General features: G+C 71.9%; 102 protein-coding genes and 1 tRNA gene (2 of these 103 cut by a window edge). 58 read left to right on the forward strand and 45 right to left on the reverse strand.

What is annotated here, in order from left to right:
- From IAI59_RS00240 to IAI59_RS00250, 3 genes are all read left to right on the forward strand, one after another.
- Positions 1-62, forward strand: the 3' portion of a protein-coding gene (locus IAI59_RS00240) for a sugar O-acetyltransferase (RefSeq protein ID WP_207417574.1). The gene continues 496 nt to the left of window position 1, outside the view; the window shows 62 of its 558 coding nt (coding positions 497-558); its start codon lies off the left edge, out of view; it ends in the stop codon at positions 60-62.
- 124 nt (positions 63-186) lie between these two features.
- Positions 187-2,640, forward strand: a complete 2,454-nt coding sequence (locus IAI59_RS00245; RefSeq protein ID WP_207417575.1) for a hybrid sensor histidine kinase/response regulator — start codon at positions 187-189, stop codon at positions 2,638-2,640.
- Between the two features lie 143 nt (positions 2,641-2,783).
- A complete protein-coding gene (locus tag IAI59_RS00250) occupies positions 2,784-3,956 on the forward strand; it encodes an acyltransferase family protein (protein ID WP_207417576.1) in 1,173 nt (390 codons plus the stop codon).
- A gap of 58 nt (positions 3,957-4,014) precedes the next feature.
- Here IAI59_RS00250 and IAI59_RS23275 read toward each other — a convergent pair whose 3' ends face one another.
- Positions 4,015-5,445: a haloacid dehalogenase-like hydrolase gene (locus IAI59_RS23275; protein WP_207417577.1), complete on the reverse strand. Its 1,431-nt coding sequence runs from the start codon at positions 5,443-5,445 to the stop codon at positions 4,015-4,017.
- 206 nt (positions 5,446-5,651) lie between these two features.
- Here IAI59_RS23275 and IAI59_RS00260 point away from each other — a divergent pair, with 206 nt between their 5' ends.
- The 7 genes from IAI59_RS00260 (at position 5,652) to purQ (ending at position 9,864) form a co-directional block, all read left to right on the forward strand.
- The gene (locus IAI59_RS00260; protein ID WP_207417578.1) at positions 5,652-6,509 is read left to right on the forward strand and encodes a creatininase family protein; all 858 of its coding nucleotides are present in this window, start codon (positions 5,652-5,654) and stop codon (positions 6,507-6,509) included.
- A gap of 42 nt (positions 6,510-6,551) precedes the next feature.
- A complete protein-coding gene (locus IAI59_RS00265) occupies positions 6,552-7,124 on the forward strand; it encodes an NADPH-dependent FMN reductase (RefSeq protein ID WP_207417579.1) in 573 nt (190 codons plus the stop codon).
- A 335-nt stretch (positions 7,125-7,459) separates the two neighbouring features.
- A complete protein-coding gene (gene purC / locus IAI59_RS00270; RefSeq protein WP_207417580.1) occupies positions 7,460-8,224 on the forward strand; it encodes a phosphoribosylaminoimidazolesuccinocarboxamide synthase in 765 nt (254 codons plus the stop codon).
- Positions 8,225-8,249: 25 nt separating this feature from the next.
- Positions 8,250-8,504, forward strand: coding sequence for a phosphoribosylformylglycinamidine synthase subunit PurS (gene purS / locus IAI59_RS00275; protein WP_207417582.1), 255 nt, complete (start codon positions 8,250-8,252; stop codon positions 8,502-8,504).
- A gap of 16 nt (positions 8,505-8,520) precedes the next feature.
- The gene (locus IAI59_RS00280; protein ID WP_207417585.1) at positions 8,521-8,769 is read left to right on the forward strand and encodes a hypothetical protein; all 249 of its coding nucleotides are present in this window, start codon (positions 8,521-8,523) and stop codon (positions 8,767-8,769) included.
- Entirely contained in the window at positions 8,757-9,158 is a 402-nt protein-coding gene (locus tag IAI59_RS00285; RefSeq protein WP_207417587.1) for a hypothetical protein, read from the forward strand. The genes IAI59_RS00280 and IAI59_RS00285 overlap by 13 nt, the downstream gene beginning before the upstream one ends.
- Positions 9,159-9,165: 7 nt before the next feature.
- Complete coding sequence (gene purQ, locus IAI59_RS00290) at positions 9,166-9,864, forward strand: phosphoribosylformylglycinamidine synthase subunit PurQ (protein ID WP_207417588.1); 699 nt, start codon at positions 9,166-9,168, stop codon at positions 9,862-9,864.
- 219 nt (positions 9,865-10,083) lie between these two features.
- Here the strand turns inward: purQ and IAI59_RS23280 are convergent, their stop codons facing one another.
- A complete protein-coding gene (locus tag IAI59_RS23280; RefSeq protein ID WP_272874648.1) occupies positions 10,084-11,139 on the reverse strand; it encodes an SDR family NAD(P)-dependent oxidoreductase in 1,056 nt (351 codons plus the stop codon).
- Positions 11,140-11,313: 174 nt separating this feature from the next.
- Between IAI59_RS23280 and IAI59_RS00300 the strand changes: the two genes are divergently transcribed.
- Positions 11,314-12,336 (forward strand): SDR family oxidoreductase, encoded by a 1,023-nt coding sequence (locus IAI59_RS00300; protein ID WP_207417589.1) that lies wholly within the window; start codon positions 11,314-11,316, stop codon positions 12,334-12,336.
- Between the two features lie 90 nt (positions 12,337-12,426).
- Here IAI59_RS00300 and IAI59_RS00305 read toward each other — a convergent pair whose 3' ends face one another.
- The gene (locus IAI59_RS00305; protein WP_207417590.1) at positions 12,427-12,996 is read right to left on the reverse strand and encodes a hypothetical protein; all 570 of its coding nucleotides are present in this window, start codon (positions 12,994-12,996) and stop codon (positions 12,427-12,429) included.
- A complete protein-coding gene (locus IAI59_RS00310) occupies positions 12,974-14,341 on the reverse strand; it encodes an AAA family ATPase (RefSeq protein ID WP_207443825.1) in 1,368 nt (455 codons plus the stop codon). Before IAI59_RS00310 ends, IAI59_RS00305 begins: the two co-directional genes overlap by 23 nt.
- 149 nt (positions 14,342-14,490) lie before the next feature.
- Here IAI59_RS00310 and IAI59_RS00315 point away from each other — a divergent pair, with 149 nt between their 5' ends.
- From IAI59_RS00315 to IAI59_RS00340, 6 genes are all read left to right on the forward strand, one after another.
- Positions 14,491-15,063, forward strand: a complete 573-nt coding sequence (locus IAI59_RS00315; protein WP_207417592.1) for a transposase — start codon at positions 14,491-14,493, stop codon at positions 15,061-15,063.
- Positions 15,064-15,110: 47 nt separating this feature from the next.
- A complete protein-coding gene (gene purL, locus IAI59_RS00320) occupies positions 15,111-17,315 on the forward strand; it encodes a phosphoribosylformylglycinamidine synthase subunit PurL (protein WP_207417786.1) in 2,205 nt (734 codons plus the stop codon).
- Between the two features lie 28 nt (positions 17,316-17,343).
- Positions 17,344-17,592 (forward strand): BolA family protein, encoded by a 249-nt coding sequence (locus IAI59_RS00325; protein ID WP_207417593.1) that lies wholly within the window; start codon positions 17,344-17,346, stop codon positions 17,590-17,592.
- On the forward strand, positions 17,589-17,927 hold the full coding sequence (gene grxD, locus IAI59_RS00330) for a Grx4 family monothiol glutaredoxin (RefSeq protein ID WP_207417595.1): 339 nt from the start codon (positions 17,589-17,591) through the stop codon (positions 17,925-17,927). The genes IAI59_RS00325 and grxD overlap by 4 nt, the downstream gene beginning before the upstream one ends.
- Before the next feature lie 91 nt (positions 17,928-18,018).
- A complete protein-coding gene (locus IAI59_RS00335) occupies positions 18,019-18,804 on the forward strand; it encodes a hypothetical protein (protein ID WP_207417598.1) in 786 nt (261 codons plus the stop codon).
- Between the two features lie 94 nt (positions 18,805-18,898).
- A complete protein-coding gene (locus IAI59_RS00340) occupies positions 18,899-20,902 on the forward strand; it encodes an AI-2E family transporter (protein WP_207417599.1) in 2,004 nt (667 codons plus the stop codon).
- A gap of 61 nt (positions 20,903-20,963) precedes the next feature.
- On the opposite strand, the gene IAI59_RS00345 is transcribed toward IAI59_RS00340, so the two are convergent.
- The 10 genes from IAI59_RS00345 to IAI59_RS00390 all read right to left on the reverse strand — a co-directional run bounded on the left by IAI59_RS00345 (position 20,964) and on the right by IAI59_RS00390 (position 31,206).
- Positions 20,964-22,925, reverse strand: coding sequence for a DNA/RNA helicase domain-containing protein (locus tag IAI59_RS00345; protein ID WP_237180737.1), 1,962 nt, complete (start codon positions 22,923-22,925; stop codon positions 20,964-20,966).
- Between the two features lie 8 nt (positions 22,926-22,933).
- Positions 22,934-23,806, reverse strand: coding sequence for a DMT family transporter (locus IAI59_RS00350; protein ID WP_237181163.1), 873 nt, complete (start codon positions 23,804-23,806; stop codon positions 22,934-22,936).
- 212 nt (positions 23,807-24,018) lie between these two features.
- Positions 24,019-25,161 (reverse strand): GNAT family N-acetyltransferase, encoded by a 1,143-nt coding sequence (locus tag IAI59_RS00355; RefSeq protein ID WP_207417601.1) that lies wholly within the window; start codon positions 25,159-25,161, stop codon positions 24,019-24,021.
- A 54-nt stretch (positions 25,162-25,215) separates the two neighbouring features.
- The gene (locus tag IAI59_RS00360) at positions 25,216-26,166 is read right to left on the reverse strand and encodes a DUF697 domain-containing protein (protein WP_207417602.1); all 951 of its coding nucleotides are present in this window, start codon (positions 26,164-26,166) and stop codon (positions 25,216-25,218) included.
- Entirely contained in the window at positions 26,163-27,572 is a 1,410-nt protein-coding gene (locus IAI59_RS00365; protein WP_237180738.1) for a YcjX family protein, read from the reverse strand. Before IAI59_RS00365 ends, IAI59_RS00360 begins: the two co-directional genes overlap by 4 nt.
- Positions 27,573-27,789: 217 nt before the next feature.
- Positions 27,790-28,086 carry a cupin domain-containing protein gene (locus tag IAI59_RS00370; protein WP_207417603.1) on the reverse strand — a complete coding sequence of 99 codons (297 nt, stop codon included), beginning with the start codon at positions 28,084-28,086 and terminating at the stop codon, positions 27,790-27,792.
- Complete coding sequence (locus IAI59_RS00375) at positions 28,083-28,709, reverse strand: glutathione S-transferase family protein (RefSeq protein WP_207417604.1); 627 nt, start codon at positions 28,707-28,709, stop codon at positions 28,083-28,085. The genes IAI59_RS00370 and IAI59_RS00375 overlap by 4 nt, the downstream gene beginning before the upstream one ends.
- A gap of 57 nt (positions 28,710-28,766) precedes the next feature.
- Positions 28,767-29,183, reverse strand: coding sequence for a GNAT family N-acetyltransferase (locus IAI59_RS00380; protein WP_207417607.1), 417 nt, complete (start codon positions 29,181-29,183; stop codon positions 28,767-28,769).
- A complete protein-coding gene (locus tag IAI59_RS00385; RefSeq protein ID WP_207417609.1) occupies positions 29,183-29,650 on the reverse strand; it encodes a RidA family protein in 468 nt (155 codons plus the stop codon). The genes IAI59_RS00380 and IAI59_RS00385 overlap by 1 nt, the downstream gene beginning before the upstream one ends.
- A gap of 26 nt (positions 29,651-29,676) precedes the next feature.
- Positions 29,677-31,206: a TSCPD domain-containing protein gene (locus IAI59_RS00390; RefSeq protein ID WP_207417611.1), complete on the reverse strand. Its 1,530-nt coding sequence runs from the start codon at positions 31,204-31,206 to the stop codon at positions 29,677-29,679.
- A 180-nt stretch (positions 31,207-31,386) separates the two neighbouring features.
- On the opposite strand from IAI59_RS00390, the gene IAI59_RS00395 reads away from it, so the two are divergent.
- The 7 genes from IAI59_RS00395 (at position 31,387) to IAI59_RS00425 (ending at position 37,101) form a co-directional block, all read left to right on the forward strand.
- A complete protein-coding gene (locus IAI59_RS00395) occupies positions 31,387-31,773 on the forward strand; it encodes an NADH-ubiquinone oxidoreductase subunit NDUFA12 family protein (RefSeq protein WP_207417613.1) in 387 nt (128 codons plus the stop codon).
- A gap of 8 nt (positions 31,774-31,781) precedes the next feature.
- Positions 31,782-32,327, forward strand: a complete 546-nt coding sequence (mlaD, locus tag IAI59_RS00400) for an outer membrane lipid asymmetry maintenance protein MlaD (protein WP_207417614.1) — start codon at positions 31,782-31,784, stop codon at positions 32,325-32,327.
- On the forward strand, positions 32,324-32,548 hold the full coding sequence (locus IAI59_RS00405) for a hypothetical protein (protein ID WP_207417615.1): 225 nt from the start codon (positions 32,324-32,326) through the stop codon (positions 32,546-32,548). Before mlaD ends, IAI59_RS00405 begins: the two co-directional genes overlap by 4 nt.
- Positions 32,545-32,928, forward strand: a complete 384-nt coding sequence (locus IAI59_RS00410; RefSeq protein ID WP_207417616.1) for a DUF2155 domain-containing protein — start codon at positions 32,545-32,547, stop codon at positions 32,926-32,928. Before IAI59_RS00405 ends, IAI59_RS00410 begins: the two co-directional genes overlap by 4 nt.
- A 233-nt stretch (positions 32,929-33,161) precedes the next feature.
- Positions 33,162-33,902 carry a trehalose-phosphatase gene (otsB, locus tag IAI59_RS00415; protein WP_207417617.1) on the forward strand — a complete coding sequence of 247 codons (741 nt, stop codon included), beginning with the start codon at positions 33,162-33,164 and terminating at the stop codon, positions 33,900-33,902.
- Positions 33,899-35,692 carry a glycoside hydrolase family 15 protein gene (locus IAI59_RS00420; RefSeq protein WP_207417618.1) on the forward strand — a complete coding sequence of 598 codons (1,794 nt, stop codon included), beginning with the start codon at positions 33,899-33,901 and terminating at the stop codon, positions 35,690-35,692. The genes otsB and IAI59_RS00420 overlap by 4 nt, the downstream gene beginning before the upstream one ends.
- A complete protein-coding gene (locus tag IAI59_RS00425) occupies positions 35,680-37,101 on the forward strand; it encodes an alpha,alpha-trehalose-phosphate synthase (UDP-forming) (protein ID WP_207417619.1) in 1,422 nt (473 codons plus the stop codon). Before IAI59_RS00420 ends, IAI59_RS00425 begins: the two co-directional genes overlap by 13 nt.
- A 93-nt stretch (positions 37,102-37,194) precedes the next feature.
- On the opposite strand, the gene IAI59_RS00430 is transcribed toward IAI59_RS00425, so the two are convergent.
- From IAI59_RS00430 to IAI59_RS00450, 5 genes are all read right to left on the reverse strand, one after another.
- Positions 37,195-38,682: a serine hydrolase domain-containing protein gene (locus IAI59_RS00430; RefSeq protein ID WP_207417621.1), complete on the reverse strand. Its 1,488-nt coding sequence runs from the start codon at positions 38,680-38,682 to the stop codon at positions 37,195-37,197.
- Positions 38,683-38,749: 67 nt separating this feature from the next.
- Complete coding sequence (locus IAI59_RS00435) at positions 38,750-40,345, reverse strand: ABC transporter substrate-binding protein (RefSeq protein ID WP_207417623.1); 1,596 nt, start codon at positions 40,343-40,345, stop codon at positions 38,750-38,752.
- A 234-nt stretch (positions 40,346-40,579) separates the two neighbouring features.
- Positions 40,580-42,049 carry a phospholipase D family protein gene (locus tag IAI59_RS00440; RefSeq protein ID WP_207417625.1) on the reverse strand — a complete coding sequence of 490 codons (1,470 nt, stop codon included), beginning with the start codon at positions 42,047-42,049 and terminating at the stop codon, positions 40,580-40,582.
- Positions 42,046-42,795 (reverse strand): endonuclease/exonuclease/phosphatase family protein, encoded by a 750-nt coding sequence (locus IAI59_RS00445; protein ID WP_207417627.1) that lies wholly within the window; start codon positions 42,793-42,795, stop codon positions 42,046-42,048. Before IAI59_RS00445 ends, IAI59_RS00440 begins: the two co-directional genes overlap by 4 nt.
- Positions 42,796-43,146: 351 nt before the next feature.
- Positions 43,147-44,751: a phosphoenolpyruvate carboxykinase gene (locus tag IAI59_RS00450; RefSeq protein WP_207417629.1), complete on the reverse strand. Its 1,605-nt coding sequence runs from the start codon at positions 44,749-44,751 to the stop codon at positions 43,147-43,149.
- A gap of 489 nt (positions 44,752-45,240) precedes the next feature.
- Here IAI59_RS00450 and IAI59_RS00455 point away from each other — a divergent pair, with 489 nt between their 5' ends.
- Positions 45,241-45,942 (forward strand): response regulator transcription factor, encoded by a 702-nt coding sequence (locus IAI59_RS00455; RefSeq protein ID WP_207417633.1) that lies wholly within the window; start codon positions 45,241-45,243, stop codon positions 45,940-45,942.
- 7 nt (positions 45,943-45,949) lie between these two features.
- Positions 45,950-47,635, forward strand: coding sequence for a stimulus-sensing domain-containing protein (locus IAI59_RS00460; protein ID WP_207417635.1), 1,686 nt, complete (start codon positions 45,950-45,952; stop codon positions 47,633-47,635).
- Positions 47,636-47,792: 157 nt separating this feature from the next.
- Here IAI59_RS00460 and IAI59_RS00465 read toward each other — a convergent pair whose 3' ends face one another.
- Positions 47,793-48,098 carry a hypothetical protein gene (locus tag IAI59_RS00465; protein WP_207417636.1) on the reverse strand — a complete coding sequence of 102 codons (306 nt, stop codon included), beginning with the start codon at positions 48,096-48,098 and terminating at the stop codon, positions 47,793-47,795.
- 216 nt (positions 48,099-48,314) lie between these two features.
- Between IAI59_RS00465 and coaBC the strand changes: the two genes are divergently transcribed.
- From coaBC to IAI59_RS00480, 3 genes are all read left to right on the forward strand, one after another.
- Complete coding sequence (coaBC, locus tag IAI59_RS00470) at positions 48,315-49,502, forward strand: bifunctional phosphopantothenoylcysteine decarboxylase/phosphopantothenate--cysteine ligase CoaBC (RefSeq protein WP_207417637.1); 1,188 nt, start codon at positions 48,315-48,317, stop codon at positions 49,500-49,502.
- The gene (gene dut, locus IAI59_RS00475; protein ID WP_207417638.1) at positions 49,499-49,945 is read left to right on the forward strand and encodes a dUTP diphosphatase; all 447 of its coding nucleotides are present in this window, start codon (positions 49,499-49,501) and stop codon (positions 49,943-49,945) included. Before coaBC ends, dut begins: the two co-directional genes overlap by 4 nt.
- A 90-nt stretch (positions 49,946-50,035) precedes the next feature.
- The gene (locus IAI59_RS00480) at positions 50,036-50,212 is read left to right on the forward strand and encodes a YegP family protein (RefSeq protein WP_207417639.1); all 177 of its coding nucleotides are present in this window, start codon (positions 50,036-50,038) and stop codon (positions 50,210-50,212) included.
- Here the strand turns inward: IAI59_RS00480 and aroC are convergent.
- Positions 50,209-51,315: a chorismate synthase gene (gene aroC / locus IAI59_RS00485; protein WP_207417640.1), complete on the reverse strand. Its 1,107-nt coding sequence runs from the start codon at positions 51,313-51,315 to the stop codon at positions 50,209-50,211. The two genes, IAI59_RS00480 and aroC, sit on opposite strands and share 4 nt — an antisense overlap.
- A 503-nt stretch (positions 51,316-51,818) precedes the next feature.
- Here aroC and IAI59_RS00490 point away from each other — a divergent pair.
- The 5 genes from IAI59_RS00490 to IAI59_RS00510 all read left to right on the forward strand — a co-directional run bounded on the left by IAI59_RS00490 (position 51,819) and on the right by IAI59_RS00510 (position 57,988).
- Positions 51,819-53,576 (forward strand): extracellular solute-binding protein, encoded by a 1,758-nt coding sequence (locus IAI59_RS00490; RefSeq protein ID WP_237181164.1) that lies wholly within the window; start codon positions 51,819-51,821, stop codon positions 53,574-53,576.
- Entirely contained in the window at positions 53,577-54,668 is a 1,092-nt protein-coding gene (locus IAI59_RS00495; RefSeq protein ID WP_207417642.1) for a microcin C ABC transporter permease YejB, read from the forward strand.
- On the forward strand, positions 54,665-55,711 hold the full coding sequence (locus tag IAI59_RS00500) for an ABC transporter permease (protein ID WP_207417643.1): 1,047 nt from the start codon (positions 54,665-54,667) through the stop codon (positions 55,709-55,711). Before IAI59_RS00495 ends, IAI59_RS00500 begins: the two co-directional genes overlap by 4 nt.
- Before the next feature lie 229 nt (positions 55,712-55,940).
- Positions 55,941-57,515 (forward strand): ABC transporter ATP-binding protein, encoded by a 1,575-nt coding sequence (locus IAI59_RS00505; RefSeq protein WP_207417644.1) that lies wholly within the window; start codon positions 55,941-55,943, stop codon positions 57,513-57,515.
- Entirely contained in the window at positions 57,512-57,988 is a 477-nt protein-coding gene (locus IAI59_RS00510) for a hypothetical protein (protein WP_207417645.1), read from the forward strand. Before IAI59_RS00505 ends, IAI59_RS00510 begins: the two co-directional genes overlap by 4 nt.
- Before the next feature lie 155 nt (positions 57,989-58,143).
- Here the strand turns inward: IAI59_RS00510 and IAI59_RS00515 are convergent, their stop codons facing one another.
- The gene (locus IAI59_RS00515) at positions 58,144-59,028 is read right to left on the reverse strand and encodes an aldose 1-epimerase family protein (protein ID WP_207417646.1); all 885 of its coding nucleotides are present in this window, start codon (positions 59,026-59,028) and stop codon (positions 58,144-58,146) included.
- 103 nt (positions 59,029-59,131) lie between these two features.
- Between IAI59_RS00515 and IAI59_RS00520 the strand changes: the two genes are divergently transcribed.
- On the forward strand, positions 59,132-59,875 hold the full coding sequence (locus IAI59_RS00520; protein ID WP_207417647.1) for a GNAT family N-acetyltransferase: 744 nt from the start codon (positions 59,132-59,134) through the stop codon (positions 59,873-59,875).
- Between the two features lie 30 nt (positions 59,876-59,905).
- On the opposite strand, the gene IAI59_RS00525 is transcribed toward IAI59_RS00520, so the two are convergent.
- Entirely contained in the window at positions 59,906-60,841 is a 936-nt protein-coding gene (locus IAI59_RS00525; RefSeq protein WP_207417649.1) for an FkbM family methyltransferase, read from the reverse strand.
- A gap of 259 nt (positions 60,842-61,100) precedes the next feature.
- On the opposite strand from IAI59_RS00525, the gene IAI59_RS00530 reads away from it, so the two are divergent.
- Positions 61,101-62,690 carry a hypothetical protein gene (locus IAI59_RS00530; protein ID WP_207417651.1) on the forward strand — a complete coding sequence of 530 codons (1,590 nt, stop codon included), beginning with the start codon at positions 61,101-61,103 and terminating at the stop codon, positions 62,688-62,690.
- 19 nt (positions 62,691-62,709) lie between these two features.
- Here the strand turns inward: IAI59_RS00530 and IAI59_RS00535 are convergent, their stop codons facing one another.
- The 3 genes from IAI59_RS00535 to IAI59_RS00545 all read right to left on the reverse strand — a co-directional run bounded on the left by IAI59_RS00535 (position 62,710) and on the right by IAI59_RS00545 (position 65,941).
- Positions 62,710-63,684 (reverse strand): quinone oxidoreductase family protein, encoded by a 975-nt coding sequence (locus tag IAI59_RS00535; RefSeq protein ID WP_207417653.1) that lies wholly within the window; start codon positions 63,682-63,684, stop codon positions 62,710-62,712.
- Positions 63,681-64,151 (reverse strand): methylated-DNA--[protein]-cysteine S-methyltransferase, encoded by a 471-nt coding sequence (locus IAI59_RS00540; RefSeq protein ID WP_207417654.1) that lies wholly within the window; start codon positions 64,149-64,151, stop codon positions 63,681-63,683. Before IAI59_RS00540 ends, IAI59_RS00535 begins: the two co-directional genes overlap by 4 nt.
- 206 nt (positions 64,152-64,357) lie before the next feature.
- Positions 64,358-65,941, reverse strand: coding sequence for an ABC transporter substrate-binding protein (locus tag IAI59_RS00545; RefSeq protein ID WP_207417655.1), 1,584 nt, complete (start codon positions 65,939-65,941; stop codon positions 64,358-64,360).
- A gap of 207 nt (positions 65,942-66,148) precedes the next feature.
- Here IAI59_RS00545 and mutS point away from each other — a divergent pair, with 207 nt between their 5' ends.
- The 3 genes from mutS (at position 66,149) to IAI59_RS00560 (ending at position 70,551) form a co-directional block, all read left to right on the forward strand.
- A complete protein-coding gene (gene mutS / locus IAI59_RS00550) occupies positions 66,149-68,824 on the forward strand; it encodes a DNA mismatch repair protein MutS (protein WP_237180740.1) in 2,676 nt (891 codons plus the stop codon).
- 255 nt (positions 68,825-69,079) lie between these two features.
- Complete coding sequence (locus tag IAI59_RS00555; protein ID WP_207417656.1) at positions 69,080-70,279, forward strand: hypothetical protein; 1,200 nt, start codon at positions 69,080-69,082, stop codon at positions 70,277-70,279.
- 125 nt (positions 70,280-70,404) lie between these two features.
- Complete coding sequence (locus tag IAI59_RS00560; protein ID WP_207417657.1) at positions 70,405-70,551, forward strand: peptide chain release factor 1; 147 nt, start codon at positions 70,405-70,407, stop codon at positions 70,549-70,551.
- A gap of 6 nt (positions 70,552-70,557) precedes the next feature.
- Here IAI59_RS00560 and IAI59_RS00565 read toward each other — a convergent pair whose 3' ends face one another.
- Genes IAI59_RS00565 through IAI59_RS00595 form a run of 7 tightly spaced genes read right to left on the reverse strand, consistent with a single transcriptional unit; the run spans position 70,558 to position 76,054 of the window.
- The gene (locus IAI59_RS00565; protein ID WP_207417658.1) at positions 70,558-71,301 is read right to left on the reverse strand and encodes a TlyA family RNA methyltransferase; all 744 of its coding nucleotides are present in this window, start codon (positions 71,299-71,301) and stop codon (positions 70,558-70,560) included.
- Between the two features lie 16 nt (positions 71,302-71,317).
- Positions 71,318-71,605: a hypothetical protein gene (locus tag IAI59_RS00570; RefSeq protein WP_207417659.1), complete on the reverse strand. Its 288-nt coding sequence runs from the start codon at positions 71,603-71,605 to the stop codon at positions 71,318-71,320.
- Between the two features lie 10 nt (positions 71,606-71,615).
- Entirely contained in the window at positions 71,616-73,559 is a 1,944-nt protein-coding gene (gene dxs / locus IAI59_RS00575) for a 1-deoxy-D-xylulose-5-phosphate synthase (protein ID WP_207417661.1), read from the reverse strand.
- Positions 73,560-73,563: 4 nt separating this feature from the next.
- Positions 73,564-74,478 (reverse strand): polyprenyl synthetase family protein, encoded by a 915-nt coding sequence (locus IAI59_RS00580; protein ID WP_207417664.1) that lies wholly within the window; start codon positions 74,476-74,478, stop codon positions 73,564-73,566.
- Positions 74,475-74,801 carry an exodeoxyribonuclease VII small subunit gene (locus IAI59_RS00585; protein WP_237180741.1) on the reverse strand — a complete coding sequence of 109 codons (327 nt, stop codon included), beginning with the start codon at positions 74,799-74,801 and terminating at the stop codon, positions 74,475-74,477. Before IAI59_RS00585 ends, IAI59_RS00580 begins: the two co-directional genes overlap by 4 nt.
- A gap of 49 nt (positions 74,802-74,850) precedes the next feature.
- The gene (locus tag IAI59_RS00590; protein ID WP_207417666.1) at positions 74,851-75,786 is read right to left on the reverse strand and encodes a histone deacetylase family protein; all 936 of its coding nucleotides are present in this window, start codon (positions 75,784-75,786) and stop codon (positions 74,851-74,853) included.
- A gap of 25 nt (positions 75,787-75,811) precedes the next feature.
- A complete protein-coding gene (locus tag IAI59_RS00595) occupies positions 75,812-76,054 on the reverse strand; it encodes a sulfurtransferase TusA family protein (RefSeq protein ID WP_207417668.1) in 243 nt (80 codons plus the stop codon).
- A gap of 191 nt (positions 76,055-76,245) precedes the next feature.
- On the opposite strand from IAI59_RS00595, the gene IAI59_RS00600 reads away from it, so the two are divergent.
- The 5 genes from IAI59_RS00600 to IAI59_RS00620 all read left to right on the forward strand — a co-directional run bounded on the left by IAI59_RS00600 (position 76,246) and on the right by IAI59_RS00620 (position 80,885).
- Positions 76,246-77,166 carry an ROK family protein gene (locus IAI59_RS00600; protein ID WP_207417669.1) on the forward strand — a complete coding sequence of 307 codons (921 nt, stop codon included), beginning with the start codon at positions 76,246-76,248 and terminating at the stop codon, positions 77,164-77,166.
- 81 nt (positions 77,167-77,247) lie between these two features.
- Complete coding sequence (locus tag IAI59_RS00605) at positions 77,248-77,886, forward strand: glutathione S-transferase family protein (RefSeq protein ID WP_207417670.1); 639 nt, start codon at positions 77,248-77,250, stop codon at positions 77,884-77,886.
- A gap of 57 nt (positions 77,887-77,943) precedes the next feature.
- Entirely contained in the window at positions 77,944-79,194 is a 1,251-nt protein-coding gene (locus IAI59_RS00610) for a DNA polymerase IV (protein ID WP_207417671.1), read from the forward strand.
- A gap of 123 nt (positions 79,195-79,317) precedes the next feature.
- Positions 79,318-80,517 (forward strand): MFS transporter, encoded by a 1,200-nt coding sequence (locus tag IAI59_RS00615; protein WP_207417672.1) that lies wholly within the window; start codon positions 79,318-79,320, stop codon positions 80,515-80,517.
- A 71-nt stretch (positions 80,518-80,588) separates the two neighbouring features.
- Positions 80,589-80,885: a chorismate mutase gene (locus tag IAI59_RS00620; protein ID WP_207417673.1), complete on the forward strand. Its 297-nt coding sequence runs from the start codon at positions 80,589-80,591 to the stop codon at positions 80,883-80,885.
- 172 nt (positions 80,886-81,057) lie between these two features.
- On the opposite strand, the gene IAI59_RS00625 is transcribed toward IAI59_RS00620, so the two are convergent.
- The gene (locus IAI59_RS00625) at positions 81,058-81,816 is read right to left on the reverse strand and encodes an HpcH/HpaI aldolase family protein (protein ID WP_207417674.1); all 759 of its coding nucleotides are present in this window, start codon (positions 81,814-81,816) and stop codon (positions 81,058-81,060) included.
- Positions 81,817-81,863: 47 nt separating this feature from the next.
- Between IAI59_RS00625 and IAI59_RS00630 the strand changes: the two genes are divergently transcribed.
- Positions 81,864-82,604, forward strand: a complete 741-nt coding sequence (locus IAI59_RS00630; protein ID WP_237180742.1) for a DUF1028 domain-containing protein — start codon at positions 81,864-81,866, stop codon at positions 82,602-82,604.
- A 10-nt stretch (positions 82,605-82,614) separates the two neighbouring features.
- Here the strand turns inward: IAI59_RS00630 and IAI59_RS00635 are convergent, their stop codons facing one another.
- Genes IAI59_RS00635 through kaiC form a run of 4 tightly spaced genes read right to left on the reverse strand, consistent with a single transcriptional unit; the run spans position 82,615 to position 86,667 of the window.
- Positions 82,615-84,357: a PAS domain-containing sensor histidine kinase gene (locus IAI59_RS00635; RefSeq protein ID WP_207417676.1), complete on the reverse strand. Its 1,743-nt coding sequence runs from the start codon at positions 84,355-84,357 to the stop codon at positions 82,615-82,617.
- On the reverse strand, positions 84,354-84,632 hold the full coding sequence (locus IAI59_RS00640) for a circadian clock KaiB family protein (RefSeq protein WP_207417677.1): 279 nt from the start codon (positions 84,630-84,632) through the stop codon (positions 84,354-84,356). The genes IAI59_RS00635 and IAI59_RS00640 overlap by 4 nt, the downstream gene beginning before the upstream one ends.
- Positions 84,629-84,970, reverse strand: a complete 342-nt coding sequence (locus IAI59_RS00645; protein ID WP_207417679.1) for a circadian clock KaiB family protein — start codon at positions 84,968-84,970, stop codon at positions 84,629-84,631. Before IAI59_RS00645 ends, IAI59_RS00640 begins: the two co-directional genes overlap by 4 nt.
- Complete coding sequence (gene kaiC, locus IAI59_RS00650) at positions 84,967-86,667, reverse strand: circadian clock protein KaiC (RefSeq protein ID WP_207417680.1); 1,701 nt, start codon at positions 86,665-86,667, stop codon at positions 84,967-84,969. The genes IAI59_RS00645 and kaiC overlap by 4 nt, the downstream gene beginning before the upstream one ends.
- Before the next feature lie 248 nt (positions 86,668-86,915).
- On the opposite strand from kaiC, the gene IAI59_RS00655 reads away from it, so the two are divergent.
- Positions 86,916-88,109, forward strand: coding sequence for an MFS transporter (locus IAI59_RS00655; protein ID WP_207417681.1), 1,194 nt, complete (start codon positions 86,916-86,918; stop codon positions 88,107-88,109).
- 90 nt (positions 88,110-88,199) lie between these two features.
- Positions 88,200-89,744 carry a hypothetical protein gene (locus tag IAI59_RS00660; RefSeq protein WP_207417682.1) on the forward strand — a complete coding sequence of 515 codons (1,545 nt, stop codon included), beginning with the start codon at positions 88,200-88,202 and terminating at the stop codon, positions 89,742-89,744.
- Positions 89,745-89,898: 154 nt separating this feature from the next.
- Here the strand turns inward: IAI59_RS00660 and IAI59_RS00665 are convergent, their stop codons facing one another.
- From IAI59_RS00665 to hflX, 3 genes are all read right to left on the reverse strand, one after another.
- A complete protein-coding gene (locus tag IAI59_RS00665; RefSeq protein ID WP_207417683.1) occupies positions 89,899-91,290 on the reverse strand; it encodes an FAD-binding oxidoreductase in 1,392 nt (463 codons plus the stop codon).
- Between the two features lie 233 nt (positions 91,291-91,523).
- A complete protein-coding gene (locus IAI59_RS00670) occupies positions 91,524-92,384 on the reverse strand; it encodes a dimethylarginine dimethylaminohydrolase family protein (RefSeq protein WP_207417684.1) in 861 nt (286 codons plus the stop codon).
- 187 nt (positions 92,385-92,571) lie between these two features.
- Positions 92,572-93,924, reverse strand: coding sequence for a GTPase HflX (gene hflX, locus IAI59_RS00675; protein ID WP_207417685.1), 1,353 nt, complete (start codon positions 93,922-93,924; stop codon positions 92,572-92,574).
- A gap of 63 nt (positions 93,925-93,987) precedes the next feature.
- Here hflX and IAI59_RS00680 point away from each other — a divergent pair, with 63 nt between their 5' ends.
- Both IAI59_RS00680 and IAI59_RS00685 read left to right on the forward strand, forming a co-directional pair.
- Complete coding sequence (locus IAI59_RS00680; RefSeq protein ID WP_207417686.1) at positions 93,988-94,257, forward strand: hypothetical protein; 270 nt, start codon at positions 93,988-93,990, stop codon at positions 94,255-94,257.
- 99 nt (positions 94,258-94,356) lie between these two features.
- Complete coding sequence (locus IAI59_RS00685; protein ID WP_237181165.1) at positions 94,357-96,483, forward strand: YjbH domain-containing protein; 2,127 nt, start codon at positions 94,357-94,359, stop codon at positions 96,481-96,483.
- 6 nt (positions 96,484-96,489) lie between these two features.
- On the opposite strand, the gene IAI59_RS00690 is transcribed toward IAI59_RS00685, so the two are convergent.
- Entirely contained in the window at positions 96,490-96,912 is a 423-nt protein-coding gene (locus IAI59_RS00690; protein WP_207417687.1) for a VOC family protein, read from the reverse strand.
- A 117-nt stretch (positions 96,913-97,029) separates the two neighbouring features.
- Here IAI59_RS00690 and IAI59_RS00695 point away from each other — a divergent pair, with 117 nt between their 5' ends.
- Both IAI59_RS00695 and IAI59_RS00700 read left to right on the forward strand, forming a co-directional pair.
- Entirely contained in the window at positions 97,030-97,968 is a 939-nt protein-coding gene (locus tag IAI59_RS00695; protein ID WP_207417689.1) for a LysR family transcriptional regulator, read from the forward strand.
- A 105-nt stretch (positions 97,969-98,073) separates the two neighbouring features.
- Positions 98,074-98,156, forward strand: a tRNA-Leu gene (locus tag IAI59_RS00700).
- Positions 98,157-98,163: 7 nt separating this feature from the next.
- Here the strand turns inward: IAI59_RS00700 and IAI59_RS00705 are convergent.
- The 3 genes from IAI59_RS00705 to IAI59_RS00715 form a co-directional block, all read right to left on the reverse strand.
- A complete protein-coding gene (locus tag IAI59_RS00705) occupies positions 98,164-99,135 on the reverse strand; it encodes a Bug family tripartite tricarboxylate transporter substrate binding protein (RefSeq protein WP_237180743.1) in 972 nt (323 codons plus the stop codon).
- A gap of 61 nt (positions 99,136-99,196) precedes the next feature.
- On the reverse strand, positions 99,197-100,123 hold the full coding sequence (locus tag IAI59_RS00710; protein WP_207417691.1) for an AEC family transporter: 927 nt from the start codon (positions 100,121-100,123) through the stop codon (positions 99,197-99,199).
- Between the two features lie 4 nt (positions 100,124-100,127).
- Positions 100,128-101,111 (reverse strand): adenosine kinase, encoded by a 984-nt coding sequence (locus IAI59_RS00715; protein WP_207417694.1) that lies wholly within the window; start codon positions 101,109-101,111, stop codon positions 100,128-100,130.
- A 310-nt stretch (positions 101,112-101,421) separates the two neighbouring features.
- Here IAI59_RS00715 and IAI59_RS00720 point away from each other — a divergent pair, with 310 nt between their 5' ends.
- From IAI59_RS00720 to IAI59_RS00750, 7 genes are all read left to right on the forward strand, one after another.
- Positions 101,422-102,099, forward strand: a complete 678-nt coding sequence (locus IAI59_RS00720) for a bactofilin family protein (protein WP_237180744.1) — start codon at positions 101,422-101,424, stop codon at positions 102,097-102,099.
- A gap of 99 nt (positions 102,100-102,198) precedes the next feature.
- Positions 102,199-102,678 (forward strand): hypothetical protein, encoded by a 480-nt coding sequence (locus IAI59_RS00725; RefSeq protein WP_207417696.1) that lies wholly within the window; start codon positions 102,199-102,201, stop codon positions 102,676-102,678.
- Between the two features lie 138 nt (positions 102,679-102,816).
- Positions 102,817-103,791 (forward strand): tripartite tricarboxylate transporter substrate binding protein, encoded by a 975-nt coding sequence (locus IAI59_RS00730; RefSeq protein ID WP_207417698.1) that lies wholly within the window; start codon positions 102,817-102,819, stop codon positions 103,789-103,791.
- Positions 103,792-103,979: 188 nt separating this feature from the next.
- Complete coding sequence (locus IAI59_RS00735) at positions 103,980-105,674, forward strand: peptidase domain-containing ABC transporter (RefSeq protein WP_207417699.1); 1,695 nt, start codon at positions 103,980-103,982, stop codon at positions 105,672-105,674.
- Positions 105,671-107,830 carry a peptidase domain-containing ABC transporter gene (locus tag IAI59_RS00740; protein WP_207417700.1) on the forward strand — a complete coding sequence of 720 codons (2,160 nt, stop codon included), beginning with the start codon at positions 105,671-105,673 and terminating at the stop codon, positions 107,828-107,830. The genes IAI59_RS00735 and IAI59_RS00740 overlap by 4 nt, the downstream gene beginning before the upstream one ends.
- On the forward strand, positions 107,827-109,197 hold the full coding sequence (locus IAI59_RS00745; RefSeq protein WP_207417701.1) for an HlyD family type I secretion periplasmic adaptor subunit: 1,371 nt from the start codon (positions 107,827-107,829) through the stop codon (positions 109,195-109,197). The genes IAI59_RS00740 and IAI59_RS00745 overlap by 4 nt, the downstream gene beginning before the upstream one ends.
- An 11-nt stretch (positions 109,198-109,208) precedes the next feature.
- Positions 109,209-112,359: the beginning of an Ig-like domain-containing protein gene (locus IAI59_RS00750; RefSeq protein WP_207417702.1), read on the forward strand. The gene runs 5,888 nt beyond the window's last position; only the first 3,151 of its 9,039 coding nucleotides appear in the window; the start codon lies at positions 109,209-109,211; the stop codon falls past the right edge of the window.

Raw genomic sequence — 112,359 nt, forward strand, 5'->3', positions numbered from 1 at the left:
GGGATGTGCCGGCCGGCGCCACGGCCTTTGGCAACCCCGCCCGGCCGCGCCCGGCCCGCTGAGGCGAAGCCCCCGCCCCGGGTTGGCGCCCCGCCCGCCCCGGCTGTAGAACGCCCCTCCAACCGCGCGATCGCCCATGCCCAGCCGCTTCGCCCGCCTCCCCGCCGCCACCGCCGTCCCGGCCGCATGACCGATCCGCTGGCCTTTCTGGCGGGGGGTGGCGAGGCGGCGCGGATGATCCGCGCGCGCGACTGGTCCGCCCACCCCATGGGCCCGCCGCAGGGCTGGAGCGAAAGCTTCAAGACCGCGCTCAGCCTGGTGCTGAACTCGCCGGAATCGATGATCCTGGCCTGGGGCCCGGAGCTGCACTTCTTTTTCAACGACACCTATTTCCGCCTGCTCGGCCCCCGCCTGCCCTGGGCCATGGGCGAGCGGTTCGACAAGGTGTGGGCGGATGGCTGGGCCCAGGCCAAGCCGATCATCGACGCGGCGCTGGAAGGCCGCAGCACCCGCTACGTGGACCTGCCCTGGAAGCTCGGCACCGACCGGGGCGCGGCCGACACCTGGTGGACCTTCTCCTATTCCCGCGTGCTGGACGGCCAGGGGGCGGTCGCCGGCCTGTTCATCCTGACCAACGAAACCACGGAGCACGTGCTGGGCAGCCGGGCGCTGCGCGAAAGCGAGGAGCGGCTGCGCCTGGTGGTGGAAGGCGCCAAGGACCACGCCATCCTGACCACGGATGCCGGGGGCGTGATCACCAGCTGGTCGGCCGGCGCGGCGCTGGCCTTCGGCTGGACGACGGAGGAGGCGGTGGGCCAGCCCACCGCGCTGATCTTCCTGCCCGCCGACCGCGCCGCCGGCCTGGACCGGCGGGAGCTGGACACCGCCGCGCGCGAAGGCCGCGCCAACGACGAGCGCTGGCACCAGACCAAGTCCGGCGCCCCGGTCTTCATGAGCGGCTCGGTGCGCCCGCTGGGCGACGGGCGTGGCTTCATCAAGATCGCGCGCGACGAGACGGAGCGGCAGCGCGCCGCCCACCGGCTGGCCCTGGAAGCCGAGCGGCAGCGGCGCAGCCTGCAGCAGATGCCGGGCTTCGTGTGCATCCTGAACGGCCCCGAGCACGTCTACGAATACGTCAACGACGCCTATGTCGCCATCGCCGGGCAGCGCGACTTCATCGGCCGCCCGCTGCGCGAGGTGTTTCCCGAGCTGCGGGGCCAGGGCTACCTGGAGGCGATCGACGAGGTATTCCGCACGGGCCGGCCGTTCTCGGCCATGGCGGCGCCGATCCACCTGGCGGGCGAGGCCGCGCCGCGCTTCATCGACATCCTGTACCAGGCGATCCGCGACGACGCGGGCGGGATCATCGGCATCTTCGCCGGCGGCCACGACGTCACGGAGCGGGTGCGCGCGGAGCAGGCCCTGGCGGAAGCCAACGCCACGCTGGAGGACCGCGTGGCCGAGGCGCTGCGCGAGCGCGCGGCGGCCGAGGAGGCGCTGCGCCAGTCGCAGAAGATGGAGGCCGTGGGGCAGCTCACCGGCGGCATCGCGCACGACTTCAACAACCTGCTGACCGGCATCTCCGGCAGCCTGGAAGTGGTGGGCAACCGCCTGGCCCAGGGGCGGCGCGACGGGCTGGACCGCTACATCGCCGCCGCCCAGGACGCCGCCGGCCGCGCCGCCGCCCTGACGCACCGGCTGCTGGCCTTTTCCCGCCGGCAAACGCTGGACCCGCGCCCCACCGACATCAACCGCCTGGTGGCCGGCATGGAGGACTTGGTGCGCCGCACCGCGGGCCCCGGCATCACGCTCAGCGTCACCACCAGCAGCGGGCTGTGGCCGGTGCTGGTGGACCCGCCGCAGCTGGAAAACGCCCTGCTCAACCTGTGCATCAACGCGCGCGACGCCATGCCGGGCGGCGGGCGGCTGGTGCTGGCCACCACCAACCGCCGGCTGGACGGCGCCGCCGCCCGCGCGCTGGGCCTGCCGCCGGGCGACTACGTCGCGCTGGGCGTCACCGACACGGGCACCGGCATGGCGCCCGACGTGATCGCCAAGGCCTTCGACCCCTTCTTCACCACCAAGCCGATCGGCCAGGGCACCGGGCTGGGGCTGAGCATGATCTACGGCTTCGCGCGCCAGTCCGGCGGCCAGGCGCGCATCCGCTCCACCCCCGGCCAGGGCACCACGGTCAGCCTGCTGCTGCCGCGCCATGCCGGCCCGGCCGATGCCGCGGGCACCACGCCCGCCGCCGGCGCCGCGCCGCGCGCCGGCACGGGCGAGACGGTGCTGGTGGTGGACGACGAGCCGGTGGTCCGCATGCTGGTGGCCGAGGTGCTGCAGGAACTGGGCTACGCGGCGCTGGAAGCGGCGGACGGCGCCGCCGGCCTGGCGCTGTTGCAATCCCCCGCGCGGGTGGACCTGCTGGTGTCCGACGTCGGGCTGCCGGGCGGCATGAACGGCCGCCAGCTGGCCGATGCGGCGCGGCTGCTGCGCCCCGGGCTGCGGGTGCTGTTCATCACCGGCTACGCCGAGGCCGCGGTGCTGGGCGAGGGACAGCTCGAGCCCGGCATGCACGTCATGACCAAGCCCTTCGCGATGCAGGCCCTGGCCAGCCGCATCCGTGAACTGGTGGGCTAGGGGGCGGGCCACCGCAAGTATCCCACCCCCGGCGGCGGCTGTTCGTCACGGCCAAGTCCAAGTATCGCCGCCCGGAATTTGTCATGCGGGCCGTTGTTCAAGTAAAATGGCCAGTCAACGACCCTGGGTTGAACAACACCGCCGTGACGAACCATTCGCCCCTTCCCAAGGCCGCCCCGCCCCCGGCGGGCCGCATCGCCTGCTTTGACGGCCTCCGCGGGGTCGCCGCCGTTATCGTGGTGGTGTTCCACTACATCTGCCTGTTGCACCCCACCCTGACCCCGGACCTCAGCGCGCAGGTCCACTGGCTGGCGGACACGCCGGTCCACATCCTGTGGAACGGGCTGTTCTCGGTGTCCGTGTTCTTTGTGCTGTCGGGCTTCGTCATGGCTGCGGCGGCGGACCGGCGCCGCGGCGTGCTGATCGCCAGCTCGCTCACGCGCTACCTGCGGCTGGCCCTGCCGGCGGCGGCCAGCTGCCTGCTGGCATGGGGCTGGCTGTCCGCCTTTCCCGACAGCGCCCAGGCACTGGAAGACAGCCTCGCCACGCCGTCGCGCTGGCTGGACTACACCTACCAGCACAGCATCCGCCCGATCTGGTACGCGGGCGCCGACGGCCTCCTGGGCAATTTCGTGCGCGGCTACTCGGACTTCAACAACGTGCTGTGGACCATGCAGGTGGAGCTGCTGGGCTCGCTCGGCATCTTCCTGGTTTATGCCCTGTGCCGGCGGGGGTGGGCGCGGCTGCTGGCGCTGCTGGCCGCCGGGGCCGCCGTGCTGCTGTGGCTGCCGGACACCTACACAGGCTTTCTGCTCGGCGCCGCATTGTTCGAGGCGCACCGGCGCGGCCTGCTGCGCCCGGCATCCATGCTGCCGCCGGCCCTGGCGCTGGTCGCCGCGCTGGCCATGGGGGGGATGGGCAACGGGGCGCATCTGCGGCTCGGCCTGCCGGACGTGCCGCAGGCCTGGGAACTGGGCGAGCCAAGAGGCATCATGAGCGCGGTGGCGGCGGCGCTGCTGGTTTATGCCACCCTGACCCTGCCGCCGCTGGGGCGGGTCTTCGCCCGGCCGCTGCCGGTGTTCCTGGGCCGCATCTCCTTTGGCCTTTACCTGGTGCACGTGCCGCCGCTCTACACCATCGTCGCATGGTCCTACCTGCGGGGCGTGCCCGAGGCGGTGCTGTTTCCGGCCTATGCGGCCAGCGTGCTGCTGCTCGCCTGGCTGTTCACCCTGGCGGTGGACGAGCCGTCGCTGAAGGGGCTGTCGGCGCTGCGCGCCCGCCTCGGCGCCGGCCGCCCGCTGCTGCAGCCCCGCTGACCGGCCCGAACGCGCCAGCCCCGCCCACCGGCCCCGCCCTTCCGCCCGCCCGCCCGCGTCACGCCGCCTGGCGGCGCGGCCGGTCCAGCCGGCGGAACCGCTGCCGGATCGGCCGCCCGTCGAACCACAGCGCCAGCAGGCCAAGCCAGGCCAGCGCCGCCGGAGTCGCCCAGTTCCACAACACCGCCCCGCCACCCAGCGCCGCCACCGGCACCAGCAGCACGCAGAACAGCACCAGCCGAAACGCCCGCACCGGCAGCTGCGGCCAGCCCTTGGCCCCGCTGGCCCGGCCCTGGCGGTACACCACGTAGACCATCCAGGCCGGGATCATCACGGACAGGCACACCGCCCAGCCCACCGGCCCCGGCGCCACCACCCCGGCAAAGCCCGCGAACCGGAAGCCCTGCAGCAACAGGTAGGGCCACACGCGCGTGTCCTTGTCGATGCGGTTGTAGAACCAGTACACCCCGCGCAGCGCCAGCAGCGTGGCGGCCCAGATCAGGAACAGCCCCGGCCGTTCCCACCCGCCCAGCAGCAGGATGCCCGCCCCGCCCGTGGCGGCGGCGGCCAGCCAGACCTTCAGCTCGAAGCGGCGGTCCTCAAAGGCCAGGGCCTCGGCGGTCAGCGCCGGGTCCTCCTCGAAGCGCAGGGCGCAGCGGTCGTTCTCATGGTAGCCGGCATCATAGACGCACCACAGCGACAGGAACAGCAGCGCCAGCCCGGCCAGCCCCGCCACCCCCGGCAGGTCGGCCGACAGCCCCGCGATCAGCCAGATCACGCCGGTTTCGCGCACGAATTCCTGCCGCGCCCCGATCCGGGGCCGCTTTACCTTGTCCGTGTAGTCGCCCGGCAGATAGAATCTGTCGCGCGGAAAGGCCGGCCGGAACTCCGCGTCCGGCCATACCACCAGGCAGGGCACGGCGCAGCGTTCCAGCAGCGCGCGGTCGCTCAGCGAATCCGTGACCACCACGGACCGCGACACCACCGCCGCGGCCAGATGTGGTTCCACCAGCGCCGACTTGCCGTCCCGCCGGTGCGACACCCGGCGCAGCCGGCAGGCGATCAGCGTGGCCTGCGGCAGGCCGAGATAAGGCAGCATGGGGCGGATCAGCCGCTCGTAGCCGTTGCTGGCGATGACCACCGGACCCGGCACGGCGGCCAGCGCGTCGCGCAGCGGCCGGTTGACGTGCTGCGCCACCTCCGTCGCGCACAGCCGCCGCCAGCGCCGCATGGTCCAGGGAAACAGCAGGAGCACCAGCCCCACGCGCCAGGTATCGCGCGAGGCGTCGCCGCCGAACCACCGCCAGGGCCGCAAGTGCCAGGGCCGCAGCATGTCCAGCAGCCGCAGCAGCAGCTCCGCCAGCAGGGCGGGGCGCGCCAGCGCGATGAACTCCTCCGTGGAGTTGCGCAGGAACAGCGTCTCGTCCAGGTCCACGATCACCGGGCGGTCCGTGTCGCGCAGGATGTCCAGCGCCTCTCCGGCAGGCATCGGGCTGCCATCGAATGCCTGGGTCCCGGCCGCTCGCGAAGGCAGATTCATTACAGCGCTTTCATCTGAGGGGTCGCGCTTGGGCTTCTCGGCCAAACCGGGGCCGGCTGTCCAGCTTCACGTGCCGCCGCACCGCCGCCGCCCCCCCTTCCCGCCAGCGTCCGGGCGTGGTCCGCTGGGCGCTTCGCTTGCAGGAGAGCCCGACCATGCCCGACACCGGCACCGACGCCCACCGCTGGGAACGCCGCACCGCCCCCGAGCTGCGCGCCCTGGCCGAGCGGGACGCCCTGGTGGTGCTGCCCGTCGCTTCCATGGAGCAGCACGGCCCGCACCTGCCGGTCTGGACCGACAGCTTCATCGGCCACAACTGCGCGCTGCATGCCGCCGCGCTGGCCGCCGACGTGCCCGCCATCGTGCTGCCGCCGATGTGGACCGGGCTGAGCGAGCACCACCTGCCCTTCGGCGGCACCATCAGCCTGGACTACGCCACCTTCCATGGCGTGCTGCGCGGCGTGTGCCGTTCCATCCGCGCCGGCGGCTTCAGGCGGCTGCTGCTGGTCAACAGCCATGGCGGCAACATCGACCCGCTGGCCGTCTCGGCGCGCGAGCTGTGCGTGGAATTCGACATGCCCGTGGTAGCCACCACCGTGTTCCACGTGGCCGGCCCCGCCGTGGGCGCGCTGCTGGACACCCAGCCCGGCGTGCAGCACGCCTGCGAGGCGGAAACCAGCTTCTGGCTGCACCTGGACGCCGCCCAGGTGCGGCGGGAGGAGATCCCCAACGCCATCTGCCCCGACCCCGGCGGCCAGACGGTGGGCGCGCCGCTGCACCGCTTCTGGTCCTTTACCGAGCGCGCGCCGGTGACCGGCGTGATCGGCGACCCGCGCGCCGCCACCGCCGAGAAGGGCGAAAAGCTGCTGGCCGTGGTGGCCGAGGCCCTGGCCAAGGCCATGCGCGACAACCGCCTGTGGCAGGCGCCGGACGCCGTCTGGGCCCCCGGCCGGGTGTGGGGCCGGCGCGACGGCGCGGTGCCGGGCGGCGCATCTTCCGCCCCGCGCGGCTGACCCCATCTCCCCCGCAGCTGCAACACAAGGACCGCGCCCCGCATGAGCACCACCACCCCCGCCCCGCTGAAGGTCGCCGTCATCGTCGGCAGCCTGCGCGCGGGCTCGATCAACGAGCAGCTGGCCCGCGCCCTGGCCAAGCTGGCGGCGCCCGCCATGGCCTTCGAGCTGGTCTCCATCGCCGACCTGCCGCTCTACAACCCCGACATCGACGACGGCCGCCACCCGGCGCCGGAACACTTCCGCGCCGCGGTCAAGGCGGCGGACGCGGTGCTGTTCGTGACGCCGGAATACAACCGCTCCATCCCCGGGCCGCTCAAGAACGCGCTGGACTGGGGCTCCCGCCCCTATGGCGAGGCCTGCTGGGCAGGCAAGCCGGCGGCCTCCATCGGCGCCTCGCCCGGGGCGGCCGGCACGGCGGCGGCGCAGCAGCAGATGCGCCAGGTGATGACGGTGCTGAACATGGCCGTGCTGGGCCAGCCCGAGGTCTACCTGCAATTCAAGGAAGGGCTGGTGAACGAACAGCACGACATCACCGTGCAGGGCACGGAAGCCTTTCTGACCGGCTTCCTGTCGCGCTTCGCGGGGTGGGTGCGGCAGCAGCAGCTTCGCTGAGGGCGTGGCGCCTTGAGGGGGCGCCGCCCCCTCAAGCTCCCCCGGCAGGGGATTGAATCCCCTGCACCCCCGGGTGTGGGCGCCATGACGGTGGTTAGCCTTCTTATTTTAGTATAAAAATCAGCGACCTCGGCCAGCGCCTGGCCCGTAATCCAAGGATGCACCCACCGAATGGGGGTCCAGGGGATTCAATCCCCTGGCGGGGAAAGCGCGAAAGGGGCGGCGCCCCTCTCGCCCTGGCGCGGCGCCGCCGGTTGGCGCCCGCCCGCCGCCTTTGCTATAGCCGCGCCTGAATGCCCCCGCGCCGCCGGGGGCGCAGCAAGGATTCCCGTGCCATGGCCCGCAGGCGGCAGTTGTACGAAGGTAAGGCCAAGGTCCTGTTCGAGGGCCCCGAGCCCGGCACCCTGGTGCAGTACTTCAAGGACGACGCCAGCTCCGGCAACGGCGCCAAGAAGGGCACCATCACCGGCAAGGGCGTGCTCAACAACCGCATCAGCGAATACCTGATGATGAAGCTGGGCGAGATCGGCGTGCCCACCCACTTCATCCGCCGCCTGAACATGCGCGAGCAGTTGATCCGCGAGGTGGAGATCATTCCGCTGGAGGTGGTGGTGCGCAACGTCGCCGCCGGCAGCCTGGCCACGCGGCTCGGCATCCAGGAAGGCACCCGCCTGCCGCGCTCCATCGTCGAGTACTATTACAAGAACGATGGCCTCAACGACCCGATGGTGTCGGAGGAGCACATCACCTGCTTCGGCTGGGCCTCCACCCAGGACCTCGACGACATGGTCGCGCTGACGCTGCGCATCAACGACTTCCTGTGCGGGCTGTTCCTCGGCGTCGGCATCGTGCTCGTGGACTTCAAGCTGGAATTCGGCCGGCTCTACGAGAACGACGAGATGCGCATCGTGCTGGCCGACGAGATCAGCCCCGACAACTGCCGGCTGTGGGACAGCAAGACCGGCGAGAAGATGGACAAGGACCGCTTCCGCCGCGACCTCGGCCGGGTGGAGGAAGCCTACCAGGAAGTCGCCTCGCGCCTCGGCATCACGCCGGAGGCCGGCGTGCGCGACATGAAGGGCCCGGAGGCGATGCAGTGAACCGTGTGAACCAGGAGACCGCGCCGTGAAGGCTTTCGTGACCGTGATGCCGAAGAACGGCGTGCTGGACCCGCAGGGCAAGGCCATCGGCCATGCGCTGGGCACCCTCGGCTTTTCCGGCGTGGGCGAGGTCCGCGCCGGCAAGGTGATCGAGCTGGAGCTGAGCGAGACCGACCCCGCCCGCGCCAAGGCCGCCGCCGAGGAAATGGCCCGCAAGCTGCTGGCCAACACCGTGATCGAGTCCTTCAAGGTCGAGTTGGCCCCGGAAAGCCAACGCTGAAGCGGGGCACGCGCGCATGGTGAAGGCCTCCCTGCTGCTGATGCTGCTGCTCACCGTGCTGATCGGCATGGGGCTGCGCTGGCGCGAAAGCCGCTTCGCCACGCCGGCCATCGCGGCCCGCAACGGCAAGGCGGCGCGCCGGCCCGGCCTGCTGACGCGCGGCAAGCGCAACATCGACCGCTGGGTCACCGCCGCCGCCATCGCCGCCATCGCCACCATCGCCCTGATGGGCGGACTGCACTGGATCCGCGTATGGAGCGGCTGAGAACCGTGGGCCTGCCCATGCTGGGGCTGGTGCTGGTCGCCACCGTCGTGGTGCTGGCCCTGCCGGGGCGCGACGCCGGCCTGCCGCGCACCCAAGCCGGCAACGGCCAGGCCGCCGCGACCGAGGCCGGCCCCCTGGCCAGCCTGTGCGCCGGCTGGGGCAATGCCCGCCGCGACTGCGCCGCCTTTGTGGGCCACTACATCGGCACGCTGCAGGAAGCCGAGCCCGCCCTGGGCCTGTGCATCCCGCCCCCCGCGCCGCTCGCGGAATGGACCGTGGCGGCGCTGAACGGCACGCCGCCCGACCGCCCCTGGGGCCCCGTGCTGCGCACCGTGCTCACCACCGACCGCGCCGCCCACCCCCTGCCCTGCACACCTTCCGCTGGCTGAGGCCCCCATGAACGCCGCCATCATCATCTTCCCCGGCACCAACCGGGAACGCGACATGGCCATCGCCCTGCACAAGGCGACCGGCCGCAAGCCCGCCATGCTGTTCCACCAGGAATCCGCGCTGCCCGCCGGCACCGACCTGGTGGTGCTGCCCGGCGGCTTCAGCCACGGCGACTACCTGCGCTGCGGCGCCATGGCCGCCCGCTCCCCCATCATGGCGGCGGTGCGCGCCCACGCGGCGCGCGGCGGCCACATCCTGGGCGTCTGCAACGGCTTCCAGATCCTGACGGAAGCGGGCCTCCTGCCCGGCGCCCTGCTGCGCAACAGCACGCTGCGCTTTCTGTCCATGGACTGCCACCTGCGGGTGGAGCGCGCCGACACCCCCTTTACCAGCGAATGGAAGCAGGGCGACATCTTCCGCGCCCCCATGGCGCATGGCGACGGCAACTACTTCGCCGACGACAGCACCCTCGCCACCCTGGAAGGCGAGGGCCGCGTCGCCTTCCGCTACGTGTCCCCCGAAGGCGAGGCGAGCGCGGCCGCCAACCGCAACGGCGCCCGCGCCAACATCGCCGGCATCGTCTCGGAAAACCGCCGCGTGCTCGGCATGATGCCCCACCCCGAGGATCTGGTGGACCCGCTGATGGGCGGCGAGGACGGGCTGCCCCTGTTCCGCTCCATCGCCGCCGCCCTCACCCCCGCCTGACCGGCAATGCCGGGGGAAGATGAAACATCGGTCACCCTGAACAGTTAGGGTCACGCTGCCTGATCCTCAGGCCAGACGTGCAGACCCTCTGACAGGAACGTTGCCCATGCCCATCCTCCTCTGGTTCCTCGGCGTCCCCGGCATCCTCGTGCTGATCCTCTGGGCCACCGGCATCATCGGCTTCTGAAGGCCGCCCGCGCCAGGCGGGGCGGGCGGCCCTCAGGCCTCCGCCTCGCCCGTCGCATCCTCCCGGCGCATCTTCGCCCGCACCCCGCCCTGCTCGCCGGTGTCCTGCGCCGGCGGCTCGTGCAGCGCCCCCTCCCGGTCCCCGGCCGGCGGCGCCATCTCCTGCTGCACCTTGTGCATCACGTCCGCCGCCAGGTGCTCCGCCACCCCCGGCACGATCTGGTGCCCCAGCACGGTGGCCTTGGCCTTCCAGCCCACCGCCACGTCGCCCATCGGGTGCACCGCCGCCTGCACGATCGCCCCGGCCGTCTGCTCCGGCCCGTCCATCAGGATCATCCGCGGCGACCGCCCGGTGTGGTTGCCCGCCACGTTCCACCACGGCGTGTCCAGCGCCCAGGGCATCACCGTCACCACGCCCACGCCCCGCAGCCCGGCCAGCCGCGCCTCCTGCCGCAACGCCCGTCCCAGACCCAGGATGGCGTGCTTCGTGGCGGCATAGGTGGTGTGGTAGGGCATCGGAATGCGGCTCTCCACCGAGCCGACATTGACCAGCGTCCCCTGCCCCCGCGCGCGGAACAACCGCAGCGCCGCATGGCTGCCGAAGATCACGCCCTTCAGGTTCACGTCCACCGTGCGGGCGTGGTCCTCCACGGAAATATCCTCGAACCGCCCCAGCGCGCCGATGCCGGCATTGTTGATCCAGGCATCCACCCCCCCGAACCGCTCAACCGCCGCCGCCGCCAGCGCCGCCACCGCCGCCGCGTCGCTCACGTCGGTCGGCACCACCAGCGCCTCGCCGCCCGCCGCCCGCAACTCGGCCGCCACCGCCTCCAGCTCCGCCTCGCGCCGCGCGGCCAGCACCACGCGCCCGCCCAGCGCCCCCAGCCGCACCGCCACGGCCCGCCCCACGCCACTGGAGGCACCCGTCACCACGAACACCCGCCCCGCCACGTCCTCCCGCCGCACCGCCCGCGCCGGGCGGCCGGCCAGCAACGCCAGCCCCGCCCCCGCCAGCAACGCCAGGGGCAACAACGGCGCCAGCGGCAACAAGGCCAGCGTGCTCGGCGGCGGCATCGGAGAGCGCATCATGATCCAGGTTCTTTCTGTGTTCTCCCGCTACGTGGCCGCGCCCCGCCACCTGTCAACGGACGCATCGGCCCCGCGCACCACCCCCGCCCCGCCCAAAGCCCGCCCCGCCCCCTCAACCTTCCGCCCCGCCCCACCGTTTTCCCACAGGACACCCCTGCACGGAGCCACCCCCCCATGACCGACAGCACCACGCCCCCCTCCCGCCGCAGCGTATTCCGCGGCCTCGCCGCCGGGGGCATCGCCGCCGCCGCGGCCGCCCCCGCCCTGGCCCAGACCGCCGCCGCCCCCGGCACCCCCGCCACCGGCACCGGCACCATCCCGCTGGCCAACCCGCAGGACCGCTTCCCCAAGCCGCCCTTCCCCGTGCAGTCGCAGCCCTGGCCCGCCCTGCAATCCCGCATGACCCCCGTGCCCGACTGCGGTGAAACCAGCTACCGCGGCACCGGCCGCCTCGCGGGCCGCCGCGCGCTGATCACCGGCGGCGATTCCGGCATCGGCCGCGCCGCCGCCATCGCCTACGCCCGCGAAGGCGCCGACGTCGCCATCAACTACCTCGACGCCGAGCAACAGGACGCCGAGGACGTCGCCCGCCTGATCCGCGAGGCCGGCCGCAAAGCCATCCTGATCCCCGGCGACCTGCGCGAGGAAGCCTTCCACACCCGCCTGGTGACCACGGCGCGCGAACAACTCGGCGGCCTCGACATCCTGGTCAGCAACGCCGCCTTCCAGCACGCCCAGACCTCATTGCTCGATATCTCCACCGAACAACTCGACCAGACCATGAAGACCAACGTCTACGCCATGTTCTGGCTGACCAAGGCAGCACTCCCCCACCTGCCGCCGGGCAGCGCTATCATCGTCACCTCCTCGGTCAACGCGGACCGGCCGGGGCAAAACATCATCGACTACGCCTGCACCAAGGCCGCCAACGAGGCCTTCGTGAAGGCCTTTGCCAAGCAGGCGATCGACAAGGGCATCCGCGTCAACGGCGTCGCCCCCGGGCCGTTCTGGACCCCCCTGCAGGTGGCCGGCGGCCAGACGGAGGACGGCCTCAAGCGTTTCGGCAGCACCACGCCACTGGGGCGCCCCGGCCAGCCGGTGGAACTTGCTTCGGTCTATGTTGAACTCGCGGCCAGCACGTCGAGCTACACGACGGGGCAGATCTACGGGCAGACGGGGGGCGTGGGCTGGCCGTGATCGTTTTGGGCTGAACGGTGGAGGCAGGGGCTCTGCCCCTGCACCCCGGCAGGAAACTGAGTTTCCTGCACCTTCAATACGACTTCTACCTTAAAGCCACCAACAGTTGCTTTGAAAGGTGCCCAAAAATTGATCCACTCCCCCGCTTAAAGAACGAGCCCGAGAAAGACGCATTTTCTTTAGTAAATTTGGTCCGTGGATTGTTTCTTTATAATTTTTATTTCTCTGTTTCCACAATTCTTTCATGTGATGCTTGCCGTTCTGTCCTTCAAATTGGTACACGTACTGTGGTATTGTCAATTCTTTTCGAATCATACTTTCATCGGCCAGCATCAGATTTTCACACATTTTATCCGATATTAAACAATGAACTTTGTCTGGCGGAAAACCAGCTCCTGAAAATGCCGAGCGAATGGCATTTCCTATAACAAGGATGCTATCAGGATTATCCTCTCTATCCATCCAAACAACAATTTGGCCCGGAAACTGCTTCCGCGCCTTGAATTTAGTTATAATTTGAGCGCATAGAGTTTGAGTATTCCATGAGTTTCCATTCAATATAGGGATCACATTTATAGAAGAAAAATTGCTATTCAGAAAAATCCTCTCCATAGTGCCTTCAACGAAAGCCAAAATGTCAGGACACTGCGTTGTTGGCATAGTAGTATCCCAGCCCAAACCCGGTTTCGTTAATTTGTTCGAGCACTGCTTCTTGATTTTCCAATCTAGAGCATTGCGTCTTTCCATTTACGAAATCAAATAGTATTAGCTCATCTGGATGACACTTATTTATTATAGTTTCGCTATGAGAAGACATAATGAAGTACCCAGGCCTTCCTGGCTCTGAAGAAAAATCTCGAATTAAATCAATTAAGTACTGCTGCATTTTTGGATGTAAAAAATTCTCAGGCTCTTCAACAGAATATATGCCGCCTCGTGTGATAATTAATGTCACAAGACCAAGCCATTTTAAAGTTCCGTCACTAGCCGACTGTAGCGGAATTTTGAGTGATTCCTGACCGATATTTAAATACCCTAAATATTTTCCCGTGTGTGGATCAGCAACCACTGAAACGCCGTTTAATTCTGGAAATACAAGCTTTGTCCATTCTACTATCGCTTCAAGATGTTCTGGAAGAAACCTGCGGCTTATCACTGGCCTTGATCTTCTTGTGGGCTGCGATGCTCGCTGGAGATGATACAGCGTCGCTGTTAAGCCAGACCCGTCAGGATAAATGGCGGGAGTTCGCGTTAAATCGTCAGGAACTCGCACATGCTCTGGAACGAGGTTAAATGACCTACCTCGTGTAATTGCTGATCTGACCGCATCTACCGCAGGATGATTCTGACGAGCAGAAAAAATACTTTCGTCAAAACCGACATAAATCGAATCTAGATTTTTTTCGTCAGGAGCGCGAAAAGCCATTCCGAAACGATTCAGATATCGCAGTGGATTCCGAATATTTTTGGTTTGAAGGCGTGGACTAACTTCAAATACTGGGCCTTTGTCTAGCGTACCAACCTGTCGTCTTACTGAAATTGCTCCGACGGGAGACCGACAAAGCTCTAGTTCATGCGCTTGTCTCAATTTTCTAAATTTGATAGTCTCCTTCGATACAAAAATAACTGACTGAGATCGCGAAAATTTAATTTCTATCTCGTACTCGAAGTTGAATATTTTAAGCTCTTTATCGTCAACTCGCCCTTCCATGTCTGCCACCCCGCTTATGATAGCGGAAATTTTAGATGTTTTACTCTTTGATTGCTCTTGGCTAAATACTCTAGCAACGCCACCTGCCTGAGAAACAGCGGTAGCAGCGCTTTGCGATATTGCTGAACTCAAAAAATCCAAAAATTCTATGAAATTTGTTTTTCCTGAGCCGTTTGGCCCCACCAATACATTTAGACCTCGATTTAGCCCTATACTGAAATCAGTAAGAGATCTAAACCCACTAACTGAATAGTGAGTGAGTTCGACTCCTCTATTTTCAATACTCATGTCCATCCTCAAAATCTCGTTCTTTAGAGGCTAATCTAGTATTTTTTATAGCGCAACTCGGTTGCGGATTCGTTGTCAAAGCGCATTTTGCTGTTGATCATAGGATTTTTTTCATATAGCCTGGTTTCGGTGGTTCACTAGGAGAAATCTGGATCATGCCAAGTCAAGCATCTATCACCCCCCTCCAATCCGCCGCCCTCCTTCCCTACCTCCTCCCCCGCTCCCCCCAGGGCCGTCCCATCCGGGAACTCCGCACCCGCATGGAGGGCATCTTCCACATCGCCCTCCACAACCTCCCCTGGCACGCCCTCCCTGCCCGCTTCGGCAAGCCGGATACTGTCTCCCGCTACTTCCGCCGCCTCACCCATGCCGGCCTGTGGCAGAAGCTTCTCCACGCCCTCACCGAGGCCGCCCCCGGCCACCCGCTGCGCGAGTTGGAAACCCCCATCCTCAAGGCCTGCCGCCGCGCCCACCGCATCCTCGGCCTGCCCTTCCTAGTGCTGATCCGCAAACTCAACCTCCGCCGCGCCCTCCCCGCGCCGCCCTGGCTGCTGCCCGACCCGCTTTTGTCCGAAACCCTCGCTTCCCTGAAAATCGCCCCGCCGCCCCCCGGCGAATACGGCCACAAGACCCGCCACGCCCGCCTGCTGGCCGCGCTGCAACGCCTGCACCGCAATGCCGCGGGCCGCGCCCGCATCCCCCGCAGCGTCCGGGCAGGCTGGCCATGATCAAACCACCCCTGGACAAGCGCCCCGTCCCTGCCGACAAGGCGCACATGTCCACGCCCGTCCTCCTCGCCCCCGACCAAGCCCGCCAGCTCGCCGCCGAATTCGGCCTGAAGCCGGATGAGTATGAGCGCGTCCTCGCCATCCTGGGCCGAGAGCCCTCGCGGACGGAGCTGGGCATCTTCTCCGTCATGTGGTCGGAGCACTGCTCCTACAAATCCAGCCGCTTCTGGCTGAAGCAGCTCCCCACCAAGGCCCCCTGGGTCATCCACGGCCCGGGCGAGAATGCCGGCGTCATCGACATCGGCGAGGGGCTGGCCGCCATCTTCAAGATGGAATCCCACAACCACCCCTCCTTTATCGAGCCCTACCAGGGCGCCGCCACCGGCGTCGGCGGCATCCTGCGCGATGTCTTCACCATGGGCGCCCGCCCCATCGCCAACCTCAACGCGCTCCGCTTCGGGGACCCGTCGCTGCCCAAGACGCGGCAGGTGCTGGATGGCGTGGTGCGCGGCATCGGCGGCTACGGCAACTGCGTGGGCGTCCCCACCGTCGGCGGCGAGGTCAACTTCCACCCCTCCTACAACGGCAACCCGCTGGTCAACGCCATGACCGTCGGCATCGCGCCCAAGGACCGCATCTTCCTCAGCGCGGCGGCAGGCGTCGGCAACTCGGTCGTCTATGTCGGCTCCAAGACCGGCCGGGACGGCATCCACGGCGCCACCATGGCGTCCACCGAGTTCACCGCGGATTCCGAGGAAAAGCGCCCCACCGTTCAGGTCGGCGACCCCTACTCGGAAAAGCTGCTGATCGAGGCCTGCATGGAACTGATGGCGACCGACGTCATCGTCGCCATCCAGGACATGGGCGCCGCCGGCCTCACCTCCTCCTCGGTCGAGATGGCCGGCAAGGGCGGCGTCGGCATCGAACTGAACATGGAAAACGTGCCCCAGCGCGAGGACGGCATGTCCGCCTACGAGATGATGCTCTCCGAATCCCAGGAGCGCATGCTGATGATCATCAAGCCGGGGCAGGAACACATCGCCGAAGCCATCTTCCACAAGTGGGAGCTGGACTTCGCCGTCATCGGCCACCTGACCGACACCGGCCGCATCGTCATCAAGCACCACGGCGTGCTGGAAGCCGACATCCTCCTCGCCCCCCTGGAGTCCGAGGCCCCCCTCTACCAGCGTCCCACCGCCGAAACGCCCAAGCAGCCCCTGCTGGACGCGGCCTCGGTCCCCGACCCCGTCGGCCTCGCCCCCGCGCTGGAAACCCTGCTGTCGTCCCCCGACCTCTGCTCCCGCCGCTGGATCTGGGACCAGTACGACAGCACCGTCGGCGGCCAGACCGTCAAGCGCCCCGGCGCCGCCGACGCCGCCATCGTGCGGCTGGAAGACACCACCCGCGCGCTGGCCATCACCACCGACTGCACCCCCCGCTACTGCGCGGCGGACCCGGAGGAAGGCGGCCGCCAGGCGGTGGCCGAGGCCTGGCGCAACATCACCGCCACGGGGGCGCTTCCCCTGGCGATCACCGACAACATGAACTTCGGCAACCCCGAGAAGCCCGAGATCATGGGCCAGTTCGCCAGCGCCGTGCGCGGCATGGGCAGCGCCTGCATCGCCCTCGACTTCCCGGTCGTGAGCGGCAACGTCTCCCTCTACAACGAGACCGAGGGCCGCGGCATCCTCCCCACCCCCGCCATCGGCGGCGTCGGCGTGATCGAGGACGCGTCCCTCGCCATGGGCTACGCTCTCAAGGCTGACCAGGAGCTCGTGCTGCTGGGCGAAACGCGCGGCCACCTCGGCCAGTCCCTCTGGCTGCGCGAGATCGCGAAGCGCGAGGACGGCGCCCCCCCGCCCGTGGACCTGGCGGCCGAGCGCGCCACCGGCGACTTCGTCCGCGCCCAGATCCTGTCCCGCGCCGTCACCGCCTGCCACGACGTGGCCGATGGCGGCCTGCTGGTCGCGCTGGCCGAGATGGCGCTGGAAGGCGACACCGGCATCACGCTGGACGCCGCCCCCGCCCTCCCCGCCCATGCCTTCTGGTATGGCGAGGACCAGGGCCGCTACGTGCTGGCCGCGCCGGACGCCGCCGCCCTGCTGGCGGCGGCACAGGCCGCCAGCATCCCGGCACGGCGCCTCGGCCGCTCCGGCGGCGGGGACTTGGTTCTGCCCGATGGCGGCTCCATATCCCTGGCGACCCTGCGGGATGCGCATGAGCGCTTCCTGCCCACGCTGATGGCCCAGTGACCATGATCACCACCGGAGGACCCACCTGATGGCGATGCAGCCGGCCGAGATCGAGGCCTTCATCAAGGCCGCACTCCCCGATGCCGAGGTCATCATCCAGGACCTCGCGGGGGATGGCGACCATTACGCCGCCTCCGTGGTGTCCGAGGCCTTCCGCGGCAAGTCCCGCGTCCAGCAGCACCAGCTTGTCTACGCCGCCCTGCAGGGCCGCATGGGGGGCGAGCTGCACGCCCTCGCCCTGCAGACCTCCGCCCCGAAACAGGAGCTCCCCCAATGACCACCCCCGCCCACGAGCAGATCCAGGCCGAGATTTCCGCCACCCCCGTGGTGCTCTTCATGAAGGGCACCCCGGTCTTCCCGCAGTGCGGCTTCTCGGCCCGCACCGTGCAGATCCTGTCCCACATGGGCGTGCCCTTCAAAGGCGTGAACGTCCTGGAGGACCCCGAGCTGCGCGACGGCATCAAGACCTTCACCAACTGGCCAACCATCCCGCAGCTTTATGTCGGCGGCGAGTTCGTCGGCGGCTGCGACATCGTGATGGAGATGTTCCAGTCCGGCGAGCTGGCGGCGCTGCTCACCGAAAAGGGCATCCCCCACCAGGCCGCCGCCTGATGCTGGGCGGGGGGCCCTTCGCCCCCCGCCGCCCCGCCAACCCGGGCGGGACTGGAGCGTTGCAGGACCATTCGTCCGAAAGCCGCTCCCGATGACCAGCAACACCCTCCGCACCGCGCTCAACCTCGTGCTGCCGCTCCTGCAGCCGCTGGCGGGGGCCATGGCGCCGGTCTTCGGCATCGGCATGACCATGGCGGAAATGTCGGCCGCCTCGCAGACGCCCGTCACCCCCGCCGCCTACGCCTTCTCCATCTGGGGCCTGATCTTCGCCCTGGCCATCGCCTGGGGCATCTGGCAGGCGCTGCCCGCCAACCGCGACAGCGTGCCCGCCCGGCGCCTCGGCTGGCCGCTGGCCGGCGCCTTTGCCTGCTCCATCCTGTGGATGGTTCTGGCCGCGCTGCTGGGCAACGGCTGGCACCTGGTGGTGGTCATCCTGCTGCTGCTGGCCTGCGCGCTGACCGCCTTCTTCATCGCCCGCACGGAGCCGCGCACCGGCTGGGCCGACAGCTGGATCGTCCACCCGCTGACCGGCCTCTTCGCCGGCTGGGTGGCCGCCGCCTCCTTCGCCAACATCGCCGGCGCCGCGCTGCTGTCCGGCGCCATCCGGGCCGATGGCGCGGCCGGCACCCTGGCGGCCATCCTGCTGCTGCTGGCCGCCGCCGCGGTGGCCATCGCCGTGCTCTGGACCGCGCGCGGCGCGCCCTGGTTCGCCGGCGCCTTCGCCTGGGCGCTGGCCGGCATCGCCTATGCCAACACCCTGGAACGTGAGCTGAACGTCGTGGTCGCCCTGGTGGCGGTGGGGCTGCTGGTGCTGTTGCTGGCGGTGTCGTGGCAGCGCGGCCGCTTTGGCCGTGCCCGGCCGGCCACTCAGCAATGATGTCCGCCGGGGGGGGGTGGAAAATTTCTGAATCGTCCCCACCCTTCGCCGCCGTCGCGCGTTGGGCAGCTGTGACTTGAGCAAGGTGCCTTCCATGCCGGACCCCGCAACCCGCCCCAATGCTTCCGGCCATGCCAGCTTTCGCGTCGCGCTGCCCCGCGCCAAGGTGCCGGCCGTCGGCACGCCGGACATGCGCAGTCTGACCACCCTGGCCGGCGCCGTGGTGATCGTCGCCGGCCTGTATCTCGGCCGCGACGTGCTGATCCCGGTGACGCTGGCCATCCTGCTTAGCCTGGTGCTGTCGCCGCTGATCCGCATGCTGCGGCGGTTGCGGCTCGGCCGCGTGGTGTCCGTGGTGGTGGCGGTGTTCATCGCGCTCGGCATTCTGTTGTCGATCGGCGGCGTCATCGGCAGCCAGCTGGCCGAGCTGGCCAACGACCTGCCGCGCTACCAGTCCACCATCACCAGCAAGATCGAGACGCTGCAGCGCATGACCACCGGCCGGCTCGGCACGGTGCTGGACCGCGCCAGCCGCGACTACCAGGTGCAGCCGCCCACCGCCCAGCCCAACACGCCGGACGTGCGCCCCGAAACGGCGCAGCAGGCCAAGCCGCTGCCGGTGGAGGTGCACCAGCCGGAGCCGACGCCGCTGGAGATGCTCGGCACCTATGTGTCGCCGGTGCTCAGCCCGCTGGCGCATCTCGGCATCGTGCTGATCGTCACGATCTTCGTGCTGCTGCAGCGCGAGGACCTGCGCGACCGGCTGATCCGCCTGTTCGGCTCCTCGGACCTGCACCGCACCACGGTGGCGATGGACGATGCCGCCTATCGCCTCAGCCGCTATTTCCTGACCCAGGTGGCGATCAATGCCTCCTTCGGCATCGTGATCGGCTTCGGGCTGATGCTGATCGGCCTGCCGAGCCCGATCCTGTGGGGCATCGTCGCCGGGCTGCTGCGCTTTGTGCCCTATGTGGGCGCCATCCTGGGTGCCGTGCTGCCGGTCGGCCTCGCCGCCGCCGTGGACCCGGGCTGGTCCATGGCCATCTGGACCGCCGGGCTGTTTCTGGCGATCGAGCCGGTGATCGGCCACATCATCGAGCCGCTGGCCTATGGGCACAGCACCGGCATGTCGCCCGTTTCCGTCGTGCTGGCCGCGATCTTCTGGAGCTGGATCTGGGGTCCCATCGGCCTGCTGCTCGCCACGCCGCTGACGCTGTGCCTGGTGGTCATGGGCCGGCACATCGACCGGCTGGAATTCCTCGACGTCATCCTGGGCGACCGCCCGGCGCTGACGCCGGTCGAGAACTTCTACCAGCGCACGCTGGCCGGCGATCCGGACGAGGCGCAGGAGCAGGCCGAGCTGCTGCTGAAGGACCGCTCGCTGTGCTCCTACTACGACGAGGTGGCGATCAAGGGCCTGCACCTGGCCTCGGCCGACGTGCGGCGCGGCGTGGTCACCGGCCCGCAGCTGGAGCGCATCCGCGAATCCGTGGCCGAGCTGGTGCTCAGCCTCAACGACCACGAGGATGTGGAGCCGGAAGCCAAGGCCGAAAGCCAGTCGGTGGGCGCGCGGATGATGCGCCTGTCCCCGGCCGAGCAGAAGCTGCCCCGCGACGCGCCGCCGCCGCTGCCCGACCCGGCCTTGCTGCCGGACAGCTGGCGCCAGGATGGCAGCGTGCTGTGCATCGCGGGCCGTGGGCCGCTGGACGAGATCTCCGCCAACCTCCTGGCGCAGATCCTGCGCAAGCATGGCTTCGGCACCCGCGTGGTGCCGCATCAGGCGGTGACGCGGCGCGAGGTCGGCACGCTGGACGCCACCGGCGCGCGGATGCTGTGCGTGTGCTCGGTGGAGCTGCAGGGCTCGCCGTCCAACCTGCGCTTTCTGTTGCAGCGGCTGCAACGCCGCGCACCGGACGCACCGATGCTGGTCGGCGTTTGGCAGGATGACGACCCGGCGCTGCGCGACGAGGAACTGCGTAAAACGCTGGGCGCGCAGTTTCTGGTCGGCTCGCTGCGCGACGCCGTGGTGGCCTGCGCCAAGGTGGCGGGTGAAACCGCGCCCGCGACGCCGGCTGCCGATACGGTGCCCGCCGCTTAACAAAAGGACGGGGGAGGAGACTTCCCCGCCCCCCCTGTCGCCGATCACGAGCCGGCCTGGATCACAGCAAACCTGCCGGTCCGGGAGCATGAGGGTCCGAGTCCTCGCTTGCCACCAGCGGCCGCGCCCCGCAGGCGGCCAGCCATTCCGCGATGGCGTCGAACTCCACGGATGGCCGCGTCAGATCCGCCGCGTCGCCGGGCGGCACCCAGAGCACCGTGTCGTAGCGCGCGCGGGTCATCAGCACGCGGTAGGTGTTGCGGATGAAGCCCTGTTCCTCGGGCTTGTTGACGGTGTTCCAGCGGCGGCCGGCAAAGGCACGGGCCTGCCAGCCGCCGGCGCCGCGGATGAAGTCGCCGCCCCAGGCAAGGCCGACAAGGTCCAGCTCCAGTCCCTGGCAGGCATATTCGGTGGCGCAGACTTCCAGCGCGTCCGATGCCCGCACGTCCGGCCAGCGGTCCAGAAACCAGCGCACCGCCTCTTCCGGCCCATGCAGCACGTGGCCGAGGCCATCCGCCCGCAGCCGGCGCGCGCCGGAGGAACACACCAGCCCGGCCCGCCGCAGCCCGCGCGCCCGTGCCCGCAGCGCCGCCCGGGCGGCGGACAGGTCGCGCGTCAGGAAGAACGGCAGCGCGCCGCCGGTGGCGATGCGCGCGGCCTCCGTGGCCCTGCCGGACAGCACGGCATCCACCCAGGCGGCGCCCCGGGTGTCGCGCACCGAACGGATGGGCACCACGAGATCCAGCGCGGGGTCGGTGGCCAGCCAGGGCGCGGGACAAGCCGCCAGCCGTTGCGCCGGATCGTCGGCGGCGATCACGCCGGGGGCGGCCAGGGCGCGCCAGTCGCCGGCCCCGGCGATCACCCTGCCCCATTCGGCGAGCCCCGCCTCGCCGGTGTTGATCTCCTGTCCCTGGCCGACCAGGGCGACGATCACTGCCCAGCCGGGCGGGCGGCGCATGATGTCCAGCATGTGCGCGGGCTCGGACTGGCTGAGCACGGATCGCCGGCGCTGGGTGTCGCGGCTGGCCTGGGCGGCGTCCCAGGCGCGTTGCGCCTCGTCGAACACCACCACATGCTCGGGCGGCGCGCCGCCGGCGGCGTGGGCTTCCAGGAAGCGGTGCACGTTCTGCAGAAAGCCGCGACCCTGCCGCGCCGGCTGGCGGCGGCCCTGGCCGGTGCGGGCGTCGCGCGCCAGGGCCTCCCGCAGCACCGCCACCAGGGGGGCGTTGCCGGTCAGAAAGGCGGCGTGCTGCTCCTGCTCGCCGAACACCACGTTCAGCCCACACAGCGTCTTGCCGGCACCGGGAATGCCGGTGACGAAGACCACCACGCGCCCGCCCGAAGCCCGCGCCTGCTGCACGGCGGCGCGGATGGCGGCGGTGGTCCGGGTCAGGTTGGCGGTGTCCGCGCGCGCGGCGGCGATCTCCCCCACCCCATGGCGGGCGAACATCAGCCGCGCGGCCTCGACAATGCCGGGCACGGGGCGGTAGGGCGCCGCGGCCCAGCCGGGGCCATCCAGCGGCGCGGGCGGGAAATGCGCCTGCGCGCCGGCCACCAGCGCGGGCAGCCCGGCGGCGGTGGCGCGCAGCACGGGGGTGACGCCGGCCAGGGGCAGCGGCCAGATGTTGCGGGGCTCGGGCCCCGCCATGGCCACCAGCACCGGCAGGATCGGGTGCGCGCGGCTGGCGGCGTGGAAGTCGCGCAGGTCCAGCGCATAGTCCTCGACCTGCCGGGCGCCCTCGGCGGAAAAGGCGGGCTTGAATTCCAGCACCACGATGGCGCGGTCGGTCAGCAGCACGGCGTCGATGCGGCGTTCCAGCCGCAGCAGATCGTATTCCAGCAGCACCGTCCAGGACGCGCCGCCGGGCAGCGCCACCACGGCCCGCAGCGCGTCCAGGCTGCGGGTCCAGCTGTCGATCTGCTCGGCCTCCACGCCCCGGAAGCGGCGGCTCTGGGTCACGGCCAGGTTCGCTGCCAGCGCCGCCGGGTCCGCCGCCAGGAGCCCGGCCCCGGACAGGGTCATCCAGGCCCTCATCCGCCGCGCCCGGGCCAGGTGGCCAGACCGATGGACAGCAGCATCAGCGCCAGCCCCGCCACATGGACCATGGTGAAGTGCTCGCCCAGCAACACCACCGCCAGCACAGCCGAGGTGGCCGGCAGAAACACCGTGAAGATCCCCGCCACCCCCGCCGGCGCCCGCAGCAGCCCGGCATACCAGAGCAGCAGGCAGAGCACGCTGCTGGTCAGGCTGTGGAACACCAGCAGCCCGGCCAGCGACGGGTCCGCCAGCGCCGCCACGCCGCCCAGCACCGGCAACGCGAAGGGCAGCAGCATCAGCGCGCTGAACAACTGCATCCAGAAGGAAGCCGTCACCACGCCCAGCCGCCCCGACAGCCGCTTGGCCAGCAGCACGTAGGCGGCCTCGCCGCACACGGCCACGAAGATCAGCGCATTGCCCAGCAGGCCGCCGCCCGTGCCCGGCGCGGTGCGGGCCAGGGTGATGGCGCCGATCCCCCCCACCGCCAGCGCCGCCGCCAGCCATTGCCGCGCCGACAGCCGCTCCCGCAGCCAGACGGCCGAACCCAGCGCGATGACGGCCGGCAGGGTGGCCAGCACCAGCCCGGCTTCCAGCGCCGTGGTGTGGCGCAGGCCGGTCAGCAGCGCGGCGTTGTAGAGCAGCGTGCCCAGCGCCGCCTGCATCGCCAGGTTGCGCAACGCGGCGGCCGATGGCCGCACGGCGCCTTCCCGCAGCCGTGCCAGCGGGTAAAGCACGATGCAGGCCAGCAGGCAGCGCAGGCCGACGATCAGGGCGATGGGCAGCGCATTGGCCAGCAGCTTGGCGACGGCGACATTGGCGCCGACCAGCGCCATGCTGCCGGCGAGCTGGGCGTAGGCGGTCAGCACGGCCAGAAAGGTCGGGGGAAAGAATTCCCTCGAGCTCCCATCTTCATTTTATCTGTTTTCGCGAAACGCTGGGCGGGCAGGGTTCGCGCTCCGGTGGATACGGCGACGGTTTTAATAACCATCCCGGGCCGGCGGTAGCGCCTCCGCCCGCCATCCGGCGCCAAACAGACAGAAAAAAGATGGGGGCTCGGGGGAATTCCTTCCCCCGACCTTCACTCCTCCCGGAAGGGCGACAGCGTTGCCAGTTCCTGCATGTTCTCTTCCATCGCCGGCCGCTCCTGTTCCAGGAAATCGGCGATCGCGCGACGCAGCCCGCCGTGCTGGATCCAGTGCGCCGAATAGGTGGGTGCCGGCAGGTAGCCGCGCTGGATCTTGTGCTCGCCCTGGGCGCCGGCCTCGACGCGGGACAGGCCCTGCGCGATGGCGAAGTCGATGGCCTGGTAATAGCACAGCTCGAAGTGCAGAAAGGGCGAGTCCACCAGCGTGCCCCAGTTGCGGCCGTACAGCGCGTCGCGGCCCATCAGGTTCAGGGCGCCGGCCACCGGCTCGCCGTCACGCTCGGCCACCATCAGCACCACGCGGTCGCCCAGGCGCTCGCCCAGCAGCGGCCAGAAGCGCGGGGTGAGGTAGGCGCTGCCCCACTTGCGGTCGACGGTGTTCATGTAGCAGCGATGGAAGGCCTTCCAGTGGCGGCCGGTGATCTCTCTGCCGCGCAGGGCGCGGAAGGACAGGCCGGCGGACTGGGCATCACGCCGCTCGCGCCGGATGCTTTTGCGCTTGCGGGAAGACAGCGCGTTCAGAAAGCCGTCGAAGTCGGCGTAGCCCTGGTTGTGCCAGTGGAACTGGGTGCCGAGGCGCTGCAGCCAGCCGGCCTCGCCCAGCGCCCGCCATTCCGGCTCGGTGCAGAAGGTGACGTGGCAGGAGGACAGGCCGAGCTCCTCCGTCGCCTGCGCCAGGGCACCGGCCAGGGCGGCCACCGGCAGGCCGTCGCGCACCAGCAGGCGGGGGCCGGGCACCGGGCTGAAGGGGGAGGCCACCTGCAGCTTGGGGTAGTACTTGCCGCCGGCACGCTCGAAGGCATTGGCCCAGGCGTGGTCGAAGACGTATTCGCCGTAGGAATGGCTCTTGGCATAGGCGGGGGCGACGCCGAGCAGCCGGCCACCGGCGTCGCGCAGCGCGGCGTGCTGTGGCAGCCAGCCGGTGCGGGCGCTGGCGGAGCCGGATTCCTCCAGCGCCATCAGAAAGGCGTGGCTGACGAAAGGGTTGTCGTCGCCGGCGCAGGCGTCCCACTCCGCCGCCGGGATTTCCGCGATGGCGGGGTGCAGGCGCAGCGTCAGTTCGGTCTGCTGGTCCATCGCGTGCCCCTCCATGCTTCTCGCATCAGCGATATGGCATCGGAGAGGCGTCTGTCACCGGTTGCCGGGCGGGCGGCAGGCCAGCGCGGTGGCGGCCCCGAGCCGCATCATGCGCCGCGCGGCCACCGTGGCGCCGGCCGCGCCGCCGGCCAGCTTGGCGAAATGGCCCTCGAACACCTGCTCGGCGCCCGCCTGGGCCACCATCTCGACCCCCGCGGTCAGGCCCGCCGAATAGCCCAGGCGCTTCAGCAGCCGCCACAGCATGGCGGTGCCGGGGCGCAGCCCGTGCAGCGCCGCCACCTGGCGCATCAGCCGCAGCCCCATCAGCGCCATCGCCGCCGCGTCCAGCGCGGGCGACGGCACGATGGCCGTGACCACGAAGACCTGACGGGCCGATTGCCAGCCCAGCGCGCGGGTGCGGGCATCCAGCAGCGGCAGCAGGGTGGTGGTCATCAGGCCGCGCGCCTCGTCCAGCGTGGTGGCGCGCAGCATCTGCGCGGCGGCGGGCGCGGCTTCCGGCAGGCGGCGGGCGATGTCCTGCGCCCACTGGCCCAGCGCCGCGGGCGGCGCGGCGGAGCCGGGCGTGGTGCGCAGCGCCAGGGCCAGCTCGTCCAGCGCCTTGAGCCGCCGCAGCGCGTGCCATTCGCGCCCCAGCGCCAGGGCCACGGCGCCGGTGGCGCCAACCCCCAGCGCCGCCCCCAGCCAGCCCAGCACGGGCGAGGTGGCGAACAGGTCGCGCAGCATCAGTGCCAGCCCGAGGCCGAAGGTGCCGAACACCAGCAGCCCCACCGCGCCCGCCATCAGGCCCAGCGCGCCGAACCAGGACGGCGGCTTTTCGCCCGGCAGGTCGAGCACGGCGGGCACGCCGTGCTCGATCGGGCCGCCCAGATCGAGGTTCAGCAATTCGGGGCCGAGGTCGGGCGGCGGCTCGGCGGTGCGGGTGGGGCGGGCAGCAGCGGCGGCGGGCGCGGGGTCGTCGGCCCAGCCGGGGGTGTTCGAAGTCACAGCGCATCCTCCAGCAGCCAGGCGAGCAGGGTGTCGAGGCCGAGATGCGGCAGCCCGTCCCGCCCATCGGGGTCGATCAAAGGCGGCCGCAGGGCCGGCAGCTCGAAAAACGGGCGGGACCAGAAGGCATCGCCCGGCGGCGGCGGGGTGGTGGGAATGTGGCCGGGGCGGAAGGGGCGGCGCCGCTCCTCGCCCAGCGGCACGCCCAGCACCACCGGCAGCCCGTCATGCTCCGCGTCCTCCGTGCAACGCAGGGCGGCCAGCGCGCGGTGGCTGGTTTCCCGCCGCGACGGGCCGCCCTGCGCCAGCATGCCCGCGAACAGGCTTTCCAGCGCCGGGCGCTGCGCCGCGGGCACGTGGTCGGCCTTGGACGCCACGAAGCCCACCCGCTTCAACGTGTTCAGCCCCAGCCAGCGGGACCGGGCGCGCGCGTCATAGGCGGCGGCGATCTGCGCCACGGCGTGGCGCGTGTCCTCGAAGGCCCCCTGCCCGGCCCAAAGCGCGCCCAGCACGTCCACCAGCACCACCTGCCGGTCGAAGCGCGCGAACCAGGGGTCGAAGAAATTGGCCCGCATGTCATCGCGATACGCCACGAAGCGGCGGGACAGGAGGTCGCGCAGGCTGCCGGACGCACCCGTGCCCTCCCCCGGCAGCGGGAAGAACCACATCATCGGGCTTTCGCCGCGCGGGCCGGGGCGCAGAAAGCGGCCCGGCTGCAGCCAGCGCAGCCCGAAGCGGTCCCGCGCCTGTTCCAGCATCGCGAGATACAGGCGGTAGCCGCGCCGGGCCACGGCCTCGTCCGCCACGGCGTTGGGGTCCAGCGCGGACACAAAGGCCAGGAACTCAGCCGAAACCGCATCGCGCGGCGGGGCGCGCAAGAGGTCCAGCGTTTCCCGCGACCAGCTCGCAAAGTCATGGTCCAGCAGCGGCAGGTCGAGCAGCCATTCGCCGGGGTAGTCCAGCAGGTCCAGCCGGATGCGGCGCGGGCCCAGCAGCCGCGCCGGGCCGCTGCGCGCCAGCTCCAAGGTCAGGCTGGCGCTAGCCAGGTCGCTGGTGCGCGGCGGCCAGTGCGGCGTGGCGCCGGCGAGGTCGCGGATCTTGTCGGCGGCGTCGAACCAGTCCAGCGCCTGGGTGCCGGCGGGCTCCAGCCGCACGCCCAGCAGCGCCGTCCCCTGCCGCTCCAACTGCGCGGAAAGCGCCGGCAACACCGGCCGGCCGCGCCCCAGCGCCAGCAGATTGGCGATCAGCGAGGTGATGAACACCGTCTTGCCGGAACGGCTGAGGCCGGTGATGGCGACGCGCAGCGTGGTCTCGTTCACCATGCGCTCGGCCTCGTCGGCCAGCTCGCTGACGGCGTTGAAGGTGCCGCCGATCAACGCCTCGCCCATCCGGAACAGACCCGACAATCGCTGCGCCCCCTATTGTGCCGCTGGCGGGATGTGGCGCTGGCGAGGGGGGCGGAGAAGGTCAGGGGAATGAATTCCCCTGAGACCCCTTCTTTTTTCTGTCCTGTTTGCGGTCGTGGCCGCTTCGACCTCAGTACCCCGCCGAAACGGCCGGTCGGGTTAGGAAAATCAGAAAAAAGATGGGGGCCCGGGGGAATTCTTTCCCCCGGCCTTCCTGTTACGCGCGCAGGTTGGTCTCCACCAGCACCGTCTCGGCGCTGAACTCCGCCCGGTGCTCCACCCCCGCCGGGAAGTGGAAGACGCTGCCGGGGCCGAAGGACTGCTCGCCCTGGTCGGTCCAGAGCGTGCCGGCGCCCGAGATCACCTGCACGAATTGCTCGTGCGGGTGGCTGTGGCGCTGGCCCTGGGTGCCGGCGGGGATGCGGACCATCACAAGATCAGCGCTGGCCCCCGCCAGCAGGCGCTTGGCCCCGGCCTCGGGCACCTCGTCCCAGTGCTGGCAGAAGCGGGTCACGGCTGCGTGGCGGTGAAGCTGGGGCGGGTGGACAGGCGCTCCCACCAGTCGGAGACACCGGGCAGCGCCAGGAAGTCGTCGCGATGCGGGGTCATGGCGACATAGGCGAAGATGGGGGCGAGGTAGAGGTCGGCGAGCGTCAGTTCGGGGCCGGCGAGGTAGGCGTCGGCGCCGCGCAGGCGCATCAGCTCGGCCAGCACCTTGCGGCCCTGGTCGAGCGCGGCGTGGTGCGCGGCATGGTCCTGGCCGCCAATGAAATCCGGGAACAGGTGGTAGGCGGCGACGCCGACCAGCGGGCCGTAGCCGTAGGAGTCGATGATGGCGGTGGCCATGTCCATCCGCGCGCGGGCCCGCGGCTCGGCGGGCACCAGGGACGTGCCGGGCAGGATGGCGTCCAGATAGGGCGCGATGGCGGAGGTCTCGATCAGGTGGAAGCCGTCCACCTCGACCACGGGCACCTTGCCGAAGGGGTGGCGGCGCAGGTGCTCGGGCTGCTTCGGCTCGCCCTTCAGCACGTCGACGGGCACCTGGGTGTAGTCGGTGACTCCCTTCTCGGCCAGCAGCATGCGGACCGTGCGGACATAGGTGGAGCCGTTGAAGCCCCAGAGGGTGATGGCGGGCATGGCGTGACGTCCTGATGTTGCCGGCTCAACGCCGCCGGGGGCGGCGTGGATGCGGCGTCAGAACCGTTTGCGGTAGTAGTACTTGGCCATGCCGGGGGCCGGGTAATCCTCCAGCGCGCCGAAACGGCTGTAGCCCTGCTTCTCATAGAAGCCGGGCGCCTGGAAGCTGTTGGTGTCGAGATAGGCACCGATGCAGCCGCGCGCGGCGGCCTCCGCCTCGGCCGCGGCCAGCAGGCGGGTGCCGAGGCCGGTGCCGCGGCGATGCTCGGGGATAAAGAAGTTCTCCACGAACAGCCAGCCGTAGCGGGTGCGGCCGGACAGCCCGCCTTCCACCACGCCGGCGGAATCGCGCAGCAGCAGTTGCAGCGAACGGCTGTTGGCGGGGCCGGCGAAGCGCTCGTTGAAGGCCAGCAGGTGGCGCAGGATGGCGGCGTCGGCCGCCGCGTCATCCTCCGCCCGCTCGAATTCGGACATCAGGCGATCTCGAACATGCCTTCGACCTCGACCGCCGCATCGCCCGGCAGCGAGGGGACGCCGATGGTGGAGCGGGCATGGCGCCCGGCCTCGCCGAAGATCTCCACCGCCAGGTCGGAAGCGCCGTTCATCACCTGCGCGTGCTGCGTGAACTCCGGCCCGGCGGCGATGAAGCCGCCCAGCCGCACCACGCGCTTGACGCGGTCCAGGTCGCCCACCGCGGCCTTCACCTGCGCCACCACGTTGACCAGGCACATGCGCGCGGCGGCGCGGGCGTCATCCAGCGACACGCCGGCACCGACCTTGCCGGTGAACAGGATCTTGCCGTCCTGCAGCGGGATCTGGCCGGACACCACCAGCACGCCGGGCCCGGCGAAGTTGAAGCCCACGTAGTTGGCAATCGGCGCCGCCGGCGCGGGCAGCACGATGCCGAGCGCGGCGAGGCGCCCTTCGACGGTTCCGGTCATGCGGGAAGGCTCCTGGGGAAAAGGGATCAGCCGACCAGCCGCAGCCCGCCGCGCCGGGCGGCGGGGCTGGGGCGCGCGGGCAGGTCCAGCGGCAGCAGGGGTGCGGACACGGGGGCGGCGGGGGCGGCATCGCCCAGGCAGTCCTCGGCCGAGGGCTCGGGCCACAAGGTGGCGGCGCCGTCCAGGTAGCTCAGCGCCAGGCGGCGGAAGGCCCAGTCCAGCACGGAGGTGGCGCGGCGGATCTCGGGATCGCCTTCCACGGTGCCGGCGGGGCCGCCGCGCGAATGCGCCACGGCGCCCACATAGTCCGCCAGCGGCATGCCGCGCGCGAGGCCGAGATTGACCACCGCCACGAAGCTGTCCAGCAGCCCGCGAAAGGCGGCGCCGTCGCGCGCCATGGCCAGGCCGATGGCGGCGGGCTGGCCGTCGGCGGCTTCCGTGGCGGTCAGGGTCACGCGGTGGCCGGCCAGCGTCACGCGCCAGGACTGCGCGCGGCCGGGCGCCGGGCGCGGCGGCGGCAGGGGGCGGGCGGGCTGCGGTGCCGCGGGAGCCGCCGGCACGCCGGCATGCAGGTAGGGCCGCACGGCGGCTTCCATGCTGGCGCGGGCGGCGGCGGGCACGGGGGCCAGCAGCGCGGCGGCGCCGGGGCCGTGCAAGGCGATGGCGCGGGCGCAGGCACGGGTCGGCCGCTCCACCGCGCGGCCGTCCTGGTACACAAAGCGGGTGGCGCCGGGCGCCGGGGCCAGGCCGCCGGTTTCGGCGCCCAACAGCGCCTCGGCCGCATCGGGCGCGGTCAGCATCAACAGCCCCGTGTGGCGCAGCCCGCCGCAGCGGGACGCGGCTTCCAGCGCCGCGCGGGCGGCGGCGGCGAGCCCCGGCACGGCGCAGCCGGCGGGGGGCGCGGGCCAGAACAGGCAGGCGGATTCGCGCGCGCCCTGGCGCAGCGCCAGCCGGGCGCTGGCCTGCTCGGCCGCGCCGCGGAACAGCGCCGTGAGGCAGGCGGCCGCATCGCGCCCGGACGGCTGGTCGTAGGGCAGGCCAAGCGCCGCCAGCCAGCCGGACAGGTCGGCGAAGCCGAGTCGCAGCGCCGCCGCCTTGCCGCCCGTCAGCACCTCCAGCGCCTGCACGCCGGTGTCCACGGCGGCCACAAAGGCCGCGATGTCGAAGCCCCCGGCGTCATCCACGAAGGCCGGCAGGTTGAGCACGAAGCGCGGCTCGGCCCGCGGCTCGCCGCGCCCGCCGGTCAGCCAGGTGGCGGCGCCGGGGCTGCCCCGGCGGGCCAGCAGCAGGGCATGCAGCGCTTCCCGCAGGGCGGCCGAGTCGGCCAGCAATCCCAGGGCCTCGCCGCGCTGGCCGAGCTGCGCGATCCAGGTTTCCGCGAGCGCCGGCAGCGCGGCGGCGGCGTTGCCCGGGGCCAGGGCCGCCACGGCGCCGGCGGCCTCGTCTTCCCAGGCGGCGGGGATCGCGACCATGCGCGCGCCGGCATCCGGGTCGGCCTGCGCCCGCATGCGCCGCAGCGCGATTCCAGCCCAGACGCTGTCAGCCTTGTGTGCCATGCCGGCATGGTATGATGCCCGGCCCCGGGGCGGAAGCCGTATCGGGTGGCAAATGCGACTCCCGCCCCCTAGATGTGGTGCGGCCCACCCCCGGCCTTTCGCGCGGCGCCCGCATGTGCGAAGGAAGCGCCGATCCGTCCCTACCACGCCCCCCCAGGGATACCGAGGAACCGCCGCGTCATGTCCTTTCTGCACCGGCTGACCACTGGCTTCGCCGTCAGCGAGATCGGCACCGACCGCTTCGGCAACACCTACTACGAGAGCAAGAAGCTGTGGCTGAACTACGGCCGCACGCGCCGCTACGTGATCTATGCCGGGGCGCCGGACCCGACCATGGTGCCGCCCGAGTGGCATTCCTGGCTGCACCACGTGACGGCCGAGCCGCTGTCGGAAACCAAGCGCTACCCCTGGCAGCAGGAGCACCAGCCCAACCTGACCGGCACCGCGCGCGCCTACCGCCCCAGCGGGCATGACTACGCGGGCGGCCAGCGGCAGGTGACCACGGGCGACTACCAGGCCTGGACGCCGGACGGCGCCGCGCAGCAGACGGGGAGCGCGGGGTCCTGAGCGCCGCCATGCAGCGCCGCAGCCTGGCGGAGGTGCTGACCGGCGCCGTGATCCTGCTGCTCGCCATCGGGTTTCTGGCCTATGCGGTGGTCAATTCCGGCCGCTCGCTGGCCGGCGGCGGCAGCATCGTGCTGTCCGCCAAGTTCGACCGGATCGATGGCCTGTCGCAGGGGGCGGACGTGCGCATCGGCGGCGTCAAGGTCGGCAGCGTGCTGGACCAGCGGATCGACCCCACCTCCTTTCTGGCGGTGCTGCGGCTGCAGGTGTCGGACGACCTGAAGCTGCCCACCGACACCTCGGCCGAGATCGCCTCGGAAAGCCTGCTGGGCGGCAAGTATGTGGCGCTGGTGCCGGGCGGCGCGGACAAGGTGCTGGCCAATGGCGACAGCATCACCATCACGCAGTCCGCCGTCAGCCTGGAAGCGCTGCTGGGCCGCTTCATCTTTTCCGTCACGGAGCTGACCGCCAAGCAGGGCGACGAGTCGCAGCAGAACGGCGGCAACACCCCTGCCCCCGCCACGCCCGCCCCCGCCGCCCGGGCGCCCGCGCCGTGAGCCTGGCGCCGCCGGAGCTGTGGCCGGGCGCCGACGGGCAGCCGGTGGCCTGCCGCGAGAAGCTGAAGATGCTGGCCGAAAACCACGCCGAGGCCATCCAGTCGCTGCGCGACATCTTCGAGGACGCGGTGCTGATGGGCGTGGACGAGGCAGCCATGCGCCGCATCCTGGCGGATCTGGTGCAGCACCTGCCCAGCCCGAAGCGCGGCGGCGCCGCATGAAGGCCCCGGCACTGGCCCTGCTCGGCCTGCTGGCCGCCCTGCCCGCCCCCAGGCCCGCCCAGGCGCAGCTCGACCCGGGCTGGGAGCCCAAGCGCGAGGCGCAGCTGCAGGCGCTGGACAAGGTCACCGCCCGCATCACCATCATCAAGGCGCCGGTCAACCAGCCGGTGACCTTTGGCACGCTGCGCGTCACGGTGCGCGCCTGCAACGCCCGCCCGGCGTCCGAGGTGCCGGACGCCGCCGTCTGGCTGCAGGTGGACGACACCCGCAACGACAGCGGCGGCAAGCCGGTGTTCCAGGGCTGGATGTTCGCCAATGCCCCCGGCATCGCGATGCTGGAACATCCGGTCTACGACCTCAGAGTGCTGGACTGCCATTGAGCCGATGAGGCCGGGGGCAAAGAAATCCCCCGGCGCGCCGCCCCGCCGTTTCCCGGTCCGGCGCCACGCCCGGCTCCGCATCCTTGCCGCTGGCGCCACGCCTTCCGCCGAGGCGCCGGCGGCGAAGGACGGTGCCGCACGGGGAAACCGGGCCGCCCGGTGCCGTGAGCACGGCGTTTAATCACCCCCCGAGGGTTTGCGCGGCCCCTGATCCCGGCCATATCGGTCGCACCATGTCGCAGACCCTTTCCCACGCCGACACCCTGCCCCCGCTGCCCGGCCCGGACGCCGCGCTGTTTCTCGACCTCGACGGCACGCTGATCGCCATCGCGCCGCGGCCCGATGCCGTGGTGGTGCCGCCCCACCTGCCGGCGCTGCTGCTGCGGCTGTCGGCCGGGCTGGGCGGGGCGGTGGCCATTGTCACCGGGCGCGGCCTGTCCGTGGCGCAGGCGCTGACGCAGGCCCCGGGCCTCGCCTTCGCCTGCGAGCATGGCGGGGTGATCGAGGCCGCGTCGCTCGGCATTCCGCCGCAGCCGGAGCCCGCCGGGCCGCCGGCGGCCTGGCGCGCCGCGGCGGCGGCCTTCGTGGAAGCCCGGCCGGGCCTGCTGCTGGAAGAAAAGAACTACGGCTTCGTGCTGCATTTCCGCGCCGCGCCGGAACGCGGCGAGGAAGCCACCGCCTTTCTGCGCGACATGGCGGAAGGCAGCGCCTTTCAGGTGATCCCGGCCCATGCGGCGGCCGAACTGCGGCCGAAGGGCAGCGACAAGGGCAGCGCGGTGGACTGGCTGATGCGCCACCCGCCCTTCGCCGGCCGGGTGCCGCTGTTCATTGGCGACGACGTGACGGACGAGGACGGCATGCGCGTGTGCCGCCGCCTGGGCGGCGAGGGCTACCGCGTGCCCGAGCGCTTCCCGGCGGGGCCCGCGGACGTGCTGGCGTGGCTGGAAGCCCTGGCCGCACGGTTGGAGGCGTGAGCCAGCCGCTCGACCTCGCACCCGTCGGCAACGGCATCGTCGCGGCGCTGTTCGACCGCCTGGCCCGCTGTTCCTGGCTGTGCTGGCCGCGCATGGACGGCGACCCGGTGTTCAACGCCCTGCTGGGCGGCACCAGCCCCGAGGGCGGCTTCATGGAATGCGAGCTGCTGGGGCTGCGCTCCTCCGAGCAGCATTACCGGCGCAACACGGCGGTGCTGGAAACCATCCTGGAAGACGAGCGGGGCGCGCGGCTGCGCATCACCGACGCGGCGCCGCGCTTCCGCCGCTTCGGCCGCAACTTCCGCCCGCCCATGCTGGTGCGGCGGATCGAGCCGCTGTCCGGCACGCCGCTGATCCGCCTGCGGGTGCGGCCCACGGGCAACTGGGGGGCGGAAGCGCCGGTCAAGCGCGCCGGCTCCAACCACCTGCGCTTTCTGAGCGAAAGCCTGTCGCTGCGCGTCACCACGGACGCGCCCATCGCCTGCTTGGCGGAGGAGGCGCCGTTCCTGCTGGACCAGCCGGTGTCCATGGTGATCGGGCCGGACGAGACGGTGCCGGACAACACCGACACGCTGGTGCAGGAGTTCATCCGCGAAACCGAAGCCTATTGGAGCGACTGGTCGCGCGGCCTGCACCTGCCCTTCGAATGGCAGGACGAGGTGATCCGCGCCGCCATCACGCTGAAGCTCTGCGCCTTCGAGGAAACCGGCGCCATCATGGCGGCGCTGACCACCTCCATCCCCGAGGCGGCCAACACGGAGCGCAACTGGGACTACCGCTACTGCTGGCTGCGGGACGCCTTCTTCACGGTGCAGGCGCTGAACCGCCTGGGCACCACCCGCACCATGGAAGACTACATCCGCTACGTGACCAACGTGGTGGCGGTCTCGCCCGGGGGCGAGCTGAAGCCCTGCTACCCGCTGGTGCCGTCCCTGCCCATGTCGGAGCGGATCGAGACCTCCCTGCCGGGCTTTCTGGGCATGGGGCCCGTGCGCGTCGGCAACGAAGCGGCGGAGCAGGTGCAGAACGACGTCTACGGCTCGGTCATCATGGCGGCGGCGCAGATGTTCTTTGACCGCCGCCTGCCGCGCCCGGCGGGCGAGCCGCTGTTCCGCCTGCTGGAGCAGCTGGGCGAGCGGGCCGAGGCGCTGGCGCTGCAGCCCGATGCCGGCATCTGGGAATATCGCGGGCGCGAGCGCATCCACACCTTCTCGGCCGCCATGTGCTGGGCGGGGCTGGCGCGGCTGGCCGGCATCGCCCGCCACCTGGGGCTGGCGGCCGAGGCCGAGCGATGGGCCGGCTCCGCCCGCGCGTTGCACGCCACCATCTGCGAGCGCGCCTTCAGGGCGGACATCAACAGCTTCACGGAAAGCTTCGAGTCCGACGGCATGGACGCGGCGCTGCTGCTGCTGCCCGAGATCGGCTTTCTGGCGGCCACCGACCCGCGCTTCCTGGGCACGCTGGACCGGGTGAAGGCGCGGCTGCTGCATGACGGTTTCGTGTACCGCTATGATATGGCCGACGATTTCGGCAAGCCGGAAACCGCATTCCTTGTTTGTTCGTTCTGGTACGTGGACGCGCTCGCGGCCGCCGGCCGGACGGAAGAAGCGCGCACGATGTTCGGGAGCATCCTCTCGTGCCGCAATCACCTGGGCCTGCTGGCCGAGGATCTGGATCCGAGGCGGAACCAGCTCTGGGGGAACTTCCCGCAGACCTATTCCCACGTTGGCCTGATCCTTTCGGCGATGCGTTTGAGTCGTTCTTGGGAGCATGGTCTGTGGGGAGGTTGATCGTCGTCTCGAACCGCGTGGCGCTGCCGCGGCGCGGGGAGCCCACGGCCGGCGGGCTGGCCGTGGCGCTGAAGGACGTGCTGAAGAGCAACGGCGGCCTGTGGTTCGGCTGGAGCGGCGAAACCACCAAGACGCCTACCAGCGGCGAGATCAAGGCGCTGCGCTACCAGGGCATCGACTACGCCACGATCGACCTGAACGAGACCGACTACAAAGGCTTCTACGCCGGCTATTCCAACAACATCCTGTGGCCGCTGTTTCACTTCCGGCTCGGCCTGCTGGAATACGACCGCAGGCAGTCCGAGGCCTATCGCCGCGTCAACCGCGACTTCGCCAAGGCGCTGCTGCCGCTGTTGGGGCCGGACGACGTCATCTGGATCCATGACTACCAGTTGATCCCGCTCGGCGCCGAGCTGCGCGCGCTGGGCGCGCGGCAGAAGATCGGCTTCTTTCTGCACATCCCCTTTCCGCCCTGGGCCGTGTTTTCCGCGCTGCCGGGGGCCGAGGTGCTGATGCGCGACCTGCTGGCCTACGACCTCGTGGGCGTGCAAACGCACCGCGACCTGGGCGGCATGGTGAACTGCTTCCAGGACGGGCTCGGCCTGTCGCCGGACGAGGATGGCGGCATCCGCACCAGCATCGCGGGCACGGAGCGGCGCACGCAGCTGTCGGCGCATGCCATCGGCATCGACACGCGCGGCTTCGCCAACACGGCGCGCAAGGCCATCAACGGGCCGGACGCGGTGCGCATGAAAGCCAGCATGGGCGAGCGCAAGCTGATCGTCGGCGCCGAGCGGCTGGACTACACCAAGGGCCTGCCGCACCGCATGCGCGGCTTCGGCGCGCTGCTGGACAACTTTCCGCAGCATCTCAACCAGGTCACCTACCTGCAGGTCGCCGCGCGCAGCCGCAACGAGGTGGCGAGCTACCGCGACCTGCGGCGGGAACTGGACCAGCTCGCCGGGCGCATCAACGGCGACCACGGGCTGTTTGACTGGACGCCCATGCGCTACGTCGCCCGCGCCGTGGCGCGCGACACGCTGGCCGGCTTCTACCGCATGGCCGATGTCGGGCTGGTGACGCCGCTGCGCGACGGCATGAACCTGGTGGCCAAGGAATACGTCGCCGCCCAGGACCCGGAAAACCCCGGCGTGCTGGTGCTGTCCTCCTTCGCCGGCGCGGCGGAGGCCATGGACGGCGCCCTGCTGGTCAACCCGCTGGACCCCGAGGCGATGGCGGAGCAGCTGGACCGCGCGCTGACCATGCCGCTGGCCGAGCGCAAAAGCCGCTGGTCGTCCATGATGCAGGGGCTGGAGGAACAGACCGCCGAACGCTGGGCGGAGGACTTCCTGGCGGAGCTGAACGAGCAGGCGGCGGCCCGGGAGCCGTCCCTGGCGGCGCGGAACTGAAGGCTGGGGGAAAGAATCCCCCCAGGCCCCGCGACCGTTCCAGGCCGCCAGAATGAAGAAGAGGTCCGGGGCATTCCTTCCCCGGCCTTTTTCTTATCCGCGCGCGAACTCCAGCACCCGGCTGCGGTGCGAGCACAGCCGCACCCGGTCCCCCGCGAAGCGCAGCGAGAACTGCTTGGCCCAGGGACCGTCTTCCGCCGTGGCCAGCAGCACCCCTTCCCCCAGCCGGCGCAGCGTGGCCTGGCCGCGTGCCGGGCCCGTGCCCATGGCCAGCTTGTCGCCCGAGATGGTGAAGGCGGCATGGTGCCGGCGCTGCACCCAGGGGCCGGACAGCGCGTCATCCACCGCGCCGGGCGCAACGGGCGTGAAGCGGCGGGCGACATGGCCGACCTCGCCCTCGATGCCATCGGCCGTGGCGCGCAGGCGCATGGGGTTGTGGGCGGAAAGCGAGACGGCCCAGCCGTTGTCTTGGTAAAGGGACTCGCCGGCGCCCAGGAAGCTGGCGGTGTTGTTCGAGACGTCCAGCCAGTGGCCGGTGCCCGGCTCGGCGTAAAGGCCCCCGGGCAGCGTGGCGGCGGGCGGCAGGGGCTGGCCGCACAGGGCCGCCATGACGCGCAGCGCCAGGGTGTAGGAGGCCACGTCCTCGCGGTTGGCCACCAGCACGACGCCGAGCCCGGCGTCCGGCGCCAGCAGCAGATAGGTCTTGTAGCCGGCATGCGAACCGCCGTGGCCGACCAGCGCCAGCCCGCCCAGCCGGCCCTTGGCGAGGCCGAGGCCGTAGGCGGTGGGCCGGCCGTCCGCCAGAAAGCGCGGCGCGGCCTGGGCAGCCAGCAGCCCGGCGGCGGGGCCGCTGTCGGCCAGGATGGCCTGCCCCCAGCGGGCCAGGGCGCGGGCGCTGCCGGTCAGGCTGCCGGAGGCCGAGAGATGCAGGCCAGCGGTGCCGAGCTGCCAGCCCCGCGCGTTGCGCCAGTAGCCGGGCACCAGCCCGGGCACCGGGTCGAACCAGGTTTCCGGCGCCTGCCAGCCGAAGCCGAGCGAACCGGCGAAATCCGCGAAGAGGTGGCCCTGGCGGGCCAGCGCGGCCTCCACCAGCCGGTAGCCGGTGTTGGAATAGGAGATCTCGGTGCCGGGGGCGAAGTTCAGCGCGCCGTCGGCGGCCAGGAAGTCGAGGATCGGGCCCGGCTCGGTGGCGGTGTGCACGGACAGGCCGAGCAATGCCAGGGATTCGCGCACGTCCGGCAGACCGCCGGTCATGTCCAGCGCGCGGGCCACGGTGACATCCGCCATGGGGCCGCGCAGCTCCGGCAGGTGGCGGCCCAGCGGCGCGTCCAGCCCCACCGCGCCGGCGTGCCGCCGCTGCATCGCCGCCAGCACGTGCTTGGTGACGGAAGCGTAGCGCACCACGCTGTCGGCGCTGAAGCCCGCGCCGGTGGACAGGCTTTCCAGCCCGGCCGCCTGCTCCACCGGCATGGCATTGGCATCAAAGGCCAGAATGGCGCCGCCGGGCGCGCCGCCCTCGGCCCAGGGAGCCACCAGCGCGGCGGCGGCGGCGGAGGCGGCGGACCAGTCGGGCATCGTCATGACGGCTCCTGCGTCGGAAAATCACGCGTGGCTTCCGGGGAGGGGCGGCGCCCCTCCCGCGGCGGGATCAGGCCTTGCGCACACTGTCATAGGTGTTGGCGTCCGACAGCGTGCCCAGCCGCACTCCGGTCACGCCCTTGCGGCAGGCGGCGGTGTTGGTCGTCTGCAGCATGAACACGAAGGGCGAGCGCTCCATGCTGTCGCGCTGCAGCGCCTCGTACATGGCCAGCCGCTTGGCGGCGTCCGGCTCGTGCAGCGCGGCTTCCGTGCGCGCGGCGATGTCCTGGTCCTGCCAGGAGTTGCGCCATGCGAGGGTGCGGTTGCGCGCGTCCGGGCCGTTGTCGGGGTTGATGCCGAAGGCCTCGGCGTTGCTGTTGGGGTCGAAGTAGTCGGCGCCCCAGGCGGTCAGCGCGGCCTCGTGCTGGCGGGCGCGGGTCTTGGTCAGCACCTGGCGGTTCTCGCCCGGCAGCAGGCGCAGGCGGATGCCGATCTCGGCCAGGTTGGCCTGCAGCGCCTGGGCGATGTCCGGGTAGGGCTGCGCGGAGTAGTGGTCCATCACCAGCTCGAAGCCGTCCGGCAGGCCGGCCTGGGCCAGCAGGGCCTTGGCCTTGGCCACGTCCTTGCGGAAGGGCGTGTCCGTCACCGCGGCGGGAAAGCCGGCGGGCAGGAAGGACTGGTGCACCGTGTGCGTCAGCTGCGCGATGTTGCCCTGGATGCCCTGATAGTCCACTGCCCACTTGATGGCCTGCCGCACCTCGGGCTTGGCCAGGTTGGGATGGGCGACGTTGAGCTGGATCAGCATCAGCGAGGCGGCGGCCTTGCGGACCAGCGTGAAGCCGGCGTCGTCCTGCAGGGCGCGGAGCTGCTCGGTGGTCAGGTTGCGGGCGATGTCGGCATCGCCCTGGCGCAGCAGCAGCAACTGGGCGGAAGGGTCCACCACGTGGCGCAGGATGATGCGGCGGATGGGCCCGCGCTTGGCCTGCGCGGCGCTGGGCTCCAGGATGGCGCTCTCGCTCGGCTTCCAGGAACGCAGCACCCAGGCGCCGGAGCCGGCCGAGTTCTGCTTCAGCCAGTTGTTGCCCAGGTCGTCGCCGCTGGCATGCTGCATCACCGTCTTCTTGTCGACGATGCTGCCGACATTGGCGGACAGGCAATACAGCACGAAGGCGGGCGATGCGGTGCCGTCCAGTGCCACCGTCAGGGTGTGCGGGTCCGTGGCGCGGATGCGCTCCTCCACGTTGTCGCGGGTGAAGCCGAACTGGTTGATGATAAAGGCCGGCGACTTGTTGAGCTTCACCGCGCGCGCCAGCGAGAAGGCCGCGTCCTCCGCCGTCACCGGCGTGCCGGAGGCGAAGACGGCGTCCTGCCGCAGCTTGAAGGTGATCAGCTTGCGGTCGTCCGAAACGGTCCAGGATTCCGCCAGGTCGCCGCGCAGGATCTCGGGCTTCTCCGGGTCCGGGCGCAGCAGCTTCTGGTAGATGTTGGTGCTGATCTCGGCCGCCGTCACCTCGAAGCTTTCCTGCGGGTCCAGGCTGGTGACGTTGTCCAGCTGCTGGGCGACCACCAGGATGGTCTTGGGCGTTTCGGCGAAAGCGGCGGTCAGCGCGTCATAGCTGAACAGCGACGCGGCGGAGGCGGCGGCGAGAAAAGCGCGGCGATGCATGGGGGGTGGTCCTTCGGCAGATCCGGCGGACCATAAGCCCGGCGGCGGAGCGGCAAAAGAGCAAGGCCGGGGGAAAAAATTCCCCCGGACCCCCATCTTCCTTTTGTGTTTTTTCCGGGTCCGGCCGTGGCCACCGTTTGCCGGAAAGCGGAACCGGCGCCGCACGTGAAACAGCGAGCAGATCAGAAAAAAGAAGGGGGCCTGGGGGAATTCATTCCCCCGGCCTTTTCTTGCTCAGAGCTGCGCCTCCACCGGCAGCCATTCCACCACGCGCGCCAGCATCCGCCGCCCCAGCGGCGCTTCCGGCTCATGCGGGGTGGTGGTCTCGTCGTCCGTCCACAGCATCTTCCGGCCTTTCAGCCAGACGCGGTAGCTGCGGTCGGGCTCGGTCAGCCGGCGGTGCTCGGCGTCGATGTGGCCAACCAGCCCGGCATGGCGCACAAAGGCGCCCATCTCGGTGTTCAGCCGGGCGCTGCGCGGGTCCAGGTTGAAGGAGCCGACAAAAGCGTGCTCGCCATCCACCGCGAAGGCCTTGGTGTGCAGGCTGGCGCCCTTGGAGCCGAACACGCCGCCCGAGCGCTTCACCGTCCGCTTCAATTCGAACAGCGTGACGCCGAGCTGCAGCAGGCGCGGGCGGTAGCGGGCGTAGCCGGCATGCACCGCCACCACGTCCGTCGCCGCCAGGGAATTGGTGACCACCGTCACCTTGACGCCGCGCCGCACCAGCGTCTCGAACATCGCCATGCCGGCCTCGCCCGGCACGAAGTAGGGGGACACGACCAGCGCCTCGCGCTGCGCGTCCAGCAGCGCCTCGGCGAGCGCCTCGCCCATGCAGCCGTCGATGCCGCGGCCCTGCGCCTTGGCCGGCGGGTCGGCCAGCACGCGCACCGCGCCGTCGGCGGCCAGGAACGCCATGTCTTCCAGCGAGTCGCGGCTGTTCCGCAGCTCCTGCAGGTAAGGCACGGCCTGCTGGTCGGTGGGTGCCTGCTCCAGCACGGCGCGGACGCGGGCCAGGGCCTCGTCGCTCAGGTCGCGCCCGGCGCGGAAGCGCGACACGGGGCAGGCCAGGCTGCTGGCCCAGTAGCCGTCGAACACGGCCTGCGCCTGGGACGCGGCCTCGCCGATGATGATGAGGTCGAGGTCGCGGAAGTTGAAATCGCCGGCGGCGTCGAAATACGCGTCCGAGATGTTGCGGCCGCCGACGATGGCCAGCTCGCCATCCGCCACCCAGCACTTGTTGTGCATGCGGTGGTTCAGGTGCCAGCCGCCCAGCGCGAATTCCACCGCCAGCCCCACCTGGCCCAGAAAGCGGAAGCGCCGGGCGTTGAACAGCCGCACCTCCACGTTGCGGTGGGCATGCAGCGTGGCCAGCAGCGCGTCGCCGGACAGGGCGTAGCTGTCGTCCAGCAACAGCCGCACACGCACCCCGCGGTCGGCGGCGGCCAGCGCCTCGCGCGCCAGCAGGCGGCCGGTCACGTCCTCCATCCAGGTGTAGTACATCAGGTCCAGCGTGCGGCCGGCGGCGCGGGCGGAAGCCGCACGGGCCATAAAGGCCGACAGCCCCAGCGGCACCAGCGCGATGCCGCTGCGCACCCCCTGCCCCGCCCGCGCCAGGCCCTGGCGCACCAGGCGCTGCGTGGCCGTGCCGTGCCACAACTCGGCCGGCGTGGCCGCCGCCTCCTCGGGGGGAAAGGCCAGGCTCATGCGGCGGCCTGCCGCGCCTCGTCTGGCTGCGCCGCGGCGGCGGACAGCGTCAGGCGGCCTTTCAGGGGCAAGTGGTCGGACGCCACGCGCGCCAGCGGCGTGTCATGCGCCTGCACGCCGGCCAGGATGCCGCGCGGCCAGCCCAGGATGCGGTCCAGCGCCAGCACCGGCAGGCGCGACGGAAAGGAGGCCGGGCCCAGCGCCAGGTTGCCGAACAGCGGCTCCAGCAACCGCAGGGAGGAGCGGCGTCCCGGGCGCCATTCGTTGAGGTCGCCCATCATAATGGTGGGCATCTCGGGGCCGCGGCGGATGGCTTCCAGGATGGCGGCGCCCTGGCGCATGCGGCAGCGGCGCAACAGGCCGAAATGGGCGGCCACCACCCGCAGCGGCCCGGCCGGCAAGGACAGCTCCGCAACCACGGCGCCGCGCGGCTCGGCGCCCGGCAGGTCGATGCATTCCACCCGGCTCAGCGTGGCATGGCGCACCAGCAGGGCATTGCCGTGCCAGCCATGTCCGTCCGGCAGGCGCGACAGGGGCAGCAGGTTCAGCCCGTGCTCGCGCAGCGTCGCGGTGTCCAACAGCCCGACGCGGCGGCCGAAGCGCTTGTCGGCTTCCTGCACGGCCACGATGTCGGCCCGCATCTCGCCGATCACGTGCGCGATCCGGTGGGGGTCGAACCGCCGGTCGATGCCGACGCATTTGTGCACGTTGTAGGAAGCGACGGTCAGAGAATGCGGATGGGTCATGCGATAGCGGGCGCTGCGGCCTCCCTGGGATCGGTCCGCAGCATCTCGGGCGCTGCGGGCCAGGGTTCAACCCGTGAGGGGGGGTGTTGGCTGCGGCGGGGCGGGAAGGTCGGGGGAAAGAATTCCCCCGACCCCCCATCTTTTTCCGGTTTGTCTGCCGGAATGGCCGCCGGGGCCGCGCGCTTCGGGCCTCCGCCACAGTCCGGGCGCCACGGCCGGTCGGGTGACCGGGAAACAGGCAGAAAGAAAGGAAGGGGTCCGGGGAACTCCTTCCCCCGCCTTCTCCGATGCTGCGGACACAAAAAAGGCCGGGGGATCGCTCCCCCGGCCTGATCACGAGCCGCGCGAAGCTTACGCGGCGCTCTTCAGGGCCGCGGCCTTCACCTCGGCGCTGGCGCCGCTGGCGAAGGTCTCGAAGTTCTTCTCGAACAGCGACACCAGGTGGCGGGCGGTCTTGTCGTAGTTGTCCTTGTCCGCCCAGCTGTTGCGCGGGTTCAGCACCTCGGTCGGCACGCCCGGCACGGCCTTGGGGATGGCCAGGCCGAAGAACGGGTCGGTTTCGAACTCGGCATTGGCCAGGCTGCCGTCCAGCGCCGCACGCAGCAGGGCGCGGGTGTGCTTGATCGACATGCGGTGGCCGGTGCCGTAGCTGCCGCCGGTCCAGCCGGTGTTGACCAGCCACACCTGGGCGCCGTGCTTGCCGATCAGCTCGGCCAGCATCTTGCCGTAGACCTCGGGGTGGCGCGGCAGGAAGGGGGCGCCGAAGCAGGTGGAGAAGGTCGCCTGCGGCTCCTTGCCCAGGCCCTTCTCGGTGCCCGCCACCTTGGCGGTGTAGCCGGACAGGAAGTGGTACATCGCCTGCGCCGAGGTCAGCTTGCTGATCGGCGGCAGCACGCCGAAGGCATCGGCCGTCAGCATCACCACGTTCTTGGGCAGGCCGGCCATGCCGCCGGGCGCGGTGCCGGGGATGAACTCGATCGGGTAGCAGGAGCGGGTGTTCTCGGTCAGGCTGCCGTCTTCGAGGTCGAGGTTGCCGCGCTCGTCGGCCACCACGTTCTCCAGCACGGCGCCGAAGCGGTGCGAGGCGTTCCAGATCTGCGGCTCGGCTTCCTGGCTGAGCTTGATGACCTTGGCGTAGCAGCCGCCCTCGAAGTTGAAGACGCCCTTGTCCGACCAGCCGTGCTCGTCGTCGCCGATCAGCGCGCGCTCGGGGTCGGAGGACAGGGTGGTCTTGCCGGTGCCGGACAGGCCGAAGAACAGCGCCGTGTCACCCGCCTTGCCCACGTTGGCCGAGCAATGCATCGGCAGCACGCCCTGCGCCGGCAGCAGCCAGTTCATGACGGTGAAGATGCTCTTCTTGATCTCACCGGCGTAGGAGGTGCCGGCGATGGCGATGATCTTCTTGGCGAAGGACAGCGCGATCAGCGTGGAGGAGTTCGCGCGGCCGCCGTGCTCGGGCTTCGCGTCCATCTCGGGCGCGTGCAGGATGGTGTAGTCCGGCTGGAAGCCGGCCAGCTCCTCGACGGGCGGGCGGATGAACATGTTGCGGGCGAACAGCGCGTGCCACGCGTTCGGCGTCACCAGCCGCACCTTGATGCGGTAGGCGGGGTCGGCGCCGGCATACAGGTCCTGGGTGAACAGCACGTCCCGCTGGCCCAGCCACTGGCGGACATCGGCGGTGAAGCGCTCGAACTTCTCGGGCGCCAGCTTCTGGTTGACCTTGCCCCACCAGATCTCGTTGGTCGCCTCGGGGTCGTCCGCCACGAATTTGTCGGCCACCGAGCGGCCGGTGTGCTGGCCGGTCACGCCGATAAAGGCACCGTCGGCGGACAGCCGGCCTTCCTTGCGGCTCAGCGCCTGCGCGGTCAGGCCGGCGGCGGTGAGGTTGGCGAGCACTTCGCCGGAAGCGGAAACGCCGGTGCCCGACAGCAGGGCGGCGGTGTTGGAAGCGGTCATAAGGCGGAACTCTCCGTCAGGCGCTTATCCTCCGGCGCGGGGCGCGCGGGGCAGTAGCCACAGGGTTGAGCCCGCTCCATCTCTCACCTGGACGGGTTCGGCGCGGACGCTAACGGTTCGTCCATGGCTGCGTCAATGTAAGTGTTGTGGTCATATTGTACGATGACTTTCATACGATGAAACACGGCGGCCGACCGGCAGGCCGCGGAAGAAATGCCCCCAACCTCATCTTCTTTCTGACTTATTTCTGCTTTTCGGAGAGGCGCGGGGGTAACTTGCGGCAGCCGCGGCCGCGCGAATCCGCCGGCCCGGCCCCGGGGCACGACCGCGCCGGCCGCGAAAGCGCGGGGAGGCCGAAAAAAGAAGGTCACCGGAAAATTCTTTCCCCGACCTTTTCCGCCCTCGCCCGTTAGGCGATACGCCCGGCCCGCCTTGCGCCACAATCGGCCGCTAGACCCGTCGCCGGAAGACCAATTCGGGAGTTCGCCCATGCCCGCCACCATCGCGCTCGTCGACGACGACCGGAACATCCTCACCTCCGTGTCCATGACGCTGGAAGCGGAAGGCTTCCAGGTGCGCACCTACACCGATGGCGAAAGCGCGTTGCAGGGGCTGCTGGCGCGGCCGGTCGACCTCGCGGTGCTGGACATCAAGATGCCGCGCATGGATGGCATGGAGCTGCTGCAGAAGCTGCGCCAGCGCTCCTCCCTGCCGGTGATCTTCCTGACCAGCAAGGACGAGGAGCTGGACCAGCTCATGGGCCTGCGGCTCGGCGCCGATGACTACATCACCAAGCCGTTTTCCCAGCGCCTGCTGCTGGAGCGCATCCGCGCCCTGCTGCGCCGCAACGAGGCCGGCCGCGCCGAGGGGTCGGGCGCCCCGCCCACCGGCGTCATCTCACGCGGCGACCTGGTGCTGGACGAGACCAAGCACACCTGCACCTGGAAGGGCGAGCAGGTGCAGCTGACGGTCACCGAGTTCCTGCTGGTCAAGGCGCTGGCCCAGCGCCCCGGCATGGTCAAGAACCGCGACCAGCTGATCGACAGCGCCTATGGCGAGAACATCTATGTCGACGACCGCACCATCGACAGCCACGTCAAGCGCGTGCGCAAGAAGTTCCGCCAGGTGGACGACGACTTCAACATGATCGAGACGCTCTACGGCATCGGCTACCGCTACAAGGAAGCCTGACCTCCCCATGCCCGACGCCAGCGGTCCCGTCGTGCTGCCACCGCTCCGCGTGACGCGGGAGCGCAAACGCGTGTCGCCGCTGCTGCGGCGCATCCTGCTGGTCAACATGGTGGCACCGGCGTTGCTGGCGGCCTCGCTGCTGTATCTCGACCAGTACCAGACCGGGCTGCTGGCCGCCGAGGTGGAAAGCCTGCGCACCCAGGCGCGCATCTATGCCGCCGGCATCGCGGAAGCCGCCGTACGGCTGCAGGACGACCGCGCCGTGCTGGTGCCCGACACCGCGCGCCCGCTGCTGCGCCGGCTGGTGGAACCCTCGGCCAACACGCAGGCCAAGCTGTTCGACACCTCCGGCCTGCTGGTGGCCGACAGCCGGGTGCGCGAGGGCCAGGGCGGCGCCATCGTCACCGAGCCGCTGACGCCGCCGGAGCAGCGCGGGCTGGTGGCCGGCGGCGTCGGCCGCTTCTACGACCGGCTGCTGACCATCCTGCCCCGCTCGCTGTTCGGCGCCCGGCGCGGCGACGACATCTACGTGGACGTGCAGCCCGACGCGCCGTCCTTCGACTGGCAGCCCGAGCTGGGGCCGGACCGGCGGGAAGAGCTGCGCATCGCGCTGGAAGGCGGGGTGCGCCCGTATATCCGCCGCACGCGGGAAGGCCGGCTGCTGGTTTCGGTGGCCGAGCCCGCGCGGCGCGGCAGCCAAAGCGTCGGCATCGTGCTGCTGACGCGGGAAGCCAGGCAGGTGGACCAGCGGCTGCTGGAAATCCGCACCTCCGTGCTGGGGCTGTTCATCCTGGCGCTGCTGATGACGGTGGCGACCTCGCTGTACCTGTCGCGCACCATCGCCTCGCCCATCCTGGCGCTGGCCGGCGCCGCGGCGGCCATGCGGCAGGGCAAGGGCCGCGCCGGCTCCGTGCCCCCCGCCCTGCTGGCGCGCTCGGACGAGATCGGCGTGCTGGCGCGCGACCTGCAGTCCTCGGCCACCGCCTTGTGGGCGCGCATCGACCAGAACGAGCGTTTCGCGGCGGACGTGGCGCATGAGCTGCGCAACCCGCTGACCAGCGTGCGCTCGGCGCTGGAAACCCTGCTGCGCGTGGAAAAGCCCGACCAGCAGAAGCGCCTGCTGTCCATCATCGCGCAGGACGCGGTGCGGATGGACCGGCTGATCGGCGACATTTCGGACAGTTCGCGCGTCGATGCCGAGTTGTCGCGCACCGTGTCGGAGCCTGTGGACGTGGCGCCCATCCTGTCCGCGCTGGTGGAGCTGCACAACACCACCCGCGACGAGGACGAGGACCCGGTGATGGAGCTGGACGCCGCCCCCGTGCCGCTGGTGGTGCGCGGCGTGGAAGGCCGGCTGGTGCAGGTGTTCCGCAACCTGTTGGGCAACGCGGTGTCCTTTTCGCCGCCGCTCGGCACCGTGTGGCTGCGCGCGCGGCAAACCGGGGCGATGATGGAGTTCACCGTCGAGGACCAGGGCCCCGGCATCCCCGAAGCCAAGCTGGAAGGCATCTTCGACCGCTTCTACACCGAGCGCCCCACCGCCGAGCAGTTCGGCCAGCATTCCGGCCTGGGCCTGTCGATCAGCCGGCAGATCGTGGAAGGCCTCGGCGGGCGCATCAGCGCGGAGAACCGGCGGGACGAAGGCGGCAAGGTGGTGGGCGCGCGCTTCGTGGTGCGGCTGCCCGTCGGCTGACAAGGCGCACCGGCGTTTCTCCGGCACGGACAGAAAGACGATGGAGGGTCCGGGGAAATTCTTTTTCCCGGCCCTGTCTGCCCCCAAAAGAAAAGAGCCGGCCCTGAAACAGGACCGGCTCTTCATCATCGGCTGTGCGAGGGGGATCGCGGAGGGATCAGCCGTTGGGCTCGGGGTAGGCGTTCTGGGTCGGCTGGTAGGCGATCTTGCCGGACTCGCCGGTGCCGACGGCCGTGGGCAGCCAGCCGCGCTGGGCGGGAGCGCCCTGGGCGTGCAGGTAGCGGGCGCTTTCGCCGCTACCGATCACGGTCACGGGCCCACCGCCCAGGATGTTGCCACCGTCGTTGGAGTAATCGACGGCGAAGTTCTCGCCGGTGCCAAGCACCCGCAGCGGCTCCTGCGCCATGGCGGCACCAGAAAGGCCGGTCACGAGCAGGGCGGAAAGAATAACCTTGCGAAGCATTTTGGATTGTCCTTGATAGTCAAGGGCGGCAACTCTGTCGCTCTTCTTGAGGCGCTAGATGCGCCGCCGGCGGCACCGTTTCCAATCGCACCGGACAATGCCGGGTATTCGCGCGGCGAATGACGTTTCCATGACACGTTCGCGAGAGTCCCCTTGCAGCCACGTTCTGGCTTGCCGCGCATTTCCGCGCGGTCCGATCCGCGCTAGCCTGCAGCCATGCAGGGCAAGCGCGTTCTTCTGATCGTTTCCGGCAGCGTTTCGGCCTTCAAGGCGCTGGAGCTGACCCGGCTGCTGAAGCGCGCCGGCGCGCGGGTGACCCCGGTGCTGACCGCCGGCGGCGCGCGCTTCGTCACGCCGCACGCGCTGCAGGCCATTGCCGGCGAGGCGGTGCACGAGGACCTGTGGTCGCTGAGCGGCGAGGCGGATGTCGGCCACATCCGGCTGGCGCGGCTGCCCGACCTGGTGGTGGTTGCCCCGGCCTCGGCCGACTTCCTGGCCAAGATGGCGCAGGGCCGCGCGGACGACCTGGCCACCACGCTGCTGCTGGCCACCGACAAGCCCGTGCTGGTGGCGCCGGCCATGAACTGGGCCATGTGGGCGCATTCCGCGACGCGCGCCAACATGGCCGTGCTGGCCGCGCGCGGCGTGCGGGTGATCGGCCCCAACGAGGGCGCCATGGCGGAGGCGGAAACCGGCCCCGGCCGCCTGGCGGAACCGGCCGAGATGTTCGCGGCCATCGCGCGGCTGCTGGACGGGCCGCGGCCGCTGGCCGGGCGGCACGTGCTGGTGACCTCCGGCCCGACGCACGAGCCGATCGACCCGGTGCGCTTTATCGCCAACCGCTCCAGCGGCCGGCAGGGCCATGCCATCGCGGGCGCGCTGGCGGCGCTGGGCGCGCGGGTGACGCTGGTGTCCGGCCCCGTGGCGGTGCCGGACCCGGCTGGCGTGGCCGTGGTGCGGGTGGAAACGGCGAGGCAGATGCTGGTGGCCTGCGAGGCCGCCTTGCCGGCGGATGCGGCGGTCTGCGCCGCCGCCGTGGCCGACTGGCGCACGGCGCGCGAGGCCGGGCAGAAGATGAAGAAGGTGCCGGGCGAGGCGCCGCCGCCGCTGGAGCTGGCCTTGAACCCGGACATCCTGGCGCTGCTGTCGGCGCATGCGGCGCGCCCGCCGCTGGTGGTGGGCTTCGCGGCCGAAACGGAGAACGTGGTGGAGAACGCGGTGGCCAAGCGCGCGCGCAAGGGCTGCGACTGGATCGTGGCCAACGACGTGTCGGGCGACGTGATGGGCGGCGCGGAGAACGCGGTGCACCTGGTGTCCGCCGCGGGCGTCGAGGACTGGCCCCGCATGCCCAAGGAACAGGTGGCCGCCCGGCTGGCGGCCCGCGTGGCGGAGCACTTCGCATGAGCCCTGTTATCGCCGTCCGGCGCCTGCCGCATGCCGAGGGCCTGCCCCTGCCCGCCTATGCCACCCCCGGCGCCGCCGGCTTCGACCTGCTGGCGGCGGTACTTGAGCCGCTGGTGATCCCGCCCGGTGGCCGCGCGCTGGTGCCGACCGGGCTGCAGATGGCGTTGCCCGAGGGCTACGAGCTGCAGATCCGCCCGCGCTCCGGCCTCGCGCTCAAGCACGGCATCACCCTGCCCAACAGCCCCGGCACCATCGACGAGGATTACCGGGGCGAGGTGGGGGTGATCGTGCTCAACACCGGAACCGCGCCCTTCACGGTGGAGCGCGGCGCGCGCATCGCGCAGGGCGTGCTGGCGCCCGTGGTGCGCGGCGGCTGGGCGGAGGTGGACACGCTGCCTGAGACGGCGCGCGGCGGCGGCGGGTTCGGCTCCACCGGCGGCTGACGGGCCGGTCGTTCCGCTCGCGCATTCTCGACTGCGCTTCCGGCGCGGCGCGTGGCAGCATGGCCACGCTTCAGCAAGGGGGAGGCCGCCATGTACTTCACGATCTTCCAGCGGGCGGACGGCCAGTGGCAATGGAACCTCAAGGCCGCCAACCATGAGATCATCGCCCAGGGCGAAAGCTACAAGAACAAGTCCGACTGCCTGAACTGCATCAGCCTGGTGCGGGCGGCGGATGACGCCACCCCCATCAAGGAACGCGCCGCCTAGTTGCGCGGCAGCCGGGCCACCGTGGGGGCGTCCGGGTTCTGCGCCCGGTGGCGCAGCAGGTGGTCGGCCAGCACGCAGCTCAGCATCGCCTCGCCCACCGGCACGGCGCGCAGGCCGACGCAGGGGTCGTGGCGGCCGCGGGTCAGCACGTCCGCGTCCTCGCCCTGGCGGTTGACGGACTGGCGCGGCGTCAGGATGGACGAGGTGGGCTTGACCACGAAGCGCGCCACCACCGGCTGGCCGGTGGAAATGCCGCCCAGGATGCCGCCCGCGTGGTTGGACAGGAACTCCACCGTGCCATCCGCGCGCATGCGCATCTGGTCGGCGTTCTCCTCGCCCGTCAGGGCGGCGCTGGCGAAGCCGTCGCCGATCTCGACCGCCTTGACGGCGTTGATGCCCATCAAGGCGCCGGCGATCTCGGCGTCCAGCTTGGCGTAGAGGGGCGCGCCCAGGCCTGCGGGCACGCCCTCGGCCACCACCTCGATCACGGCGCCCAGGCTGCTGCCGGCCTTGCGGGCGGCGGACAGCATCTCCTCCCACCGCAGAACGGCGGCGGGGTCCGGGCAGAAGAAGGGGTTGCGCTCCACCTCCGCCCAGTCGAAGGCCGCGCGGTCGATGCGGTCGGCGCCCATCTGCACCAAGGCGCCGCGCACCCGCACCCCGCCGCCCAGCACCCTGGCCGCGATGGCGCCGGCCGCCACGCGGATGGCCGTCTCGCGCGCGCTGGAACGCCCGCCGCCGCGGTAGTCCCGCACCCCGTATTTCAGGTGGTAGGCGAGGTCGGCGTGGCCGGGGCGGAAGGTCTGGGCGATGTCGCCGTAGTCGCGCGAGCGCTGGTCCTGGTTGTCGATCACGAAGGCGATGGGCGTGCCGGTGGTCAGGCCCTCGAACACACCGGACAGGATGCGCACCTGGTCCGGCTCCTGCCGCTGGGTCACGTATTTGGACTGGCCGGGGCGGCGGCGGTCCAGCGCGGGCTGGATGTCGGCCTCGGACAGCTGCAGGCCCGGCGGGCAGCCATCGACCACGCCGCCGATCGCCGGCCCGTGGCTTTCGCCCCAGGAGGTGACGCGGAACAGATGGCCGAAGCTGTTGTGGGACATGGAACTCCGCCGGACAGAAGCTGGAACTGGGGACAGGCTTATGCGCGATGCGGGGCGGGGGGGCCAGAGGCGGGGGGTGGTTCGGGGCTCGTGGCCCTTGAGGGGGCGCTGCCCCCTCAAACTCCCCTGGCAGGGGATTGAATCCCCTGCACCCCCGGCTGTTTCAGCGCCTGGATACCACGGTTTTCCTTTTTTAAGTTTTATAACAGTAATTTATGGTCCTTGAGGCCATCGAATAAACGGGGGTCCAGGGGATTTAATCCCCTGGCGGGGAGAGTGTGAGAGGGGCGGAGCCCCTTTCACGAACCGCAGGTGTCCCCGTCCCGGCACAAGCGGTTACGCGCGGATGGTTGTCCTCCGGCGCCGGAAGCCACATCCTGTGGCCCATGCGCCGACGCCATCTCCTTGCTTCCGGTCTTTTTCTCGCCAGCGGCGCCGCCCGGGCCCAGGCCCCGGCGGCCCCTGCCGCAGCCGCACCGCCGCCCGCCGGCGAGGCGCGCAGCGTGCACGCCCTGTCCTTGCTGGGGGAGCCGGGGCTGCCGGCGGACTTCCCGCACTGGCCCTGGGTGAACCCGTCCGCGCCCAAGGGGGGCGAGCTGGTGCGCCCGGCGGTGGGCAGCTTCGACAGCCTCAACCCCTACATCCTGCGCGGCACCCAGGCGGCCGGGCTGCTGCAGGTCTTCGACACGCTGCTGGCGTCCAGCCTGGACGAGGCGAGCACGGAATACGCCCACCTCGCATCCGGCATCGAGCTGCCGGCGGACCGGCGCGGCATCACCTTCCTGATCCATGAGCGCGCCCGCTGGCATGACGGCAAGCCCGTCACGGCGGCGGACGCGGCCTGGACCTTCAACACGCTGCGCGAAAAGGGCCACCCCTTCTACCGCGCCTATTGGGGGGACGTGACGGAGGTGGTGGCGGAGGATGCGCGCCGCCTGACCTTCCGCTTCAAGGACGACAAGAACCGCGAGCTGGGGCTGATCCTGGGCCAGATGCCGGTGCTGCCGCAGCATGCCTGGGAAGGGCGGGACTTCGCGCAGCCCTCGCTGGATCTGCCGCTGGGCTCCGGCCCCTACAAGGTGGAGCGGATCGAGGCGGGGCGCAGCATCACCTATCGCCGCGTGGCCGACTACTGGGGGCGTGACCTGCCGACCGTGAAGGGCACCGCCAACTTCGACACCATCCGCTTCGAGTATTTCCGCGACACCGCCGTGCTGTTCGAGGCCTTCAAGGCCGGGCAGGTGGATGTGCGGCAGGAGAACATCGCCCGCCTTTGGGCCACCGGCTACGACTTCCCCGCCTTCCGCCAGGGCCAGGTGAAGCGGCAGGAGATCCCGAACGAGGTGCCCACCGGCATGCAGGGCTTCGCCATGAACCTGCGCCGCCCGATGTTCCAGGACCGCCGGGTGCGCGAGGCGCTGGGGCTGATGTTCGACTTCGAGTGGATGAACGCCAACCTGTTCTACGGCAGCTACAAGCGCACCACCTCCTACTTCTCCAATTCCGAGCTGGCGTCCTCCGGCCTGCCGTCGGAAGGCGAGCTGCTGATCCTGTCCGCCTTCCGTGGCCGGGTGCCGGAGGAGCTGTTCACCAGCGAATACCGCGTGCCCGTCTCGGACGGCTCCAACACCAACCGCGAGGCGGCGCGCCGTGCGCTGGCGCTGCTCCAGGCCGCCGGCTGGACGGTGCGCGACCGCAAGCTGGTCAACGCGCAGAACCAGCCCTTCGCCTTTGAGATGCTGCTGAGCGACGCGACCTACGAGCGCATCGCCCTGCCCTACGTGCAGTCGCTCGCCCGGCTGGGCATCGAGGCGCGGGTGCGCACGGTGGACCCGGCGCAGTACCAGAAGCGGATGGACGAGTTCGACTATGACATGACGGTGGCGCTGTTCCCGCAAAGCCTGTCCCCCGGCAACGAGCAGCGCGACTTCTTTTCCAGCGACAAGGCCAGGGAGCCGGGCAGCCGCAACGTCATCGGCATCAGCGACCCGGTGGTGGACGCGCTGGTGGAGCTCGTGATCGCGGCACCCGACCGGCAGGCGCTGATCGACCGCTGCCGGGCGCTGGACCGCGTGCTGCTGTGGGGCTTCTACGTGGTGCCGCAATGGCACCTCAGCGCCTTCCGCATCGCGTGGTGGGACAAGTTCGGCAAGCCTGAGCGCAACCCGCGCTACGCGCTGGACCTGGCGAGCTGGTGGGTGGAGCCCGCCCGGGAACGCGCCCTGCCGCCCAAGCCCGCCGCCCCGGCTGCCACGCCGTAAGTGGGAGCCTATCTTCTTCGCCGGCTGGCGCTGCTGGTGCCGACGCTGTTCGGCATCATCCTGATCAACTTCGCGATCGTGCAGTTCGCACCCGGCGGGCCGGTGGAGCAGATGCTGGCCGAGCTGCGCGGCCAGGGTGCCACGCTCGGCCGGCTGACTGGCGAGGGCGGCGGCGAGGCGCGCACCGCCCCCGGCGGCGGCGGCGAGAGCAGCGCCTATCGCGGCGCGCGCGGGCTGGACCCGGCGGTGGTGGCGGAGATCGAGCGCACCTTCGGCTTCGACAAGCCCGCCCATGTCCGTTTCTTCGAGATGATGAAGGGCTACCTCACCTTCGACTTCGGACGCAGCCTGTTCCAGGGCCGCCCCGTGATCGACCTGTTGCGCGAGAAGCTGCCGGTTTCCATCAGCCTCGGCCTGTGGTCCACGCTGCTGATCTACCTCGTTTCCATTCCGCTCGGCATCATGAAGGCGGTGCGGGACGGCACGCGCTTCGACTTCTGGACCTCGGCCGCCGTGCTGGTGGGCTACGCCATCCCGGGCTTCCTGTTCGCTATCCTGCTGGTGGTTCTGTTCGCCGGCGGGTCGTTCCTGCAGGTCTTTCCGCTGCGCGGCCTGCTCAGCTCGGGCGCCGAGGCCTGGCCCTTCTGGCAGCGCGCGGCGGACTACGCCTGGCACATGGTGCTGCCCATCACCGCGCTGGTGATCGGCGGCTTCGCCAGCCTCACCATGCTGACCAAGAACAGCTTCATGGACGAGATCGGCAAGCAGTACGTCCTGTCGGCCCGCGCCAAGGGCGCCGGCGAGAACCGCGTGCTCTACGGCCACGTGTTCCGCAACGCCATGCTGCTGATCATCGCGGGCTTTCCCGCCGCCTTTATCGGCATCCTGTTCACCGGCGCGCTGCTGGTGGAGATCGTCTTCTCGCTGGACGGCCTCGGGCTGCTGGGCTTCGAGAGTGCCATCCGCCGCGACTACCCGGTGATGTTCGGCACGCTCTACCTGTTCACCCTGCTCGGCCTCGTGATGCAGATCGTGGGCGATGTCACCTACACCCTGATCGACCCGCGCATCGACTTCGAGGCCCGCCGGTGAGTTCGAGACCGGGGAGCCCGATCCTGCGCCGCCGCCTCGCCAACTTCCGCGCCAACCGCCGCGGCTGGATCTCGCTGTGGCTGTTCCTGCTGCTGTTCGTGCTGACGCTGGGGGCCGAGTTCGTCGCCAACGACCGCCCCATCCTGGCGCGCGTGGACGGCCGCTGGTTCGTCCCCGCCCTGGTGGACTACGCCGAAAGCGACGTCATCCCGGACGGCTTTCCCACCACCGCCATGTGGCGCGACCCCGAGCTGCGCGCGGCCGTGGAGGAACGCGGCTGGGCCGTGTGGCCCGCCGTGCCCTACCGCTTCGACACCATCATCCGCGACCTCGGCCAGCCCGCGCCCTCGCCCCCCTCCTGGCGCAACCCGCTGGGCACCGACGACCAGTCGCGCGACGTGCTGGCGCGCATCATCTGGGGCTTCCGCATCTCGGTGCTGTTCGGCTTCGCGCTGACCATCGCCAGCTCCGTCATCGGCATCCTGGCGGGCGCGGTGCAGGGCTACTACGGCGGCTGGACCGACCTGTCCTTCCAGCGCTTCATCGAGATCTGGTCGGGCATGCCGCAGTTGTTCCTGCTGATCATCCTGGCCTCCATCATCGAGCCCGGATTCTGGACGCTGCTGGCCTTCCTGCTGCTGTTTTCCTGGATGCCGCTGACCGGCGTGGTGCGCGCCGAGTTCCTGCGCGGCCGCAACCTGGACTACGTGCGCGCTGCCCGCGCGCTCGGCGTGTCCGATTCCCGCCTGATGCTGCGCCACATCCTGCCCAACGCCATGGTCGCCACCCTCACCTTCCTGCCCTTCCTGCTGTCGGGCTCCGTCACCGTGCTGGCGTCGCTCGACTTCCTGGGCTTCGGCCTGCCGCCCGGCTCCGCCTCGCTCGGCGAGCTGGTGAACCAGGGCAAGAACAACCTGCAGGCGCCGTGGCTGGCGCTCACCGCCTTCGCCGTGCTGGGCGGCGTGCTGGTGCTGCTGATCTTCATCGGCGAGGCGGTGCGGGATGCCTTCGACCCGCGCAAGCAGCCGGGGGGTGGGCGGTGATGGCGGGCGTGGCAGGAAGGTCGGGGAAGGAATTCCCCGAGCCCCTTCTTTTTTCTGATTCCTTTTCGGTCGTTCGGGTGAGGCGGTCGCGCCGTCCGATCAAGGCTTGCCATCCGGGTGCGACGCCGAAACGGCCGCTCCCGCACACAAACCAGAAAAAAGAAGGGGTTTCGGGGGAATTCATTCCCCTGACCTTTTCCCCCGCCCCCACCAGGACTGTTCCCGCCTGATGCTGCTGGACGTTCAGAACCTTTCCGTCGCCTTTCGCGGCCAGACGGTCGTGCGCGACGTGTCCTTCTCCGTCGCGCCGGGGCAGACGGTCGCGCTGGTGGGCGAATCCGGCTCCGGCAAATCCGTCACAGCACTCTCCTGCCTGAAGCTGCTGGGGCCGGGGGGCGGGAACCCGGCCGGGCGCATCGTGCTGGATGGCGTGGAGGTGCTGAACGCGCCGGCGGCGGAGTTGCAGCGGCTGCGCGGCGGCGTGGCGGGCATGGTGTTCCAGGAGCCGATGACCTCGCTGAACCCGCTGCACAGCATCGGCCGGCAGGTGGCCGAGGCGGTGACGCTGCACCGGCCGCTGCGCGGGGCCGCCTTGCGCGCGCGGGTGATCGCGCTGCTGGAGCGCGCCGGGCTGCCGGAGCCGGCGAAGCGGCTGGACGCCTTTCCCCACCAGCTTTCGGGCGGGCAGAGGCAGCGGGTGATGATCGCCGCCGCGCTGGCCAACGACCCCAAGCTGCTGATCGCGGACGAGCCGACCACGGCGCTGGACGTGACCATCCAGGCGCAGATCCTGGAGCTGCTGGACGGGCTGAAGCGCCAGTTGAACATGGCGATGCTGCTGATCACCCACGACCTCTCGATCGTGCGGCGGCATGCCGACCATGTGGTGGTGATGCGCCACGGCGCGGTGGTGGAACAGGGGCCGGCCGCCGAGGTGCTGGGCAACCCGCAGCACGACTACACGAAGATGCTGCTGGCCACCGAGCCGCGCGGGCGGCCGGCGCCGGTGGCGCCCGGCGCGCCGGTGCTGCTGGAGGCGGAGGACATCAAGGTGCACTTCCCCATCCGCCGCGGGCTGCTGCGCCGCCAGGTGGGCGAGGTGCGGGCGGTGGACGGCGTGTCCTTCGCGCTGCGCGAGGGCGAAACGCTGGGGCTGGTGGGCGAAAGCGGCTCGGGCAAGACGACGCTGGGGCTGAGCGTGCTGCAGTTGGAGCGCGGCGAGGGTTCGGTGCGCTTCGAGGGGCGGCCGATCCAGGGGCTGAGCCGCGCCGGGCTGCGGCCGCTGCGGGCGCGCATGCAGGTGGTGTTCCAGGACCCCTACGGCTCGCTGTCGCCGCGCATGAGCGTGGGCGAGATCGTGGCCGAGGGGCTGGCGGTGCACGAGCCGGGCCTGAACCGGGCGCAGCGCGAGGCGCGTGTCAACGCGGTGCTGCAGGAGGTGGGGCTCGACCCCGCCACGGCGCACCGCTACCCGCATGAATTCAGCGGCGGGCAGCGCCAGCGCGTGGCCATCGCCCGCGCGCTGGTGCTGGAGCCGCGTCTGCTGGTGCTGGACGAGCCGACCAGCGCGCTGGATGTTTCGGTGCAGGCGCAGGTGGTGGAGCTGCTGCGCGGTTTGCAGGCGCGGCGCCGCCTGGCCTATCTGTTCATCAGCCATGACCTGCGGGTGGTGCGCGCCATGGCGCACCGGATCATGGTGTTGAAGGGGGGCAAGGTGGTGGAAAGCGGCGATGCCGAGGCGGTGCTGCGCGCCCCGCGCGAGGCCTATACCCAGGCGCTGATGCGCGCGGCCTTCGACCTGTGACGGAGCTGGACGCGCTGCGGCGGCTGATCGCGGAGGACGCGGTGCAGCTGGGCGTGCATATCCGCAAGATGAACACCCCCGGCTCCCCGGTGTATCGCCAGGGCGAGAATGTGTGGCCGCTCAGCGCCCTGCTGGTGGCCAGCCTGCTAGGCATCTGGCTGATCCACTTCTACGTGGGCGCGGCCATCCTGCTGGTCGGCACGGTGGCCTGGGCCATGAAGGTGCAGCCGCGCATCAAGGCCGGGGTGTTCGAGCGCAGCGCCGCGCTGGCCCTGGAGAACGAGGCCAACTTCGACGCGCTCTGGGCCAAGGACGCGCTGACGCTCTACGCCAAGTTTCCCGACGGCACGGAACGCGCCGCCGCCCGCAAGCACGACTGGCGCGCCTTTGTGCGCGAGTTCCCGGGCAGCGGGTTTCCGGAAAGCGGCAGCCCCGTCTCGCCCGGTGCCGGCGTCAGCAAGGCGGAGACCTGAGGCAGCGAAAAGGTCAGGGGAACGGATTTCCCCTGAATCCCTTGTTTCGCTGTTCTCTTTGCCGTCGCCGCCGAACTCACGGCCACCGCCTTCCGGTGTGTTTGCGGACAGCAGAACAGGAAAAAAGGCCCAGGGAATTCTTTCCCCGACCTGCCCTACGCCCCCACCGTCACGCGCCAGGTGAATTCGCGGCTTTCCCCCGCCCGCAGCAGCAGCAGGCCCGGCTTGTCGGCGAAGTCTCCGTCCCAGTCCACCGGGCTCGCCATGCCGAACCAGGGCTCGATGCACAGAAACGGCGCGCCGCCGGGCGGCGACCAGACGCCGAGGTCCTTGTAGCCGTCCCAGGACACGGTCAGCACGCGGGCGGGCACGCCGTCCTCGCCGGGTGCCACGAAGCGGACGCTGCGGCTGCTGACATCGGGCATGACCAGCGCGTGCTCGGCGAACAGCGCGGGGGACAGCGGCAGCACCCGGCCATCGAAGGGCAGCGGGCCGGGGGCGGCCATCAGCCCGTCCCGCACCGCCAGCGCCGGGCCGGATTCGGCGGCGGCGAATTCCAGCAGGTGGGCTTCCTGCGCCACCCCGGCGGCCAGCGGCCAGCGAAAGGCGGGGTGGGCGCCGACGGCGCAGGGCAGCACGGCCCCGCCCGGGTTGCCGACGCGGGTGGTGACAGACAGCGTCGCGTCCTGCACGGAAAAGATCTGCTCCAGCACGAAGGGAAACGGGAACAGGGCGCGCGTCGCCTCGCTGTCGCGCAGGCGCAGCGCGGCGCGGGTGGCGGTCCGCTCGGTCCATTCAAAGCGGCTGTCGCGCGCGAAGCCGTGCTGGGTCAGGCGGTGCGTTTGCCCGGCGTGGCGCAGCGTGTCGTTGGCCAGGCGGCCGACGATGGGAAACAGCACGGGGGCGTGGCGCGGCCATTCCGGGCCGGCCTGCCACAGCAATTCCTCGCCATCGGCGTCGCGGAGGCTGTTCAGCTCGGCCCCCTGCGCGGCGATGCTGGCGCTGACGCCGGCCGTGTGGATGCGGTGCTGCTCGTCCATCGCGTGGGCCTCCGGTGTTTCGCCCGGTTGTGCCCGACGCCCGGCCTTGCGGCAACGCGAAGCCGGCGCTTTCCTGCCGCCCGCCCTTTGTTGAGTTGCCCCGATGACCGACCCCCTGGTGGTTCTGCTCGAACGCGCGTCCCACACCGCCGTGCCGGCGCCGCGCACGGCCTTTGACGGCCCGTTCCTGCAGCGCGCGTTTCTGGGCGGCACCGGCCGCGCCAATGCCGCGAGCTCGCTGAGCGCGGCGCCCGACCCGGAGCTGGACGCGCGGCTGGCGCGGATCGCGGCGCGTTACCGGCGTCTGGGCCTGCCGGCGCGCTTCCGCTCCACGCCGCTGGACCCGCCGGGCATGGCCGAGGCACTGCTGGCGCGCGGCTTCGCGCCGGACGGCGAATCGCTGGTGATGCAGGGGCCGATCCGCGACGCCGCGCCCGACCCGGAGGTGGCCGCATTGCCGGCGCCGGACGAGGACTGGCTGTCCGTGCTTGGCACCGTGGACTACCAGACGCCGGCGCGGCGGCAGGAAAAGGAGCAGGCCGCGGCGATGATGGCGGTGCCGGCGGCCTGGCTGCTGCTGCGGCTGGACGGACGGCCGGCGGCCACCGCGCAGGTGGTGGCGGATGGTGCGCTGGCGGGGTTGTTCGACGTGGCGGTGCATCCCGCGTTCCGGCGCCAGGGGCTGGCGCGGCGGATGCTGCGGGCGGGGCTGGACTGGGCGGCGCGGCAGGGGGCGGAGCGCGCCTGGCTGCAGGTGTCCGCCGGCAATGCGCCGGCGGTGGCCTTGTATGAAGGAATGGGGCTGCGGGAAGCGTACCGGTACCGGTATTACCTGCCGCACGGCTAGCAGGCGGGGGGGGGCGTGGCCCCCCCGTGCTCAGACCGGTGCTTCGCGTGCCACCAGGATGTTCATCAGCCCGTCCGTCTGGCTGGCCAGATTGTCCCAGCTGATGGGCGTCAGCTTGCTTTGCCCGTCGATCAGCCATGCGGACAGGCCGAGGCCCTGGAGCTGCGACACCACCTCCGGCGCGCCGACGCCGGCGCTGGCCATCATGCGCGGGGCGAATTCCAGCATCATGCGGACATTGGGCGAGCGGGCCAGCAGCTTGCTCATGCCGCGCAGCGCTTTGCCCTCGTAGCCTTCCACGTCCATCTTGATGACGTCGATCGTGAAGGACGGGTCCGGGAACATCTGGTCCAGCACGGCCATCTTGACGCTCACCGTCTCGGCCTTGCCCTGCCCGGCGCCGCTGCGGATGTTGCCGCCGCCGGACATGTCGGGGTTGAAGGTCAGCATGGCCTCGCCCGGCGTGTCGCCCACCGCGACCTGATGCAGCTTCGCCCAGGTATAGCCGTTGGTGCGCAGCGACGCGGTGGCCAGCCCGGCCAGGTGCGGGTTCGGCTCGAAGGCCTCGACCCGTCCGGTGGGGCCGGTCAGGCGGGCGGCGTGCAGGGCGTAGAAGGCGTGGTTGGCGCCCACGTCGAACACCGTGTGGCCGGGCTTCACCAATTGCTCGAAGACCTTCAGGTAGTTGCTTTCCCACCGCCCGAAGGTGAGCAGGTGGACGCCGATGTCGCGGCTGCGGGTGTCCACATAAACGCGCTGGCCGGTTTCCAGAAAGGTCAGGGCGGTGTTGTCGCCCAGATAGATCGACTGCGCGTGCAGCATGCGATTGGTGCGGCTGGCGAAAAAGGAGGTGATCTCTTCCAGGCGCTTGCTGATCTGGTCGAGCTTGGCGCCGAGCCGCTGCTCGACCAAGTCGATCCTGCTTTCCAACGCGCTGATTCGGGCCGCCGGATCCTGATCGGTCATCGCGATTTCCTTGTGGTAATCACGTTCTAGCGAGGGCGGATTTTTTCCGCAACGGTGCGCAGGACCGGAGGATGCCGCAGGGCGGCAAGAACAAATCGTTCCATGGTCATAACTTGCTGCACCGGCGGGCAGGCTGGCGGGCCGAAGATTCTCGACAAGTGTTGCATCGGCTGCACTTCTGTTTGCAGTGCGAACAGGATATCCTGAAAACGATCATGTGAGCAGCACTACAAACATCTTGACACGTGGAGTTCGGTTGATGCCGGCGTTGAAGGTCACCTATCTCACTCTCCCGCATCAAAGCGAGAACATGCTGCTCAATGTGGGCGACCGGGTGATCTACATGGGCGTGCGCAACATCATGCGCTGCGCCCTGGGGCCGCACGAGGAAACCGTGCGCTTCATGACCGACAAGGAGCCGTTCCCGGACGACACGGACATCCTGGTGGTGTGCGGCACGCCGCAGATCTTCGAAGGGCGGCAGATCACCCGCAACATGGAGCGTATCCTGGAGGCGGCATCCAGCAACGCGCCCGTCAAGATCAACATCGGTGCCGGATCGTTCTACTTCGACGCCTTTGACGGCGACCGCCACCAACTGGATGCCGAGTTCGCCAAGCGCGTCAGCCACACCGCCACGGGCAAGGCCTACGCGCAATATGCCGGCTTCGACCTCTGCACCTGCCGCGACTTCGGCGCCGCCGCCGCGCTGCGCGGTGCCGGGGTGGATGTCGTGCCCCTGCCCTGCCCCGGCTTCTTTTCCGCGATCTTCCAGTCCCGCCCGCTGTTCCGCCGCACCGAGCAGGTGGTGTCCGTGCTGAACGGCACGGCGAGCTTCTGGAACCGGGTGGATGGCGACGCGCATGACTTCTTCCGCCGGCTGCACGACAGCGACCCGACCCGCATCTTCCTGGCGCATGACGAACAGGATTGCACGATGCTGGCCGACCTCGGCATCCCCTACGTCACCTTCGACGACGCGGATGCGCTGATCAGCTTTCTGGCCGCCTCGGAGCGGCTGCTGTCGCTGCGCGTGCACGGTGCCCTGCCGGCCTGGACGCTGGGGCTCGACGTCACGTTGCTCGGGATCGACCGCCGCGCCCTGCTTGGCGACGACTTCGAGGCGCAGTTCCGCGTGATCGCCCTGCGCACGGAAGCAGATTTCCGCCGCGCCGGTTCGCTGCCCACCCTGGCCGGCCCGCAGCAGGGCGACGCGGCGCGCCGGCAATGGCTGCGGCACCACCTGGGGCTTTACGTGGAGAACATCCGCCGGGTGGTGTCGGACAAGCTGGGCCGGCCGCTGCCGGACGGCGTGCCGCTGCATGCCGGCGGCGAGCCGGAGCCGCATGTGCCGGCGATCACCGTGCCGGCCGGGCGGTATTTCAGCGAGTTCTTCTACAGCGACCGCAGCAGCTTCCCGATCCGCATGGACAAGCTGATCAGCGGGCACCGGCATGAGGTGGTCGGCGGCACCCTGGTGGTGACGCAGACGACCGGCATGAACACGCTGGCCTTCGGCCCCTATATCCTGGTGCCCAAGGGCAGCTGGCTGCTGACCGCCAAGTTGCGGCTGGAAGCTGCGCCCGGGCAGGACGCGGCCGGGCTGGAAGGCTCCAGGCTGGTGGTCCAGGTGCTGAAGGGGGTGCCGGGGCGCGTTCTGGCGCGCGAAACCCTGGACCTGCAGGGCCCCGGGCTGCTCCAGTCCCAGACGGTGGCCATGCGCTTCGAGAACGAAAGCGACACCGGCGTGCTGGAAACCGTGTTCAGCAGCGCCAAGCCGCTGCCGGAAGGCACGCGGCTCATCATCGAGCAGCTGCAGCTCACGGTGCAGCTGACCGTGCCAGCCTGAGGCCGGCACGGCGCAGGCCTCAGGGAATGAACACCGAGCTGCCGGTGGTGCGGCGGCCTTCCAGCGCGCGGTGCGCCTCGGCCGCGTCCTTCAGCGCGAAGGTCTGGTTGATGCGGATCTGCACGGCGCCGGACTGCACGGCGGCGAACAGGTCGGCCGCCGTGGCTTCCAGGTCCTCCGTGCGCGCAGTGTAGGTGGCCAGCGTCGGGCGCGTCAGGAACAGCGAGCCCTTGGCGGCCAGGATGCCGATGTCCACCGGCGGCACGGGGCCGGACGCGTTGCCGTAGGACACCATGGTGCCGAAGGGCGCCAGGCAGTCCAGCGAATCCATGAAGGTGTCGCGGCCGACGCTGTCATAGACCACCGGCAGCATGGCCCCGCCCGTGATCTCCTTGACCCGGGCGGGGATGTTGTCGCGCCCGGCGATCAGCACGTGCTCGGCGCCGTTTTCCTGCGCGAGCTGCGCCTTTTCCTCCGTGGACACGGTGCCGATCACGGTGCAGCCCAGGGCGCGCGCCCACTGGCACAGGATCAGCCCCACGCCGCCGGCCGCCGCGTGCACCAGGATGGTCTGCCCCGCCTGCACGGGAAAGGTGCGGCGCAGCAGGTACTGCGCGGTCATGCCCTGCAGCATCATGGCCGCGCCCGTCTCGAAGCCGATGGCCTCGGGCAGCTTGACCAGGCGGTCGGCCTTGACGGTGCGCGCCTCGGCATAGGCGCCAAGGCCCATGGCATAGGCCACGCGGTCACCCGGCTGCAGGCCGGTCACGTCGCTGCCCACGGCTTCCACCACGCCGGCGCCTTCCATGCCCAGCGTCACCGGCAGCTGCGGCACCTTGTACAGGCCGGTGCGGAAATACACGTCGATGTAGTTCAGCCCCACCGCCTTGTGGCGCACCAGCACCTCGTCCGGCTTGGGGGTGGGCAGCGGCACCTCTTCCCACACCATGGCCTCGGGGCCGCCATGGGCATGGATGCGGATCGCATGGTTCATGGGAAGGATCCTTGGGCGCGCATGAAGCGCCGTTCGAGGTCGAGCAGGAAGCGCTTGGTGGCCGGCCCTTCGCCACCGGAATAGCCACCGAGCGTGCCGCCCGCCCCCACCACGCGATGGCAGGGGATGATGATGGGAATCGGGTTGGCGCCGTTGGCGCCCCCCACCGCCCGCGCGGCGGTGCCAAGCTCGCGCGCCAAGTCGCCGTAGCCGCGCGTCTCGCCCGGCGGGATGGCCCGCAAGGCCGCCCAGACCCGCTGCCGGAAGGCCGAGCCGAAGGGCGCCAGCGGCAGGTCGAAGGTCGCGCGGCGGGCGTCGAAGTAGTCCTGCAGCTGGTCGGCCGCCTCGCGCAGCGCGGGCGTTTCCTGCTGGTCGCGGCCACGGCCCCAGTCCAGCGCGACGATGGCGCCGTCCTCTTCCGACACCGTGAGCGGACCGAGGGGCGAGAGAAGGGAAAGCTGCGGCATGTCGTGCGATGGGTTCCAGGGACGGGATTCGACACGCCGGGCAGGCGGCGTCAAGCATCGATGCTGCGGCGGGGGCGCGGGCGGCCCCGCGCCGGCCCGGAACCGGGGCGCCATCCGTTCCCCCCCGGTCCCTGCTGGCCGGTCCCTGCTGGCCGGTGCTTGGCGTGGCGGGGCGGGTGCCGGCGGCACCCGCCCCGCCGGCGCCGTCACGCCCGCCGCACGCCCCAGGGATAGGGCGCGGTGCCGTCGACAATGCCGGTGATGTCACGGCGAAAGGCGGTGCGCAGCGTGAACTGGCCGAGCGGCACGGTGGCCACCTCCTCCATTCCCAGGCGGCCGAGCTCCATCGCGGCCTTTTTCTGCCCGGCCTCGTCCGGGGCGTAGAGCCATTCCTGGGTCAGCGCCTCGGCGCGGTCGCTTTTCCACCAGCCGAACCAGCCGGCCTCACCCTGGCCGCGGATCAGCGGCGACATCGCCGGGCTGCCGTAGAAGCCGGCCGGGCCGGTGGTGTGGAACACGCTCCAGCCGCCCTTGTCGGTGGCTTCCTTGGAGGCGCGACGCTGGATCACGGTGCCCCAGTCGCTTTCCGCCAGCTCCACGTTCATGCCGGCGCGCTTCAGCGCGTCCGCCGTCACCTGGCCCAGCGGGCCGATGTCGGGGAAGTCGGTGGGGTTGATGATCACCACCTTCTGGTTGCCGTAGCCGGCTTCCTTGAGCATGGCGCGGGCGCGGCCCACGTCGCCCGGCATCAGGTCGGAATTGTCCGCGTAATAGGGGGTGTTCTTGGGCCAGATGCTGGGCACCGTGCTCCACAGCGAGGTGTCGTCGCCCTGCGCGGCGCGCATGTAATCCTCCTGCACCACGGCGGCCAGCGCGGCGCGGCGGATGCGCACGTCCTTGAATGGCTCCTGCAGGCAGTTCAGCCGGGCCAGCGCGGTGCGGCCGGCCTTGTCCGTCACCGCGCGGGTGATGTCGCGCGAGCGGGCGAGGATCGGCTGCAGGTCGGCCAGCGGGCGCTCCCACCAGTCGATCTCGCCGTTCACCAGCGCGGCGGCGGCGGTCGAGGGGTCGGTGATGATCTGCCACTCGATGCGCTGGAAATGCGCCACCTTGCCGCCGGACGCGTAATCCGGCGGCTCGTCGCGCGGCACGTAGCCGGCGAACTTCTCGTACACCGCGCGGCTGCCCGAGTTGAACTGGTCGGCCAGAAAGCGGTAGGGGCCGGAGCCCACCATCTCCGTCACCGCCTTGCCCGGGTCGGTGGCGGCCAGCCGCGCCGGCATGATGAAGGGGGCCGAGCCGTCGGACTTGGCCAGCGCCGTGGACACCAGCGGAAAGGCGCGGTCCAGCCGGATCTCGAAGGTGCGGTCGTCCACCACCGTCCAGTCGCGCGCCACGGCGGCCAGCAACTGCCCGAAGGCGTCGCGCACCGCCCAGCGCTTCAGGCTGGCCACGCAGTCCTCGGCCCGCACGGGGGTGTCGTCGTGGAACCGGAGGCCGGGGCGCAGGCGGATGCGCCACAGCTTGCCGTCTTCCAGCACCTCGTGCCCTTCGGCCATCTGCGGCCGCGGCTGGCCGGCGGCGTTCAGCGCGTAGAGCGTGTCGAACACGTAGTAGCCGTGGTTGCCGGTGACCGTGGCGGTGGTCCAGATCGGGTCCAGTGCCGCCAGGTTGGCCTGCGGCACGAAGCGCAGCGTGGAGGCGCGGCTGTTCTGGCCGACGGCCGGCATGGCGAGGCCGGACAGCAGCGGCGCCGCGGCGGCGGCCTTCAGCAGGGAACGTCTTTGCATGGGGGGAATGGGCCTTCCTGTGCCGTGGCGCCGTGCGCCGGGTGCGTGCGGGGAGTCTTGGCCGCGCAGCGGGGTTCCGGCAAGGGCGGCGTGCCGCCGGGTTCCGGCCCTGGCGGGCAAAGGGCGCGGGCCCGGGGACAGGGACTTCGCCCGCCGCCCCGCGTTTCGGTGATTTCGCGCCGGGCGGCGATGCTCTAGGACTGCGCCATGCTCCATCCCCGCCCCATTCCCCGCATGCCGGAAGGCGGGGCCGTGCCCGCGTCCCGCACCGCCGAGGGCGCCACGCCCGCCATGGCGCAATGGTTCGCCGCCCGCGCGCAGCATCCGGGCGCGCTGGTGTTCTTCCGCATGGGCGACTTCTTTGAGTTGTTTTTCGAGGACGCGCACCAGGCGGCCGGGCTGCTCGGCCTCGCGGTGTCGCACCGCGGCGAGCACCGGGGCGAGCCGATCCCCATGGCCGGCGTGCCGGCGCATGCCCTGGAAGGCTACCTCGCCCGGCTGATCCGCGCCGGGCTGCGCGTGGCCATCTGCGACCAGCGGGAAACGCCCGAGCAGGCCAAGGCCCGCCGCGCGCCGACCATCCGGCGCGAGGTGGTGCGGCTGGTGACGCCCGGCACCGTGACGGAGGACGCGCTGCTGGACGGCGCCCGCCCCGCCTGGCTGCTGGCGCTGTGCCCTGGCGACGGCGCCGTGGGCGCCGCCTGGGCCGACCTGTCCACCGGCGCCTTCCGCACCGAGCTGCTGCCGGAAACCGAGATGGCGGCGCTGCTGGCGCGGCTGGAGCCGGCCGAGCTGCTGCTGCCCGAGGCGCTGGAAGCCCACCCCGCGCTGGCGCCCTGGGCCGCGCTGGCCACCCTGGCCGACACGCCGCGCGACGCCGGGCGCGCCTTGGCCGGGTTCTTCGGCGTCAACACGCTGGATGGCTTCGGCAGCTTCGCGCCCGCCGAGCTGGCGGCCGGCGCCATGGCGCTGCACTACCTGCGCGCCACGCAGGGCGAGGCCGCGCCCCGCCTGCGCCCGCCCGAGCCCGCCGGCGGCGGCAGCACCCTGCGAATGGACGCCGCCACCCGCCGCAGCCTGGAGATCCTGCGCTCCGAGCGCGGCGACACGCGCAACTGCCTGCTGACCGCGGTGGACCGCACCCTGACCGGCGCGGGCGCGCGGGAGCTGGCGTCGCGCCTGTCCTGCCCGCTGGCGGAGCTGGCGCCGGTCGCCGCGCGGCACGACGCGGTGGCGGCGCTGCTGGCCGACGCGCCGGCGCGGGCCACGGTGCGGGCCGCCTTGAAGGGGGCGCCGGACATGGCGCGCGCCCTGGCCCGGCTGTCGCTGGACCGCTTCGCGCCGCGCGACCTGGCCGCGCTGCGCGACGGGCTGGCGCGCGCCGAGCGGATCGCCGAGGGGCTGCGCGACCGCGGCCTGCCGCCGCTGCTGGCCGAGGCGCTGCTGGCCCTGGTGCCCGAGGCCTCGCCCCGCCCGGAACTGGACCGCGCCCTGGCCGAAACCCTGCCCGCCCGGGTGGAGGACGGCGGCACCGTCGCCCCCGGCTATGACGGCGAGCTGGACGCGCTGCGCCGGCTGCGCGACGACGGGCGCTCGGCCATCGCGGCCTTGCAGCTGGACCTCGCCCAGGCCTGGGGCGTGGCCAGCCTGAAGATCCGCCACCACCAGCAGTTCGGCTATCTGGCCGAGATGCCGGCGGCGGCCGGCGAGAAGCTGCTGCGCGCCCCGCCCGCCCCCGGCCCCATGGCACCGGTGCACCGGCAAACCATGGCCAACGCCATCCGCTTCACCTGCGCGGCGCTGGCCGAGCTGGACCGCAAGCTGGCCGAGGCCGGGCAGCAGGCGAGCAAGCGCGAGGCGCTGGTGGTGCGCCACCTGCGCGACCTGTGCCTGCGGGCCGGCTTTGGCATCGATGCCAGCGCCGCCGCCATGGCGGAGTTCGACATCCACGCCGCCAGCGCGGAGCTGGCCGCCGGCCAGCGCTGGTGCCGGCCGGACATGACGGAGCGCGCCGAGTTCTGCATCATCCAGGGCCGCCACCCGGTGGTGGAGGCGGCGCTCGGCCGCGACCGCGCCAGGGCGGCCGCCTTTGTGCCCAACGACGCAGACCTGTCCCCCGGCCGGCGGCTGTGCCTGCTGACCGGCCCCAACATGGCCGGCAAGTCCACCTTTCTGCGGCAGAACGCCATCATGGCGGTACTGGCCCAGGCGGGGCTGTTCGTGCCGGCCCAGCGCGCCGTGATCGGGCTGGTGGACCGGCTGTTTTCCCGCGTCGGCGCCGCGGACGACATCGCCGGCGGCCGTTCCACCTTCATGGTGGAGATGACGGAAACGGCGGCCATCCTGAACCAGGCCACCGCCCGCTCGCTGGTGGTGCTGGACGAGGTGGGGCGCGGCACCGCCACCTGGGACGGGCTGGCCATCGGCTGGGCGGTGCTGGAAGCGCTGCACGACCGCATCCGCTGCCGCGCCGTCTTCGCCACGCATTTCCATGAGCTGTGCGCGCTGACCGGCAAGCTGCCGGAGCTTGCGCCCGCCACCATGAAGGTGCGCGAGCACCGGGGCGAGGTGGTGTTCCTGCACCAGGTCGCCCCCGGTGCCTCGGAACGCTCCTGGGGCCTGCATGTCGCCAAGCTGGCCGGCGTGCCGCGCGAGGTGGTGGCGCGCGCCACCGCCGTGCTGGCCGCGCTGGAGGAACGCGCGCGCGGCCTCGACCCGCTGGCGGGCGAGATGCCGCTGTTCGCCCGCGCGGTGCCCGTGGCCACCGCCGAGGAAGCCGGGGAAGACCCGCTGCGGGCGGCGCTGGCGGCGATCGACCCGGATACGTTGACGCCGCGCGGGGCGCTGGAAGCGCTGTACCGGCTCAAGGGCCTGGAAGGGTGAACGGGCGGGGCGGGGCGGATCGCCAGGAAGTTGAAATGCCGGGCGCCCCAAGCACCGCATGGTCCGGAACCAGAACAGAAAACCCGGGCATCTCGCAAATTCTTTCGCGGGCTTTTCCTTGCTTTCCGTGCGAGTCGCGCGTTTCAGCCCCCCGCCCCCGCTTGATTTCCGCTGTTGCGCACACAACCGGCGCCGCCGCTTTGACGTTGAGGCCCTGACACAAATAGGCTGGCCCGTCCTGCCAGGGAGAACCCGATGTCGCTTGCCGAGTCCGCCGCTGAGCCGGCTACCCTTGCCTGGCAGGCCTTTCTGGGACTGGCGGGCGAGGACGCCTGGACGCAGCGCATCGCCGACCTCGGGCTCAAGGCCAAGCCGCATTCCTGGCGCGGGCGCGCGGCGCAGCAGCGGCACGCGCTGGAGCTGATCCTGGCGCGGCTGTCCCGCCCCGGCGCCAAGCCGCCGGCACCGGCGGAACGCCTGGCGCTCAACATGATGCAGGAAGCCGTCTGGCTGTCCGACACCCTGCCCGAGGAACCCCGTGCCCGGCTGCGCGCCGAACTGCTGCGCGGCCTGACCGGCGAGGCGACGCTGATCCCGCTGTTCCACCTGCTGCGGCAGGCGGCGCGGCAGCGGGCGCGTGGCTTTCAGGTGCATTTCAGCGGGCTGAGCGACGGCACGCCGTTCGACCTGTTGCTGCGGCGGGACGGGGTGGAGGCGGAGCTGTCCTGCGAAACCATCTCGGCCGAGGAAGGCCGGCCCGTGCCGCGCCAGGACTGGTGCGCCCTGATGGACGGCATCAACCCCGACCTGCAGACCTGGCTGGCGGCCCATCCCGGCCGCTACCTGCTGAAGATGACCCTTCCCGAGGGCATCCACGGCCCGGAACAGCTGTCCGGGCTGCAGCGGCGCATCTCATCGCTGCTGGCGGCGCAGCGGCGGCAGGACAGCTCGGCCGATGCCGTGCTGAAGCTGGACCCGCTGGTGCTGGCGGGCGCGCAGATGTCCGGCCTGCCGCACCAGCTGCGGGCGCAGTTCGGCCCCGACGCGCATCTGGCCGTGACCGGCGACCCGAACGGCGGCAGCGTGTTCGTGCTGGCGGCGCGCGCCGGGCAGCGCAACGCGGTGGCGGAGGCCGCCGTGCGGCGCCTAGCGGTGGCCGCGGGCAGCCGGCTGACCGGCACCCGCCCCGGCATCCTGGCGGTGCTGCTGGACGACATCGACCGCAACGAATGGCGGGTGCTGCGCGAATCGCTGGAGCTGGAGGGCGTGGTGCGGCGCTTCTTCACCACCCCCGAAGCCAAGCGGCTGGTCGCCGCCGGCTTCACCACGCGGCTGGAGATGTTCGGCGTGCAGCCACCCGATGCCGCCGGCGAGGGCGAGCTGCGGTTCCGCAATTCCGGCCATCCGGACGCCGCCAGCACGGCGCTGCGGCCGGCCATCGCCTCGGGCGGCTGACGCTCGCCTCTTCGTGATGGCCGAATGGCGGCTGTGTCACGAAATCGTCGCGGTGCCAGACAACCTCGGGCGGCTTACGGTGTTGTTACACCACCCTGCAACGCGTTTCCCGAGGCTGGAGCCCGATGTCCGAGCGTGAGATGGAAGCCAAGCTGGTGGAGCTGGATCGCCTGCTGAACGACCCCGAGGTGCGGATGGACCCGCATCGCGTGTGGTTGCTGCTGCAGGAGATCTCGGGCGCCAACGGCACGGCGCAGCCGATCGCCGCCTGACGCGGGCTACGCCGCGCCCTTGCGCGCGGCGATCAGGAACTCCCGGTTGCCTTCCGGCCCCAGGATCGGGCTGGGCTCGATGCCCAGGACGGTCCAGTCCGGCAGCCCGCCCCACCAAGCTTGCACCGTGTCGCACACCGCCTGATGCACGGCGGGGTCGCGCACCACGCCGCCCTTGCCCACCTTGTCCGGCCCGGCCTCGAACTGCGGCTTGATCAGCGCCACGGCCCAGGCACCGGGCGCCGCCAGCTCCAGCGCCGCCGGCAGCACGGTGGCCAGCCCAATGAAGCTGGCATCGCAGACCACGATGCCGGGAGCCTCCGGCACCCGCACCGCGGTCAGCCTGCGGGCGTTGCATTTTTCCAGCACCACCACCCGCGCGTCGCTGCGCAGCTTCCAGGCCAACTGGCCGTGGCCGACATCGACGGCGTAGACCCTGCTCGCGCCACGCGTCAGCAGCACGTCGGTGAAGCCGCCGGTGGAAGCGCCCACATCCACGGCGACCCGCCCGTCCGGCGACAGCGCGAAATGGTCCAGCGCGTGGCTCAGCTTCATGCCGCCGCGCGACACCCAGGGGTGTTCCTGGCCCTTGACCTCCAGCGGCATGTCGTCGGGCACCGGCTGGCCGGGCTTGTCCACCCGCCGGGTGTCGGAAAACACCTTGCCGGCCATGATCAGCGCCTGGGCGCGCGAGCGGGTTTCCACCAGCCCGCGCTCGACCAGCGCCTGGTCGGCGCGCAGCTTGGGCATCAGCGCGGGGCCGGGGTCAATGCAGCCGCGACCGGGCGGGCGCGCGGGGCGCGGGCCCGTCCTCCCAGCCGGGGAAGCCATCCTCGAAGGCGGCCTCGTCCAGCTCGGCATCCCAGATGCGCCAGCCGTCGGGCCAGTCGGCGAAGCCTTCCTTGTCGGCCCGCGCGTCGCGCGCCGCCTCGGCCAGCCGGCGGGTGGAGAAGATGCCGACGCGCAGGCCGTTCACCTCGTCCCAGTCCACGTCCTCGTCATCGGCCTCGGCACCCAGCTGGTAGTGCCACAGCTCGAAGATGATCATGCTCATGCCGCCATCCTCACGCCCGGGCGGGGGCCGCCGCCGCTGCGCCGGGGCCCATGGCCGCCAGCACCTGCGCCACGATGGCCCGCGCCGACAGCCCCGCCGTCTCATACTGCGCCTTGGGGGTGTCGTGGTCGAGAAAGGCGTCCGGCAGGCACATGGGGCGGAACTTCAGCCCGCTGTCGAAGGCGCCGCCCATGGCCAGGTGCTGCATGACCAGGGCGCCGAAGCCGCAGACGGAGCCTTCCTCCAGCGTCACCATCACCTCGTGGTGGCGGGCCAGCTGGTCGACCAGCGCGGTGTCCAGCGGCTTGGCGAAGCGCGCGTCGGCCACCGTGCAGGACAGGCCCAGCGCCGCCAGTTCCTCGGCCGCCGCCAGGCATTCACGCAGCCGGGTGCCGTAGGACAGCAGCGCCACGGCCGAGCCTTCCCGCAGCACGCGGCCGCGGCCGATCTCCACCGGCGTGCCACGCGCCGGCACCGGCTCCAGGCCGAAGCCCTCGCCGCGCGGAAAGCGGAAGGCGATGGGGCCGTCGTCGAAGGCGGCGGCGGTGGCCACCATGTGGGCCAGCTCCGCCTCGTCCGACGGCGCCATCAGCACCATGTCGGGGATGCAGCCGAGATAGGCGATGTCAAAGGCGCCGGCATGGGTGGCGCCGTCCGCCCCCACCAGCCCGGCGCGGTCCATGGCGAAGCGCACGGGCAGCTTCTGCAGCGCCACGTCGTGCACCACCTGGTCGTAGGCCCGCTGCAGAAAGGTGGAATAGATGGCGACAAAGGGCTTGATGCCCTCGGTCGCCAGCCCGGCGGCGAAGGTGACGGCGTGCTGCTCGGCGATGCCGACATCGAAGGTGCGGCGGGGAAAGCGCTTGCCAAAGGCGTCCAGCCCCGTGCCGGACGGCATGGCGGCGGTGACGGCGACGATGCGCTCGTCCTGCTCGGCTTCCGCGATCAGGGCCTTGGCGAAGGTGGCGGTGTAGGTGGGCGGGCCCGGCGGCGCCTTGTTCTGCGCGCCGGTGACGACGTTGAACTTGCTGACCGCGTGGTACTTGTCGGGCGCGGCCTCCGCCGGCGGGTAGCCCTTGCCCTTCTGGGTCACCACGTGCAGCAGCACCGGCGGGCCGGTGTCGGCATCGCGCAGGTTACGCAGCAGCGGCAGCAGGTGGTCCAGGTTGTGGCCGTCGATCGGGCCCACGTAGTAGAAGCCCATCTCCTCGAACAACGTGCCGCCCGTCAGCATGCCGCGCGCGAACTCGTCGGCGCGGCGCGCCACGCGCTCCAGCGGCGCCGGAAAGCGGCGGGCGACCTTGGCCATCACCTCGCGCAGCGACAGGAAGGGGCGGGACGAGATCAGCCGCGACAGATAGGCCGACATGGCGCCGACCGGCGGCGCGATGGACATGTCGTTGTCGTTCAGCACCACGATCAGGCGCGAGCGCATGGCGCCCGCGTTGTTCATCGCCTCATAGGCCATGCCGGCGCTCATGGAGCCGTCGCCGATCACGGAGATGACGCTCTGCTCGTTGCGCTTGCCCCCCGGGCGCAGCAGGTCGCGCGCCACGGCCATGCCCAGGCCGGCGGAGATGGAGGTGGAGGAATGCGCGGCGCCGAAGGGGTCGTATTCGCTTTCGCTGCGCCGGGTGAAGCCGGACAGGCCGCCGGGCTGGCGCAGCGTGTGGATGCGGTCTCTACGGCCCGTCAGGATCTTGTGCGGGTAGGCCTGGTGGCCGACATCCCAGATCAGCTTGTCGCGGGGCGTGTCGAACACCGCGTGGATGGCCACCGTCAGCTCCACCACGCCGAGCGACGCGCCGAGGTGCCCGCCGGTCTGGCTGACGGCGTGCACCGTCTCGGCCCGCAGCTCCGCCGCCACCTGCTTGAGCTGGTCGGCGGAAAAATTCTTCAGGTCGGCCGGAATGCGGATGCGGTCCAGCAGCGGCGTGTGCGGGGCGGGGTTCACGGAATCAGGACCTCCGGGCGATGGTGTAGTCGGCCAGCATCCGCAGGAGATCGGCACGCTCCCCGAAGCTGTCCAGGTGCTCGCGCGCCTGGGCGGCCAGCCGCTCGGCCTGGGCGCGGGCGCGGTCCAGCCCCAGCAGCCCGACCAGCGTCGCCTTGCCGGCGGCGGCGTCTTTGCCGGTGGCCTTGCCGGTTTCCTCGGCCGTGGCGGTGGCGTCCAGCACGTCGTCCGAGATCTGAAAGGCCGCGCCGAGGTCGCGGCCATAGGCGCAGAGCGCGTGGCGCTGCTGAGCCGCGGCCTTGCCCAGGATGGCGCCCGCCTCGGCCGCGAACTCGATCAGCTTGCCGGTCTTGAGCAGTTGCAGCCGGCCGATGGAGGCCTCCGTCGGCTCCTCGGTGCCCTGCTCGGCCAGCATGTCCAGCATCTGGCCGCCGCACATGCCGCGCGGGCCGGACGCGATGGCGAGGCGCCGCAGCAGCTCCACCCGCACGCCGGAATCGGAATGGGTGTCCTCGTCCGCCAGCACCGCGAAGGCGTGGGCCTGCAGCGCGTCGCCGGCCAGAATGGCGGTGGCTTCGTCAAAGGCCAGGTGGGTGGTGGGCTTGCCGCGGCGCAACGCGTCGTTGTCCATGGCCGGCAGGTCGTCATGCACCAGGGAATAGGCGTGCAGCATCTCCACGGCGGCGGCCACCCGCAGGGCGCTGGCCCGCGCCACGCCGAAGGGCTTGGCGCCTTCCAGCACCAGAAAGCCGCGCAGCCGCTTGCCGCCGCCGAGCGTGGCGTAGCGCATGGCCGCCGCCAGCTTGGCTTCCGGCCCTTCCTCGGGCGGCAGCACCGCGTCCAGCGTGTCCTCGATCTCGGCCGCCGCCTCGCGCAGCGCCTCGGCCAGCGTGGGTGCGGCCTGGCGGGCGCTGGTCATGCCATGTCCCGCAGGCTGCCGGCTTGCGCGCCGTTCGCCACGATCGCCTGCACCTTCTGCTCGGCCTCGGCCAACTTGGCCTCGCAGTGGCGGCGCAGCGCGGCGCCGCGCTCGTAGTCGGCGATGGCTTCCTCCAGCTTGGCGGAGCCGCCTTCCAGCTTGCGCACGATGCCGTCCAGCTCCGCCAGCGCCGCCTCGAAGGACAGCGCGCTCACGTCGTTGGGGTCGGCTTTCGCCGCGCGGGCCGCCGGGCGGCCGGGGGCGGCGCTGGTGGACAGGGCCGGCGCGTCCTCAAACGGGGTCTGCGAGGGCGTCTCGGGCATGGCGGAAACCTCAGTGATCAGGGGCGCCGCCCCGGGGGGCAGCGGGCGCTCAGGCCATCAGCGCGCGCAGATGCACCGCGGCGCAGCTGGCCAAAGCGGACAGATCATAGCCGCCCTCGAGCAGCGAGACGACCCGGCCCCGCGCATGGCGGCCGGCCAGGTGGCAGATTTCATCCGTCAGCCACGCGAAGTCGGCTTCCCGCACCCGCAGCTGGGCCAGGGGGTCGCGCGCATGGGCGTCGAACCCGGCGGACACCACGATCAGCTCCGGCGCGAAACGCTCCACCGCCGGCAGCAGGTGCTCGGCCCAGGCGGCGCGAAAGGCGGCACCGTCGGCGCCCGGCGGCAGGGTGGCGTTGAACACGTTGCCCGCCCCCGTCTCGGCTTCCGCCCCCGTGCCGGGGTAGCAAGGCGACTGGTGGCTGGAGGCGAACAGGATGGACGGGTCGTCCCACACCATGGCCTGGGTGCCGTTGCCGTGGTGCACGTCGAAATCCAGGATCGCCACGCGTGCCAGGCCGTGCGCCGCCTGGGCGTGCCGCGCCGCCACCACGGCGTTGCCAAAAAAGCAGAAGCCCATGGCGCGCTCCGGCTCGGCATGGTGGCCGGGCGGGCGGGTGGCGCAAAAGGCGCGCAGCACGGCGCCCGGGCCGCACACCGCGTCCACCGCCGCCACGGCGGCGCCGGCGGCGCGCAGCGCGGCCCCGGCGCTGGCGTGGTTCATGCCGGTGTCGCCATCCACCGGCACAAAGCGGCCCGGCCCGGGGCGCACCGCCAGGATCGCCGCCACATGCGCGGGCGGATGCACGCGCAGCAACTGCGCCTCCGTCGCCTCGGGCGCCACGTCCCGCAGCAGGGGGGCGAATTCCTCGGCTTCCAGCGCGGACAGCACGGCGCGCAGCCGGTCGGGGCATTCCGGATGGTCGGGGAAGTTCTCGTGCGCCAGGCAGGCGTGATGCGTGAGCAGCAGCACCGGCCCGCTCATCCCGCGACGCCCATCCAGGGGGCGCTCACGGCGCGGGAGCATCCTCGCGCTTGCGCAGCGTGAAGCGGTAGGCGCCGGCGGCCTCAGAGAAGCTGACCAGCGCGTGGCCGGTTTCGCGGCAAAAGGCCTGAAAGTCGGCGACGGACGCGGGGTCGGAGGACAGCACGGTCAGCCGCGCGCCGGGCGCCATGGCGCGCAGCGCCTTGTTGGCCTTGAGCACCGGCAGGGGGCAGCGCAGGCCCTGGACGTCGAGCGTTGTTTCACTCATGCCGGGCAATGCATCACCAGGGGGCGCGGGAAGCAAGGTCGGGGAAAGGAATTCCCCCAAGCCCCCGTCTTTTTTCTGTCGGTCCGCCCGCCGCGAGCGAAGCCCGAACAGCACAAAAAGAAGCTGGGGGCCTGGGGGAATTCCGTTCCCCAACCTTCTCCCCCGCCCGCCACCCGCTATGATCCGCGCCCATGACCCTGCGCATCGGCATCGACCTCGGCGGCACCAAGACGGAGATCGTCGCCCTCGACCCCCGGGGCGAGGTGCGGCTGCGCCGGCGCGCCGCGACGCCCGCGGATTACGACGGCATCCTGGACCTGCTGGCCGGGCTGGTGAAGCAAACGGAGGCGGACCTGGACGCACCGGGCGCGGCGGAGGCCGCCGGGCCGGCGAGCGTTGGCGTCGGCATCCCCGGCAGCCTCAGCCCGGCCACGGGGCTGGTGCGCAACGCGAACACCCAGTGCCTGAACGGCCGGCGCCTGGATACCGACTTGGCGGCGCGGCTGGGGCGGCCGGTGCGCGTGTCCAACGACGCCAACTGCCTGGCGCTGAGCGAGGCGGCGGACGGCGCGGGCGCGGGCTTCGGCGTGGTCTTCGCGGTGATCCTGGGCACCGGCTGCGGCGGCGGCGTGGTGGTGGACGGGCGGCTGCTGGAAGGGCTGAACCGGGTGGGCGGCGAATGGGGCCACACCCCCCTGCCCTGGATGACGCCGGAGGAATTCCCCGGCCGGCGCTGCTGGTGCGGCCAGCGGGGCTGCCTGGAAACCTTCCTCTGCGGCCCGGCGCTCGCGGCCGACTGGAAGGGCGAGGGCGAGCGCAACGCCACCGGCATCCTGGCCGCAGCCGAGGGCGGCGACGCCGCGGCGGCGGCGGCGCTGGACCGCTTTTTTTCCCGGCTGGCGCGGGCGCTGGCGGGGGTGACCAACCTCCTGGACCCCGATGCCATCGTGCTGGGCGGCGGGCTGTCCAACATGGCGCCGCTGTACCAGCGGGTGCCGGCGCTGATGCAGCCGCTGATCTTCGGCGATGTGGGCCGCACCCGGCTGCTGGCGGCCCGGCACGGCGACAGCTCCGGCGTGTTCGGCGCCGCCCGGCTGTGGGACCGCGGGTAAGGCGCCGCCCCCACATTTCATTTTTGATTCGCAATTAATTGGGCTTCCGGGGCTGGCCGCCCCGGTGGCAGGATGCGGCGCATGACCCCGTACATCCTCTACGGCGACCGCCGCTCCGGCTCCTCCACCGTCGAGATGGCGCTGGCCGAGATCGGCGCCCCGGTGCAGCTGCACGACGTGCCGCTGGACGGCGACAACCAGCTGGCCGAGGCCTACCGCCGCATCAACCCGATGGGCCGGGTGCCGACCCTGCTGCTGCCGGACGGCACCGTCATGACGGAAAGCCTGGCCATCCTGCTGACGCTGGACGACCGCCACCCCGAGGCCGCCCTGCTGCCCCCCGCCGGCAGCAGCGACCGCGCCCGGGCGCTGCGCTGGATGGCGCTGGCCGCCGGCGAGTTCTACCCCCACGTCACCCGCAGCGATTACCCCGAGCGCTTCCACCCCGACCCCGCCCAGGCCCCCGCCATCCGCGCCCGCGCGCAGGAGATGGGGCGCGACATCTGGCGGCTGGTGGAGCGGGAAGCCAACCTCAGCCCCTTTGTGCTGGGCGAGCGCTTCAGCCTGGCGGACATCTACCTGTCCGCCCTGACCCGGTGGATGGAGGGCGATCGCTGGATTCCAGCGCATTGCCCGCGCCTGGAAGCGCTGGCCCAGGCGGTGGCCGTCCGCCCCAAGGCCGGCCCGGTGTGGCGCCGCCACTTCGCGCCCGCCGGCTGAGCCGGAGCGGAACATCTGTTCTCCCCACCGCCGGCGGCGTGCTAGACTGGCGGGGCCATGCCCACCCTGTGCCGAGACTGCCTGCGGCTGTCGGACCACCCCGCCCCGCGCTGCCCCGGCTGCGGAGGTCGGCGGCTGCTGCGGCACGCCGAGGTGGCCACCCTGTCCATCGCGCATATCGACTGCGACGCCTTTTTCGCCAGCGTCGAGAAGCGCGACCGGCCGGAGCTGCGCGCCAAGCCGCTGATCGTCGGCGGCGGCACGCGCGGGGTGGTGGCGGCCTGCTGCTACCTGGCGCGCATCCAGGGGGTGCGCTCGGCCATGCCCATGTTCAAGGCGCTGTCCCTGTGCCCGGACGCCGTGGTGGTGCGCCCCGAGATGAGCAAATACGCCGAGGCCGGCCACCGCATCCGCGCCATGATGCAGGAGCTGACGCCGCTGGTGCAGCCCATGTCGATCGACGAGGCGGTGGTGGACCTGTCCGGCACCGCCACCCTGCACAAGGCGCCGCCCGCCGCCGTGCTGGCCGGCCTCGCGCTGCGGGTGGAGCGGGAGGTGGGGGTGACCATCTCCGTGGGCCTCGCCCCCAACCGGCTGCTGGCCAAGCTGGCGGTGGAGCGCGACAAGCCGCGCGGCTTCGCGGTGATCGGCGCGGCGGAGGCCGCCGGGCTGCTGGCCACCGAGCCGGTGACGGTGCTGCCCGGCGTCGGCCCCGTGCTGGCCCGCCGGCTGGCGGCGCAGGGCTTTTCCACCCTGGGCCAGCTGCAGCGCCTGTCCCCGCGCGAGGCGGCGGAACGCTTTGGCGAGGACGGCCCCACCCTGGCCGCCCGCGCGCGCGGCGAGGACAGCCGCCCGGTGGACCCGCGCCGCGACACCAAGTCCATCAGCGCCGAAACCACCTTCGAGCATGACATCCGCGACCCGGCGGCGCTGGAGGTGCCATTGTGGCGGATGTGCGAGAAGCTGGGCCGGCGGCTGCGGGAAAAGGGCTTCGCCGCCGGCGGCGTGGTGCTGAAGCTCAAGACCGCCGACTTCGCGCTCCGCACCCGCCACGCCCGGCTGCCGGGGCACACGCGGCTGCCGGACACGTTGTTCGCCGCCGCCCGGCCGCTGCTGGCGCGCGAAGCCGACGGCACGGCCTTTCGGCTGATCGGCATCGGCGCGCAGCCGCTGGTGGATGGCGCCGGCGCCGACCGGGGCGACCTGCTGGATGCCGAGGCCCCGAAGCGTGCCGCCCGCTGGCAGGCGATCGAGGCGCTGCGGGCCCGCTTCGGCGAGGCGGCGGTGGTCAAGGGGCGCGGGCGGTAGCCTATCGCGGCGCGGCGCGGCCACGCCCGCCGCAACCCTGCCCCGCCCTCAGGCGCGGTGTGGCTGCGCCCGCGCTGCTTTAGCGTGTTGCGCCGCAGCACCGCCGGAGCCCCTGTTCCCCCCATGTCCGCATCCCTCGCCACCCCCACCCGCGCCATGCCCGGCTGGCTCACCCTGTTGCTGGCCGCCGCCTGCGGGCTGCTGGTCGCCAACCTGTATTATCCGCAGCCCCTGGCCGGGCCGATCAGCCAGTCGCTGGGGATGAGCGCCGGCGCCGCCGGGCTGATCGTCACGCTGGGGCAGGTCGGCTACGGACTCGGCCTGTTGCTGCTGGTGCCGCTGGCGGACCTGCTGGAAAACCGCCGGCTGGTGGTGGCCACCATCGCCGCCTGCGCCGTGGCCCTGGCCGTGGCCGCGCTCAGCACCAGCGCCCTGCCCTTTCTGCTGGCCGCCTTCGCCATCGGCGCCTGCACCGTGGCGGCGCAGATCCTGGTGCCCTATGCCGCGCACATGGCGCCCGAGGCCGCGCGTGGCCGCGTGGTGGGCAACGTGATGAGCGGCCTGCTGCTCGGCATCATGCTGGCGCGGCCGGCGGCCAGCCTGGTCGCCAGCTTCGCGGGCTGGCACGCCATCTTCTGGCTGTCGGCGGCGCTGATGGCGGGGCTGGCCGTGGCGCTGTGGCGGCTCCTGCCGCGGCGCCAGCCGGCGGCGACGCTGCGCTACGGCGCGCTGCTGGCCTCGCTCGCCGCCATCTGGCGCGGCCAGCCGGTGCTGCGCCAGCGCGCCATGGCGCATGCCGGCATGTTCGCCGGCTTCACGCTGTTCTGGACGGTGGTGCCGCTGCACCTGGCGGGCGAGCTGGGGCTGTCGCAGCTCGGCATCGCCGCCTTCGCGCTGGCCGCCGTGGCGGGCGCGGTGGTGGCGCCCTTCGCCGGGCGCCTGGCCGATGCCGGGCGGGCGCGGCCGGGGCTGGCGCGCGCCGGCCGCCTCGGGGCGCTGGGGCTGGGGGCGCTGTGCTTTCCCGTCGGCCTGCTGGGCCAGGGCCATGGGGCGATCGCCGCGCTGGTGGTGGCCGGCATCCTGCTGGACGCGGCGGTAACGGTGAACATGATCCTGTCGCAGCGCGACATCTTCGGGCTGGGCGATGCCATCCGGGGCCGGGTGAACGGGCTGTTCATCGCCACCTTCTTTCTGGGCGGCGCCTTCGGCTCGGCGCTGGGCAGCTGGGCCATGGTGCGGGGCGGCTGGCCGCTGGCCGCCTGGGCGGGGGCGGCGCTGCCGGCCGCCGGGCTGCTTTACGCCGCGACGCGCCGCGCGCGCTGAGGGGGTGCGCGGCGGGCGCCGCTGGCGTAGCCATGCAGGCACCGCCGAATCGTGCGTGAGGAGGACACCCCATGGCCGACCATTCCGACCCGCTGGCTGAACTGCGCGAGCTGCGCGGCAGCATCGACAACATCGACGCCGCGATGATCCACATGCTGGCCGAGCGTTTCCGCTGCACCCAGCGCGTCGGCGCGCTGAAGGCCCGCCACGCCCTGCCGCCGGCCGACCCGGAGCGGGAAAAGTCGCAGGTCGCGCGCCTGCGCGCGCTCGCCGAGACGGCGCGGCTGGACCCGCAGTTCGCGGAAAAATACCTCGCCTTCATTATCCGCGAGGTGATTCGGCATCACGAGGCGTTTCCGCGCGGGTAGCGGACAAGGTCAGGGGAATGAATTCCCCTGAAACCCCTTCTTTTTTTCTATCGGTTCTTCGGATGCGCCCGCGTGGCCCTTCTGCGGCCGGTCGCAGCTTGCCGCCTCTTTCAGACAGAAAAAAAGAAGTGGGGGTCCGGGGGAGAATTCATTCTCCCCCGGCTTCAGCAAGCTATTTGCGCATGATGGACACGTCGCGGATCGCGCCCAGGGCCACCAGGGCGCTGTCGTTGCTGGTGGTCACCAGCTTGAAGCCGCGGTCGACCATGGTGCGGGCGTATTCCGGCGTGCCGTTGTGGATGCCGCAGATCAGGCCGCGCTTTTTGGTTTCGGCCAGCAGGCGGTCGTAGATCGCCAGGATCTCCGGCTCGTCGCGGTCCAGCTTGGGCACCAGCCCGTGCGACAGGCCGAGGTCCGAGGGGCCCACGTAGATGCCGTCCAGCCCCGGCGTGTCCAGGATGGCGGTCAGGTTTTCCAGCGCCTGCTTGGTTTCGATCATCGCGATCACCGCCACGTCCTCGTTGGCGGTGGCGAAGTAGCCCGAGCCCTGGCCGTAGACCGCGGCGCGGATCGGGCCGAAGGAGCGCAGGCCGATGGGCGGGTAGCGGCAGGCATCGACCAGGGCCTTGGCCTCGGCGGCGGTGTTCACCATGGGGCAGATCACGCCCATGGCGCCGGCATCCAGCACCTTGCCGATGATGCCCGGCTCGTTCCACGGCACGCGCACCATGGGCACCACCGGGTGGGCCTGGATGGCCTGAAAGCAGGCCACCGTGGACATGTAGTCCTGCACGCCGTGCTGCATGTCCACGGTCAGCGCGTCGAAGCCGCCCTTGGCCATCATCTCGGCGGCAAAGGCCGAGGGGATGGACAGCCACCCGTTCACCACCGCGCGGCCTTGTTTCCACGCGTCCTTCACCGGATTCGGCATGTTGCTTCGACGTCCTCTGTGCTTGCCGGCGCTTGGGTCGCGACGGCTTGACCGGAACGCTAGGCCTGCCCCCCGGCAGCGTCAACGCGGCGGGCGGTTGCCGCGCGGCGGCGGCCGCCTATGCTGCGCGCATGACCTTCTCGCTCCTCGGCCACTGTTCCCGCACCGGGCAGTTCGGCGCCGCCTGCACCACCTCCTCCATCGGCATCGGCGCGCGGGTGCCGTTCCTGGCCGCGCGCCTGGGCGGCGTGCTGACGCAGCACCGCACCGACCCGCGCCTCGGCCCGCGCGGGGTGGAGCTGCTGCGCAGCGGCTGCACGGCGCAGGAGACCATCGACGCGCTGGTGGCTTCCACCCCCGACCACGGCTGGCGGCAGCTCGCCGCCATCGACGGCGCCGGGCGCACCGCGCATTTCCACGGCGCCCGCATGAAGCCCGCGCATGCCGAGGCGCATGGCCAGGGCTGCGTCGCCATCGGCAACATCATGGCCAGCGAGCGGGTGCCGCAGGCCATGGTCGATGCTTTTCTGGCGTCACCCGACGCGCCGCTGGCCGAGCGGCTGCTGCTGGCGCTGCAGGCGGGCGAGGATGCCGGCGGCGAGGGCCGCCCGCTGGTGTCGGCGGCGCTGCTGGTGGTGGCCGGGGAAAGCTTTCCCTTTGTGGACCTGCGCGCGGACCGCGACCCGGCGCCCATCGCGGCGCTGCGCGGCATGTGGGCGGACTACGCGCCGCTGGCGGAGGAATACGTGGCCCGCGCCGTGCGGCCGAACCAGGCGCGCGGCGGCTGAACCGCCGCCGCTAGCCCTCGATCATGGCGCGGATGCGCACCGCCAGCGCTTCCAGCGCGAAGGGCTTGGTCATCACCTGCATGCCCTGGCCCAGCGCGCCCGCCCCCAGCGCCGCGGTTTCCGCGAAGCCGGTGATGAACAGCACGCGCAGCCCGGGGCGGGACACGCGGGCGGCGTCCGCCAGCTGGCGGCCGTTCAGCCCGCCGGGCAGGCCCACGTCGGTGACCAGCAGGTCGATGCGCCCGTCCGCCTGCAGCAGGCGCAGCGCGCCCGCGCCATCGGCGGCCTCGATGGCGGCGTAGCCGAGGTCGCGCAGCACCTCCACCACCAGCATGCGGATCACCGGCTCGTCGTCCACCACCAGCACCGTCTCGCCCTGCCCCGGCTCGGCGGTGAGCGGCGGGGCGGGGATCGGGTCGTCGATGCTCGCGTCGCCGGCATGGGGCAGAAACAACCGCACCGTGGTGCCGTGGCCTTCGCGGCTTTCGATCCGCACCTGCCCGCCGGACTGGGTGGCGAAGCCATAGATCATGGACAGGCCGAGCCCGGTGCCCTCGCCCATCGGCTTGGTGGTGAAGAAGGGGTCGAAGGCGCGGGCGCTGACCTCGGGCGTCATGCCCGTGCCGGTGTCGGTGACGGACAGGGTGACGTATTCGCCGGCCTGCAGGTCCAGCGCCGCCGCCATGGCCGGGGTCGCGGTCATGTTGGCGGTGGCGATCACCAGGCAGCCGCCATCGGGCATCGCGTCGCGCGCATTGATCGCCAGGTTGAGCAACGCGTTTTCCAGCTGGTTGGGGTCGCACAGCATGGCGCCGGCATCGGGCGCCAGCACGGCGCGCACGTCGATCGCCGGGCCCACGGTGCGGGCCAGCAGCTCCTCCATGCCGCGCACCAGCCGGTTGGGCGACAGGCGCTTGGGGTCCAGCGTTTGCCGGCGCGAAAAGGCCAGCAGCCGGTGGGTCAGCGCCGCCGCGCGGGTGGCGGAAGCGTTGGCGGCCGTCAGAAAGCGCCCCAGCCCGTCGGTGCGGCCGCGGCCCAGCTGCGTTTGCATCAGGTCCAGGCTGCCGATGATGCCGGTCAGGAGGTTGTTGAAGTCGTGCGCCAGCCCGCCGGTGAGCTGGCCCACCGCTTCCATCTTCTGGCTTTGCCGCAGCGCCGCCTCGGCGGCCTCGCGGCTGGCGATCTCGGCGGTCAGCTGCTCGTTGGCGGCGGACAGCTGGCGCAGATGCGCCTTTTGCGTGGTCAGGTCCGCCAGCACGCCGCAGCGCAGCGGCGCTTCCGCCTCGCGCGCCAGCAGGCCGAGCGAGATGAACACCGGCACCTCGGCGCCATCCGCCGCCAGCAGCACCAGCTCGCCGCGCCCGCCCTCGGCCAGCAGGCGCGCAAAGGCGGCGTGGTCGGCCGGGCGCAGAAAGGCCGGCAGCGGCTGGCCGGTCACCCGCTCCTGCGGCACGCCCAGCATCTCCGCCAGGCGGCGGTTGCAATACAGCACCGTGCCCTCGGCCGAGAGCGTCACCGCGCCTTCGCGCATCTGCTCGATCAGCACGCGGTAAGGCCGGTCGGCGTTTTCCAGGGTGTAGACGCGGTGCTGCTCGCCGGGGCCGGACACCACCAGCGCGTCGATCGCGCCCTGGCGGATGGCTTCCAGCGTTTCCTCGCTTTCCGCCAGCCGCGCTTCCAGGGCGCGGGCGCGGCGGCGCCAGGCGGCCGCGTCCTCCGGCACGGGCGGCGCGTCGCGGTCGCCGGCGCTCATGCTTCCTCCGGCTCGGCCAGCAGCGCCAGCAGCCGGGCCTCGTCCGACAGGTCGCCCACCAGCCGGCGCTCCGGCAGCGGCGACAGGCGCAGCAGCGTGGGGGCGGCCAGCACGCGGTCGCGCTCGGCCAGCTCGGGCTGCTGGTAGATGTCCACCACCTCCAGCTCGGCCGCCATGCCGGCGCGGGACTGGCACAGCGCGCGCACCGCCTCGATCACCCGCAGCGAGCGCGGGTTGCCGCCGGCCACGAACAACCGCAGGCGCGGGGCGCTCATGCCCCGCCGCCGGCCGGCATGCGGTTGGCGATGTCGAGGCCCACCAGCACCTTCTCGGTGTTGGACAGGTCGCCGATGATGCGCTTCAGCGGCGAAGGCAGGCGCCGCACCAGGGTCGGGATGGCCAGGATCTGGTCGCCCGCCGCTAGCCGCGGGTTCAGCATCAGGTCGATGATCTCGATCTCGTAGCGCCCGGCCAGGTGCTGCTCGCACACCCGCCGCAGGTTGGCCAGCGCGGTCAGCGACTTGGGCGTCTGGCCGGCGACGTAGAGCCGCAGGCGGTAAAAGCCGTCCGGGTCCTCGGCCACGCCGGGCGGGGGCTCGCTCCAGCCGCTCATTCCGCAGCGTTCCGGTGGCGGCTCATGACGTCGCGCTCGGCATCCAGCCCGGCCTCGCGCAGGTTGTCCTCCTGCAGCAGCAGGCGGCCTTCCCGCTCTTCGGCCTCCAGCGCCGCGCGCATCTCCTCGATCTGCCGCTCCATCGCAGCGCGGCGGCGGGCCAGCTCGCGCCCGCGCCGCTCCGCCTCCTGCGCCCGGCGGTTCCGCGCCGCCTGCTCGCGCGCCGCCTGGGACAGGCGGGCGGAGCCGGTCAGCACGCCTTCCGGCCCCACATAAGGCGCGATCAGGCCGATGCCGGCGCCGCTCATGATGTATTCCCGCACCTGGTTGGAATGGCTCATGCCGCGCGACTTCACGACATAAAGCGTGCGGTTCATCTCGCCGTTGGCTTCCTCGTTGGCCAGCCGGACCCAGCTGTCCATCAGCGAGGACAGGCCGAGGTCCATGCTGTCCGCCGGCGCGGCATGGTGCATCAGGCTGGTGAACAGCCCGGTGATGCCGCGCGACTTCAGCAGGTCGACGATGCGCAGAAGCGCCGACTGCACCTCCCCCACGGGTCCGCGAAAGGCGCTGATGGGGTCCACCACCACCAGCTGCGGGCGAAACGCGTCAAGGTCGCGGTGCATGCGCGCCAGGTGCATCTCCAGCCCGTACAGGCTGGGCCGCGCCGCCTCGAAGCGCAGCAGGCCGGACGCGACGTGCTGCCCGAGGTCCAGGCCGATCGAGGTGGCGTTGCGCGTCACCTGCCCGGCGCTTTCCTCGAACATGAAATACAGCACCCGCTCGCCCCGCGCGCAGGCGGCGGCGGCGAAGGAGGTGGCGAAGGAGGTCTTGCCGGTGCCGGCGACGCCCGACAGCAGCACGCTGCTGCCGCAGAAAAAGCCCCCCGCGCCCAGCATGCTGTCGAGCCCCGGCACGCCGGAGGAGATCACCTCACTGCTCACCTCGTAGTCGAGGCCGGCGGCGGTGACCGGCAGCACGCTGATGCCGTCGCCATCGATCAGAAAGGGATACTCGTTGGTGCCGTGCGCCGAGCCGCGGTACTTGACCACGCGCAGCCGGCGGGTGGTGACCTGGTCGTGCACCCGGTTGTCCAGCAGCACCACGCAGTCGGACACGTATTCCTCCAGGCCCTGCCGGGTGAACTGCCCTTCCCCGCGCTCGCCGGTGATGATGCAGGTCAGGCCGCGGTCCTTGATCCAGCCGAACAGCCGGCGCAGCTCGGACCGCAGCACCGCCTCGTTGCTCAGCGCGGAAAACAGCGTCTCGACCGTGTCCAGCACCACGCGCTTGGCGCCCACGGAATCCACCGCGAAGCCGAGCCGGAGAAACAGCCCTTCCAGGTCGTATTCGCCGTTTTCCTCGATGTCGCCGCGGTCGACCTGCACGTGGTCGATGGCGATGCGGCCCTGTTCCACCAGCCGGTCCAGGTCGTAGCCCAGCGAGGCGACGTTGGCCGCGAGGTCGGCGGCGCGCTCCTCAAAGGACATGAACACGCCCGGCTCGTCGAACATCACGGCGCCGTTGACCAGAAAGGTGGTGGCGAACATCGTCTTGCCGCTGCCGGCCGAGCCGCACACCAGCGAAGGCCGCCCGGCGGGCAGGCCGCCCAGGGTGATGTCGTCAAAGCCGGCGATGCCGGTGGGCGCCTTGGGCAGCAGCCGCGAGGCGGCGGGCAGGGCATGGTCAGCAGGCATTCGGGCCGGTTCCAGGGCTCGCCCGCCACGGCGGCGGGGAACGCAGGCAGGAGGAAAGACACGCCCCGGGCGGATGCCCCGGTCATCGAAACCCTTGGCCAGGAAAGCCGGGTTCCAGAGGCATCGAGGCGCCGATTTTATTGCGCCGCCAACGCCGTGGCAAGCGGCCCGACGCATCCCGCCCGCCCGCCGCCCGGAAGCGTCAGCCCGACTTGCCACCCCGCGTGCCGCGGCGCAGCATTGGTGGCATGACCCCCAACACCCCCGCGCCGGCCACCATCCGCAGAATGGTCGCGGTGTTCGGCCTGTGCGGCTTTTCCGGCGCGCTGGCCAGCCGCGCGCTGGACCCCCTGATGGGCGAGCTGGCGCAGGGCTTCGGCGCGCCGCACCACCAGGTGGCGCTGCTGGCTACGGCCTTTGCGCTGCCCTACGCGCTGGTGCAGCCCGTGCTCGGCCCGGTGGGCGACGCGCTGGGCAAGCGGCGCATCGTCACGATCTGCGCCGGGCTGCTGGCGCTGATGCTGCTGGGCTGCGCGCTGGCGCCGGGGCTGGGCTGGCTGTTCGCGGCGCGCGTCGCTTCCGGCCTCGCCGCCGGGGGGATCTTTCCGCTGACGCTGGCGCTGTTCGGCGACGCCGTGCCCCTGGCGCAGCGGCAGGTGGCGATCAGCCGCGTGCTGGCCTGCGCCATCCTGGGGCAGCTGGCGGGCGGCGCGGTGTCGGGGCTGGTGGCGCCCTTTGTGGGCTGGCGCGGGGTGCTGGGCGTCTGCGCCGCCGCCGCCGCTCTGTCCTTTGCCGTGCTGGTGGCGGAAGCGCGCGGCAAGCCGGCGCCGCCCCCCGGGCCCCGCCCCCTGCCGGGCGAGGTGGTGCGCCGCTACGCCGCCATCCTCAGCCTGCCCGCCGCGCGCCCCTTGTATCTCGGGGTGTTCGGCGAGGGCATCGCGGTGTTCGGCGTGTTTCCGTTTCTGGCGGTGCTGCTGGGCCGGCCCGGCGGCAGCGGCGCGGCGGAAGCCGGCCTCGCCGTCGCCGCCTTCGGCCTGGGCGGCTTCGGCTACACCATGGCGGCGCCGCTGCTGCTGCGGCACCTGGGCCAGGGGCGGATGATGCAGCTGGCCGGGGTGCTGGCGGCGCTCGGCCTCGCGGTGATCGCCGCCGCCGGGGGGTGGCTGGCGGCGGGCGCGGCGGGCGCCCTGCTGCTCGGCCTCGGCTTCTTCATGCTGCACAACAGCATCCAGGTGCGGGTGACGGAGGTGGCGCCGCAGGCGCGCGGCTCGGCCGTGGCGCTGCACGCCTTCTGCTTTTTCATGGGCCAGTCGCTGGGCCCGGCGGTCTACGGCTCCGGGCTGGCGCTGGCCGGGCGCGGCGGCATGCTGGCGGCGGGCGCGGTGGGGATCGCGCTGATCGGCGCCTGGCTCGGCGGCATGCGCCAGCCGGCGCGGGCCTAGCCCCGCCGCACAGCGAATCGCGCCGCGCCCCCTTTACGTCCCGGCCCGGAGCAGCGCTAGCTCGGCGGCAACAGAACGGAGGAACGCGGCATGGCGGCGACAGGGTGGTGGCGGGCGGCCTGGGTGGTGCTGGCCTGCGCGGCGGCGGCGGGGCCCGCGGTGGCGCAGCCCGACGGCGGCCCGAAGCGCGGCGCCGCCCCGCCTGCCCGGAGCTGCGAGCAGCAGCGCGTCGCGATGCGCCCCGCCGATGCCGCCGGGGTTCCCGCGCTGCGCCCCGGCCGCGCCGTGTGCCTGCGCCTGTCCCGCGGGCAGGAAGCCTTTTTCCGGGTTGCGCCCGAGGCGGGCGGCAGCTTTTCCGTGGTCACCCGCCGGCTGGCGCATGGCACCGACACGGTGCTGGCGGCGCTGGACGCCCGTGGCCGCGTGCTGCAGCAGAACGACGACGGCGGCGGCGAAACCCTGGAATCGCGCCTGGACATCCTGCCCGGGGTGGCGGTGGCGCTGGTGCGCGCCGGCACGCTGGACGGAGACGGCGGCGTGTTCGAGCTGCTGCTGACGCGCGAGCCGGTGCCGCCGCCGCCCGATTTCCCCACCAGCCCGCAGGCGGCCGCCGCCCAGCCGCCGCTGGCCGACAATGCCCGCCGGCCGATCCTGCTGCGGCGCGGCCAAAGCGCCTTTTTCGCCTTGCCGGCGGACCGCGCCCGGCTGGTGGCCACCACGCGCGGCCTGCGCCGCGACACGGACACCGTGCTGGCGCTGCTGGACGCCGATGGCAACGTGCTGGCCGAGGATGACGACGGCGGCGAGGGCTTCGCTTCCGAGTTGCTGCTGGACGTCGCCCACCCCGGGCCGCTGTTCCTGCGCGCCGGCACGCTGGACGATGCGGGCGGCAGCTTCGACCTGGTGCTGCAGCGCGAGGCCCCGGCCCCGCCACCGGACTTCCCCACCACCCTGGAGCAGGCGCGCGCCGCGGGCCCGCTGGCGGCTGACACCGTGCGCACGCTGCGGCTGGGGCGGCGGCAAAGCGCCGTCTTCGCCCTGCCGGCCGGCCCCGCGCTGCTGGCCCTGACGCGCGAGCTGGACGGCGACACGGACACCGTGCTGACCCTGCTGGACGAGGACGGCGCCACCCTGGCGGAGGATGACGACGGCGGCGGCGGCTTCGCGTCGCGCCTGACCACGGCGCGCGCCAATGGCCGCCCGGCCTTTCTGCGCGCCGGCACGCTGAACAACCGGGGCGGCGCCTTCACGCTGGCGCTGCGGCCGCTGGCGCCCCCCGGCGCCCCCGCCACCGGCGGTCCCGCCGCCACGGTCGCCGAGGCCGCCCGCCGCCCCACGCTGATCCCGGGCGAGGCCGTGGCGCTGCAACTGGAAGCCGACCAGCCGGCGGTGTTCGGCCTGCCGCAGGACGGCCGCGCCGGCGTGGCGCTGACCTTCGACCTGCGCGAAGGCGCCGACACGGTGCTGGAGATGCTGGACGCCGACGGCACCGTGCTGGACCAGAACGACGACGCGGATGGCGGCCTCGGCTCCCGCCTGAGCATCGGGTCGCAGCCGCGCCCGGCGTTTCTGCGGGTGCGCGCGCTGGGATCGGCGGCGTTCTCGGTGGTGCTGGTGCGGGCCGCGGGGAACTAGGCCAAAGGTCGGGGGAAGGAAGTCCCCCGAGCCTCCATCTTCCTTCTGTCCGTTTTGCCGGGCGTGGCCGGTGCGGCCTACGGCCTCTTTCAGATGAAAACAAAGGAAGCGGGGGGTCCGGGGGAGAATCCATTCTCCCCCGGTTCCGAACCCGTCAGTTGCCGGGAAACATCTTGCCCGGGTTCATGATCCCCTTGGGGTCCAGCGTCGCCTTCAGCGAGCGCATCACGTCCAGCACGTCCGCGCCGTGCTCCTGCGCCAGGAACTCGCGCTTGCCGAGGCCGACGCCGTGCTCGCCCGAGCAGGTGCCGCCCAGCGCCAGCCCCTGCGCCACGATCCGGCGGTCCAGCTCCCAGGCGCGTTCCAGGCCGCGCGGGTCGGATTCGGGGAACAGGATGACGCAATGGAAGTTGCCGTCGCCCACATGGCCGACGATGCAGGTGTTCTGTTCCATGGCCACCGCCTGCTCCTTGGCACCGACGATGGCCTCGGCCAGCTTGGAGATCGGCACGCAGACATCGGTGGTGATGCCGCGGCAGCCGGGGTAGAGCGCGTTGGCCGCCCACCAGGCGTCGTGCCGCGCCTTCCAGAGCTTGTTGCGCGCCTCGGCGTCATGCGCCCAGGCGAAGCCCTTGCCGCCCATGTCGGCGGCGATCGCCTCCACCGCCTCGGCCTGCTCCGTCACGCCGGCGGGGGAGCCGTGGAATTCCAGGAACAGCGTGGGCAGCGGCTCGAAGTCCAGCTTGGAATAGGCGATGGAGGCCCGCATCTGGTCGGCATCCGCCAGCTCGATGCGCGCCACGGGAATGCCCGCCTGCATCACCATGATGGTGGTCTCGACGGCGGCGGCCAGGCTGTCGAACTGGCACACGGCGGCGCTGGTCGCCTCCGGGATGCCGTGCAGCCGCAGGCGGATCTTGGTGACCACGCCCAGCGTGCCCTCCGAGCCGATGAACAGCCGCGTCAGGTCGTAGCCATTGGCGGACTTGCGGGTGCGGCCGCCGGTGGTGATCACGCGGCCATCGGCCAGCACGACCTCCAGCCCCAGCGTCGCCTCGCGCATGGTGCCGTAGCGCACGGCGTTGGTGCCGCTGGCGCGGGTCGCCACCATGCCGCCCAGCGAGCAATGGCTGCCCGGGTCCACCGGAAAGAACAGGCCCTGGTCGCGCAGGTAGTCGTTGAGCTGGTGGCGGGACACGCCGGGCTCCACCAGCACGTCCATGTCCTCGGCGTTCAGCTCCAGGATCGCGGTCATGCGCGACAGGTCCAGGCTGATGCCGCGGCGCACGGGCACCACGTGGCCTTCCAGGCTGGTGCCGGCGCCGAAGGGCGTGACCGGCACGCCGTGCCGGTTGCACAGCGCGAGCAGGCGCGACACCTCCTCCGTGGTTTCCACGAAGGCCACGGCGTCCGGCAGCACGGGGGGGTTGGCATCCTCGCCCTTGCTGTGCTGCTCGCGGATGGAGGTGTTGGTGGAGAGGCGCTCGCCCAGGAAGCCACGGGCCTCGGCCAGCACGGCGTCCAGGGGATTGGTCTCGATGTTCATCGGTGGGTCCCTTCCTGGATGCACGGATGAACCCGGCGGGCGGGGGGCGCAAGCGGAAGGGGAAAGAAAGGCCGGGGAAAGAATTCCCCGGACCCCTTCTTTTTTCCGTGAGTCCGCGAGCCGGAGGGGGCAGTGCGCGCGGGACCTGTTTTGAAATGCGGCAGGCGCTCCCTGGCCGGCAGCGCCAATCCGCAGAAAAAGATGGGGGTCCGGGGGAATTGCTTTTCCGGGCCTTATCCGTCCCGCGACAGCGGGCAGGTCAGGCAATGCGGCCCGCCGCCGCCCAGCGTGAACAGCGACAGCGCCGGGTCCAGCACCGCCAGCCCCTCGGCCCGCAGCGCGGCGTTCAGCGCCGTGCTTTCGCGCGCCGAGATCACCTGCCCCCCGCCCAGCGCCAGGATGTTGCAACCCAGCGCCATGACATCGCGGTACGACACGGGGATGCAGCGGATGCCGTGCCCCTTCAGCCAGCCGATGAAATCCGGGTCCAGCACGTCGAGGCAGGCCACCGCCAGCCCGGGGGCGGCCATGCAGAACAGCACGTCCAGATGCAGGAAATGCTCGTCGAACGGCTCCAGCCGCACCTCCCAGCCCTCGGCGCGCAGCCAGCCGGCCAGCTGCGCCGCGCCCGCCTCGTCCGTGCGGCCGCCGGAATGGCCGATCAGGGCCAGCCCGTCGCGGAGGATGTGGATGTCGCCGCCTTCCAGCGTGCCGGCGGAGGACTTGCGCCAGAATTCGCTGCCGTGGGCGGCGTGGAAGTCGATCAGCCCGGCATATTCGCCGCGCCGCTGCGGCCGCTCCAGCTGGCACAGCACGGGGCCCCGGTGCGTCACCACCACGCTGTCGCGCGTGTAGACCATGTAGGGCAGATGCGGCTCGGGCGAGAGCCGGCGCACCCGCACCCCCGCCTGTTCCAGCGCCGCCACCAGCTCGGCATGCTGCGCGGCCAGGTGATGCGCGGCGGGGGCCTGGCGCTCGCCGGCCAGGGTGTGGCGGCTGATACTGTTGGTGGGCAGCCAGCGGTAATGGTCCGGTGCACACACCAGCACCTCGGACAACAGCCCCGTTTCGGAAGCGACGCGCCATTGGGTCATGGGGCGGAAGGCTAGAACGGCACGGGGCGGAGAAGAAGGCTGGGGGAAGGAATTCCCCAAACCCCCATCTTTTTTCTTTCTGTTGTTCAGCCTGTGATGTGCGGGGCCATGGCGTAGACCTGCGATCGCGCAGGGATATCAAAAAGAAGATGGGGGTCCGGGGGGAATTCTTTCCCCCGGCCTTCCGCTACCCTTCCAGCCCGCGCCGCAGCCGGGCGATGGCGCCCGGCAGCCCGCGCACCCGCAGCACGCGCCCGTGCTCGTCGTAGTCCTCGGACAGCACGCGGGCGCTGTCGTAGATCTCGCCGATCAGCCCCTGCTTGCTGTAGGGCAGCGACAGGGTGTCCTCCACCATCGCCGCCTCGAAAAAGCCGACGATGGTGTCGCGCAGGTCCGACACGTCCCCGGGGCGGTGGGCGGAAAGCTGGATGGCGTCGGGGAAGCGTTCGCGCAGGGCGTCGCGGGCGGCCTCGTCCAGCCGGTCCATCTTGTTGAGCACCAGGCGGGACGGCACGGCGTCGGCGCCGATCTCGCGCAGCACGTCCTGGCTGACCTTGAGCTGCGCTTCCCAGGTGGGGTCCGAGGCATCGACCACGTACAGCAGCAGCGAGGCTTCCAGCGCTTCCGTCAGCGTGGAGCGGAAGGAGGCCACCAGGTCGTGCGGCAGTTGCTTGATGAAGCCCACGGTGTCGGACACCAGCACCCGCGGCCGCGTTTCGGGCTGCAGGATGCGCACGGTGGTGTCCAGCGTCGCGAAGAGCTTGTCCTCCACCAGCACCTGGCTGCCGGTCAGCGCCCGCATCAGCGAGGATTTGCCGGCGTTGGTGTAGCCCACCAGCGCCACGCGCAGCTGGTCGCGGCGCGCGGAACGGCGGTGGTCGCTGTCGCGCTGCACCGCCTCCAGCTGGTCCTTCAGCTCGGCCAGCCGGTCGCGGATCTTGCGGCGGTCGAGGTCCAGGTGGCTTTCGCCCGCGCCCGGCCCCTGCTGCCGCCCGCCGCCGCCGGAGGATTCACGCAGCCGGGGCGCCACGTATTTCAGCCGCGCCATCTCCACCTGCAGCTTGGCTTCGCGGGTGTTGGCGTGGCGGTGGAAGATCTCGACGATCACGCCGGTGCGGTCCAGCACCTCGGCGCCCGTGGCGCGCTCCAGGTTGCGGATCTGGCTGGGCGACAGCTCGTGGTCGACGATCACGAAGTCCGGGCGCGGGCCTTCGCCGGGTTCCGGCGCGGCGGGGGCGGCGGCCTCGGCGCCGGCGCCCTCGAACCGCGCGCGGGCCTTGGCCTTTGGCGCGGAGGCCATGGAGGTGATCGTGCCGCTGCCGCCGGTCAGCGCCGCCAGCTCGGCCAGCTTGCCGCTGCCCAGCAGCGCGCCGGCGCCGGTGCCGTCCCGCCGCTGGGACACGCTGCCCACCACCTCGTAGCCCAGGGTCTTCACCAGCCGGCCCAGTTCTTCCAGGCTGGCGGCATGCGCGACATCGTCCACCTCCGGCAATTGAATGCCGACGAGCACGGCGCGGGGGATCGGGGGCTTGGTCTCCATGCGGCGGCTTGTAGCACGCCTGGGCCCGGGAACGATGGCCGCCGCCCGGGCGTTGCCGGCGGCATGGATCGTTTTCTCGCCAAGCTCGACACGCTGCCCGCCGGCTATTCGGAAGGGCATTACGAGGGCCAGCGCTACGGCATCACGCTGTCCGCCTCGGCCGACGGGCGGCGGCGCTGGCTGTATGGCGAGGAGCTGGGCGGCACCGGCCGAGTGAGCGCCAACCTGTATCGCCTCGCGGATGGCCGCGTGGCCCTGCGGCCTTGCGAGATGCCGGAGGCCTGGGTGATGGGCTTCGTGATCGGCTTTGTGCCGGACGGCACCGGCCGGTAGGCCACGGCCCGGCGTTCCGGTACCTCCTTCCCCCTAAGGAAAATTTCTTTCCTTCTCTTTCAACCGGACAGCGTCCGGCGCATCCGGTATCACGGCTGCGTGAGACGACGCCCGCCCCATCGCGCCTGCCGGACCGCCGCGGCCCTGCTGCTGCTGCTTTTGGCCACCGGCGCACGGGCGGAGGAGGTGCCGGCCAGTGGCGGCAATTTCGGCGGTGTCGGGCTGCTGGAAACGCGCAATGCCCGCTTTCGCGAGGACGGCACGCTGGAAGCCGGCGCCAGCCTGCGGCACCAGCGGCGCTTCTGGTTCGTCAACTTCCAGGCCCTGCCGTTTCTGGAAACCACCTTCCGCCTGACGGAGCGGCTGAACGCCACCACCGGGCGCGGCTTCACCACCGACCGCTCCTTCGACCTCAAGCTGCGGCTGCTGCGGGAAGGCGACTGGACGCCCGCCGTGGCCGTGGGGCTGCAGGACTTCATCGGCACCGGGCTGTACAGCGGCGAATACCTGGTCGCCTCCAAGCGCTGGTGGGGGCTGGACCTGTCCGCCGGGCTGGGCTGGGGGCGGCTCGGCACCGGGGGCGAGTGGAACAACCCGCTGGGCTATCTCCACGACGGCTTTGACAACCGCCCGCGCGACGTGGGGCGCGGCGGCACGCTGCAGCGCAACTGGTTCCGTGGCGAGGACGTGGCGCCCTTCGCGGGCATCGAATGGTCGGTGCCGCCGCTCGGCACCCCCTGGGGCGTGGTGGACGGGCTGCGCGCCAAGGCGGAATGGTCGGGCGACCGGCTGCGGGACGAGCGCGGCGGCTACCCGGCGCGGCGCGACACCGGCAGGGGCGACGCGGCATCGCGCGTCAACCTCGGCCTGCAATGGTCCAACGACTGGCTGGATGCGGGGCTGTCCTTCACCCACGGCACGGACCTGCTGCTGCGCGTGTCGCTGCGCATGAACCCGGCCGACCCGCCCCGCCTGCCCTTGCCCGACCCGCCCCCCCTGCCCCGCCGCGCCGCCCACGTTCCGGCCAGCGAGGCCGCGCTGGCCGAAGCGGTGTTCGACGCCCTGGCGCAGGCCGGCTTCACCCCCCTCGCCTTCCGGCAGGAGGAACAGACCGCCGAGATCGCGGTGGAAGGCGGCCGCTTCAACGGCCAGCCGCAGGTCGCCGCCCGCATCCTGCGCGCGACGGAGGGGCTGCTGCCGCCGGGGGTGGAGATGCTGCGCATCCGCTGGTGGCTGGCCGGCGCCGAGGTGGCGGTGCTGGAAATCCCCCGCGCCGTTCTGGAAGGCACCACCACCGGCCGCGCCAGCCCGGAGGAGGCCTGGGCCACCGCCCGCCCGCTGCCGGCCACCGGCGCCATTCCCCCCGGTGGCTTCGAGCCATCGGACCTCGACACCAGCTGGGGCGTGGAGCCGCGCCTGGCGCTGCAGCTCGGCGACCCGACGCGCACGCTGCGCTGGCAGGCGGGGGTGGCGGCGGGCGGCCGGGTGTCGCTGGGCGCGGGCTTCTCGCTGGCGGGCAGCGTGCAGCAGGCGCTGGCCGGCAACCTGGACCAGGGCCCGACGTCCGACAGCCGGCTGCCGCATGTGCGCACCGACTACGGCCGCTATGCCGCCGAAGGGAAGTTCTCGATTCCCGCGCTGTATGGCGAGCGCATCTGGAACCTGGCGCCGGACGTCTTCGCGCGCGGCACGGTGGGGCTGCTGGAGCCGATGTTCGGCGGCGCCTCGGCCGAGGTGCTGTGGCGGCCCTTCGACCGCGGCTTCGCGGTGGGGCTGGACCTCAACTGGGTGAAGCAGCGCGCCTTTGACGGCCTGCTCGGCTTGCGCAACTACCAGACCACCACCGGCCACCTGTCCGTCTACGCCGACCTGCCGGTCTGGAACCTGTATGGCGTGGTGCGCGCCGGGCGCTACCTGGCCGGCGACTGGGGCGCCACATTCGAGCTGGGGCGGCGCTTCAGCTCAGGCATCGAGGTCGGCGGCTTCGCCACCTTCACCAACGTGTCCGCCGCGCAGTTCGGCGAGGGCTCCTTCGACAAGGGGCTTTACGTGCGCGTGCCGCTGAACCTGTTCGGCGCCGAAAGCCGCGGGCGCGGCGGCGTGCTGATCCGCCCCATCCAGCGCGACGGCGGGCAGCGGCTGTCCGTGGACAACCCGCTGTGGGACGTCACGCGGGAAGGCCGCGCCGACATGCTGCGGGACGGCATCGCAGGCTTCTCGCGTTGAGGCCGCTCAGCTTTTGCCCATCGCCGCCTGGGCGGCGGCCAGGTCCATGTGCATCACCTCCCACACATGGCCGTCGGGGTCCTCGAAGCTGCGGCCCAGCATGAAGCCGTAGTCCTGGGTGGGGTTGGGATCGGCCCGCCCGCCGGCGGCGGCGGCGCGCGCCACCATGTCGTTCACCGCGTCCCGGCTGTCGGCCGACAGGCACAGCAGCACGCCCGTGGTGGCCCTGGGGTCCGGGCGCGGGCGCTTGCTGAAGACGGTGAACTTCTCGTGCGTCAGCAGCATCACGTGGATGGTGTCGGACAGCACCATGCAGGCGGCGGTCCCGTCGCTGAACTGCGGGTTCCTTTGGGCGCCCACCGCCTCGTAGAAGGCGGTGGCGGCCGACAGATCGGCAACGGGCAGGTTGATGAAGATCAGCTTGGGCATCGGGTCCGCTTTCCGGCCAGGTCGCCGAGGCTCGCATGCCGGCGCCGTCCGCCACAACCGCGCCGGCGTGGCCGATTGCCCCTGGGGAATGCCGCCGCCCCGCCCTAGACTGCCGCCGTGAAGCTCGCCCACCTGGAAACCTTCGCCGCCGTGATCGCCACCGGCAGCCTCAGCGCCGCCGCCCGGCAGATCGGCCGCAGCCAGTCCGCCGTCACGCGCGTGATGCAGGAGCTGGAAGCCCAGCTCGGCTTTCCGCTGCTGGACCGCAACGGCCCGCGCGTGACGCCCACCGAGCGCGCCCTGCTGTTCCATGACGAGGTGGAGCGCTCGCTGGCCGGCATGCGGCGCATCGCCGAGCGCGCGGCGGCCATCGCCGGGCAGGCGCAGGCGCGCATCGAGATCGCGGCCATCCCCTCGCTGGCGGCCGGGCTGGTGCCGGCGGCGCTTGGCCGGCTGGCCGCCGCCGGGCAGCCGCAGCAGGCGGTGCTGGCCGCCATGCCCGCCGGCGAGGTGGTGCGCGCCCTGCTGGACCGCCGCGCCGACCTCGGCTTCGCCAGCCTGCCGGTGGAGCACCGCGGGCTGGACCTGCACTGGATCGGCGCCGCGCCCTGCGTGGCGGTGCTGCCCGCCGGCCACCGGCTGGCCCGCCACGCCGTGCTGCCGCTGGCCGCCCTGCACGGCGAGGCGCTGGTGACCCTGGCCGACCCCGACCGCTTGCGCCGCCGCCTGGACCGCGCGCTGGACCGCGCCGGCGCCCGCCCGGCCACGCTGCTGGCCACCAACACCTCGCTGGCGGCCATCATGGCCGCGCGCGCCGGGCTGGGCGTGGCGCTGGTGGACCCGGTGACCGCCAGCGGCGTGGCGGTGGATGGCACGGTGGTGCGGCCGCTGGACGCGGCGGTGGCCTTTTCCTGGGGGGTGGTCACGCCGGTGTCCCGCAGCCCGGGCGCGCCGGTGCGCGCGGTGATGCAGGCGGTGGCGGCCGAGGCCGCGCGGCTGCCGGGCTTCGTGCTCCATCCGCCCGAGGCGATGGAAGCGCTGGTGGCGGAGGAGTGACGCGCGGCGGGGCCGCGGCCCACAGAAAAAGGCCGGGGGCCCGGAGGAATTCCTTTCCCCCAACCTTCATCCCCCGCCTCAGCTATGCCACAACCCCCGGCGCGCGCGGACGTGGCGGAACGGTAGACGCAGCAGACTTAAAATCTGGTTCCCCCCGGGGAGTGCGGGTTCGAATCCCGCCGTCCGCAGGCGCGTTCAGCTATCCAGCCGGATGCCGAGGTCGCGGATCAGCGGCCGCCACTGGGCGTTCTCGGCCGCCACAAAGGCGTCGAGCTGTGCGGGGCTCCAGGGCGCGCTTTCGATGCCGAGGCCGGCCATGCGCGCCTGCATGCCCGGCTCCGCCACGGCGGCGTTCAGCTCCGCGTTCAGGCGCGAAACCACGGCTGCCGGCGTTGCGGCCGGGGCGTGCATGGCCTGCCAGCCAAAGGCCACCACGTCGGAAAAGCCCAGCTCCACCGCCGTCGGCACGCCTGGCGCCTGGGCGGAGCGGGTGGCGGACAGCACGGCCAGCCCGCGCACCCGGTTCTCGCGCAGAAAGGGAATGCCGGTGGCGCAGTCGATCAGGACGCTGTCCACCGTACCGGCCAGGAGGTCCTGCATGGCCGCCGGGCCGCCGCGATACGGCACGTGGGTGGCGTCAAAGCCGGCGCGGCGCTTCAGCAGTTCCATGGCCAGGTGGTGCGGCGAGGCCACGGCGGGCGAGCCATAGGTCGGCGCCCGCTGCCGGGCACCGGCCGCGAAGTCGGCCAGGCTGGCGAAGGGGCTGTCCGCCCGCACCACCAGGAACAGGGGAAAGCGCCCGATAAAGCCGACGCCGGCGAGGTCGCGGTCCGGGTCATAGGGCAGGCGCGCGTAGAGCGCGGGGTTGTAGACCATGTTGCCGTTGTCGGTGTGCAGCAGGGTGAGGCCGTCGGCGGCGCTGCGGGCCACCGTCTCGCTGGCCAGCACGGCGCCGCCGCCGGGGCGGTTCTCCACCACCATGTTGACGCCAAGGCGCGGGCTCATGCTCGCCGCGATCAGCCGGGCGAAGGTGTCGCTCGGGCCACCCGGCGGGTAGCCCACCACCCAGCGCGGCGGGCGCTCCGGCCAGTTGCCCTGGGCGCGCGCGGCATGGGCCAGCAAAGCCGTGGTCACCACCATTCCGCCAAAGCCGCGCCGTCCGAGCATCGCATCATCCCTGTTGCCGCGGCGCATCATGCGTCGCGGGCGGCCGCCACGCCAGCGGCCGTCAGGCGCCCACCAGCAGCACCGCCCAGAAGGTCAGCGAGGCGAGCGCCAGCACGTGCTGGCCGGTGATCATGGCCGCCATCAGCGGCGCGTCGCCCCCCATGGCGCGCGCCTGCACATAGGCGGTGGGGGCGGTGGGCTGGGCCATGAACAGCACCGCGATGGCCGCCGCCAGCGGCGCGAGGCCCGCCCAGCGCGCCAGCAGCATGGCGATGGCGGGCATCACCAGCAGCTTCAGCACCGCCACCAGCATCTGGCTGCGCCAGCGGTCGCGCAGCGCGCCGGGGGTCAGGGCGGCGCCCACGCACAGCAGCCCGGTGGCGAGGCTGGCCTGTGCCAAGCTGCGCAACAGCCCGGCGGCACCGGGCGGCGGCCCGCCCAGGGCGGCCAGCGCGAAGCCGGCGGCGCAGGCCAGCAGCAGCGGGTTGAGCGCGATCTGCCGGGCCAGCCGCCGCGGGTCCAGCGCCCGCCCGCCGCCAAAGGCGAAGCCCAGCGTGACGATCAACTGCGCCATGGGCACGATGAAGCCCGTGGCCACGCCGCCCATGGCGATGCCCGGCGCCCCCAGCAGCGCGCCGGCGGCGGCAAAGGCCAGGAGGTTGTTGTAGCGGATGCCGCCCTGCAGGATGGAGGTGGCGGCGGCGTGCCCGTGCCCCAGCGCGCGGGCCAGCCCCAGGCTGAGCCCCGTGCCGATCAGCAGCGTGCCCCAGATGGTGGCGGCCATGCCGCCCAGCGGCAGCCGGGCCAGGTCCACGCCGCCGATGGCACCCGCCAGCAGCGCCGGCAGCAGCACAAAGAACACCAGCTTCTCCAGCCCCGCCCAGACGGCGCCGTCCGGCAGCAGGGTGCGGCGCAGCAGGGCACCCAGCGCGATCAGCCCGAAGGAGGCGGCGAAGGCGTCCGCCCCCGCGGCCAGCGGCAGCGCCATGGCGTCAGGCGGCGCCGACCAGCGCCTTCAGCTCCGCCTGCGGGCGGGCGCCGAAATGGCTGATCACCTCCGCCGCCGCGACCGAGCCCCAGCGGCCGCATTCGGCGAGGTCGAGGCCCCGGGTCAGCGCCGCCAGAAAGCCCGCCGCATAGGCGTCGCCCGCGCCGGTGGTATCCACCACCGTGGTGGGCACGGCGGCCACCGTTTCCGTGCGCGCGCCGGACACCACGACGCTGCCCTGCTCCGAGCGCGTCAGGGCGGCGATCGCCACCTCAGCGCGCGCCTGCTCCATGGCCTGGGCGAAATCGTCCGTCTCGTACAGCGACAGGATCTCGTCCTCGTTTGCGAAGAGGATGTCCACGCCGTCGCGCACCAGGGCGCGGAAGGCGTCGCGGTGGCGGCCCACGCAGAACGGGTCGGACAGGGTCAGCGCGACCTTGCGGCCGGCGCCGTGCGCGATGGCGGCGGCGCGGCGGAACGCGGCCTGCGCCGCCGGCGGGTCGAACAGGTAGCCTTCCAGGTAGGTGACGGCGGCCGATGCCACGGCGGCCTCGTCCACGTCGTCCTCGCCGAAATGCACGCAGGCGCCGAGAAAGGTGTTCATGGTGCGCTGCCCGTCGGGCGCCACCAGGATCAGGCAGCGCGCGGTGGGCGCGCCGCCGGCCAGCGGCGCGGTGGGAAAGCGCACGCCCGCCGCGCGGATGTCGTGGCCGAAGGTCTGGCCCAGCGCGTCGTCCGCCACCTTGCCCAGAAAGCCGACGCGCGCGCCCAGCGCGGCGGCCACCGCGCAGGTGTTGCCGGCCGAGCCGCCGCTGCTTTCCACCCCCGGCCCCATGCCGCCGTAGATCGCTTCCGCCTTGGCGGCGTCGATCAGGTTCATGGCGCCGCGCTGCATGCCGTGCTGCGCCAGAAAGCCGTCCTCCTCCCGCGCCAGCACGTCCACGATGGCGTTGCCGATGCCGAGGATGTCGAGGGTGGGAAGCGCCATGGGGATGCGGAACCTTGAACTTGCGCGCGCGGGATTGCCGGTCGGCAGCGCGATAGCAGCCGCGCGCCGGATGGGCCAGGGGGCGGAGGGCGGGCGGGGCGCGCCGCCACTTGTGCCGTTTCGCGCAATAAAATCCTGGCGCGCGGGCGGCGGGCGGGTTGTCCGCCCGGGCCGCCGCATGATAGCCCCACGAAACGCCATGTCGCCGCCGATGCCCGCCAGGGTTGCGGTCCGGCTGCCGGTGTGACCGCGATCCAGGCCCGCGCCGTCCGGCGCGGGACAACACCCAGCCGAGCCAAAGGGGGAAACCATGTCCGTCTTCCGCCGCCGCCGCGAAGAGCCCACCCCCGCCGCCGCTCCCGGCCTGCCCGAGGGCGACGTGCCGACCACCATGCCGGTGGCCCGCGACCCGGACCTCGCCGTTCCCCCCTTCCGCCCCGCGCCGAGCCCAGCGCTGGCCCCGCATTCCAAGGATGCCGACATGAACATGCCGCAGAAGCCCGGCCAGCCCGGCATGGGCGTGCCGCCCCGCCCGATGCCGATGGCCGGCACCGGCCCGCTGATCACGCCCGGCGGCGGCGCCCGCCCGGCCCCCGCGCCGGAGCGGCGCTCCATGGTCGTGGGCAAGGGCATCAGCCTGCAGGGCACCGTGACGGACGCCGAGCGGCTGGTGGTCGAGGGCACGGTGGAAAGCCAGATGATGCACGCGGCCGAGCTGATGATCAGCCATTCCGGCGTGTTCAAGGGCGAGGTCGAGGTGGATGACGCCGAGGTCGCCGGCATCTTCGACGGCACGCTGACGGTGCGCGGCAACCTGATCATCCGCGCCACGGGCAAGGTGATGGGCAACGCCCGCTGCCGCCGCCTGCAGGTGGAGGAAGGCGGCCAGGTGTCCGGCCGCATGGAGATGCTGGGCGACGCCGCCCCCGCTCCCGCGCCGCGCCCGGCCATGCCGGTCGGCTCGTCGGACGTCGAACCGCTGGAATGAGCCGGGCCGTGCCGGCCTGACGGGGGCGGGCCGGGAACACCGGCCCGCCCTTTTTTCGTTCCGCTTTCCTCGGCCGCGGCGGGGCGCTATCCCGCCCGCATGCCGCCCCTGTTCCGCCCGATCCGCGCTGGCCTGGCCGCGCTGCCGCTGGCCCTGCTGGCCGCCTGCGGCGGCGAGCCCGTGCTGGACCGCCAGGCGGTGCTGGACGAGGTGCTGGCCAACTACCGTGCCAACCTGGCCGGCATGCAGCCGCTGGACGCCCCCCCGGTGGCCGAGGCCGCCGCCGGCACCGCCGCCATGCCCGCCCTGGCGGGCGCGCCCACCCAGGCGCAGCAGCTGCTGGGCCAGCCCCCCGCCGTGCTGCGCCGCCTGCTGGGCGAGCCGCGGCTGCGCCGGCGGGAAGGCGAGGCCGAGATCTGGCTGTACCAGAGCCCGTTCTGCCACCTGGACGTGATGCTGTACGGCGATGCCGGCGGCGCGGACCTGCGCGTCACCTACGCCACCGCCCGCGCCGCCGGGGCCGAGCGGCGGACCGAGGCGGCGTGCCTGCGGGAGCTGGCCGCGCAGCACGGGGCGTAGCGGCGCGCATGGCCGCCCGCCCCTGCGCGGGCCGTGGCGGTGCCGAAAGCCCTTTGGCCGCGCATGCCGGCGGGCATCGTGCCAGGATGCGGGGACAGGCCGCGACAGACGGCCGGCCGAGGACAGGAGACACCCGCCATGTTCACCCACCACCCCACCCGGCGCGCCGCGCTGGGTTTGCTGGGCGGCGCCGCGCTGGCCGCCCCCGCCCGCGCCGCCGGCTGGCCGGCCGAGCGGCCGATCCTGGCCATCGTGCCGTTTCCCGCCGGCGGCGGCGTGGACGTCATGACCCGCGTGCTGCTGCAGCATGTGCCGCGCCACTTGCCGGGCGCGCGCTTCGTGGTGGAAAACCGCGCCGGCGCCGCCGGGCAGCTGGGCTTCGAGGCGATCTTCCGCGCCGATCCGGACGGCTACACCATCGGCGCCATCACCACGCCGGCGATCAACACCATCGCCATCGAGCGCAGGCCGCAATACCGGCTGGACGGCTTCGCCTATCTGGCCAACGTGGTGGACGACCCGGGCGGGCTGTTCGTGCGCCCCGATTCGCCGTTGCGCACGCTGGCCGACCTCAAGGCGGCGGCGCTGCGCGATCCCGGCGCCCTGGCCTATGGCACCGCCGGCATCGGCTCGGACGACCACCTGCTGGGGATGGCCTTCGAGCAGGCGGCGGGGGTGAAGCTGTCGCACGTGCCCTACAGCGGCACGCCGCCCATCATCACCGACCTGCTGGGCGGGCGGCTGGCCGTCGGCTCGCTGAACATGGGCGAAGGGCTGCCCATGCTGCGCGAAGGCAGGGCCCGCGCCCTGGCGCAGGGCGGCACCGCGCGCTGGAGCGGCACGCCGGACGTGCCGACCTTCGGGGAACAGGGGGTGGCCGTCACCGGCGGCTCCGCGCGCGGGCTGGTGGCGCCGCCGGGCCTGCCGCAGGCGGTGCGCGAGCAGCTGTCCGCCGCCATCGGCGCGGCGCTGGCCGACCCCGCGTTTCTGGCCGAGGCCGGCAAGCTGAACCTGCCGCTGAACCCGCTGGTGGGCGACAGCTACAGCCGCTTCGTGATGGCCAACGACGCGGAAGCGCAGGCGCTGTGGCAAAGGCGCCCCTGGCGGGAATAGGCACCCGGGCCAAAAAATTACCGTGGGGCGGCGGGGCATTCTTGTGCCCTGCGCATGCCATGACCGGGGGATGCGGAAAAACCTTCCTTCTGCGTAATTTCCGCCGAACCGTGCCCCAGAGCACTTCATCAAATCTTAAGCCTGCCGATTCTTTAACTCCCGCCTGACACAGCGGCGGGAGGCCGGACATGTTTGACGCGCTGCCCTCGCCCACCCGTGGCGCGCCCTGGCTGACCCGGCCGGTGGGCGCCATGGCGCGGTGCTTCGGCTGGACGTTCCTGCCGCCGGTGCTGCTGGCGACGCTGCTGGTGACGCTGCTGGCGCTGGCCCTGCCCATCATGCTGCTGCAGATCTACGACCGCGTGCTGCCCAATGCCGCCGGCGGCACGCTGCTGGTGCTGGCACTGGCCGTCGCCGGCGCCATTCTGGCGGAAGCGGCGCTGCGCCACGTGCGCGGCCGCATCCTGGCGCGCGTCGCCGCCACGTCCGAGGCGCAAACCCACCGCCAAGCCATGCAGCGGCTGCTGCAGGCGCCGCTGGCGGACCTGGAAGCCCACGGCAACGGTTACTACGCCGAGCGGCTGTCGGCGATCGGCACGCTGCGCGAGGCCTGGTCGGGCCCGGCGCTGCAGGCCATGCTCGATCTGCCTTTCGCGCTGCTTTACCTGCTGGGCATGTGGTTTCTGGCCGGCCCGCTGGTGCTGGTGCCGCTGGCGCTGCTGTGCGGCATCGCGCTGCTGGCGGTGCTGACCGGGCGGCGGGTGCGGCGCGCCGCGCATGCCCTGGCGATGGCCGAGGAGCGCCGCTTCAACTTCCTGTTCGACACGCTGCACGGCATCAACGCCATGAAAATCCTGGGCGCCGAGCCGCTGCTGGAACGGCGCTACGACCGGCTGCAAAGCGGCTCGGCCGAGCTGCGCCGGGCGCTGGGCCTGGCCACCGCCGCCGGGCAGGAAGGCGGGCTGCTGCTGGCGCAGCTGGCCACCGTGGGCGTTGCCAGCCTGGGCGCGATGATGGTGCTGGACGGGCAGCTCAGCGTCGGCGGGCTGGGCGCCTGCACCATGCTGGTGGGGCGCACCATGCAGCCGCTGCTGGGTGGCATCGCCTTGTGGTCCCGGCTGCAGTCGCTGGCCGAAAGCCGCCACCGCGTGGCCGAGATCGGCACCCTGCCGCAGGAGCGCCGGCCCGACCGCCCGCCGCTGCGGGTGGCCGAGGGGCGGCTGGCGCTGCGCGGCGTCGGCTTTCGCACGCCGGGGCACGACGTGCCGCTGCTGGACGGTGCCAGCCTGGACACGCGGCCGGGCGAGCTGGTGGGCATCACCGGCGCCAACGGCACCGGCCGCTCCACCCTGCTGCGGCTGATGGCCGGCGACCTGCAGCCCACCGCCGGGCAGGTCTGCATCGACGACCAGGACCTGGCGGCGGCGGACTTGGGCGAGGCGCGCCGCCGCGTGGCGCTGGTGCCGCCCGATGTCGCGCTGGTGCGCGGCACGCTGCTGCAGAACCTGACGCTGCACCAGCCGCGGATGGAGGCCGCCGCGCTGCGCCTGGCCACCGAGCTGGGGCTGGACCAGGTGGCCACCGGGCTGCCGGGCGGCTGGCACACACCGGTGGGCATCGCCGCCATGCCGCTGTCGCGCGGGGCGGTGCAGCGCATCGGCATCGTGCGCGCGCTGGTGGAAGCGCCGCGCATCCTGCTGCTGGATGACATCACCACGCAGATCGACGCGGATGGCGACCTGCGGCTGTCGCGGCTGCTGGCCGGGCTGCGCGGCCGGGTGACGGTGGTGATCGTGACGCACCGCCGTTCCATCCTGTCCGCCGCCGACCGCGTGCTGGAAATTCGCGCCGGCCTGCTGCGGCCGGCGGAGCCGCAGGCATGAGGCCCCCCGCCGCCCCCGGCCATGATGACGGCGAGGACGACCGCCGCCGCCTGGTGGCGTTGCCGGACACGCTGCTGGCGCCGTCCGACCTGGCGCGCTGCCTGCCCTTGCTGCTGTGGCTGCTCGATTGGCGCGGCGGCGAGGACGACCTGCTGGCGGCGCTGCCGCATGCCAAGCCCGAAATCGACCTGACCGACCTGCGCAACAGCCTGGCGGTGCTGGGCTTTCCCACCCGGCTGCACCGGCTGCGGGGGGGCCGGGCACCGGCGGAGCTGCTGCCCGCCATGCTGCTGGCGCCCGGCCGCCCGGCGGCGGTGCTGTATGCCGACGAGCAGGGCCGGCTGCTGCGTGCCGAGCCGGGCGGCGGTGCCGCGCCCTGCCCGCCTTCCGCGCTGCGCGGCCTGCTGCTGTGCTGCGCCCCGCCCCTGGCGGCGCGGCCGCGCCAGGGCTGGTTCGCCGGCGTGGCGCGGCGCTTCCACGGCGACCTGCCGGCGCTGCTCGGCGTCAGCGGGCTGATGGCGGTGCTGGGGCTGGCGGTGCCGGCCTTCGCCATGGCGGTGTTCGACACCATCATCGCCGGCCACAGCCCCGCCACGCTGCCCATGCTGGCGCTGGGCGTGACTGGCGCGGTGCTGGGCGAGGCCGCCTTTCGCAGCCTGCGCCAGCGCGCCCTGCTGCGCATCGGCGAGCGGCTGGACCGGCTGGTGTCGGGCGCCGTGTTCACGCAGCTGATGTCCTTGCCCACCGCTCTGGTGGAACGCGCCGGCACCGCGTCCCAGGTGTCGCGGCTGCGCGACTTCGCGGCGATCCGCGAGTTCCTGACCGGCGCCTTCGCCGTGGCGGTGCTGGACCTGCCGTTCACGCTGGTGGTGCTGGCGCTGATGCTGGCGCTGGGCGGCTGGATCGCGCTGGTGCCGGTGGGCACGGTTTGCGCCTTCGGCCTGTTGTTTCTGCTGACCCGCGCGCCGCTGCGGCTGGCCATCGCGGATGCTGCCCGCGCCAGCCAGGCGCGCGAGGCGCTGGCGGTGGAGGCGCTGGAAGCCGCCCGCACCTTGAAGCTCGCCGGTGCCGAAGGGCGCTGGGTGGAACGCTACGCCGCCGCGGCCGCCGCGGCCGCCGTGGCCTCGGCCCATGCCGCCACGCTGTCGGGCGCGGTGCTGCTGGCGTCGCAGGCCATTGTCACGCTGTCCGGGCTGGCCGCCGTGGTCACCGGCGTCCTGGCGGTGTTCGGCGGGGCCATGACCGCGGGCGCGCTGATCGCCGGCATGATGCTGATCTGGCGCGTGCTGGGGCCGCTGCAAACCGGCTTCACCATGCTGAGCCGCTGGGAGCAGACCCAGGCCTCCATCCGCCAGGTGGACCAGTTGATGGCGCTGGAAAGCGAGCGGCCGGACCCGCTGGACGCGCGCATGGCGCCGCCCGAGCGGGGCGAGATCGTGTTCCATCGCGTCACTCTGCGCTACCTCGCGCAGGCCGAGCCGGTGCTGGCCGGCGCCAGCGTGTCCATCCGCCCGGGCGAGGTGGTGGCGGTGGTGGGTGGCGAGGGCGCGGGCAAGTCCAGCCTGCTGCTGCTGGTGGCCGGGCTGTACCGGCCGCAGGGCGGCGTGGTGCGGATCGACGGCCACGACGTGCGCGCCTTCGACCCGGCGGTGCTCCGGCGCAACATCGGCTGGGTGCCGCAAAAGCCCGAGCTGCTGTACGGCACCGTGGCACAGAACCTGCGGCTGGCGCATCCCACCGCGTCCGACAGCGTGCTGCGGCGCGCCGCCGCGGAAGCCGGCGTGCTGGCGGCGATCGAGGCCCTGCCGCAGGGCTTCGACACCCGCGTGGGCGACAATCGCAGCGGCAGCCTGCCGCGTTCCATCCTTTTGCGGATCGCCCTGGCGGCCGCGCTGCTGCGCGACGCGCCCATCCTGCTGCTGGATGAGCCGGTGGCCGGGCTGGACGATGCCTGCGCGCAGGCCTTCACCGACGTGATCGCCAGCCGGCGCGGCCGCTGCACCATCCTGATGGCCACCCACCGCCCCAGCCACGTGAAGCTGGCCGACCGCGTGCTGCGCGTGCGCGACGGCCAGCTGGAGGAGCTGGCGCGCCCCGCCGCCGGCGCCGCCCCGCAGCGCACCCCCGTATTCAGCCCTTCTGGAGCCGGCCGATGAACATGTCCGTGCCGCCCGGGGCGCTGCGGCCCGAGCCGCCGCCGCCCCTGCCCGAGCTGCCGCGCGCCAGCCGCCTGCAGCGCCCCGACAGCCACGTGCTGGCGCTGGAGGAGGTGCGGGTGCAGGGGCTGGAGCGCGCGGTCGTGGTGGGCGCCGCGGTGCTGGTGGCGCTGGCCATCGGCTGGGCCACCGTGACGCGCGTGCCGGAAGTGGCGGTGGGGCTGGGTGACATCGCCCCCGCCGCCGCGCCCGCGCCGGTGCAGCACCTGGAAGGCGGCATCGTCGCCGCCGTGCTGGTGGAGGAGGGCGAGGGCGTGGACGCCGGGCAGCCGCTGGTGCGGCTGAACGACGTGGCGGTGCTGGCCGAGCTGTCGCAGGCCCGCACCCGCCTGGAGTCGCAGCTGTTGCAGGCCCAGCGCCTGGCCGCCGCCGCCGAGGGCGATGCCCGTGGCATGCCGCGCCTGCCCGCCGGCACGCAGCAGGCGCCGCAGCGCGCCGCGCTGGAAGCCAAGCTGCGCGCCCTGGCCGACCGGCGCGGCGTTCTGCGCGAGCAGGTGGCGCAGCGGCGGGCGGAGCTGGCGACGCTGGCGGCCTCGGCCGCCGCCGTGGCGGCGCAGGTGGCGCTGCACCAGCGCGAGCTGGCGGTGCGCGAAGGGCTGGCGCGCGACGGGCTGACCACCCGGCTGGCGGTGCTGGAAGCCCGGCGCCTGCTGATGGGCGCGCAGGCCGAGCGCGACCGCCTGGTGGGCCAGGGCGATGCCGCCCGCCGGGCCCTGGCGGAAGCCGAGGCACGCGTCACGGAGCTGCAATCCGCCGCCGCCGACGAGGCGCGCGGTGAAGCCGCCCGGGTGGCGCTGGAGATCGCCGAAAGCACCGAGGTGGTGGCCCGGCTGGACGAGCGGGCGGCCCGCGCCGTGCTGCGCGCGCCGATCGGCGGCGTGGTGCGTGGCCTGGCGGTGCACCGTCCCGGCGCCGTGCTGCAGCCCGGCGCGCTGGTGGCCGAGATCATGCCGCTTGACGCTTCCCTGGTGGCCGACGTGCGGCTGGCGCCGCGCGACATCGGCTTTATCGCGCCCGGGCAGGAGGTGCACGTCAAGGTGCAGGCCTTCGACTACGCCCGCTTTGGCGCGGTGGCCGGGCGGGTGGAGCGGATCTCCGCCGGCACTTTCTTCGACGAGCAGCGGCAGCCGCATTACCGCGCGCGCATCGCGCTGGACCAGCAGCATGTCGGCCACGACCCGCGCCACGCGCGGCTGGCCGCCGGCATGACCGTCCAGGCGGACATCACCACAGGTACCAAGACGGTGCTGCAGTACCTGCTGAAGCCGATCTATTCGGCGGTGGCAGCCTCCTTCCACGAGCGCTGAAAGCACGCCCCATGGCCGACCCCAAGCCCGCGACAGCCCAGGAAACCAGCGTCGTCGACGCCGAGGCATTGCGCCTGCTGCGCGCCGTGCAGCGCATGACCCCGCAGGGCGGCGATGTCGGCCACGCGCTGGTGGGCGGCACCATCGCCGCCGGTGGCATCGCGGCGGTGCAGGCCGCCCCCGCCAGCGGCACCCGGACGACTGAAGCGGACGCGGCGCCCCTGCGGCGGCCCGACGCGGCGGCCCCGGCCACAGTGGCGGCGCTGGAGCAGCATCCGGTGGCCGACCATGCCACGGTGGCGGACACCGTGCTGCCAGTGGCGGCCCCGGCGGGGCTGGCGCGGCCGGCCGCAGCCGCCATCCCGGCCGGCCTGGCGCGGCTGGCGGTGGCGCCCCCCCTGGACGAGGCGGTGCCGGAACGGGCACCGCCGGTTGCGAGCGTGGTACCCACGCCCGCCGCCACGGTGCCGGACGCGAGCGCCACGCCGCGCCGCGCCACCGGCTCCCCGGCGGCCTTGACCCCCCCGCCACCCGCCGCGGAGGCCGAGACCGCCGCCGCGTCACCGGCCGCCCCGGCTGCACCCGCGATGCCGGACGGGCTCGCGCCGGTCGCCACCCCGCGGCCAGTGCCTGCCGATGCGTTGCCGGCCGATGCCTCGCCACCTCTGCAACACGCCCCCGCTCCGGTCAGCCCGCCCCCGCCAGCCGTCGATCCGGTGCCCCCTGCCGAACCCGGGCCTGCACCTTCAGGTCCGACCCCACCGGTTGAGCCCGGTCCTACACCGGTTGATCCAACCCCGCCGGTCGAGCCTGCCCCTACGCCGCTCAATCCGACTCCGCCGGTTGAGTCCGATCCCACACCGGTTGATCCGACCCCGCCGGTCGAGCCTGAGCCCACGCCGGTCGATCCGACCCCACCGGCTGAGCCCGAGCCCACGCCGGTCGATCCGACCCCACCGGCTGAGCCCGAGCCCACGCCGGTCGATCCAACCCCGCCGGTCGAGCCTGAGCCCACACCGGTTGATCCGATCCCGCCGGTTGAGCCCGAGCCCACGCCGGTCGATCCGACCCCACCGGCTGAGCCCGAGCCCACGCCGGTCGATCCGATCCCGCCGGTCGAGCCTGAGCCCACACCGGTTGATCCGATCCCGCCGGTCGAGCCTGAGCCCACACCGGTTGATCCGATCCCGCCGGTTGAGCCCGAGCCCACACCAGTCGAGCCGCCCCCACCGGCTGGGCCCGAGCCCACGCCGGTCGATCCAACCCCGCCGGTCGAACCCGACCCCACACCGGTTGATCCGACCCCGCCGGTCGAGCCTGAGCCCACACCGGTTGATCCGATCCCGCCGGTTGAGCCCGAGCCCACGCCGGTCGATCCGACCCCACCGGCTGAGCCCGAGCCCACGCCAGTCGAGCCGCCCCCACCGGCTGGGCCCGAGCCCACGCCGGTCGATCCAACCCCGCCGGTCGAACCCGACCCCACGCCGGTCGATCCGATCCCGCCGGTCGAGCCCGAGCCCGAGCCCACACCGGTTGATCCGATCCCACCGGTCAAGCCTGAGCCCACGCCGATCGATCCAACCCCGCCGATTGAGCCCGAGCCCACGCCAGTCGATCCGACCCCGCCGGTTGAGCCGGAGCCCACGCCAGTCGATCCGACCCCGCCGGTCGAACCCGACCCCACGACAGTCGATCCGACCCCGCCGGTTGAGCCCGAGCCCACGCCGGTCGATCCAACCCCGCCAGTTGAGCCCGAGCCCACGCCGGTCGATCCAGCTCCACCGGTCGAGCCCGAACCGCCACCCGCCGTTCCGGCACCGGTCGCGCAGATACCGCTCGTTGCCGCCGATTCAGCGCAAGGGTTCGAAGATGCCGCCATCGCCCTGCATCTTTCCGCTTCGGTGGCGGATACCGACGGTGCGGAAACCCTGGTGCTCAACCTGTTCGGGGTGCCGGACGGTGCCAGCTTGTCGGCGGGTGCGCGGCAGGCGGACGGCTCCTGGCTGCTGGCCGCCGGAGACCTGCCCGGCCTGACGCTGACGCCGCCGGCGGACTTCGCCGGCAACATCGAGCTGACGCTGCGCGCCACCGCCCGCGAAGCGAACGGCGATGCCGCGAGCAGCGAGGTGCCCTTCGTGGTCAAGGTAGCGCCGGTGGTCGACGGCGCCGTGCTGGCCGGCATGGCCGCCGGCAGCGAAGACCAGTGGATCGCGCTGGACGTGCAGTTCGGCCAGTCCAGCGACGCCTCGGAATCCTGGGACGCGACGGTGCTGGTGCAGGGCGTGCCGCCCGGCGCCGCGCTGAACCAGGGCGAGGCGCTGGGCGATGGCCGCTGGGTGGTGAGCCAGGCGGCGCTGGCCGCCGGCCTCGTGGCCATCCGCCCGCCGGCGGATGCCAGCGGCTCCATCGCGCTGCGGCTGGAAGCGGTGCTGCGCGATGCCGATGGCGAGGGCGCCAGCCAGCCCGTGTCGCTGGCGCTGGAGGTGCAGGTGGCCGCCGTCGCCGACGCGCCGCTTGTGCGGGCGGCCGATGCGGCGGGTCTGGAAGACGGCAGCGTGGCGCTGGATCTTTCAGCGGCGCTGGCGGATACGGACGGGTCGGAAAGCCTGTCCGTGGCGTTGCTCGGCCTGCCGGAGGAAGCCCGGCTGTCGGCCGGCACGCGCCAGGCGGATGGCAGCTGGAGCCTGCTGGCCACCGAGCTGGACGGGCTGCGCCTGTGGCTGCCGGCGGACCAGAGCGGCACGCTGGCGCTGACCCTGCGCGCCACCGCGCACGAAGCCGATGGCGACGCCGCGACCAGCGAGGCCGCCTTCACCGTGCGCATCGCCGCCGTGTCCGACGGCGCGGTGCTGCAGGCCGGCGGCGAGGGCGACGAGGACAGCTGGATCCCGCTGCGCGGCACGCTCGCCTTGCGCGACACCGATGGGTCCGAGCGCTTCGGCGAGGTGCTGGTGGTGCGTGGCCTGCCGGAAGGGGCCGCGCTGTCGCACGGGCACGAGGTATCGCCCGGCACCTGGGAAGTGCCGCTGGCCGCCTTTCAGGCGGGCGGGCTGGCGGTGCGGCCGCCGGCGGACAGCGACGCCGACCTGCGGCTGCTGTTCACCGTCACCACCATCGACCAGGGCGGCGGCGCCGAGGACCGGAGGGACACGGAAGCCGAGG

It is taken from the genome of Roseomonas haemaphysalidis (genome assembly GCF_017355405.1).
Lineage (GTDB): Bacteria > Pseudomonadota > Alphaproteobacteria > Acetobacterales > Acetobacteraceae > Pseudoroseomonas > Pseudoroseomonas haemaphysalidis.

Excerpts from the sequence above, each read along its gene's own strand:
- purL (WP_207417786.1), top strand. The coding sequence starts at position 15,111 with ATGTCCACGCCCGTCCTCCTCGCCCCCGACCAAGCCCGCCAGCTCGCC.
- IAI59_RS00355 (WP_207417601.1), bottom strand. The coding sequence starts at position 25,161 with ATGGACCAGCAGACCGAACTGACGCTGCGCCTGCACCCCGCCATCGCG.
- IAI59_RS00585 (WP_237180741.1), bottom strand. The coding sequence starts at position 74,801 with ATGCCCGAGACGCCCTCGCAGACCCCGTTTGAGGACGCGCCGGCCCTG.
- IAI59_RS00305 (WP_207417590.1), bottom strand. The coding sequence starts at position 12,996 with ATGCCAACAACGCAGTGTCCTGACATTTTGGCTTTCGTTGAAGGCACT.
- IAI59_RS00340 (WP_207417599.1), top strand. The coding sequence starts at position 18,899 with ATGCCGGACCCCGCAACCCGCCCCAATGCTTCCGGCCATGCCAGCTTT.
- IAI59_RS00615 (WP_207417672.1), top strand. The coding sequence starts at position 79,318 with ATGTCCGCATCCCTCGCCACCCCCACCCGCGCCATGCCCGGCTGGCTC.
- IAI59_RS23280 (WP_272874648.1), bottom strand. The coding sequence starts at position 11,139 with ATGATGCGCTCTCCGATGCCGCCGCCGAGCACGCTGGCCTTGTTGCCG.
- IAI59_RS00310 (WP_207443825.1), bottom strand. The coding sequence starts at position 14,341 with ATGGACATGAGTATTGAAAATAGAGGAGTCGAACTCACTCACTATTCA.
- purQ (WP_207417588.1), top strand. The coding sequence starts at position 9,166 with ATGAACGCCGCCATCATCATCTTCCCCGGCACCAACCGGGAACGCGAC.
- IAI59_RS00440 (WP_207417625.1), bottom strand. The coding sequence starts at position 42,049 with ATGAGCCTGGCCTTTCCCCCCGAGGAGGCGGCGGCCACGCCGGCCGAG.
- IAI59_RS00245 (WP_207417575.1), top strand. The coding sequence starts at position 187 with ATGACCGATCCGCTGGCCTTTCTGGCGGGGGGTGGCGAGGCGGCGCGG.
- IAI59_RS00705 (WP_237180743.1), bottom strand. The coding sequence starts at position 99,135 with ATGCTCGGACGGCGCGGCTTTGGCGGAATGGTGGTGACCACGGCTTTG.
- IAI59_RS00280 (WP_207417585.1), top strand. The coding sequence starts at position 8,521 with ATGGTGAAGGCCTCCCTGCTGCTGATGCTGCTGCTCACCGTGCTGATC.
- mlaD (WP_207417614.1), top strand. The coding sequence starts at position 31,782 with ATGCAGCGCCGCAGCCTGGCGGAGGTGCTGACCGGCGCCGTGATCCTG.
- IAI59_RS00565 (WP_207417658.1), bottom strand. The coding sequence starts at position 71,301 with ATGCCCAAGCTGCGCGCCGACCAGGCGCTGGTCGAGCGCGGGCTGGTG.
- IAI59_RS00635 (WP_207417676.1), bottom strand. The coding sequence starts at position 84,357 with ATGAGCGCCGGCGACCGCGACGCGCCGCCCGTGCCGGAGGACGCGGCC.
- IAI59_RS00505 (WP_207417644.1), top strand. The coding sequence starts at position 55,941 with ATGCTGCTGGACGTTCAGAACCTTTCCGTCGCCTTTCGCGGCCAGACG.
- IAI59_RS00720 (WP_237180744.1), top strand. The coding sequence starts at position 101,422 with ATGTCCGTCTTCCGCCGCCGCCGCGAAGAGCCCACCCCCGCCGCCGCT.
- IAI59_RS00465 (WP_207417636.1), bottom strand. The coding sequence starts at position 48,098 with ATGCTTCGCAAGGTTATTCTTTCCGCCCTGCTCGTGACCGGCCTTTCT.
- IAI59_RS00545 (WP_207417655.1), bottom strand. The coding sequence starts at position 65,941 with ATGCAAAGACGTTCCCTGCTGAAGGCCGCCGCCGCGGCGCCGCTGCTG.
- IAI59_RS00735 (WP_207417699.1), top strand. The coding sequence starts at position 103,980 with ATGTTTGACGCGCTGCCCTCGCCCACCCGTGGCGCGCCCTGGCTGACC.
- dut (WP_207417638.1), top strand. The coding sequence starts at position 49,499 with ATGAGCCCTGTTATCGCCGTCCGGCGCCTGCCGCATGCCGAGGGCCTG.
- IAI59_RS00300 (WP_207417589.1), top strand. The coding sequence starts at position 11,314 with ATGACCGACAGCACCACGCCCCCCTCCCGCCGCAGCGTATTCCGCGGC.
- IAI59_RS00730 (WP_207417698.1), top strand. The coding sequence starts at position 102,817 with ATGTTCACCCACCACCCCACCCGGCGCGCCGCGCTGGGTTTGCTGGGC.
- IAI59_RS00520 (WP_207417647.1), top strand. The coding sequence starts at position 59,132 with ATGACCGACCCCCTGGTGGTTCTGCTCGAACGCGCGTCCCACACCGCC.
- IAI59_RS00660 (WP_207417682.1), top strand. The coding sequence starts at position 88,200 with ATGGCGGCGACAGGGTGGTGGCGGGCGGCCTGGGTGGTGCTGGCCTGC.
- IAI59_RS00740 (WP_207417700.1), top strand. The coding sequence starts at position 105,671 with ATGAGGCCCCCCGCCGCCCCCGGCCATGATGACGGCGAGGACGACCGC.
- IAI59_RS00445 (WP_207417627.1), bottom strand. The coding sequence starts at position 42,795 with ATGACCCATCCGCATTCTCTGACCGTCGCTTCCTACAACGTGCACAAA.
- IAI59_RS00530 (WP_207417651.1), top strand. The coding sequence starts at position 61,101 with ATGCCGGCGTTGAAGGTCACCTATCTCACTCTCCCGCATCAAAGCGAG.
- IAI59_RS00725 (WP_207417696.1), top strand. The coding sequence starts at position 102,199 with ATGCCGCCCCTGTTCCGCCCGATCCGCGCTGGCCTGGCCGCGCTGCCG.
- aroC (WP_207417640.1), bottom strand. The coding sequence starts at position 51,315 with ATGTCCCACAACAGCTTCGGCCATCTGTTCCGCGTCACCTCCTGGGGC.
- IAI59_RS00655 (WP_207417681.1), top strand. The coding sequence starts at position 86,916 with ATGACCCCCAACACCCCCGCGCCGGCCACCATCCGCAGAATGGTCGCG.
- IAI59_RS23275 (WP_207417577.1), bottom strand. The coding sequence starts at position 5,445 with ATGCCTGCCGGAGAGGCGCTGGACATCCTGCGCGACACGGACCGCCCG.
- IAI59_RS00665 (WP_207417683.1), bottom strand. The coding sequence starts at position 91,290 with ATGAACATCGAGACCAATCCCCTGGACGCCGTGCTGGCCGAGGCCCGT.
- IAI59_RS00390 (WP_207417611.1), bottom strand. The coding sequence starts at position 31,206 with ATGGCACACAAGGCTGACAGCGTCTGGGCTGGAATCGCGCTGCGGCGC.
- IAI59_RS00285 (WP_207417587.1), top strand. The coding sequence starts at position 8,757 with ATGGAGCGGCTGAGAACCGTGGGCCTGCCCATGCTGGGGCTGGTGCTG.
- mutS (WP_237180740.1), top strand. The coding sequence starts at position 66,149 with ATGCTCCATCCCCGCCCCATTCCCCGCATGCCGGAAGGCGGGGCCGTG.
- IAI59_RS00570 (WP_207417659.1), bottom strand. The coding sequence starts at position 71,605 with ATGAGCATGATCATCTTCGAGCTGTGGCACTACCAGCTGGGTGCCGAG.
- IAI59_RS00605 (WP_207417670.1), top strand. The coding sequence starts at position 77,248 with ATGACCCCGTACATCCTCTACGGCGACCGCCGCTCCGGCTCCTCCACC.
- IAI59_RS00540 (WP_207417654.1), bottom strand. The coding sequence starts at position 64,151 with ATGCCGCAGCTTTCCCTTCTCTCGCCCCTCGGTCCGCTCACGGTGTCG.
- IAI59_RS00335 (WP_207417598.1), top strand. The coding sequence starts at position 18,019 with ATGACCAGCAACACCCTCCGCACCGCGCTCAACCTCGTGCTGCCGCTC.
- IAI59_RS00410 (WP_207417616.1), top strand. The coding sequence starts at position 32,545 with ATGAAGGCCCCGGCACTGGCCCTGCTCGGCCTGCTGGCCGCCCTGCCC.
- IAI59_RS00625 (WP_207417674.1), bottom strand. The coding sequence starts at position 81,816 with ATGCCGAATCCGGTGAAGGACGCGTGGAAACAAGGCCGCGCGGTGGTG.
- IAI59_RS00325 (WP_207417593.1), top strand. The coding sequence starts at position 17,344 with ATGGCGATGCAGCCGGCCGAGATCGAGGCCTTCATCAAGGCCGCACTC.
- IAI59_RS00670 (WP_207417684.1), bottom strand. The coding sequence starts at position 92,384 with ATGACCCAATGGCGCGTCGCTTCCGAAACGGGGCTGTTGTCCGAGGTG.
- IAI59_RS00450 (WP_207417629.1), bottom strand. The coding sequence starts at position 44,751 with ATGACCGCTTCCAACACCGCCGCCCTGCTGTCGGGCACCGGCGTTTCC.
- IAI59_RS00645 (WP_207417679.1), bottom strand. The coding sequence starts at position 84,970 with ATGAGCGGCTGGAGCGAGCCCCCGCCCGGCGTGGCCGAGGACCCGGAC.
- IAI59_RS00715 (WP_207417694.1), bottom strand. The coding sequence starts at position 101,111 with ATGGCGCTTCCCACCCTCGACATCCTCGGCATCGGCAACGCCATCGTG.
- IAI59_RS00480 (WP_207417639.1), top strand. The coding sequence starts at position 50,036 with ATGTACTTCACGATCTTCCAGCGGGCGGACGGCCAGTGGCAATGGAAC.
- IAI59_RS00315 (WP_207417592.1), top strand. The coding sequence starts at position 14,491 with ATGCCAAGTCAAGCATCTATCACCCCCCTCCAATCCGCCGCCCTCCTT.
- IAI59_RS00595 (WP_207417668.1), bottom strand. The coding sequence starts at position 76,054 with ATGAGTGAAACAACGCTCGACGTCCAGGGCCTGCGCTGCCCCCTGCCG.
- purC (WP_207417580.1), top strand. The coding sequence starts at position 7,460 with ATGGCCCGCAGGCGGCAGTTGTACGAAGGTAAGGCCAAGGTCCTGTTC.
- IAI59_RS00745 (WP_207417701.1), top strand. The coding sequence starts at position 107,827 with ATGAACATGTCCGTGCCGCCCGGGGCGCTGCGGCCCGAGCCGCCGCCG.
- IAI59_RS00555 (WP_207417656.1), top strand. The coding sequence starts at position 69,080 with ATGTCGCTTGCCGAGTCCGCCGCTGAGCCGGCTACCCTTGCCTGGCAG.
- IAI59_RS00385 (WP_207417609.1), bottom strand. The coding sequence starts at position 29,650 with ATGACCGGAACCGTCGAAGGGCGCCTCGCCGCGCTCGGCATCGTGCTG.
- IAI59_RS00515 (WP_207417646.1), bottom strand. The coding sequence starts at position 59,028 with ATGGACGAGCAGCACCGCATCCACACGGCCGGCGTCAGCGCCAGCATC.
- kaiC (WP_207417680.1), bottom strand. The coding sequence starts at position 86,667 with ATGCCTGCTGACCATGCCCTGCCCGCCGCCTCGCGGCTGCTGCCCAAG.
- IAI59_RS00590 (WP_207417666.1), bottom strand. The coding sequence starts at position 75,786 with ATGAGCGGGCCGGTGCTGCTGCTCACGCATCACGCCTGCCTGGCGCAC.
- IAI59_RS00680 (WP_207417686.1), top strand. The coding sequence starts at position 93,988 with ATGGATCGTTTTCTCGCCAAGCTCGACACGCTGCCCGCCGGCTATTCG.
- IAI59_RS00375 (WP_207417604.1), bottom strand. The coding sequence starts at position 28,709 with ATGCCCGCCATCACCCTCTGGGGCTTCAACGGCTCCACCTATGTCCGC.
- IAI59_RS00710 (WP_207417691.1), bottom strand. The coding sequence starts at position 100,123 with ATGGCGCTGCCGCTGGCCGCGGGGGCGGACGCCTTCGCCGCCTCCTTC.
- IAI59_RS00525 (WP_207417649.1), bottom strand. The coding sequence starts at position 60,841 with ATGACCGATCAGGATCCGGCGGCCCGAATCAGCGCGTTGGAAAGCAGG.
- IAI59_RS00345 (WP_237180737.1), bottom strand. The coding sequence starts at position 22,925 with ATGACCCTGTCCGGGGCCGGGCTCCTGGCGGCGGACCCGGCGGCGCTG.
- grxD (WP_207417595.1), top strand. The coding sequence starts at position 17,589 with ATGACCACCCCCGCCCACGAGCAGATCCAGGCCGAGATTTCCGCCACC.
- IAI59_RS00435 (WP_207417623.1), bottom strand. The coding sequence starts at position 40,345 with ATGCATCGCCGCGCTTTTCTCGCCGCCGCCTCCGCCGCGTCGCTGTTC.
- IAI59_RS00430 (WP_207417621.1), bottom strand. The coding sequence starts at position 38,682 with ATGACGATGCCCGACTGGTCCGCCGCCTCCGCCGCCGCCGCCGCGCTG.
- IAI59_RS00380 (WP_207417607.1), bottom strand. The coding sequence starts at position 29,183 with ATGTCCGAATTCGAGCGGGCGGAGGATGACGCGGCGGCCGACGCCGCC.
- IAI59_RS00580 (WP_207417664.1), bottom strand. The coding sequence starts at position 74,478 with ATGACCAGCGCCCGCCAGGCCGCACCCACGCTGGCCGAGGCGCTGCGC.
- IAI59_RS00690 (WP_207417687.1), bottom strand. The coding sequence starts at position 96,912 with ATGCCCAAGCTGATCTTCATCAACCTGCCCGTTGCCGATCTGTCGGCC.
- IAI59_RS00620 (WP_207417673.1), top strand. The coding sequence starts at position 80,589 with ATGGCCGACCATTCCGACCCGCTGGCTGAACTGCGCGAGCTGCGCGGC.
- coaBC (WP_207417637.1), top strand. The coding sequence starts at position 48,315 with ATGCAGGGCAAGCGCGTTCTTCTGATCGTTTCCGGCAGCGTTTCGGCC.
- IAI59_RS00460 (WP_207417635.1), top strand. The coding sequence starts at position 45,950 with ATGCCCGACGCCAGCGGTCCCGTCGTGCTGCCACCGCTCCGCGTGACG.
- hflX (WP_207417685.1), bottom strand. The coding sequence starts at position 93,924 with ATGGAGACCAAGCCCCCGATCCCCCGCGCCGTGCTCGTCGGCATTCAA.
- IAI59_RS00560 (WP_207417657.1), top strand. The coding sequence starts at position 70,405 with ATGTCCGAGCGTGAGATGGAAGCCAAGCTGGTGGAGCTGGATCGCCTG.
- IAI59_RS00455 (WP_207417633.1), top strand. The coding sequence starts at position 45,241 with ATGCCCGCCACCATCGCGCTCGTCGACGACGACCGGAACATCCTCACC.
- IAI59_RS00600 (WP_207417669.1), top strand. The coding sequence starts at position 76,246 with ATGACCCTGCGCATCGGCATCGACCTCGGCGGCACCAAGACGGAGATC.
- otsB (WP_207417617.1), top strand. The coding sequence starts at position 33,162 with ATGTCGCAGACCCTTTCCCACGCCGACACCCTGCCCCCGCTGCCCGGC.
- IAI59_RS00610 (WP_207417671.1), top strand. The coding sequence starts at position 77,944 with ATGCCCACCCTGTGCCGAGACTGCCTGCGGCTGTCGGACCACCCCGCC.
- IAI59_RS00640 (WP_207417677.1), bottom strand. The coding sequence starts at position 84,632 with ATGAGCGCCCCGCGCCTGCGGTTGTTCGTGGCCGGCGGCAACCCGCGC.
- IAI59_RS00265 (WP_207417579.1), top strand. The coding sequence starts at position 6,552 with ATGAGCACCACCACCCCCGCCCCGCTGAAGGTCGCCGTCATCGTCGGC.
- IAI59_RS00395 (WP_207417613.1), top strand. The coding sequence starts at position 31,387 with ATGTCCTTTCTGCACCGGCTGACCACTGGCTTCGCCGTCAGCGAGATC.
- IAI59_RS00260 (WP_207417578.1), top strand. The coding sequence starts at position 5,652 with ATGCCCGACACCGGCACCGACGCCCACCGCTGGGAACGCCGCACCGCC.
- IAI59_RS00535 (WP_207417653.1), bottom strand. The coding sequence starts at position 63,684 with ATGAACCATGCGATCCGCATCCATGCCCATGGCGGCCCCGAGGCCATG.